The 115,343-nt window shown below is 47.5% G+C and carries 92 protein-coding genes, 2 tRNA genes and 1 other RNA gene (2 of these 95 running past the window's edge); 63 read left to right on the forward strand and 32 right to left on the reverse strand.

The features are described from left to right. Positions 1–356 carry the end of an EAL domain-containing protein gene (locus ACXAGR_RS18555; protein ID WP_474851847.1) on the forward strand. It extends 3,808 nt beyond the left edge of the window, so 356 of the gene's 4,164 nt are visible here — the last part of the coding sequence; its start codon lies beyond the left edge, outside the window; its stop codon occupies positions 354–356. Between the two features lie 67 nt (positions 357–423). Here ACXAGR_RS18555 and ACXAGR_RS18560 read toward each other — a convergent pair whose 3' ends face one another. Together ACXAGR_RS18560 and ACXAGR_RS18565 are read right to left on the reverse strand one after the other, a co-directional pair. Further along, the gene (locus ACXAGR_RS18560; protein WP_474851849.1) at positions 424–2,682 is read right to left on the reverse strand and encodes a xanthine dehydrogenase family protein molybdopterin-binding subunit; all 2,259 of its coding nucleotides are present in this window, start codon (positions 2,680–2,682) and stop codon (positions 424–426) included. After that, positions 2,679–3,134: a (2Fe-2S)-binding protein gene (locus ACXAGR_RS18565; protein ID WP_474852143.1), complete on the reverse strand. Its 456-nt coding sequence runs from the start codon at positions 3,132–3,134 to the stop codon at positions 2,679–2,681. The genes ACXAGR_RS18560 and ACXAGR_RS18565 overlap by 4 nt, the downstream gene beginning before the upstream one ends. A 191-nt stretch (positions 3,135–3,325) precedes the next feature. Between ACXAGR_RS18565 and ACXAGR_RS18570 the strand changes: the two genes are divergently transcribed. Next, positions 3,326–5,002 (forward strand): AMP-binding protein, encoded by a 1,677-nt coding sequence (locus tag ACXAGR_RS18570; protein ID WP_474851850.1) that lies wholly within the window; start codon positions 3,326–3,328, stop codon positions 5,000–5,002. 91 nt (positions 5,003–5,093) lie between these two features. After that, positions 5,094–5,489, forward strand: a complete 396-nt coding sequence (locus ACXAGR_RS18575) for a hypothetical protein (RefSeq protein WP_474845609.1) — start codon at positions 5,094–5,096, stop codon at positions 5,487–5,489. A gap of 65 nt (positions 5,490–5,554) precedes the next feature. On the opposite strand, the gene ACXAGR_RS18580 is transcribed toward ACXAGR_RS18575, so the two are convergent. Next, complete coding sequence (locus ACXAGR_RS18580; RefSeq protein WP_474852145.1) at positions 5,555–6,208, reverse strand: dUTP diphosphatase; 654 nt, start codon at positions 6,206–6,208, stop codon at positions 5,555–5,557. Between the two features lie 465 nt (positions 6,209–6,673). Between ACXAGR_RS18580 and recC the strand changes: the two genes are divergently transcribed. Genes recC through recD form a run of 3 tightly spaced genes read left to right on the forward strand, consistent with a single transcriptional unit; the run spans position 6,674 to position 15,452 of the window. Beyond that, positions 6,674–10,009 (forward strand): exodeoxyribonuclease V subunit gamma, encoded by a 3,336-nt coding sequence (gene recC / locus ACXAGR_RS18585; RefSeq protein ID WP_474845611.1) that lies wholly within the window; start codon positions 6,674–6,676, stop codon positions 10,007–10,009. Continuing rightward, positions 10,006–13,602 (forward strand): exodeoxyribonuclease V subunit beta, encoded by a 3,597-nt coding sequence (gene recB / locus ACXAGR_RS18590; protein WP_474851852.1) that lies wholly within the window; start codon positions 10,006–10,008, stop codon positions 13,600–13,602. The genes recC and recB overlap by 4 nt, the downstream gene beginning before the upstream one ends. Beyond that, positions 13,599–15,452, forward strand: a complete 1,854-nt coding sequence (gene recD, locus ACXAGR_RS18595) for an exodeoxyribonuclease V subunit alpha (RefSeq protein WP_474851854.1) — start codon at positions 13,599–13,601, stop codon at positions 15,450–15,452. Before recB ends, recD begins: the two co-directional genes overlap by 4 nt. A 3-nt stretch (positions 15,453–15,455) precedes the next feature. On the opposite strand, the gene ACXAGR_RS18600 is transcribed toward recD, so the two are convergent. After that, positions 15,456–16,496 (reverse strand): M14 family metallopeptidase, encoded by a 1,041-nt coding sequence (locus tag ACXAGR_RS18600; protein WP_474851856.1) that lies wholly within the window; start codon positions 16,494–16,496, stop codon positions 15,456–15,458. A 357-nt stretch (positions 16,497–16,853) separates the two neighbouring features. Between ACXAGR_RS18600 and ACXAGR_RS18605 the strand changes: the two genes are divergently transcribed. Next, positions 16,854–19,217, forward strand: a complete 2,364-nt coding sequence (locus ACXAGR_RS18605; protein ID WP_474852147.1) for a zinc-dependent metalloprotease — start codon at positions 16,854–16,856, stop codon at positions 19,215–19,217. Between the two features lie 98 nt (positions 19,218–19,315). Here the strand turns inward: ACXAGR_RS18605 and ACXAGR_RS18610 are convergent, their stop codons facing one another. Together ACXAGR_RS18610 and ACXAGR_RS18615 are read right to left on the reverse strand one after the other, a co-directional pair. After that, the gene (locus ACXAGR_RS18610; protein WP_474845619.1) at positions 19,316–20,440 is read right to left on the reverse strand and encodes a M14 family metallopeptidase; all 1,125 of its coding nucleotides are present in this window, start codon (positions 20,438–20,440) and stop codon (positions 19,316–19,318) included. 10 nt (positions 20,441–20,450) lie between these two features. Beyond that, on the reverse strand, positions 20,451–21,206 hold the full coding sequence (locus ACXAGR_RS18615) for a HesA/MoeB/ThiF family protein (protein ID WP_474851858.1): 756 nt from the start codon (positions 21,204–21,206) through the stop codon (positions 20,451–20,453). 81 nt (positions 21,207–21,287) lie between these two features. Here ACXAGR_RS18615 and moaB point away from each other — a divergent pair, with 81 nt between their 5' ends. The 7 genes from moaB to ACXAGR_RS18650 are packed head-to-tail and all read left to right on the forward strand — an operon-like array spanning position 21,288 to position 25,463. Next, positions 21,288–21,794, forward strand: coding sequence for a molybdenum cofactor biosynthesis protein B (gene moaB, locus ACXAGR_RS18620; RefSeq protein ID WP_119501003.1), 507 nt, complete (start codon positions 21,288–21,290; stop codon positions 21,792–21,794). Further along, the gene (gene moaC / locus ACXAGR_RS18625) at positions 21,794–22,279 is read left to right on the forward strand and encodes a cyclic pyranopterin monophosphate synthase MoaC (RefSeq protein WP_474845624.1); all 486 of its coding nucleotides are present in this window, start codon (positions 21,794–21,796) and stop codon (positions 22,277–22,279) included. The genes moaB and moaC overlap by 1 nt, the downstream gene beginning before the upstream one ends. Continuing rightward, a complete protein-coding gene (moaD, locus tag ACXAGR_RS18630) occupies positions 22,276–22,524 on the forward strand; it encodes a molybdopterin converting factor subunit 1 (RefSeq protein WP_474851860.1) in 249 nt (82 codons plus the stop codon). The genes moaC and moaD overlap by 4 nt, the downstream gene beginning before the upstream one ends. After that, complete coding sequence (locus ACXAGR_RS18635; RefSeq protein ID WP_474851862.1) at positions 22,525–23,001, forward strand: molybdenum cofactor biosynthesis protein MoaE; 477 nt, start codon at positions 22,525–22,527, stop codon at positions 22,999–23,001. Next, the gene (modA, locus tag ACXAGR_RS18640; RefSeq protein WP_474851864.1) at positions 22,998–23,795 is read left to right on the forward strand and encodes a molybdate ABC transporter substrate-binding protein; all 798 of its coding nucleotides are present in this window, start codon (positions 22,998–23,000) and stop codon (positions 23,793–23,795) included. The genes ACXAGR_RS18635 and modA overlap by 4 nt, the downstream gene beginning before the upstream one ends. Before the next feature lies 1 nt (position 23,796). After that, the gene (gene modB / locus ACXAGR_RS18645; protein ID WP_119503374.1) at positions 23,797–24,462 is read left to right on the forward strand and encodes a molybdate ABC transporter permease subunit; all 666 of its coding nucleotides are present in this window, start codon (positions 23,797–23,799) and stop codon (positions 24,460–24,462) included. After that, positions 24,450–25,463, forward strand: coding sequence for an ATP-binding cassette domain-containing protein (locus tag ACXAGR_RS18650; protein ID WP_474851866.1), 1,014 nt, complete (start codon positions 24,450–24,452; stop codon positions 25,461–25,463). The genes modB and ACXAGR_RS18650 overlap by 13 nt, the downstream gene beginning before the upstream one ends. Here ACXAGR_RS18650 and hemN read toward each other — a convergent pair. From hemN to ACXAGR_RS18675, 5 genes are all read right to left on the reverse strand, one after another. Beyond that, positions 25,456–26,829, reverse strand: coding sequence for an oxygen-independent coproporphyrinogen III oxidase (gene hemN / locus ACXAGR_RS18655; protein ID WP_474851867.1), 1,374 nt, complete (start codon positions 26,827–26,829; stop codon positions 25,456–25,458). The genes ACXAGR_RS18650 and hemN overlap by 8 nt on opposite strands. A 133-nt stretch (positions 26,830–26,962) precedes the next feature. Next, positions 26,963–29,518 carry a TonB-dependent receptor gene (locus ACXAGR_RS18660; RefSeq protein ID WP_474851869.1) on the reverse strand — a complete coding sequence of 852 codons (2,556 nt, stop codon included), beginning with the start codon at positions 29,516–29,518 and terminating at the stop codon, positions 26,963–26,965. A 263-nt stretch (positions 29,519–29,781) separates the two neighbouring features. Continuing rightward, positions 29,782–30,066, reverse strand: coding sequence for a hypothetical protein (locus tag ACXAGR_RS18665; protein ID WP_474851871.1), 285 nt, complete (start codon positions 30,064–30,066; stop codon positions 29,782–29,784). A gap of 391 nt (positions 30,067–30,457) precedes the next feature. Next, on the reverse strand, positions 30,458–30,853 hold the full coding sequence (locus ACXAGR_RS18670; protein ID WP_474845640.1) for a DUF3718 domain-containing protein: 396 nt from the start codon (positions 30,851–30,853) through the stop codon (positions 30,458–30,460). Positions 30,854–31,185: 332 nt separating this feature from the next. Further along, positions 31,186–31,581 carry a DUF3718 domain-containing protein gene (locus ACXAGR_RS18675; protein WP_119501013.1) on the reverse strand — a complete coding sequence of 132 codons (396 nt, stop codon included), beginning with the start codon at positions 31,579–31,581 and terminating at the stop codon, positions 31,186–31,188. Positions 31,582–31,851: 270 nt separating this feature from the next. On the opposite strand from ACXAGR_RS18675, the gene ACXAGR_RS18680 reads away from it, so the two are divergent. The 11 genes from ACXAGR_RS18680 (at position 31,852) to rpsO (ending at position 43,777) form a co-directional block, all read left to right on the forward strand. Continuing rightward, on the forward strand, positions 31,852–32,157 hold the full coding sequence (locus ACXAGR_RS18680; protein WP_474851873.1) for a 4a-hydroxytetrahydrobiopterin dehydratase: 306 nt from the start codon (positions 31,852–31,854) through the stop codon (positions 32,155–32,157). A gap of 161 nt (positions 32,158–32,318) precedes the next feature. Then, positions 32,319–32,395, forward strand: a tRNA-Met gene (locus ACXAGR_RS18685). A 37-nt stretch (positions 32,396–32,432) separates the two neighbouring features. After that, positions 32,433–32,509, forward strand: a tRNA-Met gene (locus ACXAGR_RS18690). 187 nt (positions 32,510–32,696) lie between these two features. Continuing rightward, the gene (locus ACXAGR_RS18695) at positions 32,697–36,017 is read left to right on the forward strand and encodes an MHYT domain-containing protein (protein ID WP_474851874.1); all 3,321 of its coding nucleotides are present in this window, start codon (positions 32,697–32,699) and stop codon (positions 36,015–36,017) included. A gap of 2 nt (positions 36,018–36,019) precedes the next feature. Continuing rightward, positions 36,020–37,033: a response regulator gene (locus ACXAGR_RS18700; RefSeq protein WP_474845646.1), complete on the forward strand. Its 1,014-nt coding sequence runs from the start codon at positions 36,020–36,022 to the stop codon at positions 37,031–37,033. Positions 37,034–37,318: 285 nt separating this feature from the next. Further along, positions 37,319–37,777, forward strand: a complete 459-nt coding sequence (gene rimP, locus ACXAGR_RS18705; RefSeq protein WP_119501016.1) for a ribosome maturation factor RimP — start codon at positions 37,319–37,321, stop codon at positions 37,775–37,777. Between the two features lie 45 nt (positions 37,778–37,822). Next, a complete protein-coding gene (nusA, locus tag ACXAGR_RS18710) occupies positions 37,823–39,325 on the forward strand; it encodes a transcription termination factor NusA (protein WP_303574330.1) in 1,503 nt (500 codons plus the stop codon). A 16-nt stretch (positions 39,326–39,341) separates the two neighbouring features. Further along, complete coding sequence (gene infB / locus ACXAGR_RS18715; protein WP_474851875.1) at positions 39,342–41,951, forward strand: translation initiation factor IF-2; 2,610 nt, start codon at positions 39,342–39,344, stop codon at positions 41,949–41,951. Between the two features lie 83 nt (positions 41,952–42,034). Then, positions 42,035–42,433, forward strand: coding sequence for a 30S ribosome-binding factor RbfA (gene rbfA, locus ACXAGR_RS18720; protein WP_474851877.1), 399 nt, complete (start codon positions 42,035–42,037; stop codon positions 42,431–42,433). After that, on the forward strand, positions 42,433–43,410 hold the full coding sequence (gene truB / locus ACXAGR_RS18725; RefSeq protein WP_474851879.1) for a tRNA pseudouridine(55) synthase TruB: 978 nt from the start codon (positions 42,433–42,435) through the stop codon (positions 43,408–43,410). Before rbfA ends, truB begins: the two co-directional genes overlap by 1 nt. A 97-nt stretch (positions 43,411–43,507) precedes the next feature. Then, positions 43,508–43,777, forward strand: a complete 270-nt coding sequence (gene rpsO, locus ACXAGR_RS18730) for a 30S ribosomal protein S15 (RefSeq protein ID WP_070125244.1) — start codon at positions 43,508–43,510, stop codon at positions 43,775–43,777. Positions 43,778–43,935: 158 nt separating this feature from the next. Here rpsO and ACXAGR_RS18735 read toward each other — a convergent pair whose 3' ends face one another. Together ACXAGR_RS18735 and ACXAGR_RS18740 are read right to left on the reverse strand one after the other, a co-directional pair. Continuing rightward, on the reverse strand, positions 43,936–44,727 hold the full coding sequence (locus ACXAGR_RS18735) for a hypothetical protein (RefSeq protein WP_474845653.1): 792 nt from the start codon (positions 44,725–44,727) through the stop codon (positions 43,936–43,938). 196 nt (positions 44,728–44,923) lie between these two features. Then, a complete protein-coding gene (locus tag ACXAGR_RS18740; RefSeq protein ID WP_303574325.1) occupies positions 44,924–46,477 on the reverse strand; it encodes a bifunctional GNAT family N-acetyltransferase/carbon-nitrogen hydrolase family protein in 1,554 nt (517 codons plus the stop codon). Between the two features lie 162 nt (positions 46,478–46,639). On the opposite strand from ACXAGR_RS18740, the gene ACXAGR_RS18745 reads away from it, so the two are divergent. After that, complete coding sequence (locus ACXAGR_RS18745; RefSeq protein WP_474851880.1) at positions 46,640–47,299, forward strand: 2OG-Fe(II) oxygenase; 660 nt, start codon at positions 46,640–46,642, stop codon at positions 47,297–47,299. On the opposite strand, the gene ACXAGR_RS18750 is transcribed toward ACXAGR_RS18745, so the two are convergent. After that, positions 47,280–51,026, reverse strand: coding sequence for a PAS domain S-box protein (locus ACXAGR_RS18750; protein ID WP_474851882.1), 3,747 nt, complete (start codon positions 51,024–51,026; stop codon positions 47,280–47,282). The two genes, ACXAGR_RS18745 and ACXAGR_RS18750, sit on opposite strands and share 20 nt — an antisense overlap. A gap of 92 nt (positions 51,027–51,118) precedes the next feature. On the opposite strand from ACXAGR_RS18750, the gene ACXAGR_RS18755 reads away from it, so the two are divergent. From ACXAGR_RS18755 to ahpF, 4 genes are all read left to right on the forward strand, one after another. Then, the gene (locus ACXAGR_RS18755; protein ID WP_474845659.1) at positions 51,119–52,066 is read left to right on the forward strand and encodes a diguanylate cyclase domain-containing protein; all 948 of its coding nucleotides are present in this window, start codon (positions 51,119–51,121) and stop codon (positions 52,064–52,066) included. A gap of 198 nt (positions 52,067–52,264) precedes the next feature. Continuing rightward, entirely contained in the window at positions 52,265–53,941 is a 1,677-nt protein-coding gene (locus ACXAGR_RS18760) for a response regulator (protein ID WP_474851884.1), read from the forward strand. Between the two features lie 403 nt (positions 53,942–54,344). After that, complete coding sequence (gene ahpC, locus ACXAGR_RS18765; RefSeq protein WP_119501027.1) at positions 54,345–54,908, forward strand: alkyl hydroperoxide reductase subunit C; 564 nt, start codon at positions 54,345–54,347, stop codon at positions 54,906–54,908. Between the two features lie 82 nt (positions 54,909–54,990). After that, positions 54,991–56,574 carry an alkyl hydroperoxide reductase subunit F gene (ahpF, locus tag ACXAGR_RS18770; protein WP_474851886.1) on the forward strand — a complete coding sequence of 528 codons (1,584 nt, stop codon included), beginning with the start codon at positions 54,991–54,993 and terminating at the stop codon, positions 56,572–56,574. A gap of 69 nt (positions 56,575–56,643) precedes the next feature. Here ahpF and ACXAGR_RS18775 read toward each other — a convergent pair whose 3' ends face one another. After that, positions 56,644–57,153 (reverse strand): hypothetical protein, encoded by a 510-nt coding sequence (locus ACXAGR_RS18775; protein WP_119501029.1) that lies wholly within the window; start codon positions 57,151–57,153, stop codon positions 56,644–56,646. Positions 57,154–57,286: 133 nt separating this feature from the next. Between ACXAGR_RS18775 and ACXAGR_RS18780 the strand changes: the two genes are divergently transcribed. From ACXAGR_RS18780 to ACXAGR_RS18800, 5 genes are all read left to right on the forward strand, one after another. Then, positions 57,287–57,856, forward strand: coding sequence for a TetR/AcrR family transcriptional regulator (locus ACXAGR_RS18780; protein ID WP_474845667.1), 570 nt, complete (start codon positions 57,287–57,289; stop codon positions 57,854–57,856). Then, on the forward strand, positions 57,840–58,940 hold the full coding sequence (locus tag ACXAGR_RS18785) for an efflux RND transporter periplasmic adaptor subunit (protein ID WP_474845669.1): 1,101 nt from the start codon (positions 57,840–57,842) through the stop codon (positions 58,938–58,940). The genes ACXAGR_RS18780 and ACXAGR_RS18785 overlap by 17 nt, the downstream gene beginning before the upstream one ends. Then, positions 58,937–61,981, forward strand: coding sequence for an efflux RND transporter permease subunit (locus ACXAGR_RS18790; protein WP_474851888.1), 3,045 nt, complete (start codon positions 58,937–58,939; stop codon positions 61,979–61,981). Before ACXAGR_RS18785 ends, ACXAGR_RS18790 begins: the two co-directional genes overlap by 4 nt. Before the next feature lie 227 nt (positions 61,982–62,208). Then, complete coding sequence (locus tag ACXAGR_RS18795) at positions 62,209–62,766, forward strand: hypothetical protein (protein WP_119501033.1); 558 nt, start codon at positions 62,209–62,211, stop codon at positions 62,764–62,766. Next, on the forward strand, positions 62,763–64,172 hold the full coding sequence (locus ACXAGR_RS18800; protein WP_474851891.1) for a PepSY-associated TM helix domain-containing protein: 1,410 nt from the start codon (positions 62,763–62,765) through the stop codon (positions 64,170–64,172). The genes ACXAGR_RS18795 and ACXAGR_RS18800 overlap by 4 nt, the downstream gene beginning before the upstream one ends. 35 nt (positions 64,173–64,207) lie before the next feature. Here the strand turns inward: ACXAGR_RS18800 and ACXAGR_RS18805 are convergent, their stop codons facing one another. Next, complete coding sequence (locus ACXAGR_RS18805) at positions 64,208–66,409, reverse strand: YgiQ family radical SAM protein (protein ID WP_474851892.1); 2,202 nt, start codon at positions 66,407–66,409, stop codon at positions 64,208–64,210. A 160-nt stretch (positions 66,410–66,569) separates the two neighbouring features. Further along, positions 66,570–67,031 (reverse strand): hypothetical protein, encoded by a 462-nt coding sequence (locus ACXAGR_RS18810; RefSeq protein ID WP_474845679.1) that lies wholly within the window; start codon positions 67,029–67,031, stop codon positions 66,570–66,572. A 164-nt stretch (positions 67,032–67,195) separates the two neighbouring features. Between ACXAGR_RS18810 and ACXAGR_RS18815 the strand changes: the two genes are divergently transcribed. Beyond that, on the forward strand, positions 67,196–67,669 hold the full coding sequence (locus tag ACXAGR_RS18815; protein ID WP_474845681.1) for an EVE domain-containing protein: 474 nt from the start codon (positions 67,196–67,198) through the stop codon (positions 67,667–67,669). A gap of 69 nt (positions 67,670–67,738) precedes the next feature. Here ACXAGR_RS18815 and ACXAGR_RS18820 read toward each other — a convergent pair whose 3' ends face one another. Further along, positions 67,739–69,487 carry an amidohydrolase family protein gene (locus ACXAGR_RS18820; protein ID WP_474851894.1) on the reverse strand — a complete coding sequence of 583 codons (1,749 nt, stop codon included), beginning with the start codon at positions 69,485–69,487 and terminating at the stop codon, positions 67,739–67,741. 218 nt (positions 69,488–69,705) lie between these two features. Between ACXAGR_RS18820 and ACXAGR_RS18825 the strand changes: the two genes are divergently transcribed. The 6 genes from ACXAGR_RS18825 (at position 69,706) to ACXAGR_RS18850 (ending at position 75,168) form a co-directional block, all read left to right on the forward strand. Then, on the forward strand, positions 69,706–70,851 hold the full coding sequence (locus ACXAGR_RS18825; protein WP_474851896.1) for a sensor domain-containing diguanylate cyclase: 1,146 nt from the start codon (positions 69,706–69,708) through the stop codon (positions 70,849–70,851). A gap of 98 nt (positions 70,852–70,949) precedes the next feature. After that, positions 70,950–71,168, forward strand: a complete 219-nt coding sequence (locus ACXAGR_RS18830; protein ID WP_474851898.1) for a hypothetical protein — start codon at positions 70,950–70,952, stop codon at positions 71,166–71,168. A 146-nt stretch (positions 71,169–71,314) separates the two neighbouring features. Continuing rightward, positions 71,315–72,070, forward strand: coding sequence for a 23S rRNA pseudouridine(2604) synthase RluF (rluF, locus tag ACXAGR_RS18835; RefSeq protein ID WP_474851900.1), 756 nt, complete (start codon positions 71,315–71,317; stop codon positions 72,068–72,070). Between the two features lie 418 nt (positions 72,071–72,488). After that, a complete protein-coding gene (locus ACXAGR_RS18840) occupies positions 72,489–72,890 on the forward strand; it encodes a hypothetical protein (RefSeq protein ID WP_474851902.1) in 402 nt (133 codons plus the stop codon). 220 nt (positions 72,891–73,110) lie between these two features. After that, positions 73,111–73,887: a hypothetical protein gene (locus tag ACXAGR_RS18845; protein WP_474851903.1), complete on the forward strand. Its 777-nt coding sequence runs from the start codon at positions 73,111–73,113 to the stop codon at positions 73,885–73,887. A gap of 45 nt (positions 73,888–73,932) precedes the next feature. Beyond that, positions 73,933–75,168, forward strand: a complete 1,236-nt coding sequence (locus tag ACXAGR_RS18850; protein ID WP_474851904.1) for a hypothetical protein — start codon at positions 73,933–73,935, stop codon at positions 75,166–75,168. A 1,149-nt stretch (positions 75,169–76,317) separates the two neighbouring features. Here the strand turns inward: ACXAGR_RS18850 and ACXAGR_RS18855 are convergent. Beyond that, positions 76,318–77,292 (reverse strand): hypothetical protein, encoded by a 975-nt coding sequence (locus ACXAGR_RS18855; RefSeq protein ID WP_474851906.1) that lies wholly within the window; start codon positions 77,290–77,292, stop codon positions 76,318–76,320. Positions 77,293–78,044: 752 nt separating this feature from the next. On the opposite strand from ACXAGR_RS18855, the gene ACXAGR_RS18860 reads away from it, so the two are divergent. The 11 genes from ACXAGR_RS18860 to ACXAGR_RS18910 all read left to right on the forward strand — a co-directional run bounded on the left by ACXAGR_RS18860 (position 78,045) and on the right by ACXAGR_RS18910 (position 91,761). Then, positions 78,045–78,659, forward strand: coding sequence for a hypothetical protein (locus ACXAGR_RS18860; protein WP_474851908.1), 615 nt, complete (start codon positions 78,045–78,047; stop codon positions 78,657–78,659). Positions 78,660–78,687: 28 nt separating this feature from the next. Then, on the forward strand, positions 78,688–79,341 hold the full coding sequence (locus ACXAGR_RS18865) for a hypothetical protein (protein WP_474851910.1): 654 nt from the start codon (positions 78,688–78,690) through the stop codon (positions 79,339–79,341). Positions 79,342–79,463: 122 nt separating this feature from the next. After that, on the forward strand, positions 79,464–81,242 hold the full coding sequence (locus ACXAGR_RS18870; RefSeq protein ID WP_474851912.1) for a class I SAM-dependent DNA methyltransferase: 1,779 nt from the start codon (positions 79,464–79,466) through the stop codon (positions 81,240–81,242). Continuing rightward, entirely contained in the window at positions 81,232–82,590 is a 1,359-nt protein-coding gene (locus ACXAGR_RS18875; protein ID WP_474851914.1) for a restriction endonuclease subunit S, read from the forward strand. The genes ACXAGR_RS18870 and ACXAGR_RS18875 overlap by 11 nt, the downstream gene beginning before the upstream one ends. Further along, the gene (locus ACXAGR_RS18880) at positions 82,583–83,578 is read left to right on the forward strand and encodes a DUF4917 family protein (protein ID WP_474851916.1); all 996 of its coding nucleotides are present in this window, start codon (positions 82,583–82,585) and stop codon (positions 83,576–83,578) included. Before ACXAGR_RS18875 ends, ACXAGR_RS18880 begins: the two co-directional genes overlap by 8 nt. A gap of 16 nt (positions 83,579–83,594) precedes the next feature. Further along, the gene (locus ACXAGR_RS18885) at positions 83,595–84,782 is read left to right on the forward strand and encodes an ankyrin repeat domain-containing protein (RefSeq protein WP_474851918.1); all 1,188 of its coding nucleotides are present in this window, start codon (positions 83,595–83,597) and stop codon (positions 84,780–84,782) included. Further along, entirely contained in the window at positions 84,783–85,289 is a 507-nt protein-coding gene (locus ACXAGR_RS18890; protein ID WP_474851920.1) for a hypothetical protein, read from the forward strand. A gap of 16 nt (positions 85,290–85,305) precedes the next feature. After that, positions 85,306–86,457, forward strand: coding sequence for a DUF4268 domain-containing protein (locus tag ACXAGR_RS18895; RefSeq protein ID WP_474851922.1), 1,152 nt, complete (start codon positions 85,306–85,308; stop codon positions 86,455–86,457). 14 nt (positions 86,458–86,471) lie between these two features. Then, the gene (locus tag ACXAGR_RS18900; protein ID WP_474851924.1) at positions 86,472–89,660 is read left to right on the forward strand and encodes a type I restriction endonuclease subunit R; all 3,189 of its coding nucleotides are present in this window, start codon (positions 86,472–86,474) and stop codon (positions 89,658–89,660) included. Positions 89,661–89,664: 4 nt separating this feature from the next. After that, on the forward strand, positions 89,665–90,846 hold the full coding sequence (locus ACXAGR_RS18905; protein ID WP_474851926.1) for a phospholipase D-like domain-containing protein: 1,182 nt from the start codon (positions 89,665–89,667) through the stop codon (positions 90,844–90,846). 15 nt (positions 90,847–90,861) lie between these two features. Next, positions 90,862–91,761, forward strand: coding sequence for a hypothetical protein (locus ACXAGR_RS18910; RefSeq protein WP_474851928.1), 900 nt, complete (start codon positions 90,862–90,864; stop codon positions 91,759–91,761). Positions 91,762–91,871: 110 nt separating this feature from the next. Here ACXAGR_RS18910 and ACXAGR_RS18915 read toward each other — a convergent pair whose 3' ends face one another. Then, positions 91,872–92,099, reverse strand: coding sequence for a hypothetical protein (locus ACXAGR_RS18915; RefSeq protein WP_474851930.1), 228 nt, complete (start codon positions 92,097–92,099; stop codon positions 91,872–91,874). A gap of 313 nt (positions 92,100–92,412) precedes the next feature. On the opposite strand from ACXAGR_RS18915, the gene ACXAGR_RS18920 reads away from it, so the two are divergent. From ACXAGR_RS18920 to ACXAGR_RS18930, 3 genes are all read left to right on the forward strand, one after another. Beyond that, positions 92,413–92,631, forward strand: coding sequence for a hypothetical protein (locus ACXAGR_RS18920; protein ID WP_474851931.1), 219 nt, complete (start codon positions 92,413–92,415; stop codon positions 92,629–92,631). A 546-nt stretch (positions 92,632–93,177) separates the two neighbouring features. Next, positions 93,178–93,369: a hypothetical protein gene (locus ACXAGR_RS18925; RefSeq protein WP_474851933.1), complete on the forward strand. Its 192-nt coding sequence runs from the start codon at positions 93,178–93,180 to the stop codon at positions 93,367–93,369. Between the two features lie 13 nt (positions 93,370–93,382). After that, positions 93,383–94,564 (forward strand): tyrosine-type recombinase/integrase, encoded by a 1,182-nt coding sequence (locus tag ACXAGR_RS18930; protein WP_474851935.1) that lies wholly within the window; start codon positions 93,383–93,385, stop codon positions 94,562–94,564. Between the two features lie 358 nt (positions 94,565–94,922). Here ACXAGR_RS18930 and ssrA read toward each other — a convergent pair. The 5 genes from ssrA to ACXAGR_RS18955 all read right to left on the reverse strand — a co-directional run bounded on the left by ssrA (position 94,923) and on the right by ACXAGR_RS18955 (position 99,540). Continuing rightward, positions 94,923–95,280: a transfer-messenger RNA gene (ssrA, locus tag ACXAGR_RS18935) on the reverse strand. Positions 95,281–95,475: 195 nt separating this feature from the next. Further along, positions 95,476–97,536, reverse strand: coding sequence for a hypothetical protein (locus ACXAGR_RS18940; protein WP_474851937.1), 2,061 nt, complete (start codon positions 97,534–97,536; stop codon positions 95,476–95,478). Positions 97,537–97,752: 216 nt separating this feature from the next. Continuing rightward, complete coding sequence (locus tag ACXAGR_RS18945; protein ID WP_474851939.1) at positions 97,753–98,454, reverse strand: anti-sigma factor; 702 nt, start codon at positions 98,452–98,454, stop codon at positions 97,753–97,755. Next, the gene (locus tag ACXAGR_RS18950) at positions 98,451–98,984 is read right to left on the reverse strand and encodes an RNA polymerase sigma factor (protein ID WP_119501056.1); all 534 of its coding nucleotides are present in this window, start codon (positions 98,982–98,984) and stop codon (positions 98,451–98,453) included. The genes ACXAGR_RS18945 and ACXAGR_RS18950 overlap by 4 nt, the downstream gene beginning before the upstream one ends. Positions 98,985–99,318: 334 nt before the next feature. Continuing rightward, the gene (locus tag ACXAGR_RS18955; RefSeq protein ID WP_474851941.1) at positions 99,319–99,540 is read right to left on the reverse strand and encodes a VF530 family protein; all 222 of its coding nucleotides are present in this window, start codon (positions 99,538–99,540) and stop codon (positions 99,319–99,321) included. Positions 99,541–99,721: 181 nt separating this feature from the next. Between ACXAGR_RS18955 and ACXAGR_RS18960 the strand changes: the two genes are divergently transcribed. After that, positions 99,722–101,053 carry an NADH:flavin oxidoreductase/NADH oxidase family protein gene (locus tag ACXAGR_RS18960; RefSeq protein WP_474851943.1) on the forward strand — a complete coding sequence of 444 codons (1,332 nt, stop codon included), beginning with the start codon at positions 99,722–99,724 and terminating at the stop codon, positions 101,051–101,053. Here the strand turns inward: ACXAGR_RS18960 and smpB are convergent. Further along, entirely contained in the window at positions 100,998–101,477 is a 480-nt protein-coding gene (gene smpB / locus ACXAGR_RS18965) for an SsrA-binding protein SmpB (protein ID WP_303574297.1), read from the reverse strand. The genes ACXAGR_RS18960 and smpB overlap by 56 nt on opposite strands. 140 nt (positions 101,478–101,617) lie before the next feature. Here smpB and ACXAGR_RS18970 point away from each other — a divergent pair, with 140 nt between their 5' ends. Both ACXAGR_RS18970 and ACXAGR_RS18975 read left to right on the forward strand, forming a co-directional pair. Beyond that, complete coding sequence (locus ACXAGR_RS18970; RefSeq protein WP_119501059.1) at positions 101,618–102,046, forward strand: type II toxin-antitoxin system RatA family toxin; 429 nt, start codon at positions 101,618–101,620, stop codon at positions 102,044–102,046. Continuing rightward, the gene (locus ACXAGR_RS18975) at positions 102,046–102,390 is read left to right on the forward strand and encodes an RnfH family protein (RefSeq protein ID WP_474851945.1); all 345 of its coding nucleotides are present in this window, start codon (positions 102,046–102,048) and stop codon (positions 102,388–102,390) included. Before ACXAGR_RS18970 ends, ACXAGR_RS18975 begins: the two co-directional genes overlap by 1 nt. 86 nt (positions 102,391–102,476) lie before the next feature. Here the strand turns inward: ACXAGR_RS18975 and ACXAGR_RS18980 are convergent, their stop codons facing one another. Then, positions 102,477–102,950 (reverse strand): MarR family winged helix-turn-helix transcriptional regulator, encoded by a 474-nt coding sequence (locus ACXAGR_RS18980; RefSeq protein WP_474851947.1) that lies wholly within the window; start codon positions 102,948–102,950, stop codon positions 102,477–102,479. A 29-nt stretch (positions 102,951–102,979) separates the two neighbouring features. Next, on the reverse strand, positions 102,980–104,914 hold the full coding sequence (locus ACXAGR_RS18985) for a BCCT family transporter (RefSeq protein WP_474852150.1): 1,935 nt from the start codon (positions 104,912–104,914) through the stop codon (positions 102,980–102,982). Between the two features lie 351 nt (positions 104,915–105,265). Here ACXAGR_RS18985 and ACXAGR_RS18990 point away from each other — a divergent pair, with 351 nt between their 5' ends. Together ACXAGR_RS18990 and ACXAGR_RS18995 are read left to right on the forward strand one after the other, a co-directional pair. Further along, positions 105,266–107,953 (forward strand): TonB-dependent receptor, encoded by a 2,688-nt coding sequence (locus ACXAGR_RS18990; RefSeq protein WP_474851949.1) that lies wholly within the window; start codon positions 105,266–105,268, stop codon positions 107,951–107,953. 89 nt (positions 107,954–108,042) lie between these two features. Continuing rightward, positions 108,043–110,010: a tetratricopeptide repeat-containing sulfotransferase family protein gene (locus tag ACXAGR_RS18995; protein ID WP_474851951.1), complete on the forward strand. Its 1,968-nt coding sequence runs from the start codon at positions 108,043–108,045 to the stop codon at positions 110,008–110,010. On the opposite strand, the gene ppsR is transcribed toward ACXAGR_RS18995, so the two are convergent. After that, positions 110,007–110,819, reverse strand: a complete 813-nt coding sequence (gene ppsR / locus ACXAGR_RS19000; protein WP_119501065.1) for a posphoenolpyruvate synthetase regulatory kinase/phosphorylase PpsR — start codon at positions 110,817–110,819, stop codon at positions 110,007–110,009. The genes ACXAGR_RS18995 and ppsR overlap by 4 nt on opposite strands. A gap of 221 nt (positions 110,820–111,040) precedes the next feature. On the opposite strand from ppsR, the gene ppsA reads away from it, so the two are divergent. After that, on the forward strand, positions 111,041–113,413 hold the full coding sequence (ppsA, locus tag ACXAGR_RS19005; RefSeq protein WP_474851953.1) for a phosphoenolpyruvate synthase: 2,373 nt from the start codon (positions 111,041–111,043) through the stop codon (positions 113,411–113,413). A 97-nt stretch (positions 113,414–113,510) separates the two neighbouring features. On the opposite strand, the gene ACXAGR_RS19010 is transcribed toward ppsA, so the two are convergent. Beyond that, entirely contained in the window at positions 113,511–113,744 is a 234-nt protein-coding gene (locus ACXAGR_RS19010) for a PGPGW domain-containing protein (protein ID WP_442858445.1), read from the reverse strand. 198 nt (positions 113,745–113,942) lie between these two features. Here ACXAGR_RS19010 and ACXAGR_RS19015 point away from each other — a divergent pair, with 198 nt between their 5' ends. Beyond that, positions 113,943–114,362, forward strand: coding sequence for a DUF4826 family protein (locus ACXAGR_RS19015; RefSeq protein WP_474845707.1), 420 nt, complete (start codon positions 113,943–113,945; stop codon positions 114,360–114,362). A 50-nt stretch (positions 114,363–114,412) separates the two neighbouring features. On the opposite strand, the gene ACXAGR_RS19020 is transcribed toward ACXAGR_RS19015, so the two are convergent. Beyond that, positions 114,413–114,871 carry a GNAT family N-acetyltransferase gene (locus ACXAGR_RS19020; RefSeq protein ID WP_119501068.1) on the reverse strand — a complete coding sequence of 153 codons (459 nt, stop codon included), beginning with the start codon at positions 114,869–114,871 and terminating at the stop codon, positions 114,413–114,415. 68 nt (positions 114,872–114,939) lie between these two features. After that, positions 114,940–115,343, reverse strand: partial view of a JmjC domain-containing protein gene (locus ACXAGR_RS19025; RefSeq protein ID WP_474851955.1) — the 3' end only. Its footprint extends 748 nt past the window's final position; 404 of the gene's 1,152 nt are visible here — the last part of the coding sequence; its start codon lies beyond the right edge, outside the window; the stop codon is at positions 114,940–114,942.

The following is a 115,343-nucleotide window of genomic DNA, read 5'->3' on the forward strand; positions in this document are numbered from 1 at the left end:
AAGGTGCTCTCCGTCAAGTTAACCGGTTTATCGAAGCAGGATTTATACTGGCACTGGATGACTTTGGTACCGGCTATTCATCATTGAGTTATCTGAAAAAATTCCCCCTTCAGGTACTAAAAATCGATAAAAGTTTTGTCGATGACATTGAGCCTGATGGCAGTAACGATGCGCTGGTGCTCGCGACCATAGAAATGGCAACTAATCTGAATATGCGTTGTGTCGCTGAAGGGGTAGAAGAAGCCGGACAGGTAGAATATTTACTTGAGAAGGGATGTATTTACCACCAGGGCTATTATTATTCCCGCCCTGTTGAGGCGAAATATGTGCCTGAGCTACTGAACCGGCAATGGTAGCTGCTATTCGTCTGTCATAACCGGCAAAATGCCTGTACTCAGTACAGGCATTTTGCTTTTTCAACACTTAGCTTTTCAGATTGAGTTTTAACGGTAACGGCAAGGTTTTAAAACGCTGGCCGGTAGCGGCAAATAACGCATTGCAAAGCGCCGGCGTAAATGGCGGCGTCGGTGGCTCACCGACACCGGCTGCCGGTGCATCACTGTCAACGATATCAATCTCAAAGTGTGCCGGTGCATGTTGCATGCGTGCCACGGTGTAGTTGTGGAAGTTACTCTGATCTATCGCCCCGTCTGTGGCTGAAATCTGCCCCAGCGCACAGCTCAAACCATATACCGACCCCCCTTCACACTGCGCCCGTACATGTTCCGGGTTTACGATGGTGCCGGCATCAATACTGACCCAGGTAGCCGGAATATGCCACGTACCGTCCTCTTTTACTTCTATTTCCACCACGGTTGCAGTGTAACTTAGAAATGAGCGATGAGCTGCCAGGCCCAGGTAGCGACCCTGTGACTTCCGTTTATCCCAGTCTGCCATGGCCGTCACCCTTTCAATCACATTGATCAGGCGGCCAGTATCTACAGGGTATTTTTCAATGGGATCGCCATAATTTTCATACGCCGCACCTTCCGCTTTTAAGTCAATCAGGCGGGCAGGTCCAATGAGGGACAGTAAATGGGCTTTGGGATCCTGACCGGCGTGATGGGCCAGTTCGTCAGCGAAACTCTGCACTGCCCAGGCATGGAAAATATTGCATACACTGCGTAACCAGCCGATCCTCACATGATTAACCGCTTCACCTTTTTGCAGCAACATATTATCGATGCTGAACGGGTTATCCATGAATCCCAGACTCAGCTCGCCGTTTGATGGTGTGGTAACCCCGCCGGCGAAGGTGGTGGAAATTGAGGGAAATGCTGTGCAGTGTTGCCAGGCCAGCGTTTTTCCATTTTCATCCTGCGCAGCCTTAAGGTGCTGGGCACTCACACTGTGATAATAGCCATGCTGAATGTCGTCTTCCCGCCGCCAGATCAGCTTTACCGGAGCGCCGGTTTGCTTTGAAAGCAGCGCGGCTTCAGCAGCATAATCCGGCTTTGATTTACGTCCGAAACCGCCACCGAGCAAGGTCACATTGACCGTTACATTGTCAGCCGGGATCCCAAGGGCGCCGGCCACGTTGTTACGGGTAGCCTGAGGTGTTTGCGTACATGCCCATATTTCAGCTTTATCACCCTGTACGTGTGCTGTTGCCGCAGGAGGTTCCATAGGCGCCTGTGCGAGAAGGGGGGCGAAGTAAGTCGATTCAATGACCTTGTCTGACGATGCCAGTACAGCCGGAGCATCTCCTTTCGACCTGACGGTTTCGCCGCCTTTTTGGGCTGAGGCAATAAGCGCCTGTTTTTCATCTTCAAACTGATAATGGCTATGTTCGTTTTGTGTCCACTGAATGTTCAGCGCTTTTGCGCCCTGCATGGCAGACCAGGTGGACGCGGCTACGACAGCAACGCCACCTAACGGATTAAACATGGCCGGCGCAGCAGCAGCCGGCATGGTGATAACATGTTTTACGCCTTTGACCTGTTTCGCTTTGCTGTCGTCCAGCGATTTTACCGTCGTGAACATGACAGGAGGGCGCACAATGACAGCGGTAAGCATACCTTCACGTTGCACATCCTGACCATATACGGTTTTGCCGGCTACTACATCCGGTAAGTCGACGCTGGCCATGCCTTTGCCGCTGTATTTTAAGGCGGACTTTTCCTTAACAGTGACATCTGCTTCGGCAGGGACAGACAAGGTTGCTGCAACAGGAACCAGACTGGCAAAGCCGGCTTTGCGGCCTGTCGGCTTGTGTACTACGTAATGGTTTTCACAAATGCACTCACTGCTGTCGGTTCCCCAGCCTTTTGCTGCGGCCTGCCTCAGCATCAATGCAGCGGTAGCGCCTGCTGTTCTCAGCCGGTCGTAATTCCGGCGAATACTTCTGGAGCCGTCTGTATTCTGGTCACCGTAAACCGGATCGCCTGTTGCCTGAGTCACCTTGACCTTGGACCAGTCGGCATCCAGTTCGTCAGCAATGATTTGCGCAATGGCTGTGCGGATTTGCTGACCCATCTCCGAGCGGTGGCAGGTGACAGTAATCACACCTTCCTCACTGACAGACACAAACAGGTTCGGCGCAAGACGCTCTGCTGATGTGGCCATTTCTGCACCAAGAGCGTGAGTGGCCGGCAGCAATGTCACGGACAGGGAAAAGCCACCGGCAGCGGCAGACTTTTTCAGAAACGAGCGGCGTGACAGTTTCAAGTCAGACGTAGTCATTTTCCTGCCTCCGCTGCTTTTTTAATGGCTTTTTTAATTCTGGTATACGTACCGCACCGGCAAATATTGCCCGACATGGCCCGTTCAATGTCTGCGTCATCAGGCGAAGGATTAGAGGCAAGCAGGGAAGCTGCCTGCATAATCTGACCACTCTGGCAGTAGCCACATTGGGGAACATGTTCTTTCGCCCAGCTAATTTGTAACGGGTGAGCATTATTTTCATCCAGCCCTTCTATTGTGGTGATTGTTTTACCGTCTGCTGCAGACATGGGTAACTGACAGGAACGCGTAGCCTGACCATCCAGATGTACAGTACATGCGCCGCACAGTGCCATGCCACAGCCGTATTTCGTGCCGGTCATCTTCAGATCATCACGGATGTACCACAGCAGGGGCATGGCCGGTTCGCCGTCATACTCCTGAGTTTTGCCATTAATTGTAATTTTCATGATTTCGCCTTGTTTGTTCATTCCTTGTTCCCTGGTCAGTGCCGGGAGCGAAAAATGTATGCCTGTTAACTGGTTTAAGTGGTGTAAGTGTCAGTATCTACTATGATTAACCATGAATAACGCTTAGATTTATATAACCGCTTTGTGAATTTAATGTTAATCTCTGCGATACAATAGCAATAAAAACGGATGTAATGTCAATGACTCTAGCCGTCGTAAATGAAAATCAGCAAGTTCAGTATAGCCCTCTGGCCATGCTGTACCATTGGGAAAATACCCGGCCCGCCGATACCTTTCTTGTTCAGCCTTCAGATGGTCATTATCAACCTTATTCCTACGCGCAGGTTGCCGGTCTTGCAAGACGGGTTGCCCGCCGGTTAACTGAGTTGTCACTGCCTGCCGGCAGCCGTATAGGTATTTTCGCTAAAAATTGCGCGGAATGGTTTGTCGTTGATCTCGGGATCATGATGGCTGGTCATATTTCGGTACCCATTTTTGCCTCTGCCGGCGGGGATACACTGAATTATGTTATTCGCCATGCAGATATTAAGCTCTTGTTCATCGGCAAACTGGATAAGCCCGATACACAATTACCTGCTGTGCCGGCTGACTTGCATACTGTAGCGATGCCTTATCCCGGGATCCCTGCCAGCGAGCAATGGGATGCCTTTATTGCCTGCGAACCGCTAGCTGGCTCGCCTGATCGAGATCTTGATGATGTAATGACCATTATCTACACCTCCGGCAGCACCGGCGAGCCTAAAGGTGTGGTGCACAGCTTTCGCAGTATCTGCTGGGCTGCGGCTAATTCACTGGATGCGCTGACGTTTTGTGCCACTGACCGGATGATGAGTTATTTGCCGCTGGCGCACATAACCGAACGGGTACTGGTAGAACTGGCCAGTTTCTATTCCGGCGGAAAAATCCACTTTGTCGAATCCCTTGATACCTTCCAGCGGGACGTAAAACATTGTCAGCCCACCTTGTTTATTTCTGTACCGCGTCTGTGGACCAAGTTCAGAGATGGTGTGCTTGGCAAAATGCCGCAGAAAAAATTGTCTTTGCTGTTAGCTATACCTTTCATCAATTCCATGGTGAAAAAGAAGATACAGCAGGGGCTGGGCTTATCAGAAGCACGCTTGTTTGCCAGTGGTTCAGCACCACTGGCTCCCGCAATTATCAGTTGGTTCAGTAAGATTGGTATTCCCATCAGTGAAGGTTGGGGAATGACGGAAAACAGTGCATACGGGTCTGCCTGCGTACCGTTCCGGCAGGATAAAATAGGTAAAATTGGGAAGGCCTATAAAGGTGTGGATATCCGCATCAGCAGTGAAGGCGAAATTCAGGTTAAATCTCCCTGCAATATGGTGGAGTATTACCTGGATCCGGTAAAAACGACAGAAGTCCTGACCCCTGACGGCTATTTAAAAACCGGTGATAAGGGAGAAATTGACAACGAAGGGTACGTGAAAATTACCGGACGCCTGAAGGATATATTTAAAACAGAAAAAGGAAAATATGTGACGCCGGCGCCTATTGAAGCCCGCATCATGGAGAATGATTTAATTGAGCAGGTGTGTGTCGTCGGTACCGGATTGCCTCAACCGGTGGCCTTACTGGTGTTATCGGAGGAAGCAGCTAAGCAACCCAAACTGACACTGGAAACCCGTTTGCAAAGCACACTGAACGCAGTAAACAGCAATCTGGAAAGCCATCAGAAGCTTGATCATATGCTGGTGATCAATGAGGAGTGGACCATCGACAATGGGTTACTCACCCCCACGCTGAAAGTGAAGCGACATGTGCTGGAGGAGCGGTATAAGTCAGTGATTCTGGCCGGATACCGGGAACCGGTTGTGTGGATTAACTAAATTTTTTGGTTAAATTTAATACAGTTTTCAGTTTCTCTGTTACTATTGAAACTCTCCGGGTCGCCGGGGCCCGGCATGCAAAGGAACGCTTATGAAAATGAATGTATTACCCGCCACATTAGTATTCGCTTCACTGGCCTTATCTGCTTCAGCACACGCTGACGTTGCTGACTACATGAAAGCAGCCGGTGCGTTCTGCGACAAGCTGAAAGTGTGTATATCGCTGGAAATGGAAAAAGAAATGGGCGGCGAAGTTCCCCCTCAAATGCGCGGGATGGTAGAAGGTATGGCCGACCAGATGTGTCAGCAATATGTACCTGAAATGTTCGAAGAGAAATTTGCTGCGCACGAAGACATAGTGGAGAAAAGTACAGAGTGTCTTAATGAGATGCTTGATGTTGACTGCAGTGAGTTTGAAGACTTAAATGAACCCGCTTCATGCAAAGAAGCTGAATCTATGGCAAAGGCCAGGGGTCTGATTGAATAGCCTCTTAGCCCGGATGAAAAAGTAAAAAGCTCACTAAGAAGTGAGCTTTTTACTATGATTTATTCTCAGGCAGGATAGCGTTCTGCCAGTCCTGCGTAAACCTGATCAGCGTAGCCTTCGTGGTTGATATCAAGCGCCGCTAATACTTCCACAAGGTGTTCATTATCTTCCCGGCCTTGCCACTCTTTAATATAGGTTCCGGCTTTATAACCATTGTCCTGACGGAAAAAGTTCAGCACATTCTTACCCACATACTGGCGAAACAACTCATCACTACTCATTTCGCTTTGACCGGCGATATGCATAAACAATGGCACACTGAAACGTTTTGCCGCACAAAGACCGGCCATCAGTTCCAGGTTATCCAGCAGTGATTGCTGCTCCGGGTGATAATCTGTGCCGTCAAACTGCACTTGCACTGAAGTCTGTGCAAGTTGTGCCGCCAGTGCATCAGCGGATGCCTGCACATCACCCTGATAATCAATAATGCTTGCAGACAGGGCAAAGTGCCAGATATCTACCAGCTCCATCTGTAACTGAGGTAAATCTTTCTGTTGTGCTTTCCACCACTTCCAGCCGTGGTGCTCAATAGCCTCTACCGATTCCACCATCGCGGCACGCAGGTAACCATATCCGGCGGTTAACCACTGAGGGTTCACTTTGGTATTCATTTTATTTTGCAGCGAGAGCATGGTGGCGAGTTGTTGTTGGCTTAACATGTTTTTCTTCATAACGATTGTCAGGATGACAGAATTGTATAGGAACAGCATACGGGAGAAAAGCACTGGCAAGTTGCCTTGTCTTGGTGCGTTTGCACCAAAACAAAAAAACTGCTTTCGCAGTTTTTTGATGGGGTTGAGTCTAAGCTTTTGAATTTTATAGGCTATTTTTTTCTGGCACGCATAGTGCCTTATCTAAAGTGTTATCTGTGCTTTCTCCTGGCGTTAACCTTTTCCGGTGCCAGGCAACGCCGCGAACCGGTTGTCACGAGTGAGCCCGTAACCTTGCCCATACAGATTTTTCGTGTCCTGAGGTCTGTATGGGTTTTTTTATCCGCATAATTTTACCTCAAGGCCATTTTTTAGCCAACCGTTTATTTGTTGAACTTTAGTCTGTTTTTTGCTGCTGGCTCATTCTCACGTTATCCCGTAACATGGAAAAAAACGCGTGAATTCAGGTGATCATTGCTAGCCCTTTATCCCTCAAACAAGCTCGAACATCTCAGTTTTTTATTGTCAGCGTTGCTTAGCCAACAGAGCCAGTCGGAAGACACGGCCACTCTGTTCACACCGCAAACGATTCTGGTTGAAAGCCCCGGTATGCAACACTGGCTGAACATGTCACTGGCTCAGGACCGTTCCGTGGCGATGAACCTGTCATTCCCTTTGCCGGTCAGGTTCATGTGGGATACCGCACGTAAAATACTCGGGGAAGAACGGGTGCCGAAGCAGTCGCCGTTTCGGCGGGAAGTGCTGGTATGGCGGATAGACGCCATCATTCGCAGCGCTGCATTCTGTGAATTGCCGGAGGCTGAAGCGGTAAACCGTTACTGGCAGCAGTGCAGTAATGAAGAGGAAGCCAGTGTACAGCGCCTTCAATTTGCCACGGCGCTGGCAGACGTATACGAACAATACCTGTTATTCCGGCCTCAGTGGCTGTTCGCCTGGGAAGAAGGGAAGGGCGCAGACACCGGTAACAGCGATGAAGTCTGGCAGGCTGTTATATGGCGCGCGCTGGTAAAAGAGAACCGCGATCATCCGGCCCGGCTTCATGCCGATGCGATGCAAGCACTGGCAGAACGGGGCAGCGAACTGTCCTTACCGGAAAATATCATTGTTTTTGCCATTAACACCATGGCTCCGCAACTGGTGCAATTTCTCGATGCACTGGCTGTGCACACACATATCCATGTGTTTCACCTTAATCCCAGTGTGAATTACTGGGGCGAGGTAAAAAGTAACAAAGAGCAGGCGAAACTGTTACGGGAGTCCGGCCTGGCCCAATGGCAGGAAGCCCGGCAGGACAACCCCCTGTTAGGTAATCTGGGTCAGCAGGGGCGTGATTTGTTTAACCTGCTTACCCCCCTTGAAAGCTATGAAGTCAGCGCATTCGACACCGATCCCGTAGTAGCAGAAGAGCTGGCCGGCCGGCGCCTGCATGCCATGCAGGAGGATATCTTACATGCCTGTGCACCTGAAGCCCGTTCCGGTTTTAACAGCGAAGACAACAGCATTACAGTTGTCAGTGCTCATACGGCGCTGCGGGAAGTTCAGGCATTGCACGATTACCTGCTGACGTTAATGAATACCGCTACAGCTGACAGGGAAACAGTATTAAAACCGTCTGATATTGTAGTGATGTGTCCTGCAATTGAAGAATATGCTCCGTTTGTGGAGGCGGTTTTTCACCGTGTGGGCACGCCGGAAGCGGGCGATACTGACCCCCCCCGTATTCCGTGCTCCATCGCAGACCGTGCGCCCCTTGATGCCGAACCTATGATCGCCGCTTTTGTACGGTTACTCAGTTTGCCTGACAGTCGCTTTGAGGTTAGTCAGATCATTGATTATCTGCGTCTTGAACCGGTTCAGCGAAAGTTCCGGCTTACCTCTGAAGACATCGATATGATGAGCGAATGGTTGCACCAGGCACATGTGCACTGGGGTCGAAATGCAGCGCACAAATCTGCCTTACTTGATAAGGAAGCGGCTGAGACCTTTACCTGGGCCTGGGGATTGCGACGTTTGCTCACCGGCATGACTATGAAGGACTCACCGTCAATAGCCGGCGATATTCTGACTATTCCTGATGTGGAAGGGCAGAGTACAGTATTGCTGGGTAAGCTGCTCCATTTACTTGAAGCGCTTTCATTATTCGCCTCAGAATTGAAAGCGCCGCGAAATGCTGAAGACTGGCATGATTATCTCAATGAAATGAAAGCAGAATGTTTTGAAGCTACACCGGAAGATATGCCCGGCTGGGAAGCAATATCCAAAGCCACTGCTGATCTGGTAACCCATTGTGAGCAGGCCGGTTTCAGTGATGAACTTACACTGAGTCAAATCCGTGCGGTGCTGGTGAAAAAATTCACTACGCCGGATGCGGCTAACCACTTCCTCACTGGTCAGGTAACCTTTTGTTCCATGTTGCCTATGCGCAGCATCCCTTTCAAAGTGGTGTGTATTCTTGGCCTTAATGACGGTGAATTTCCCCGTCAATCAGCGCCGCTCAGCATCGACTTAATGGCAAAGACGCCCCGTAAAACCGGTGACCGTTCAAGACGTCTGGAAGATCGCTACCTGTTTCTGGAAGCATTAATCTCTGCCCGTGAATATTTGTATCTGAGTTATCAGGGACGGCGGGGAAAAGACAATACAGAACGTCAGCCGAGCCTGGTGTTATCAGAATTACTTGCGGTGCTCAGCAGCGGGTATGAATTTAAGCCATCCTGTGTCCGGCAGTTACCTTTACATCCGTTCAGTCCGGCCAACTTTGCCGGTGATATGCCATCGTTTGAAAGCGGCTGGTTCCGTCTGGCCGGCGCGGTAACGACTGTACCTGACGGAAGTCAGGGTGAGTTTGCTGCTACTTCTGCCCCGTTGCCACAGGCTGTTATCAGCACAGACGATATGGCAGGTGTTTTCGACAACCCGCTGCGGGCATTTGCCGGTCAGAGGCTGGGTGTCCGGCTGGAACAGGCTGAACCTTTGCTCGCCGATGAGGAGCCCTTCAGTGAAAACAATCTGCTGCGGTTTAATGCGTTAAGGGCCTTTACGGAGGCGGGTATTCACCAGCAGGATAAGACACTGGTGAGAGAAACGTTACAAAAAAGCGGTGACTTTCCTGATACCCCGCTGACACCTGCACTGATGGAAAGCTGGGAACAGGCAGGCGCACAATTATCTTCAAGCCTGGGTTTGCATATGGCAGAGCAGAACCATGTCAGCGCTGATCTTGGGGAATTACAGTTAGAAGCCGGTGCCTGGCTTGGCAGCGACGGCCTTAAAATGCTGCATTACGGTTCGCAGAACGCTAAAAGGATGATGGCTCAGTACCTGACGTTGTTGTGTTTTAACGCAAACGGGAATGATATGCCCCTGCAGGTTTTTTATCTGAAATGGGCAAAGGGACAGGCAGAGCTCAGGCAGGCGACATGGCACCCTGTCATGATGGAAGAAGCTCAGCAACGTCTTGAAGAAATTGGTGTATTGTACAGGCAGATATTAAGCGAACCGGTGCCTTGTTTTGCCGGGCTGGCAGTAGAACTGACGAAAAAATATACCGGTGGCCGGAAAAAAGAAAAGCCACAAATCCCGCTATCACAATGGTTGTCGTCGCCTGAGGGCTTAAAAACCTGGGAGAACGCACTGGACAGCGGTTTTATGCAGGCGAGCATCAACGACGACCCGTATGTGCGCTGGTTCTTCCCGCAAGGCTTGTTACCGGATCAATTTCCCTGTGAAGCCGCAGAGCGGTTTTTCGTGCCGCTGTTGTTAAATCAGAAAGATGGAAAAGTCTCGTGAGTGAATCTTCCGTGCAATCTTCCCCCCTTGATGTTATTGCCATGCCCCTTCGCGGCCGGCACTTAATTGAAGCCAGTGCCGGAACCGGTAAAACCTTCAATATCACCCGTATTTATCTCCGGCTGTTGCTGGAAAAAAACTTTACCGTGCAACAGATCCTGGTCATGACGTTTACCAAAGCGGCCACAGAAGAAATTAAAGGACGGATAGCTGAAACTCTTCGTGAAGCTGTTGATTTGTGGCGGCATGCGGCTTCTCAATCATCGTTACCGGACAGCGCCGATCCGGTATTTCACGCGCTGTATGCTGTTGCGCCGGGTGAGCCGGGGCTGGCAAAGCTGGAAGCGGCATTGCTGGATCTGGATGAAGCTGCGGTATTTACCATTCATGGCTTTTGTAATCACGTGTTGTCCCAACTGGCGTTTGCCAGCGGCTCGCCCATGTCTCTGACGCTTGAAACGGATACACAGGCGCTCTGGGAAGAAGCGGCAGCAGACTGGATACGGATTATGGCATTGCAACCGCAGCAATATGCGCTGCTCGCAGAAGCGGGCTGGCATGTGCCCGGGCAGTTTATCGCTGAGTTTAATCAGGCTATTAAGAGTGAGCTGGAACCGGAATACTGCGATGATGAAGCTGTTCTGCGCCAGTACGAAAAAGGACTGTCCAACCTGAAAGTACGCTTTCAGCACACGTTTCATGATTTATACAGCGAATTGAAAATCCATGAAGCACTCATCAGCGAGAAACTGATTTTAAGTAGAAAAGACAGTGAGCGGGATGAGCGGTCAGCAGAGTGGGAAGTGTTGCTGAACTGGCTGGAAGCAAAGCGGATTAGTGCTCCGGATAAAGCGGCGAAAGAATTTGTCAAAGGCACCAGGTATGCCAGACAGAAAGAGGTGAAGGCGGTCCTGGAGCCGGTTAAAGATTTCATCAATACCCTGGAAAAAGAGCTGGCGCAGCTGGACGCGGCAAAACAAAAAAATGAACAGCAACAACCGCTGTATAAACTGGTCTGTGAAGGCTTTGTATGGATACGGCAGCATGTAGCTACTGCAAAACGCAGGTTGGGCATTGTCGATTTTGACGACCTGATCCGTCTGCTGGCGCAGAAGGTGAGGGGTGGCGATGACACGCTGAAAAAAGCGCTGCGGGCGTTATATCCGGTGGCACTGATTGATGAATTTCAGGATACCGACGACAGCCAGTACAGTATTTTATCTGCGGTTTATCCTTCCGGCAGTGATAATTTGACCCTGATGATGATTGGCGATCCTAAGCAGGCGATTTACGGGTTCAGAGGCGGGGATATTTTCACTTATCTGGAAGCTGGCCGTCAGGCGGATTACCGGTGGGTGATGGATACAAACTGGCGCTCTGTTGCGCCCATGGTTGATGCGTATAACCGTCTCTTTTACGGTGCGCCTGTCGAAGCGCAAGCCCGTGATGTCTTTGGTTACGGTATCCGGTACGAGCCGGTAAAATCGACTGAGCATGCCAAAGCCGCGAAACATCCCCTGAGCGATCCTGCTGAGCGTGCCGCACTGAATTATGTGGTACTGGAAGCTGAAGAAGACACGCCGGCCAATGCCAATACGTTGTCCCTGCAATTGGCTAACTGGATGAGTCACGAGATTCAACGCTTGCTGTCTGAGGCAATGTTGGGAGATACAGCTTTACAGCCTGCTGATATCGCCATTCTCGTCCGCTCCGGGCCGGAAGCCGATCTGGTCAAAAAGGCATTGCGGCAGGTCGGGCTGGGTTCGGTTTATCTCAGTACCAGTACCTCTTTGTTCGCATCGGCAGAAGCTGCAGATTTATACCGTGTACTCGACGGCATATGGCACAGTGAGCAAATACGGCGTCTTTCTGCTGCCCTTGCCAGTCCGCTGATGGGGTATCCCCACGAAGAGCTCGTTGCCATGCTTCATGATGAAGACGATGACCTGTGGGAAGACTGCATGGCGGAAGTGGGCACACTTCGCCAGATATGGCTGAAACAGGGTTGTATGGCCGTGGTACTGAATTTGCTGCGGCGCAAATTCCGGGTCACCGGCCGGGATACTGAACGGCAACTGACCAACTATATGCATCTCGCGGAAGTGCTGGAACAACAGGTGGCGGCCACATTGCAGCCGGAGCAGCTACTGCAATGGTTGCACCGTCAGGTTCATGATCCTCAGTATGGTGAGGAACAAATCCAGCGTCTCGAAAGTGATGCGCGGCTGATTCAAATTATTACCCAGCACGGTTCTAAAGGGCTGGAATATCCGGTGGTTTTTGTGCCTTTTGCCAGCCGCTACCGTGACCCGGTAAAGCAGGGCACCCGGGATCTGACAATTTATAAATACTACAACAGCGAAACCGGAAAACAGACCCTGCAACTCGGGGCTACTGAGGAAGTGGCAGCACAGGTCCGTGATGAAGGTGAAGCGGAAGCCATGCGCTTATTGTATGTAGCCATTACCCGTGCGGCACACCGGTGTTACTTAGGCGTAGCCCCTTATAAAAATAATGAGCGCTCAGCGCTGGGTAAAGCCGCTGATGTGAAAGACGGGGAAAGCTGGTATTTGCCGGTAAACAAAGTGGAGCAGGAGAATGGCGGGCATACCCACTATTTGCAGGCCGCTGATTTACCTGCAGAGCCTCATTCCGGCCACACTGTTTCCGCACAAGCCAGTGAAGCACCACTGGCACTCAGCCAGTTCAGAGGCTCCGTTGAAGATGCATGGCGTTTATATTCTTTTACCGCGCTGACCAGACAGCAGATTGCGGTTAAACAGACTGCCCGTGACGAAGAAACCGACCTTGCAGTGCCGGGAAACGAGCCTGTAGCAGGCGAATTACCCATCCGTTTTACCCTTGATAAAGGGGCAACGGCCGGTAACTTGCTGCACGATTTGCTGGAAGTAACCGATTTCACTGCGCCAGACTGGCAGTCTCATCGCAGTCTGGCCAATCGCTTAAGCCTGAGTGATGATGATTTCAGCGCGCTCAGCTGCTGGATGGACGAAGTACTCGCCACGCCGCTGTGCGCCCCGGGACTGCGCGTTCCCCTCAACAGCCTGTCGCTGCCTGTTACATTGCGGGAGGCAGAATTTTATTTTCCGGTAGAGAAAGCTAACTGGTGGTCGGTCAGCCGTATTCTTACTGCCCACCGCAGCGCAGTAAACGGTGATAACGCGCTGGCAGTACCCAAGCTATCCCGTCCCATGCTGGAAGGTATGATGCACGGCTTCATTGATTTGATTTTTGAGCACGACGGGCGTTTTTATGTGGCGGATTATAAATCCACCCATCTGGGCGATACGTTCACCGGTTATTCTTTCAATGCGCTGGCCCACAATAACCAGCACCATTTGTACGATCTGCAATATTTATTGTATGCACTGGCATTGCACCGGTTTCTGACGGTCAGTAAACCGGATTATGACATTCACCGTCACCTTGGCGGGGTGTTTTATCTTTATGTACGCGGCATGCATCCTGACAACAGGGGTAGTGAAGGCGTGTTCTATACGCCCCTTGCGGCTGAACTCATTCTCGCACTGGATGCGGCCTTCAAAGGTGAAAACCGGGAGGTCGCGTTATGACAATACCTGCAATGAAAACCTACGCTGGTATCGAATTCATTGATTATTATTTTGCCCGCCATTATGCGCAGGCAGTGGATGCCTCAATCCGCACTGAGGCGTTTCATTTGCTGGTGGCATTGTCATGGCACTTGCGTCAGGGACATACCTGTCTGCCTCTGGCGGAAATTGCCGGAAAGCAATTGTTTGATGATGAGGAAGAGGAATGTGACGGGGTAACGTTTGCGGAACTGACACCCCTTATCAGGCTGGCAAGAACTTTGGCTGAAACCTTTGAAGATCCGCAACAGATGGTTTATCACAGAGGCAAGCTCTATACCGCCCGCTACCACGACTTTGAACAGGTTGTCTCAAAAGGTGTCGTGCAGCGACTCCACGCCAGACAATTTACTGATGAAGACTATACGCGGTTGCAAAAGCTCTGGCGGCATCTGTTTCCGGTTACGCCGGTTCTGGAACAGGACTGGCAGCAGATCGCGGTTGCCTGTGCACTGACACGGGAATTTGCAGTAATTAACGGTGGCCCCGGGACAGGAAAAACTTATACCGTAGCCCGTTTACTGCTGGCATTGCAGGCATCGTCGGAAAAAGCTCTGAACATTAAACTGGCGGCGCCTACCGGAAAAGCGGCTCAACGTTTAACAGAGTCAGTGAGTGACAGCCTGAATGGCATTACCGGCGCAGATATTGAGTCACTTAAAGCGCGTATAGTCACACAGGCCAGCACCTTGCACCGGTTACTGGGGATCCGGCCAAACCGGGTCAGACCGCGGCATCATTCCGATAATCCGGTGCAGTGTGACGTACTCATTATCGATGAGGCTTCAATGGTGGATCTTGCCCTGATGGCGCGGGTTTTCCGTGCCTTACCGGATGACGCCAGGGTCTATCTGGTGGGCGATGCCAATCAGTTACCTTCCGTTGAGTCAGGCAATGTGCTTGAAGCGCTGGCTGGCAATGATGACGACCGTCATCTTACTGTGCCTGCTGAGCTTGCCGCACACGTACATAAATTGTGTCCGCATTTACCCGGTCTTGCCACCGACGATGAACAGCTTACTACCGTGTTTTCTCTGAAAGTCAGTCAGCGTTACAGCGGTAAACTGGCAGAAATTGCAGTGGCGGTCAGAACCGGTAACAGCGATGACATGCTGGCACGGCTGACCCGGGTCAGTGAGCCGGTAACCGGTTTGTTGAGCCTGGAAGATGTTGTGCTCATGCCGCCACCTGAAAACACGGATTTCACCAAACTGGTAAAAGACAGCTTCGCACCATTGCAGCAGGCAACATCACCGGCTTCTGCACTGGCTGCTATGGGGCAATGCCGGTGGCTGACGCCGGTGCGCAACGGCAAAGAAAGTGTCAGCGAACTGAATGCGTCTATAGAGCGCGTTTTGCAGCCCGGCAAGCTGAATGGCCGGGATATCCACTACACAGGAAGGCCGGTGATGGTCATGGAAAATGACTATACACAGCGATTGTTTAATGGTGATACGGGCGTGATCTGGCCGGATGACAATAAACAACTGAAAGCATGGTTTACTGACGACCAGGGTGCGTTAAAGGCGGTGAGTTTATCCCGGTTACCTGCAGTAGAAACGGTGTACGCCATGACCATACACAAATCACAGGGCTCGGAGTTTCAGCGCGTGGTAATGTGGTTGCCGGAAGCAAGCGGTAAAGCAGCCAGCTTGTTTACCCGCGAATTGTTATATACCGGACTGACCCGGGCGAAAAAAGGGTGTGTGATGATAGGTCACACTCAGCGGATCAAAGAGATTATCGCTCAGCGGGCTACCCGTTTCTCCGGCTTACAGGCATGCATTGAAGAAAACTGGCATCACAGCTGAACATCAAACCTGAAAATAAAACAGGCAATCTGATTTGGCCGTTTCTGCCAGCCGGTTTACTACAATCAGCATAATGGGCATGGTCACTGTGAGACAATGGTCGTCAGCGCAGAACCAGGTGCTGACTGCTTCTCTGGGGCTTCTTCCGGCGATGCGGAAATGGCTGAGTTTATGATGGTCCACCCATCCGAGTACATCGCCGGGATTGACCTGTGTAAAACTCAGACCGGATATGTCCTGCCGCAACGTGCAATTGACGCCGAACACCGGTTTATCTGAATACGTCAGCGCCGCACTTCTTCTCAGTTCAAGTCTTCGAGGCTGTTTAAGTACGTTAACCAGCTGACGGGGATGGATTGATTCGGTATGCCAGAAATGCATCAGGCCTTTGTATAACTGACTACGCTGAAGACCGGTATATTCAGCCGGTGCATAGACAGAAATGAGGGGATAATCTGCAGATAAATCCGTAATCGCACCGGTCTTGAGGGGAGACCAGAGCAGATTGCCGGAGAAAAAAGACGTCAGAGCACAGGTATCTCTGTTTTCTGTCGCCGAAATGGCAAAGGTTTCTGTGAGCACGCAGGAGTCGTGGATATCGACCAGCGCACCGGGTTGCCATTTTTCAATCTGGTTGAGCAGTGTATTAGCGGGATGTCCGGGCTGGCAGATGAAAGGGTCGCGAAAGCAGCGGTTGAGATCCCGCTGACCCGGTAAATACGGATGACTGAATTGAGGAATCAGTTTCGCTGCTTCTACCGAGATAATCACAATTTTCATGTCCGTGGCAGGTTCGCCGCCATGGATCATGGTAGCCAGTAATGTTCGTAAACTGTTGCTGTTGTCTCCGTGCAGCAGGCTGGTAATTACTCTGCAGGGTGTTTCTTTCCCCTTTTTTTCCTTCCCTTTGATGTGCAGTACTGACGGGCCGGGCAATTGAGTTATGAAATCTGTTGCAGAGGCGGGGAGCAGTGCGGTATCCACATCATAAAAGTGATAGAAGCCGTCCTGATCAGTATCGGTTTTCCGGAATGCCGCCGTCATAATTATTCCTGTATCGCCATGAGATCCGTTATTCACAGAAAGCATAGTTGCCCGTGGTTTTTATGCGTTGACGCAGATCAAGAGGAAGGATTTCTGCAGAAATGGCCACCGTCCGGAAGAAATTCCACCCGACATTCATGGTAAAGGTGGGAGAGTTTAATCGCAAAACCAGCGTTATTCAGCGTGTGATCTTGCACCTTGTGAAACAATCAGGGTAGGGTAGGAAACGGAACTTCCCGTTCACTAAAACATAATAAATATAAATCCGCGCAGGCTTTTCTGCCTGTCGCAGACGTTCAGACACGACACTTGTTGAACTTATAATTTGGAGAACTCACTTTGCGCAAATCCCTCTCGATGTTGCTGCTGCTTGTCAGCAGTAATCTGTGGGCTGCACTGCCGTTGGTATCTGACTTTACGAAGGATATGACCCGCAGTGATGGCTACCTGCCATTCTATTACGATGCCGGCTCAGACAAAATTTATCTGCTGGTTAATAAACCTGATACCCAAATGCTGTTGCAGACCAGTCTGCCCCAGGGGGTAGGTTCTAATGATATTGGTCTGGATCGTGGTCAGCTTGGCCTGGCTCACCTGATTGTGTTTGAACGTCACGGTAACAAAGTGCTTATGAAAGAGCTGAACACCCGTTACCGTTCAGTCTCAGATAATGCTGCCGAACTGGCCAGTATTGATGAAGCCTTTGCAGACTCCGTGCTGGCGGGTTTTACCGCAGTCGCTGAGAACGGTGACAACGTCCTGATTGATTATACGTCGTATCTGCTCAGTGACGTGCACGGTATATCAAACCGTCTTACCCGTGCGAAGCAGGGCAGTTATAAACCTGACCCGTCACGCAGTGCTGTTTTTCTTCCACGCAGCAAAGGTTTTCCAAAAAATACGGAGCTGGAGTCTATTGTTACTTTTGCAGGTACTAATCCCGGTGAGTATGTAAAACAGGTTACCCCCAGTGCGGAAAGTATCACTGTGCATTTGCATCACTCGTTTGTAGAGTTACCTGGACCGGGTTATACGCCGCGGGCATATCATCCTTTTGCAGGGTACGGTAAGCAATATTATTTCGACTACGCCACGGATATTACTGAACCTACTGAAGTAAAATACATAGCCCGTCACCGTCTGCAAAAGAAAGACATTGATGCAAAGATGAGTGAGCCGGTAGAACCTATTATTTATTACCTTGATCCCGGCATTCCGGAACCGGTAATGAGTGCGCTTAAAGAAGGTGCTAGCTGGTGGAATCAGGCTTATGAAGCTATCGGCTATAAAGATGCTTTCCAGGTAAAAGTATTGCCTGAAGGTGCCGATCCTATGGACATCCGTTACAACATGATTAACTGGGTTCATCGTGCAACCCGTGGCTGGTCATACGGTTATTCAGTGAAAGACCCCCGTACCGGTGAAATCATTAAAGGCAATGTGACGCTTGGTTCGTTGCGGGTCCGTCAGGATTTTCTGATTGCTCTGGGTATGACCAGCCCGTTTGACGGTGAGCAGACAACAGATGCCCAGAAAGAGATGGCGCTGGCCCGTATCCGTCAGTTGTCAGCTCACGAAGTGGGACACACACTGGGCCTGTCGCATAATTTTGCTGCCAGTGAAGACGGCCGGGAGTCTGTGATGGATTATCCTCATCCCCTTATCAGCGTTAAGAACGACAAAATCGTGCTGGATGACGCGTATGATACCGGTATGGGCAAGTGGGACTTCCACACGATTGCTTACGGCTACCAGGACTATGCTTCTGAGGAAGCTGAAGCTGCCGGACTGGCTGCATTAATTGAATCGGACCGTGAAAAGGGTCTCGAATTTAAAACCGACTGGGACACCCGTTCTGCTTATCACCCTTCAAGTAATGGTCATATGTGGGACAACGGCAATGATCCGCTGGATGCCTTTGATGAAATAGCCGGTATTCGTAGTCTGGCGCTGAAAAACTTTGGAATGAATTCTATTCCTGATAATGCCAGTTTGTCGTCTCTTGAAGACGTACTTGTGCCGGTTTATCTGTCTCACCGTTATCAGCTGGAAGCTGTTTCCAAGCAGATTGGCGGCCTGAATTATGAATATGAGCGCAAAGGTGATTACAGCAAACCAAAAGGTGTGAGTTTTGTTGCTGCAGAGCGTCAGAAGCGGGCACTGAAACAATTGCTTGAAGCGACGTCACCGGCTTTCCTGCGCTTACCGGATGAAGTGCTTGCCCTTATCCCGCCAACGGCATTCGGCGATGATATTACCCGTGAGCAATTCAAAAGCCGTATGGGACTGGCATTCGACCCTGTCAGTGCCGCAGAAGCCGCAGCTAACTTCAGTTACAGCCTGTTACTGCATCCTGAACGCCTGAACCGTGTCTCCTGGCAGGCCAGCCAGTCGAAAGGGATCCCTGACGTGGCAGAAATTGCCGGCCGTATTTTTGCTATGCACTGGTATGACAAAAAGCAGGCTGATTATGGTCTGAATGCCAGATTACGCATGGTGGCGCTGAACGCTGTCATTAAAGCGGCAACGGCAGATGAGCTGGCGCCGGAAGCGAAACTGGCGCTGAATGATGCGCTTATGGAGCTTGACGAGTGGCTGGATGATAAAAGTAAATTGCCGGGCTCTGAGCTGTTACATAAACAACTCGGCGTATACTTTGAAACAGGCAGCTGGCCGGGGGCATTCGAACCTAAACCTCTGCCACCCGGTTCACCCATTTAAGCAGTGTCAGCAGGCAGTTTGTCTGCTAAATAACCGGTGTAATACGGAATAAAAAAACGGCGCATCATGCGCCGTTTTTATTTGTGTTCTTTTTCTGCTCAGGCCGTAGTCAGGTAGGTATAGTTTGTAAATACCTTAAATAACTGGGTGCCGCTGAGCACCGATGCGGACGGAAAATGAAGCATAGGAATTAAATCGCAGGGGGCTTCCAGGGTAAAACAGCCGGCCTCTGTATCGAGTTCATCAATGTTGAGGACCCTCGCCATCGTGTCGCCCCGTGTGACTTTCTGACCGGGTTTAACGCAGTACTCCACCATACCGCCCCACTGGGTGAATAATGTTTTGTAGTCTTTGAGCGCCACGCCGATCCGGTCCATCCCGGCAGGCTCCAGCGTGGATGCCGGTAACACGTCTTTTTGTGTCAGGTAAGTCAGAATACTCAGCGCATCCACTTTTCCTTCAGAGAACTGAATCACTTCCTGACTACCCATTTCAAGAGTGAACCCTTCCACACCGAATGCGAAAGGCCGGCCGAACCTTGTTGTCAGTGCATCCTGCAGTGTCCACCAGGGACAGAACGTGGCTTCATCCAGTGCACCGGCAAATTTGTTAGGAATAAAAATACAGTGAGGAAAGTTAAACTGGTTGGCCGCGTCTCTGGCATATTCAGGAATATAAATGTGTCTTGTGGATACCGGTCCGTTGTGTAAGTCCAGCACATAATCAGCATTCACAGCCAGTTGCTGTAACTTCAGATTAAGTTGTTGAGCCAGCCCGAGTCCCCAGGGCGAAGCCAGCTTTTCGGCAATACATTCTGCCCAGTAATGACGGAAGTCGTTGCGGATAGTGGCTATATCGTCATTGTCCTGCACCGTTTCTGCAAACGCCAGGACCTTTTCTTCATCATAAAAATAGCCGCGGTTCCAGTTTGTGCCGTTGACCGGGTCAAAGCGCCCCAGGGTGTATTCACCGGCTTTGATGTTGGTGCCAATGGGATTACAGTTCGGGACGAGGATGACTTCACCGGCAATCTGTTGATCTTTCAGCGCCTGAATTAACTGGTATATCACCACGTTGCCCTGAACTTCAGCGCCATGGATAGAGCTCTGGATATAGACTACAGGACCGGGTTTTTCTCCCGTGAAACGGTAAACAGGCACATTCATGCTGCGGCCTGAAGCATTCTGGGCAACCACCATGTGGTTTTTCGTCATTATTGTCATAACATCTCTTTTATTTTGGCTGACAAATGTCGCAGTCTGGCAGCGGTGGTACAGTAAATTTTTGCCATTGAAAAGTGAGGCCGTCAAAAAGGTGAAGTTCACCGGCGGGTAATGTACCAAAACCGGTCAGTACCTGCATGGCAAGTTGCGCCTGGCAGGCACCGGTGATACTGACTACCGGACAAAGGATACCTGCTTCGTTACAACTCAGTTCTGTCATACTGAAGCGTTTTTCCACACATTGATAGCAGGCTTTATCGCTGCCGGGTATGCTGACAAAAAGCTGACCTTCAAAACGGATGGCAGCACCGCTGACAAGGGGTTTACCAAGGCGGTAACTGATTGCATTGATTTGCTTTCTGCTGGCAAGGTTGTCTGTGCAGTCAATAACTATGTCATGGCTTTCTACCAGACAGCTCAGCACGTTGTCATCCGGCCTTTCGGATACACAATGAATGACACACTCCGGCACGAGTGCAAGTAAACGTTGCCGGGCCGCTTCTGTTTTTAATTTACCGCAATCTTCTGGCGTAAACAGAATTTGTCGGGGAAGATTGTGTGCTTCCACTCTGTCATCGTCGGCCAGTGTGATTGTTCCCGCGCCGCCAGTGCACATGAGTTGGGCAACCGTATTACCCAGGCCTCCGGCGCCAAGGATTAATACTTTGCTGTTGAGCAGTTTTTCCTGACCTTCCAGGTCAAACTGTGGCAGCACGATGTGCCGGTTGTATCGCATAGCTTGAGTATGCGTTAAAGTATCTGGCATAGTAGTAAAAATCTCTTTTCAGCGACGGTGCGGTACTAAGCGTACACGTGTATTTACCGTTGTATTTTATCAGGAAAACCCATGTCTTCAGCAGTATCTCTTAATATCGCCGTTCTTACTATCTCTGACACCCGGACAACAGACACAGACACGTCCGGTGCTTACCTCATTGAAGCAGTAGAAACAGCAGGCCATAAGCTGGCTGCGCGGGATCTTGTAAAAGATGATATTTATGCCCAGCGTGCGATTGTTTCTGCATGGATTGCCGACCCTGCTATCCATGCGATTCTGGTGACAGGTGGTACCGGCTTTACCCACAGAGATTCAACGCCTGAAGCGTTGTCGGTTTTATTTGATAAAACCGTTGACGGTTTTGGCGAGCTGTTCCGTCATCTGAGTTATCAGGAAATCGGCACCTCTACCATTCAGTCCCGTGCTATTGCCGGGTTTGCCAACCGGACTGCTATTTTCTGTTTGCCGGGCAGCACCGGTGCCTGCCGCACCGCCTGGGAAGGTATTGTACGCAGTCAGCTGGATTCTGAATACCGTCCGTGTAACTTTGTAAAACACCTTACCGGTGAACTGTAATGAGCGGGTTCAGTCATTTAAATGCCAGTGGCGAAGCCAATATGGTCGACGTGTCCGGCAAGCAGGAAACTCAGCGTGAAGCGCTGGCAGAAGGCTACCTGTATGTGTCTGATGCCGTTATGACAGCCATTTCAGAGCAAACAGTGATGAAAGGCGATGTGTATGCCGTAGCCAGAGTAGCGGGTATACAGGGCGCGAAACGTTGCGCTGATTTAATTCCGTTATGCCACCCGTTACCGCTGACCAAAGTGGACATCGGCTTTACCGCTGAGCCTGAACAAAACCGCATTCACACGACCTGCTTTTGCAAAGTCAGCGGCAAAACCGGCGTGGAAATGGAAGCTCTTACCGGTGTGAATATCGCCTTACTGACATTGTTCGACATGTGCAAAGCGCTGGATCCGGCCATGCGCATAGAAGGCGTCAGAGTGTTACAAAAGCGGGGCGGTAAAACCGGTGACTGGGAGGCAGAGCAAAAGACATGATTACCATAAAAACCTTTGCGCAGATCCGTGAAATCAGTGGCGACAGTGACCTATCTCTTCCCCTGCCGGAAAACTGCACTACCGTTGCCGGTCTGAAAGCGCATCTTGCAACCCGGTCATCCGCCTGGGAGCAGGCCTTGTCTGCCGGGGTGCTCTGCGCGGTTAATCAGTCGCTGGGTGATGAAACCAGTGCGGTTAACGATGGTGACGAGGTGGCGTTTTTCCCGCCGGTGACAGGAGGCTGAATGTTTGCTGAAGTAACCACAGCCTTACTGGATGAAACGGCTTATGTTGAAAAGCTCCGTCAATCATCGCACAATGCTGGTGCAATAGTAACGTTCACCGGTCTGGTCCGTGACTATAACGCTGACGGTGCAATTGAAGGTATCAGTCTGGAGCAGTACCCGGGGATGACCGCGAGTGCCATTCAACAGTTGTTGCAACAGGCCTCAGCCAGGTTTGCATTGCTCAGTGCCGGTATTGTTCACCGCGTCGGTTACATCGGAAATTACGAGCCGGTGGTGTGGGTAGGCTGCAGCGCCAGCCACCGTAAGGCTGCCTTCGACGGCGCAGAATTCGTTATGGATATGCTGAAAAAGTCGGTGCCGCTTTGGAAGAAAGAACATGCTGACGGAAAAACAGCATGGGTTGCCGCAAAGGCATCAGATGAAGAAGCCGCCATGAAGTGGCTCAGGAATGAAGGTTTATCAGACAATTTATGAAGAACAGGATGTGTCGGGCGTATAAAGTCTGTCTGTGTGTCATGCTACTTCTGGCAGGTAAAGGATTTGCCGCAGAGCAGGTAGTAACTATTGCCGTTGCCGCCAATTTTGCCGGGCCGGTTAAACATTTCGCCAGTGCCTTTGAAGAAAAAACCGGTATCCGTCCGGTTATCACCGTCGGTTCAAGCGGCACTTTATTTGCGCAAATCGGCCACGGTGCCCCCTTTGACGTATTTCTTTCTGCTGATGCAGCCAGACCAGAAGCGCTGGTTGCTGAAGGCAAAGCAGATAAACAAAATCTGCGCAGTTACGCCAGAGGGCGTCTGGCACTGGTAACCAGACAGTCAGCGCCGTCCGGGCTGGAAGAATTTCTGACAAGACAGTTCAACAAACCTGTTGCCATTGCCAATCCCAAACTCGCGCCTTATGGTCTGGCGGCTGAACAGGTGTTTTCCACGCTGCCTGAAAATACCGCACTTCCTTTTAAACTGGTACGTGGGAAAAGTATTTTACAAGCGTGGCAGTACTTTACTGCAGGTAATGTGGACGATGCGTTTGTAGCGTGGTCACTGGTGAAAAATTCGAAAGCAAATTACTGGTTAATCCCTGCCTCCATGCACGATCCCATCGTACAAAAAATGGTGATTGTTAAACATAACCAGCACCCTTATGCCGCACGGCGGTTTATGCAATACATGATGTCACCGGCGGTGCAGAACGCGCTGGCAGACTGGGGATATCAGCCGGTAAAAGCGCGGCAAAAGAAAAACAAGGATAAAGCCGGTGAACGGTGACATGGATGCTATCTGGCTCACTCTGGAACTGGCACTGATCACCAGTCTGGTGCTGATGCTGATTGCCACGCCGCTGGCATGGAAGTTATCCCGCTGGCAGCATAAAGCAAAGAATCTGGTACTTGCTGTGGTGGCGCTGCCGTTGGTGTTGCCGCCCACCGTGCTGGGTTTTTATCTGCTGGTGGTGTTTTCCCCGGATGCACTTGCAGGGCAATTATGGCAGGCCGTAACCGGTCAGCAGCTGGCCTTTTCTTTTTCCGGACTGGTGCTGGGGTCGGTGATTTATTCACTGCCCTTTGCCGTACAGCCTCTTTATGCCAGTTTTATTCAGCTGGACAGTCGTTATATCGATGTAGCCCGCACCATGGGAATGTCCAAATGGTCACGTTTCCGTCGCATCATTATGCCTATCTGTAAACCCGCCTTTATCGTTGCACTTGGATTAAGTTTCGCCCACACCATCGGTGAATTTGGTGTGGTGCTGATGATAGGCGGCAATATTCCGGGTGAAACTCAGGTACTGTCTATTGCGTTGTTTGAGCATGTGGAGGCACTTGAATACGGTCAGGCTCATGCGCTTGCTCTTGGCTTGCTGGTCTTTTCCTTCCTGCTGATGGCGCTGCTTTACCGCTATAACCGAAACGGAGTGTCGTCATGGAAGTCGTAGTGCAGGCAGCATGGGAAAATCTGCAACTCAATGCCAGTATTCAGTTACCGGCAACGGCACAATTTATTGGCCTGAGCGGACCATCCGGCGCCGGTAAATCAACATTACTGCGTTGCCTGGCCGGACTTACCGGTTCTGCAAAAGTCACCGGGCAGTGGGAAAATAGTCGCATTGCCAGGGTCCGCACAGGGCTCGTGTTTCAGGACAGTCTGTTGTTCCCCCATTTATCAGTGGGGCAGAATTTACTGCTGGCGGCAGATTTTGCAAAACAGCAAACCTATCACTTTGATGAAGTGGTTCTGGGATGTAAATGTAATCACCTGATGACACGTATGCCCGATACACTCTCGGGTGGCGAAGCGCAACGGGTAGCCATTGCCAGAGCCATATTAAATTCACCGCAAATTCTGTTACTGGACGAACCGGTGAGCGCGCTGGATGATACGTTAAAACACGATGTGCTTAAGTATTTAACAAAGCTGGCCCGCAGCGGTCTGAAAATGCTGATGGTGTCCCACGACCTCCGTGAACTGGCTTTGTACAGTGAATACATGGCGTGGATGGAGCAGGGCAGTATTGTCCATCAGGGCGCATCAAATGATGTGCTGGCACAGTTAACTCCGTCTATGCCAAATTTCGAACAGCAGTTCAGTGTGCTTAAAGGCGCACTAAAAGCACATCTGCCTGAGCAAGCTTGTTATGCCATAGAATGCGAAGGTCATACGCTCTATGCGCGCCATCCTGTGGTCAGTAAGGAACAGGCCATGCTGACCATCGACGCCAGGGATGTCAGTATCGACCGGCAGGAAGCCAACGCCTCTTCCATTGTTAATGCCTTGCCCTGTGTCATTGAGTGCGTGTCTGAAAGCAGGGGCGGGCAGGTGATGATAAATCTGATGTGTGGTCGCAGCAGATTGTTTGCGCTAATCAGTCAGTTGTCACAGGAACGGTTACAGTTCCGTGAGGGAGAAGCTGTAACCGCCAGGTTTAAACTCAGATAACTCTGGAATACCGGTGCTGAATTGCGGCACTGCCTTTAAGGTAAGCGTCGAAAGTCATACAGATGATGCGGATAAACAGTCTTGCTGACGGAAATACCTCGATACCCGTTCCGGTTACCTGTAATAAACCATCTTCTTCAAATTCTCTCAGTGCCGCCAGTTCCGGCTCAAAATGCTGGCGGAACTGAATGCCGAAAAGCGCCTCAGTTGCAGAAAAATCCACGGCAAGATTGCACATTAATCGTTGGATAACGTAGCGTCTGAGCAGATCTGAGGGCGACAGAAACACCCCTTTTTCTGCAATTTCTTCATTGTTATCAAGTTTGCCGTAATAGTCATTCAGGGTTTTCGGGTTTTGTAGATAAACATTGCCTGCGGCACTGATAGAGGAAACACCCAGCCCCAGTAAATCCAGATCCCCCCGAGTGGTGTAGCCCTGAAAATTCCGGTGCAATTTTTTATTACGTTGCGCTTCAGCCAGTTCGTCAGACGGCAGGGCGAAATGGTCCATGCCAATCATTTCATAACCTGCCTGTGTAAGGCTGGTGATGGCTTGTTTCATGAGTCCTGTTTTTACCTGTGCAGAAGGCAGCCACTCATTTTTTATTTTGCGCTGGGCAGCAAACCGCTCAGGCAGATGTGCGTAGCTGAACAGGGAAATCCGCTCCGGCGTCATCGCCTTTACCGCTGCAAGTGTAGTAGCAAAGGTATCTGCTGTCTGATGAGGCAGGCCGTAAATCAGATCCAGATTCACAGATTTAAATCCGGCGGAACGGGCGCAATCTACCAGCGTGGCGATATGGGATGTGCTCTGAACCCGGTTTATCGCTTCCTGCACACGGTAATCGGTATCCTGTACGCCAATACTCAGGCGGTTATAGCCTAAAGAGGACAGGTGTCGCAAATAAGCAGGCGTGGTACGGCGGGGATCGATTTCAATACTCATTTCTGCATCGCTGACCACATCAAAAGCCGATGTAAGCATGCCTGCCAGGCGTGTTTGTTGCTGCTCTGTGAGGAACCCCGGCGTGCCGCCTCCTAAGTGTATTTGCTCCGCTTTACGGTGCCGGAAAGCAGGCGCGCGCCGTTGAATTTCTTTTTCCAGATAATCCAGATAACGATCTGCTTTTTCCTGATGTCTGGTCACAATTTTATTGCAGCCGCAGTAATAACAGAGGCTGTGGCAGAAAGGAATATGTACATACAGTGAAACGCCGCTGGCCTGAGTGATACTCAGTGCTTTTTCCAGAGGCGCTGGTTCAGATAACCCGGAAAACGTTAACGCGGTTGGGTAAGAGGTATAGCGCGGCCCGTTAATATTGTATTTCTTCAGGCGTGCGGGATCGAATAATTCGTTTGCTGACATGGTTATTCCGGCTTGAGTAGAATGCACGGAAAGTATAATCAGCAGACAAAGAGGTGTTGTTGATCTACTTCAAGTTTTCGCCAGCCAGTTTTGCTTAACGCAACCGGCCGGCGTTTACTCTTCGAAATGACAATCAGAACTCGCGGGTAACAGTCACACCCCAGGAGAGCGGCTGGCCGGGATAAGCCATAAGCTTGCCGGCCTGAACAGGTACATCGAAACCGTTTCTGGCGATGTACTCTTTATTTGTCAGGTTCCTGCCCCATAACGTGATGCGTGTATCCCACTGCGGGACTGACAGTTCAACCCGTGCGTTCACCAGGGCATAACTGCTGCTGTGTTTATACGGATCGTTAGTATCATCAAGGAACAAGTCTCCCGTATATTGATAATCTGCAGCCATGACAACCGGATACCCGCCTGCCATTAATGTGTGTTGCAACGTCAGGCTGGCAGAGGTTTCCGGTTCAAACCCCAAGCGATCACCGGTTCTGGAGCAGTAGGGTGTATCTGCAAAAGGCCGGCCGGGATCATCCGTCCCGGTATGCCAGGGATAAGCAACCTGGCAGGTGCCTTTTTCAAAATCATCAAAACCGGTAAGGGTACGGGCCAGGGTCAGGCCGGCACGGGTATCGGAAACAGGAAACCAGACAATTTCAAGTTCATATCCTTTAGTATGTAAGTCGCCGGCATTTTGTAAATTAAAACCAAGACCGGTAAAAGTCGAGGCTTGAAAATCTTTGATTTGGGTATAATGCAGTGCACCGTTAATACGCAGGTTTTGCTCCGGAAATTGCTTTTTCACACCCAGTTCGTAAGCGGTGGCTTTTTCAGCGTTAAATTGGGGGCTTAACCCTTCGGCAATGCGATCTGTATTCATGCCTCCCGATTTAAACCCTGTGCTGGTACTGGCATACCAGAGGCTATTGTTATCTGGTTGCCAGCTTAGTTTCAGCGTCCCTGTAAGTTGTCCGTCGTTACGTTTTTCATCCAGATCACTACGGGGAAGTACCGATGCTGTACCGAGAAAATAATAGCCCCAGCCCGCCTGAGTAAAAGGAAGCAGCGCACTGAGCTGAGTGTAATCAGGGGGATTGCCGGTTACCAGGCTCTGAGCAAAAGAGCCAAGGGCGACAGCGGCACTCAGCGGATCAGGAATGTTTTCAGTACCTGTTGGTAATCCGTCAATGCCGGGACCCTGTTCATCAAAACGGGCGGTCAATGTTTTATCCTCGCGGGTGTATCGTAATCCGGCTGTGAGGGTAAATTTTTCAGCAAATTGCCAGTCAGTCTGGCTGAATAGGGCCAGGCTGTCCTGCTGCTGATAAGCATTGTGGGCAAACTGAGTCTGGCCGGGCGTGGCTGATGCAACAGCGGGGACAAGGCCGGATGTTGCTGCACTCAGGGCATTTATGCCGTCAGTCAGGGGTTGTAGTTCAGCCGCAGACGCTGCGAAAAATGCCGGAAATGCGTCACCGGTGGTGATAGCAAAATCCAGGTCAAGGTTCTGGCTGAAATACCACAATCCGGCGATGGTAGTGACATGCTCACCGGACCAGGTTGCCCGCAACTCCTGGGAAAATGCCTGTTGTCGCGCGTTGTTGGTAGTGGAAAGCAAGTCTGCATCAGTAAAATCTGTATCTGTCTGGTCGAAGCTGTCAAAGCCACGCCAGGCTGTGATGGAGGTGAGCAATAATGCGGGGGATGTTTGCCAGTTTATTTCTGCAGAAAGCCCCTTGTCCTGCATGCGGGATTCGGGCAGGGAGCTGAGTGCCGTGGTATAGCGGTAAAACTCATCACCGGTAAATAAGGTGGCATTGAACGGTGCCATCATCAGCAAGGTGTCTGTTCCGAATTTCCCTTCGACACCGTTGGCTTGCCGGTTATCCTGCAACGTTAATGCACCGCAACAATGTTCATTGAGCTCTGCGTAATCGGCAATCACCCGCACAGATACGTCGTCTGACGGCGTATACAGGGTTTGCAGACGCACACCGGAACGGCTCCTGTCATTAATTGAGTTTTCACCATATCCTTTGTCGTCTATCCACCCATCTCTGCGAGTACTGAAGCCTGATACTCTGGCAGCCAGTTTATTATCAATTACATTAACTGACGTTGCTCCATTTAGCCGAAAGAAATCATCATTGCCGGCGGTTGCTGTTATAAAGCCATTGCCGGTTTCAAAATCAGGTTGTCGCGTTCTGAAAACCACTGCACCAGCCGGTGTATTCTTACCGAAAAGTGAGCCCTGAGGGCCGCGAAGAATTTCTACAGTATCAATATCGACTAAATCATTGATCACCGCATTCTGTCTTGACCGGTAGACGCCGTCCATGTAAAGACCGGTAGATGACTCAAAACCGTAATTCTGTGACGAGGTACCAATTCCCCGTATGGAAAAACTGGAGTTAACCGCACTTTGACTTTGAAAGGCAGAAAAAGCGGGTACATAACCCTGAATGTCGAAAACGTCCATTGATGCTGTTTCATTAATCATCTTTCCGGTGATGGCAGACATGGCAACAGGCACATCCTGCATATCCCGCGGGCGTTTCTGAGCGGTAACTTCAATACGTTCAAGTTTGGTCGGAGAAGGATCTTGCCGGGCAATACTTTGAAAAGAGGTGACTAAGGCGCTACTTATCAGAGAAAAATAAAACAACCTGCCTGTTGAGCTGTGCGACATGAACAATTCCTGTTTCTTATTTTGTCCGGTCCTTCGCTGCGATGAAAAGGTTTTTCAGACTCCTTTTGAAAAACGGCCATTATTCTGCACGAATAATCAGCAAGTTTCATGACAATTTTATAAAAACAGAAACAGGTATGAGCAGGGCGGGAGGGACTATATACGGATAGCACAAAAAATTGCGGCCCGTAAAACGGGCCGCGGAGATGCAGATGTTACTCTGCTTACCATGTTGAAAGGTTCAACACCTTCCCTGGTGCATGTTACGGGTTAGCCGCAACAAGATGGTCTGGTAAATTTTTTAAAAGAAGTGTCTTTTTGTTTTCCTGCAGGGAGCTGAAGATGTCTGCAGTTTGTTGTTCTTCTACGGCTGCCGCCGTCAGAATAGTTTTGTCTAAGGATTTACCTGCGCGAACTTTCTTTTTCACTGAAATCTCTGCAACACCGGAAGCCGCTGCTACGGAGGCTGTTTCGCTAGTGCCGGCCAGAACAACATTGCTGGAAGCCAGCAGAGATAAACCGATTAGTGTTGCTTTGATAGTTTTCATTCTGTTTATCCTGTTTAAAAAACAGGGCGCCGGAAGCGCCCGCAATGATGTTGTTTGTTCGCTATCTATTAAAGGCGATAATGACGCCGTTAGATACGCCCGGGCTGATACTTAGGTATGTGATAAAATACGATAAATTTGGTATCTATATATTTTACAACTAGTTACGTCATTTTGGCGGGTGTATTTTCTCCCGAAAATTGTTGTTTTTTACCCTGTGACCAGCTTTAATCAGCTATTTCGTATTTTCAACTATAACTTTTATGATGGGGTGAATTTTTCTTATTTATCAATTCTATAAAAGAAAAAAGCGACGTTCCCGTCGCTTTTTAGAGTGCAGGCGTTAACCTGCTACCATGTTGAAATGGTATCTTCTGTTTCGTCTTAATCCTTAGAGGCGCTTAGACAAAACATCCGCGATAGGGCTGCCCTGGTTACCAGTTTCGTTTACCCAGGCCTGAAGGGTTTTGCCATCAGCTTCCGGTGCACTCAGGTCGCTCTTGGGCATTTTCTTCACCAGCAAGGTGCCGGTTTCTACTGCGTTGCTGCTGATGGCAGTACGGATAAGGCTGTTGCCACCACAGCTGATGCCAGAGTAGTAATCACGCAGCTTCAGGCGGTAATCAGATTCTACCAGACGAATTTTCTTACGCAGCTCACCTTTATCGTCAGCTTGTACAATAGTGCAAATGTTAGCCAGATCATCATTGATGTCCGCTTGCGCTACGCCAGTAAAACCTAAACCCATTGTTGCTACGATGAGAGAAGTCTTAACAATTTTCAACATGGTTAATTCCTCAGAAATAAAATTAAAAAGTGGTGTTGTTTGTTCGGGTTTAATTAAACTAAATTAATGCAGAATGAAAAATAGCAGGGTGAATACTAAGGTATGCTGTGAAATACGATAATCTGATGATTATTAGATAAGTGATTGTATTTGTTTGCTTAATTGTCTTTTTTTTGGGTCTGGCATTTTAATGTTTTTATCTCAGCACATCAGCGAAAAATATCAGGCCGGATTTAAGACGAAAAAAAGCGGCGTTTCCGCCGCTTCTTAAGTGCAGGCTTTCGCCTGCTACCATGTTGAAATGGTACTTTAAATTTTTAGTCGTAATAAAATTACAGACGCTTAGCCAGTTCGTCAGCGATAGGGCTGCCCTGGTTACCGGTTTCGTTTACCCATGCCTGCAACGTTTTGCCATCAGCTTCCGGCGCACCCAGGTCACTCTTAGGCATTTTCTTAACCAGTAGCGTACCAGTTTCTACTGCGTTACTGCTGATGGCAGTACGGATAAGGCTGTTGCCACCACAGCTGATGCCAGTGTAATAGTCGCGCAGTTTCAAACGGTAGTCAGATTCTACCAGACGAATTTTCTTACGTAGTTCACCTTTGTCGTCAGCCTGAACGATTGTGCAGATGTTAGCTAAGTCGTCGTTGATATCAGCCTGAGCTGCGCCAGCGAAAGTTAAACCCAGAGTTGCAGCGATGATAGAAGTCTTAACAATTTTCAACATGGTTAAATCCTCGAAGTAGTTAAAAGTTTATGTTGTGTTGTTTGTTCGGGACCTATTAAACAAAAGTTGAAGAGGAAGAAAAATACCAGGGGATAAACATTGGTATTTGAACTGATACCTAACTGAAGGGGGCTTGTAAAGTTTGCAGCCCGGACTGGTCTTCACTTTCTGCCGACGAAAACTTGAAGAGTGAATCCGCTAAGGACAAAGTAAGCGTACTAACTATATAGACAGATTTATACTTCTAATAATGAAAGCAGGAGCAATGACATGACAGAAAAGCTAGATGATCAGGCGATTGCCACAGCGCTCACGGAATTGAACGAAGGTTTAGCAGAAGATAAGCAGTGGGTTTTAAAAGAAGGGAAGTTGACGAAGCAATTTGTTTTCAGAAACTTTATCCGCGCCTTTGGCTGGATGTCTCAGGCTGCAATATGGGCTGAAAAACTACGCCATCACCCGGAATGGTTTAATGTTTATAATAAAGTAGATGTTGCATTAACGACCCATGATGCAGGGGGAATTACTGAGCTGGACTTCAAATTAGCTACCAAAATGGAGAGTCTTTTACAGTAATTTGTATGCGAATTGAGCGGTCTGCCGGAATATTGTCCGAACAGTCAAAAAATTGCAATATTCTTACTTCTATCCCTTGCCAAGGATTAATGCCTATGTATAATACGCACCACTCAACGGCAGGGGGCTTTCAAACAGCCAACAGCCGGTAAGTAAACGGACGCGGGATGGAGCAGTCTGGTAGCTCGTCGGGCTCATAACCCGAAGGTCGTTGGTTCAAATCCAGCTCCCGCAACCACTTTACTTCTTTGAGAGCACAATCTATTTAATTCGGACGCGGGATGGAGCAGTCTGGTAGCTCGTCGGGCTCATAACCCGAAGGTCGTTGGTTCAAATCCAGCTCCCGCAACCAATCCGAATGTTTAAGTTCTAAATTAATTCCCATATATTTTTCCCACAAATAAGTCATCACTCTTTATTAAGTTGCGCTTCACCGTACTTTTTCGGCAACTTCACGACTTTCGCCCTGCAACCAATTTGTACTTTACTCAATAGCTGTTACGCTAACTATTGATAATAAACTATACATGGACTTACTGATGCTCGAATGGCTGATGTCTTTTTTTGTCATTCCTGACACCTCTCTGTTACTTACCGGCGAATATTCACCTGTTCTGGTAACTATTTCCATTTTTATATCGGTTGCTTCTTCTTATATGGCGTTCCGCGTAGCCGGTCAGGCCGCAGAATCTGAAGATAATAACCGGAGACTAATTTTGATTGGTCTGGGAAGTCTGGCGCTGGGAGGCGGAATTTGGGCCATGCACTTTATTGGTATGCTGGCTTTTGAGTTGTGTACTCCCGTTAGCTGGGCTCCGTGGACAACATTTATGTCCTTTATTCCCGGCGTGCTGGCAGCATTTGTTGCATTGCAAAGTTTGACTCACCGGAAAGTGAAATTTTCTCAGATATTTATTGGCGGCGTCCTTGTCGGCTCGGGTATCGGGGCGATGCATTATACCGGGATGGCGGCTATGGAAATGGCGCCTCTGTTACGGTACAACCTGCCTGTTTTTGCCTTATCCATCGTTGTGGCGGTATTGCTGGCCATGTTGTCTTTATGGATAAAGTTTGGTCTGAAGCGATTTGCAATTTCCCGCGGATTTAAAGGTATCCGGGTTATCGCCAGCGTTGTGATGGGTTGTGCGATCACGGCAATGCACTATACCGGTATGGCTGCCGCCCGCTTTGTTGCCCCTCCCGGACTGGAAACCTCTGCTCAGGATCAATCTCTGTCGTACATCCTTGCTGGCTATGTGAGTTTCTTCACGTTATTGATTATTGGCATTGTGATGGGCGTTACATTGTTGTTCCGTTACATGGATATTTCTCAAAAGGCTGAGAACAGCCGCCGTACCCAGCTTGCGCTGATGGATACTGCTATTGATGGCATCCTTACTGTCAATGGCCAGGGAACTGTGCTGAATATGAATCAGGCGGTGACAACCATACTGGGCTGGACAGAGGAAGATCTTACCGGTCACTCTATTCATCGTATGATTCCTGAAGAAATGCGCAGCCGCTACAATGAGCAATTTTTCCGGCAGGAAGTGGTTCCTGTTGATGAACAAATTATCGGAGTTAGCCGTGATGTGGAAGCACTTAATAAAACGGGCCAGCGGGTTCCGGTTCGGGTGGGGGTGGGCCACACCCGATTAGGTGAACAAAATCTGTTTGTGGTCATCGTGGGCGACAACCGCGAACGCATCGAAATGGAAAAGACTATCAGGGACAACGAAGCTAAGTTCCGGTCTTTTTTCCATAATATTCCCGGCATGGCTTATCGCAGTATGAATACACCCGGCTGGCCTTTCGAATTTGTCAGTGCGGCTGTTGAGGAATTCAGCGGATATCCGGTTTCAGCATTTATCCGTTCAGACTCACCGGTTACCCTTGAGCAACTGGTGCATGAGGACGACCGGGAGTCGTTTCTTACTGCCCGCCGTTCCGGCGCTGACTTTTATGTGGAATACCGTCTTGTTCATAAAGACGGAACAATAAAGTGGTTGCGCGAGTACGGCAACGTTGTACACAGCACCGACAAGTCAGTGAGCTGGGTCGACGGCTTTATTATGGACATCACTTCCCGTAAGGAAATGGAGGAAGAGCTGCGTCATGCGAAAAATGATGCCGAGCAGGCCGCTGCGGCCAGAGCCAGCTTCCTTGCTAATATGAGTCATGAAATCCGTACACCCATGAATGCCATTATCGGTTTCAGTGATATTTTACTGGATGAAAAACTCACAGACGGCCAGCATAAACACCTGACAACCATTAACCGGTCTGCGCGCTCGCTACTTCATTTACTGAACGATATTCTCGACAGTGCCAAACTTGATAAAGGCAAGCTTGATCTTGAATACCGTGATTTTTCAATTACCGAAGAAATTGACACGGTGATTTCTACCTACTGGCTTGAAGCGAAGAGAAAGGGGCTGATGCTGGGGGTCAGTGTTTCGCCATCTTTGTCTGATTACTATTACGGTGCTCCTGAGCGTATCCGGCAGGTGCTGAATAACCTTATCAGTAATGCCGTGAAATTCACTGCCCACGGCGAAGTTGATGTAGAAGTCTACCCGGACGCCGACGGTATGATCGCATTTTCCGTCAGCGACAGCGGTATCGGCATGACCAGCGACCAGGTGAGCCGGGTTTTTGATGCCTTTGCACAGGCAGATGCTTCCATGAGCCGCAAATATGGCGGTACAGGTCTTGGTACGACAATCAGTAAACAACTGGTTGAGTTAATGGGCGGCACGATCTCGGTGTCCAGCGAACCGGGAAGAGGCACTAATTTCACTTTCACGCTGCCTCTCACTGCGGTGGAAAAACAGGTCGGCGAAATCCGTGCAGCAACCGTTGAATTACCGCCACTGCACATTCTGGTGGTGGATGATATCAGCCAGAATATTGATCTTATCAGTTTGCTGCTAAACCGCGCCGGTCACACTGTTGACTTTGCAGAGAACGGTGCCAGAGCACTGGAAAAAATGAATAAAGGCAGTTTCGACATTGTGCTGATGGATTTACAGATGCCGGTAATGGACGGTTTGACAGCGGCGGCACGACGCCGTGAATATGAGCAGGTACATCATCTGAAACAACTGCCTATTGTGGCCTTAACCGCCAGTGTACTGGTACAGGATAAACAGGATGCGATAAATGCCGGTATGGAAGGCTTTGCGAACAAGCCCATCGATTTTCCTGTACTGGTGAATGAAATTGCCAGAGTGCTGGGTTTTGAAACAAAGGAAAGTGTGCGTGAAACAGAAACAGCCAGAGAGGCCTGTGCAATAGATTATCGCCGCGGTGTGCAGCTTTGGGGCGATAAGGATACCCTCAATAAGGAAATCTCACAGTTCCTGCGCAACAGTCATGAAACTCTGACTAAACTGGTGAATTTCTTCGCTGATGATGATTACGAGCAGGTTGTGAAATATCTGCACGGCATGAAAGGTGTCAGCGGTAATCTGGGCTTAACAAAGCTGATGAATTTGTGCGGTGAGTTCGAGCGCAGCGCAAGAAATGATCATTTAAGCGCCGAAGATATTCCTACCCTTAAGACGGCATTGCGGGAAGTCGAAAATGAACTCAACCGGCAGACGGAAGAGCCTGCTGCAGAAGAGTCCCGTGAGGAAGTCGACATTACTGCCTTGCGTAACACACTGAATGCACTGCTGGTTTCAGCGGCGCAGAATCAGTTTGACGAATCTACCTATCAATATTGTGAAGGCCAGTATTTTGGAAGCTACAATGTACAGGTGCAGGGCATTTTACAGGATATGGATGATTTTGAATTTGAGCGTGCTGTTGAACGAATTAAGCAACTACTTGCATCTACAGAACAAACAGGGGAATAAGTGTGTTTGGTGAACCCGGAAAGCCCAAATTACTGCTGGTAGATGACGAACCGGTTAACTTGCGGGTACTGAAACAATTATTAGGTAAAGACTACATCCTTTATTTTGCAAAAAGCGGTGATGAAGCGTTAAAGCTGGCAGAGAAACAACGTCCTGATCTTATTTTAATGGATGTGATGATGCCGGAAATGACAGGTTTTCAGGCCTGTACACACCTTAAAAAAACATCCGGTCTTAAGCATATACCGGTTATATTCGTTACAGCTCTTAACGATGCGACTGATGAAGCGGAAGGGTTTGCTGTCGGAGGCGTGGATTATATAACCAAGCCAATTTCGCCACCGGTGGTGCTGGCGAGGGTTAAGACCCACCTTTCCCTGGTACAGTCTGACGAATTACGCCGCACCCGTATGCAAGTCATACAACGACTCGGTCGGGCGGCAGAATACAAAGATAACGAAACAGGCATGCACGTGCTGCGCATGAGTCACTTCTCAAAAATCATCGCGCTGGCGTATGGTTTTTCAGAAGCGAGGGCAGATATGCTGCTTCACGCTGCCCCCATGCACGATATCGGTAAAATCGGAATTCCGGACAGTATTATGCTCAAACCCGGCAGACTCACTGATTCAGAATTTGAGGTCATGAAGACCCATCCCAAAATTGGTGCAGAAATACTCGGTGATGCAGACTCTGACCTCATGAATCTGGCGCGAATCGTTGCACTCACACACCATGAAAAATGGGATGGCACCGGGTATCCTGAAGGTCTCGCCGGGGAAGACATCCCCATTGAAGGACGTATTGTGGCAGTGGCGGATGTTTTTGATGCGCTCACAAGCCGGAGACCATATAAAGAAGCCTGGCCGGTGGATAAAACCCTCGACTTTATGCATTCTCAGAGTGGTATTCATTTCGACCCGGCACTCATCGCATTACTCGACCAGTGTCTGGATGATATTTTAGAAGTGAAAGAACGCTGGAAAGATGAAGATCCAAACCCGTTACTGAGTTGATATCTGGTCTGAGTACCAGTATAATGCGCTCCAACTAGTTAGTTAGCGGGCTTACTGGAGCATTTTACACGGTATACGCCTAACTATTTTGCAAACTTTTCTGCGTATTTTGCGTAGTTAAACCTGTATTGTTTGCAACTGCCTCTGGCAGACAGGGTTCAGATTCTTGCAAAAAGCCCCGCTAGTACGGGGCTTTTTGTTGTATTTAAACTGATTTATTCCCTTTTCAGGCAGTAAATTAAGTAGTTGGGCTATATGCCCTTTTTTCGTTTTTGGAGGTAAGGATTGGCAAAGCTTGAAGATAAACTGACCGAGATGCTTGAGCCGGGTGTTGAAGCCCTGGGTTACGAACTGGTAGGCGTGGAATTTGTACGTGCAGGTAAGCATTCGATTTTGCGTGTTTTTATCGACCATGAAAATGGTGTAACCGTTGATGATTGCGCGGAAGTCAGTTACCAGGCAAGTGCGATTCTTGATGTTGAAGATCCAATTACTACGGAATACAACCTGGAGGTGTCTTCTCCGGGTATGGATCGACCTTTGTTCAAGGCCAGGCACTATGAGCAGGCCGTGGGTGAAGTTATTCAGGCGCGTTTGACTGTGCCTATGGATAACCGGCGGAATTTCAAAGGAAAGTTATTGTCATGTGAAAATGGCATGATCAATATTGAAGTGGATGGCCAGCAGTTCCAGTTAGCTGTGGCGAATATCGAAAAAGCAAACATTGTTCCCACATTTGACTAATGGAACAGCACGCTTTCAGCGTAAGAAAGCATCAGTGAGGCGAAAATGAATAAAGAAATTTTGTTAGTGGCAGAAGCCGTTTCAAATGAAAAACAAGTGCCTAGAGAAAAGATCTTTGAAGCACTGGAGTACGCGATTGCCAGCGCAACGAAAAAGAAAAACGAAGGCGAAATTGAAGTACGCGTAAGCATTAACCGCACCACCGGTGATTTTGATACGTTCCGCCGCTGGGAGGTTGTTCCTGACGATCACGAACAGGAAAATCCGTATGCAGAAATGTCGCTGTCTGCCGCACAAGTTGACGATCCTGACGCACAACTGGGCGATTATGTTGAAGAGCAGATTGAATCTATTGCATTCGACCGTATTACTACGCAAACCGCCAAGCAGGTTATCGTACAAAAAGTACGTGAAGCTGAACGCGCGCAAATGGTTGCAGAATACGAAGACAAGGTTGGCGAACTGGTAACCGGCACGGTGAAGAAAGTTAACCGTGACAACATTATTATCGACCTGGGTAATAACGCTGAAGGTGTTATTTACCGTGACGATATGCTGCCCCGCGAAACCTTCCGTCCGGGCGACCGTGTACGTGGTCTGCTTTACGTTATCCGTCCTGAAGCCCGCGGTGCACAGCTGTTTATCAGCCGTACTCATCCTGACATGCTGGTTGAACTGTTCCGTCTGGAAGTGCCGGAAATTGCCGAAGAGACGCTGGAAATTAAGTCCGCTGCCCGCGATCCGGGTTCACGTGCAAAAATCGCTGTGAAGACAAACGATAAGCGTCTTGACCCTGTCGGTGCCTGCGTAGGTATGCGTGGTTCACGTGTGCAGGCTGTATCCGGCGAACTTGGCGGTGAGCGTGTTGATATTGTGCTTTGGGACGAAAACCCGGCACAATTCGTTATTAACGCAATGGCACCTGCTGAAGTGGCTTCTATCGTAGTAGACGAAGACGCCCATGCAATGGATGTTGCAGTGGAGCAGGACAACCTGGCACAGGCCATCGGCCGGAGTGGTCAGAACGTTCGCCTTGCAAGCCAGCTGACCGGCTGGGAACTGAATGTCATGACAGTTGCCGACCTGAACAAGAAGCACGAAGAAGAAACTGCCAAAGTACTTCAGGTGTTTGTTGAAGGTCTGGATATTGACGAAGATTTTGCAGAATTATTGGCTAGCGAAGGCTTTAGCACACTTGAAGAAGTAGCTTATGTCCCTGTTAGCGAACTGCTGGCCATTGACGGCCTTGATGAAGACACTGTTGAGGAACTGCGTAATCGTGCACGTGCTGCACTGACTACCCGTGCTCTGGCGAATGAGGAAACGCTGGAAGGCGCTGAACCGACTGAAGCGCTGCTGAACCTTGACGGTATGAATAAACACATTGCCTATGTCCTTGCTAGCCGTGGAATTACTGACCTTGAAGAGCTGGCTGAGCAGGGAACAGACGATATTAGTGATATCGAAGGATTGACCGAAGAAGACGCCGGAAAACTCATCATGGCGGCACGGAATATTGTCTGGTTTGGTGAAGAAGAAGGTCAATAAGGGGAAAAAGACTAAGATGGCAGAAGTATCCATAGAAAAGCTCGCCAGCGACATTGGAACAACCGTTGACCGACTGGTAACTCAGTTTAAAGATGCCGGTATTACGAAAGCAGTTGATGATTCCGTTACAGAAGATGAGAAACGTCAACTTCTTGAGCACCTGAGCAAGCAACACGGTAGCGCCGGTTCTGGCGAACCGACACGAATGACGCTGCAGCGTAAAACTACCAGCACGTTAAGTGTAGGCAAGTCTAAGTCTGTAAAAGTTGAAGTACGTAAGAAACGCACGTACGTGAAGCGCAGCGAAGTTGATGAACAGAAAGCGGCTGAAGAAGAGGCCCGTCTGGAAGAAGAACGCGCACGTCTTGAAGCTGAACAGAAAGCAGCAGAAGAAGCCGCCGCTGAAGCCGCCCGCAAAGTGGCTGAAGAAAAAGCGCGTGTAGAGGCGGAAGCGAAGAAGAAGGCGGAAGAAGAGCGTGCCCGTAAAGCTGCTGAAGAGAAAGCTCGCAAAGAATCTGAAGCGCCCGAGCTGAGTGCTGAAGAACTGGCTGAGCAGGAAGCTGCACGTCAGGAAGAAGAGCGCCTGCGTAAGCAACAGGAAGAAGAAGCGAAGAAAAAGCTTGAAGAAGAAGCAAAGCGTGCGGCTGATGAAGCCCGTAAGCTGGCTGAAGAAAACGAGCGTCGCTGGAAAGAAGAAGAAGAGCGTCGTAAACGTGATGAGGCTGCTGAAGTTCATATGCACTCAAACCGTTACGCGCAGGAAGCGGAAGACGAGGAAGACATGCAAGTTGAGCGTTCTTCACGTCGCCGTAAGAAATCGAAGAGAAATGCCGGTGAGCATCTGAAGCAAGGCTTTAATAAGCCGGCTCAGCCAGTTGAACGTGTTGTTAAACTGGGTGCGACTATTACCGTTGGTGAACTGGCTAACCGTCTGGCTGTTAAGTCTAACGAAGTTATCAAGACCATGATGAAAATGGGCGAGATGGCTACCATCAACCAGGTATTGGATCAGGATACTGCCACACTTGTTATTGACGAAATGGGTCACAAGTATGAGCTGGTTAATGACAATGCGCTGGAAGATGAACTGATGTCAGAATCCGGTCAGGGTGAGAAAATTACCCGTGCACCGGTTGTTACCATCATGGGTCACGTTGACCACGGTAAAACGTCATTACTCGACTACATTCGCCGCGCTAAAGTAGCCGCAGGCGAAGCCGGTGGTATTACTCAGCACATCGGTGCATATAAAGTTGAAACGGATAACGGCGAAATTGCTTTCCTGGATACACCGGGACACGCCGCGTTTACTGCAATGCGTGCACGTGGTGCAACCGCAACTGATATCGTAATCCTGGTTGTTGCAGCAGATGACGGTGTAATGCCGCAAACTAAAGAAGCGGTACAGCACGCGAAAGCGGCTGGCGTACCTCTGATTGTTGCTGTTAACAAAATGGATAAAGAAACAGCGGATCCTGATCGTGTTAAAACTGAACTGTCTCAACTGGAAGTTATTTCAGAAGAGTGGGGCGGTGAACACCAGTTTGTAAACGTATCTGCAAAAACAGGTATGGGTGTTGATGAGCTGCTTGAAGCCATCACGCTGCAAGCTGAACTGCTTGATCTGAAAGCCGTACCGAATGGTCCGGGTCGTGGTCTGGTGATTGAGTCGCGTCTTGATAAAGGCCGTGGTCCCATTGCATCGGTTCTCGTTCAGGAAGGTGAAGTGCGTGCCGGCGATATCTTATTGTGTGGTGAAGAGTACGGCCGTGTTCGTGCTATGCGCGACGAAAACGGTATCGAGCTGAAAGTAGCTGGTCCTTCTACACCTGTTGAAGTACTGGGTTTATCCGGTGTACCGGTAGCCGGTGAAGACGCAGTCGTTGTACAGGACGAGCGTAAAGCCCGTGAAGTAGCTGCCAAGCGTCATCAGAAGAAACGTGAACTGAAACTTGCCCGCCAGCAGAAAGCGAAACTGGAAAACATGTTTGCAAACATGGAAGCCGGTGATATCAGCGAACTGAACATCGTACTGAAAGCTGACGTACAAGGTTCTGTGGAAGCGATTTCTGAATCACTGCTGAAACTGTCTACTAACGAAGTTAAAGTGAACATTGTTGGTAGTGGTGTAGGTGGTATTACTGAAACTGATGCAACACTTGCAGCGGCCTCCGGCGCTATCATTCTTGGCTTCAACGTACGTGCCGATGCAACTGCCCGCCGCGTCATTGAAGGTGAAGAAATCGATCTGCGTTACTACAGCGTTATCTATAACCTGATTGACGAAGTGAAAGCGGCAATGAGCGGTATGCTTGCCCCTGAATTCCGTCAGGAAATCATCGGTCTTGCTGAAGTACGTGATGTGTTTAAATCACCGAAACTGGGTGCCATCGCTGGTTGTATGGTTACTGAAGGTATCGTGAAGCGCAGCAATCCAATCCGTGTTCTTCGCGACAACGTAGTTATCTACGAAGGTGAGTTGGAATCACTGCGTCGCTTTAAAGACGACGTGCAGGAAGTACGTAACGGTATGGAATGTGGTATCGGCGTTAAGAATTACAATGACGTTAAAGTTGGCGACCAAATCGAGGTCTTCGAAGTCATCGAAGTTGCACGTCAAATTTAGTCCTGAAATGGCTGAATGACAAAGCGGGGGCGTTAGCCCCCGTTTTTGTCCTTATAGCCTGATGCAGGTATGAGGAGTTAACTATGGCACGGGAATTTTCTCGTACAGACAGAGTGGCACAGCAAGTTCATAAAGAAGTTGCCAGCATTCTGCAAAATGAATACAAGCACCGGGTGGGTAATATCCCTATGATCACGGTGGCAGACGTGGAAGTCTCCAGAGATTTGGCACACGCGAAAATCTTCATTTCAATTTATGGTGCCGAAGAAAAAGAGGCCAAAGCGCATACAAAACAACTGGAAGAGTCAAAGGGCTTCGTTCGTTCGTTGCTGGCTAAACGCTTGCGCATGCGCAGTGTGCCGCATTTGCATTTCTTCCGCGATGAATCGCTCACCGAAGGTATTCGCATCTCAAATCTGGTTTCTGAAACCATTGCAAAAGATGAAGCGAAAAGTAAACAGCGGGACGAAGAGCAGGATTAATGGGCAGACGTCGTAAGGGCCGTAGTATCAACGGTGTATTGCTGTTGAATAAGCCAACAGGCGGTTCATCTAACCAGATTTTACAAAAAGTACGCTGGTGCTATAAAGCGGCGAAAGCCGGTCACACCGGCGCGCTGGATCCGCTGGCCAGCGGCATGTTACCCATATGCCTGGGCGAAGCGACAAAGTTTTCTCAGTTTCTGTTAGATGCTGATAAAACTTACGAAGTCACCATGCACCTGGGCGTCAGAACGACCACGTCCGATGCTGACGGCGAAGTCGTGGAAGAAAAGCCGGTAAATGTTTCTGAGGACGAAGTCCGCAGTGCCTGCCAGGCGTTTCTTGGTCAGAGCAAGCAAATCCCTTCCATGTTTTCAGCATTGAAGTACCAGGGAAAGCCGCTTTACTACTATGCGCGTCAGGGCATTACAGTAGAAAGAGAAGCCCGGGATATCACCATTTTCGAACTGGAAATTACCCGCATGGCGTTACCTGATGTTGACATGCGCGTGCGTTGCAGCAAAGGTACTTACATCCGTTCACTGGTGGATGACATTGGTCAGCAATTGGGTTGCGGTGGTTACGTTACCCGTCTGCATCGTACGGAAGTTGCTGATTATCCTGCAGATAAGATGGTATCTCTGGATGACGTAATTGCTATGCAGGAAGCTCTGGATGAGGGGGAGTTTGATACCCTTGACCAACTGCTGTTACCCATGGACACGGCTGTTTTATCATTACCGGAAATTATGCTGGACTCGCAGCAATGTGCCCGTTTTGAACATGGTCAGAGTGTTTTGCCTGACAGCCCGGCATCACTTGTTGCCGGTGAACAATACCGGGTGTATACCAGACAAGATGATGAAGTGCTGTTTCTGGGGGTAGGAGAAGGCGTGGTATCGCCGAAAGACCAGCCCCGGGCAGATGCCGGTGAGGTATTTGTTTCGCCGAAACGCAGAGTCGTCTACACAGATTGATTTTACTTGCGTATGGTAACGTCATCGTTATAATACGCGCTCTCATAATTTCGCTGAATTAGTGATCGGCGGAATTTAATCCAATCAGGAGAAAATTATGTCACTAACTAAAGAAGAAACAGCACAAATCGTAGCTGATTATGGCGTTAAAGAAGGTGATACTGGTTCACCTGAAGTACAAGTTGCACTGTTGACTCACAACATCAACAAACTGCAAGGTCACTTCTCTGGCCACAAGAAAGATCACCACTCACGTCGTGGTCTGCTGCGCATGGTTAGCCAGCGTCGTAAACTGCTTGACTACCTGAAAGGTAAAAACGCAGAACGTTATCTTGATCTGATCAAGCGTTTAGGTCTGCGTCGCTAAGACACAGTTCTGAACGAAAAAAGCGCCGAAAGGCGCTTTTTTTGTGTCTGCAGATTTTTCTAGCCGGGGTTAGTATCTGCTGAGCAGACCGGTAGATGGCAGAAAACAGTCTCTAAAATACTCTGGCTTGCGGCAGAATGTCGCCTGCCGGCAACAGATTACTGAGGTTGAGGCTGACTGACGACGACTTTTGTCGCTATTTCACGGATTTCGTTTTCCATGCCGCTGATACGGCCTGCCAGGCTGTTGTTACGGTTTTCCAGAACTGAAATCTTGTCAGACAGGCTCTTAACCGTTTGCGCCTGTGAGGCTTTATCACCGGCCGCCTGTTCAAGTTGAACGTTCAGCGCCAGAATTTCATCAGCCAGACCACTTAACTGGTTGTTTAACGAAACCACCTTACTTTGCTGGGCTTTTAAATCTTCAGCGACCGCAGTAACTGACTTCTTCAGTCCGTTTTCTGTGGCGTTAAGCTTATCACCCAAATCCGTGATTTCTTTCTGATTACGGCGCCAGGCTGAGGCCCAGAGCTTATCCATCTGATCCCACAATTCATTGCTTTTATCAGTCAGCTCACTCACTTTCACCTGCAGCGCGACAGTGGATTCACCCATTTCTTCGCCTGTTGCAGAGAGTTTTCTTTCCAGCTGGGCAATGCGTGAATCAGCATCTTCAGCAGCGATTTGTTGTTTCTGCAGTTGATCATACAAGTAATAGCATCCGCCACAGCCGGCCAGAGCGACCACGGCGACAAGGGCAATCCACAATCCGTTACCGCCACCGCTACTTTTTTCAGAAACAGGTGACGCCGGTTTTTTGGTACCTGACTGTGAACTCGTGTCCGCTTTAATGGTGTGTGCAGCGGTGTGCTTTTTTTGCTGGTAGTCGCGGCGATCTTCATCATCCAGTCTGATGGTAGGAAAATCATCGTTTCTTGAATCGTTAGACATACTTACTCTTTTGAAAACTCAACTTCAGGTGATTAATCTTGCTAATAAGGAAGATGGTATCCTTAATCCCATACCAATACCATTCTCCGCGGGAAATAACAATGCACGCAGGGTGCATTGTTATTAAATTCCCACAAGTTACAGCAAAGGGCAGGCCAGTTTGCTGTTTATGGCTGCTAACTGGCCGGTTAACAACTTATTTATCACCAATCCACTGAACACGGTAGAGATCGCGACGTCTGTCCAAATAGTTGCGGACGGACCCTTCGTTTTGCAATTTGGTGAGCTTGTCGAGATCAAGATCAACAATCAGCGTCATCTCGGTGTTTGGTGTTGTCTCAGACACAATGGCATCGTGAGGGAACGAGAAATCAGAAGGTGAGAACACGGCAGTTTGTCCGTACTGAATATCTACGTTATCTACTTTCGGCAGGTTGCCCACACTGCCGGCGATGGCCACATAACATTCGTTTTCAATGGCACGGGCCTGTGCACAACGACGTACCCGCAGATAACCATTCTTGGTATCTGTCCAGAAAGGAACAAACAGGATCTGCATTTCCTGTTCTGACTGGATGCGGGCGAGTTCAGGGAACTCCACGTCATAACAAATCAAAATGCCAATTTTACCAAAGTCTGTGTCAAAGACATTCAGGGCGTTACCGCCTTTCATGATCCAGTCTTTCTTCTCATGTGGGGTAGGGTGAATTTTATACTGGCTGTCTATGGTACCGTCGCGGCGGCACATGTAACTGACATTATATAATTCTTCGTCTTCCACAACCGGCATTGAACCGGCAATGATAGTAATGTTGTAACTCACCGCGAGATGAGAAACGGCGGTAAGAATTTCATCCGTATAGCTTGCCAGATGCCAGATGGCATCAATGGACTCCTGTGACTCACTAAGTCCCATCAACGGTGCATTAAAGAACTCGGGAAACAGCGCAACGTCGCAGCCATAGTCTGATAAAGCATCCACAAAATACTCTACCTGTTGCAGTAACTCTTCAACGTTCTCAAAGTAACGCATTTGCCACTGAATACAGCCGATGCGGGCATTCGATTTCTTGCCGCCGAATAAACGTGGATTACCCGGTTCATAATAGATATTGTGCCACTGAAGCAGTGTGGCATAACCCCGGGAGGCTTCATCTTCCGGCAAATAGGCCTTCAGAATTTGTTTTACCTCGAAACCGTTGGATAACTGAAAGGTTAAGATAGGGTCATAAATGTCTTTCGACTTCACCGCTTCAATGTATTCATACGGCGTCATTTCGTGACTGTGTTTGCCGTAATTCGGAATGCGGCCGCCAGCCATAATAGACTGCAGATTCAGATTCCGGCATAACTCTTTCCGCGCTTCATATAAGCGCCGGCCAAGTCGAAGTCCGCGGTAATCCGGACATACAATGACTTCTACTCCGTAGAGCACATCACCGTTAGGATCGTGGGTGGTGAGGTATGCGTCACCGGTAATCTCATCATAGGTATGTTTGTCGTCAAACTGGTCGTAATCCACAATAACTGAAATGGCAAACGCAACCACTTTGCCTTTATCTTCGATACAAATCTGGCCTTCAGGAAAGGTGGTAACCTGAGCTTTGTAATTTTTGAATGGCCAGGCGCCTCCCACGTTGGCGTAAACCTTGTCCATCAGTTCTTTTACATCATCATAGTCATCCAGCGTTAAGTTACGCAGTTCCAAATGATGCTCTGTTTCTTCGTTATGATGAATATCCTGACTCATTAAATTCGCCTTACTCTTTGATTTTACTACACCGGATGTATACACCATGACAGAAAGAAAAGATCCTTTCCATCACCTTGTCACAGTGGTTAAAAATTGATTGCCAAAACCACTTTTCCGTCGTATAAGTCCGCCAGTTTTTTTACTTACTCACACACAATAATGACTGCACTTCTGGCTGATGACATTCCTGTCGACACGTCGCTTTTTACCCGTATCGCGGATGACATTTATTCGCAGGGATACAGCGTACAAGAATATGCTCTACCCGAAGCATTAGCGAATGCTTTATTTTTGCAAAACAATGCGATGAATGAAGCTGAGTTTCAGGCTGCCGGCATAGGCCGCAGTACTGACTTTCAGGAAAACAGCTTCGTACGGCGGGATGAAATTTGCTGGATAGACGGCTCGTCAGCGGCGGGCGCTGACTGGCTGTCGTGGACTGCACAGCTTAAACAGTTCCTGAACCGTAATCTGATGCTGGGTTTGTATTCCTTTGAAAGCCATTTTGCCGTGTATCAACCCGGGGCATTTTATAAACGTCATCTCGATGCCTTCAAAGGTCAGACGAACCGGGTTTTGTCTCTGGTCACTTACCTTAATCCGGACTGGCAGGAGGCTGAAGGCGGTCATCTGGTCGTTTATACCAGTGAAGAAGACAAAACCGGCATTCGCGTTTTACCTAAGTTCGGTACGGTTGTGGTGTTTCTGAGTGAGGAATTTCCTCATGAAGTATTGCCGGCTACCCGCAGCCGGTCGTCTATCGCTGGCTGGTACAGGGTTAACGGCACCATCGGTGACGTCATTGACCCTCCTCAGTAACCAGCAGATTCATCGCTTCTTTGTAATCAAGGTTTATGATGGCAGTGATAATAGCTTCACTGCCATCCTCACCGTACTTGTCTTCCAGTGTATTCCGGTAAGGTTCAACGTCGCTCTTGCGCAGATAATGATGGTTTTTAACGGCCAGAATTAATTCATCCAGTCCGGCTTTCGTTTCACCGCCCTCCGGTTCAATAAAAGGCTTGCAAGCCTTCAGCGCCTTACCGGTATTGTTGTAAACGATATTAAATTCTTTTCTCAAATCCCGCGTTGACTGCAGTTTACCTGATTTGTGTAAGTGCTCTGCTTCTTTAACCAGGGTTTCCAGCCGGGTGGCCCCGATGGACATGGATAAGCCTTTCATCGTGTGCAGGCGCCGGCCAATCTTTTCATCGTCGCCATGCTCACTGAGTTCTTCATCAAATTTGGCAAAATGAAGATGGAAGTTTTCCAGCAAACCCAGATACGTCAATACATCATTTCCCAGTCTGCCTGTGGCGGCATCAATGTCGAAGCCAATCAGCGTGGTCGCCAGAGCTTTACGGATAGCTGCATCATCCTGATCCTGTTGGTCCCGGGGCAACCTGACGACTGAATCTGCTTTGGCGATTTTTTTGACCAGTACTCTTTCCAGCAGTTTGTATAAGTCTTCTCTGACTACAGGTTTGGCGATATGTCCGTCCATACCGGTCGACACCACTTTTTCTTTATCCGACTCCATCACCGCAGCAGACATAGCATAAATGGGAATGGTTTTACCCACCGGCAAGTCGCGAATTTTGCGGGCAGCGGTAAATCCGTCCATATTCGGCATCTGCAAATCCATCAACACAATATCAAAAGGTTTCTTCTGAAACTTACTGATGGCCTCAACGCCATCTTCAGCCACGACTACTTCCAGCCCTACAGCATTCAACAACTCTGTAGCGACAAACTGGTTTGTTGGATGGTCTTCCACAAGCAGCACAGATGCGCCGCTGAACATCAGTGGCGGTTTTTCTTTTGTCCTGTCTTTTAACGTGTGATTACGATTTAAAATAGCGGTGACGGATTCTTCAAGGTCGGACATCACAAAAGGCGTGACAAGCCAGGCCGATGCCGTGCTTAAAATAATATCACTGGCTTTTTCATGAAAATGGCTTTCAGAACTCAAAAAGATAACGCCTTTCGTTATCATATTATCGTGCTGATTGCTGAGCAGTGCTTCCATAACTGAGCCTTTTTCTGCATTATTCAGTGTTGTCATATCAATCATAACAACGTCGAAATCTGTGTCCCATTTCTGATGCAGGTAGTTGTAATTGTCGACAATGCTGACCTCGCAGCCCACAGAGGTAAAGTACTGTTCTATAACAGGAATATGCCGTGAAGAATTCCCGATAATCAGTGTCCTGGCATTCAGCAATTTCCCTTCCAGTGTGGCGGCATGATGGGCGTCTGCGATAAGCGGCAAGGTGAGAGTAAACGTGCTGCCTTCACCAGGCGCACTTCTTACAGTCAATGAACCGTTTAACAATGTGGCAAGGTGTTTACAAATTGACAGGCCCAGACCGGTGCCGCCAAACCGGCGGCCAATAGAGCTGTCCGCCTGAGAGAAAGACCTGAACAGACTTTCAAGCTTCTCCTTATCAATGCCGATGCCGGTGTCTGATACCGCAAACTTCACCATATACGTGCCGGATACGGGACTGAGTTCGGCAGTTACAGACAGGGTGACTTCCCCTTTTTCGGTAAACTTAATCGCATTACCCAACAGGTTGTTGATGATTTGAGCAATGCGTGTGGCATCACCGATAACAAATCTGGGAACGCTCTTTCCGACGTCTGAATCGATAAACAGGTTCTTTTGTGTCGCCGTGGTAGAGAACAGGTGCAGGCTGTTTGATAACATTTTGTAGAGATCAAAAGGTGTGTTATCGATTTCCAGTTTGCCGGCTTCCAGCTTAGAGTAATCAAGAATATCGTTAAGGATTTGCAGTAAAGAGCGGGACGAAGCCTGCACTTTTTTCAGATACTCCCGCTGCTTATTACCCATTTCCATTTTCAGCACCATGTCTGTTAATGCGATAACAGCATTCATGGGGGTGCGGATTTCATGGCTCATGTTGGCCAGAAATTCACTTTTAGACTGATTGGCATCTTCAGCTCTATCTTTCAGTGATAACAGATTGTCCTGCATCTTTTTCAGTGGTGTGATATCCAGAAAAGATCCCATGATTTTGAGTGGCCGGCCTTTGTCGTTTCTGTCGAAGACCACATCCTGCGCCATTAACCATAACCAGTTTCCATTGGCGTGTTTTACACGGTACTGGAGGGTGAATACATTACCGTCGGTAGGATCGCTGAGCAGATGATGGAAATGATGTTTAACCTTGCCCAGGTCTTCGGAGTGGATTAGCGAACTGATACCTCCGTTCAGATTATTGAGCTGTTCAAGAGAGTATCCGGTAATTGCAGTATAGCGGTCGTTAACAAACTGATTTTTTCTGTTTTTTACATCGAAAATGTAGACGCCTGCAATGGAAGCGTTAATTGCTCTTCGCGTGATGCTTTCACTTTCAATCAACTGCCCCTGAAACTGTTTTGCTTCAGTGACATCTTCAAACATCACGACCAGCTTACCCGGGGAAGTATGAAACAAATACAATTGAAGACTCTGTAAACCGGGAATGGGGAGAGTAATTTCGGTTTTAATCGCTTTTTCATGGCCTTCTGCGACAGATTGCATCTTTGCTGTCAGCGCAGGCTGTGAAATAAATACATCAGGCTCGCATTCTGAAAGCAGTCCGTCAGCAATAGTATTTGATTTCAGTAATACAAACTCTTCCTGATGATATTTATAAAAATGGACACCCAATGGCATATGTTCAATGAGGCTGTCGGTGGTGGAGCGGCTGGCCGCTAATGCCTGCTCGTTGTGTAACCGTTCGCTGATATCCTGCACAGACACATAAACCATGTGCGCATCGTGTTGAGCACGGTTAAGACGGATCTCCAAAGGTACAGGGCTGCCATCTTTTTTATAACCGGTCACTATCCGGTTCATGCTCAGTGCCGCATCAATGGCGCTGCCGTCGATGAATTGTTGCATGAGTTGATCATGTTTTTCCGTGAACTCAGTGGCCACCAACAGATTGATATGGCGATTTTCAAGTTCATCTTTTTCATAACCAAAAATAGAGCAGGTCGCTTTGTTAGCGACAGTAATTATACCATCGGAAGCCAGCACCATGATGCCCACATGGGCACTGTCTGTACTTTCACGCAATATTAAATCCTGCTGGTATTCATTTTCCAGGCGTAAATTTTCCAGCTTCGCATTGCTGGCGTCTTCCATCGCTTTTTTTAACTGATTAACGTTTGGCAATTGCAGAGCGGCAGGAATGGAACTATATACTTTATAGGCGGTAATACACGAAACAGTGGCGGTGACGAGTTTGGCGATACCATGGAGGCCGTAAGCACCATGCCAGATAACGAAGATACTGATGAGATGCGTCACACCACATAAAGCGATGAAAAGAGAGAAAAGGATAAAAATACCTTTAAATTTTAGATCGCTTCGCTGCCTGACAAAGTAAAAAATGGCAATGGGAATTGAGAAGTATGCCGTGGCAATGAGCAGGTCAGAGATGACATTTAGCCACAAAATTTCCGGGTTCCACAGGTAGCAGTGTCCGTGCGGCATGAAGTTAGTACGCAATAAGTTATCTAATACGTTGGACATAAAAAGTCGTTTTGTTCGCCATGTATTTCATAATAGAAAGGTTTTTGTATTACTGCGAGTTGTTATTGGTTTAAGAAACAGGATTTCAAAAAATGCCCATATCACGTTCCCGCGTGCTAATTGTCGATGATGACATTACGACAATCAGGCTGATCGCCGAAGCACTGGCGACAGATTACGAAGTGATTATTGCAACGGATGCAGAGGATGGCTTGGAACAGGCTATTTCAACTGAGCCTGAGCTTATTCTTCTTGATGTATTGATGCCGGAAATTAACGGCTTTTCTTTATGTCGGAAATTAAAGTCTGACGAGCGTACCCGCCGTATTCCCGTAGTGTTTGTTACCGGTTTAACCGAAGTCAGTGACCAGGCTAAAGGTTTCGAAATTGGTGCGGTTGACTACATTACTAAGCCTATCGAAGTGCCGTTGTTGCGGGCGCGGGTAAAAACCCATGTGCGCCTTTACCGGCAAACTATGCAACTGGAGTCGCTGGCCGCCACAGATCCTCTCACCGGGCTTTCTAACCGGCGTAAGTTCGATGAGAGTCTTGCCCATGAAATCGAGCGTTGTCAGCGTAGTCAGAGCGAACTGGCATTGTTGATGATCGATATAGATGATTTCAAAGCCTATAATGATAAATACGGCCACGGTAAAGGTGACGATTGCCTGATAACCGTAGCTAAATTACTTAAAGACAATGCCCGCAGGGGAACAGATTTATGCTGTCGTCTGGGCGGGGAAGAATTCGGTATTATACTGGGTGAGACCGACAGAGCCGGCGCAATGACGCTGGCTGAGTACATCATTTCTGTGTTCAACGAGTTAAAGCTGCCTCATGAAACGGCCTCAGCCTTCCCTTTTTTGACTGTAAGTATTGGGGTGTCAGTTATGGATATGCGCAGTGCCCTGAAAAACCGCGTATATGGCCGTGACCTGGTAGACAAAGCGGATGAAGCGTTATACCGGGCTAAATCTCTGGGCAGGAACCGCGCCGAATTTATGCCTCTTGCATTTCCTATGGTAAAAAAAATAGGATAAAACCCGTAGCCGGTCTGCTTCATATTGCTACTAAAGTCGTAACAGTTTATTGTAAACGGTAAATATTGCGAACTTTACACAGATGGCAGGCCGCATTTCATTCCGGTGAGACGGAATTATCATGGCGAGTGTGTGCTGCCACTGAACAGGGAAGAAACGCAAAGGCATTCGGATTAGCAGTAAGATTGGATACACAAATTGGAAAAGTTTCCTCCACTTGTCCCCGCAGAAGAGTTAAAAGTCCTGATTATCGATAATCAGGGTCTGGTTCATGATGTTATCAGCAACGCCTTAAAAGAAGTCGGCATCCGCCGTGTGGACAGTGCATTTAATGCCTTTCACGCTGTTCGCCTTTGTGAGCAGAACACTTATGACTTTGTCATGATCGCTTTTAATGTGAGTGTGGATAAAGACGGCTTTCATTTGTTTGAAGAGCTCAAGCACCACAGTCATATCACAGATAAGACCACGGTTATCTTTCTCAGTGCCGAAACCAGTCAGGCGCTGGTGAACTGCATTGTTGAGTTGCAACCTGCAGATTTCTGGGTCAAACCGCTGGATCGCAACCGTATTGAGCAACGGTTGCGCTATCTGATTAACATCAGAAGTAAGCTGCATAAGCTACAATGTTGTCTTAATCAACAGGATTATTCTACCGCTGTTTATTACGCAGAGCGTCAACTGATGGATAAGTCCGTCAGCGAATACCATCCCCGCCTGAAGCGTATAATCGGCGAAAGCTATCTTGCATTGCGTGACTACACCACTGCAGAAGTGTATTTCAGGAAACTGCTGCAGCAATACGATCATGCCTGGGTGCATATGGGACTGGCCAGATCGTTACTTCGTCAGAATAAACTGGAAGAAACTGAAACCCTGGTGGAAGATTTGCTGCAACGTGATGATACCCGCTTCCTCACATACGATTTACTTGCACAGTATTACATTGAAAAGGAAGAATTTGATAAGGCGTATGAACAGATGCGTGAGGCCAGTAAGCTGGCGCCGCGGAATATCGAACGTAACAAACGCTTATGGGATCTTGCCAGGTTAAACCATGACAAGCCCGGTCAGTTAATGGCTGTGCAAAATATGGCAAAGTACGCCAAAAATTCAATTCACGATTCGCCGGAACTGACCCTCAATGTTATGCGTGCAACGCTCGATATGGCTACCACCGCTTCTGCCGGTGACGCTGAAAAGCTGGTGAGAAAAGTTGAAGCAGAACTGGCGGAACTGAGTAAACAGCAGGGACTGGATAAAGTACTGACCGAGCAATTTTCTGTACTCAATGCCAGAGTATTGTGTTTGCGTAATCAGAAAAAATCCGCCGAAGCGCTCATGAAGACCAAAAAGCCGGATACGGACGGTCTGTCTATGGAAGACAACCTGGATAAAATGAAAGCGTTCCATGAACTGGGTATGCGGGAGCATTGCCTGGCGTTACTGGAAAAACTGCATAAACAGATTGCCGGGGATACCTTTACCAGTCAGGTTGTTGATGAATACCTGAAACAGGAATCTATCGAGCGCAAAGAGATTAATTTTACCACCCGTGAGCTAAAAGACATGGCTGCGGTAAATTACAAAGAGAATCGCTTTGTGCCGGCGTACAATAACCTGCGACAGGCACTCACGTTATCTCCCGGCAATAAGCAAATTGCGCTGAGCCTGCTTAAGGTACTGGTGCAACTGAATAAGAAAGAACCTTTGAGCGACGAACAGCTGGAGCAGGCTGTAAAAGCTGCTACTACGTTATCCGGCGACGGTCTGGGCACTACCCAGGCAGAAAAGCGCAACGAATACGTGCATTTGCTGAATATCGAAGAGCAACTGAGCGGGGGTGATGAACCAGCCTCTTCTCTACTGACCTGACACATCGCCCGATGCCGGCAGCTACGGGTTAGCTGTCGGCGCCTGCGTTTTAGCTGCCGGCGCCTGCGTTTTAGCTGCCGGCATCCCGCGCCGCTGTGCTGTGTTGCGAAATCTTCATTGTATTGTCACTTGATCCCGGCAACATACTTTGCCAGACTATAAATTGCATTTTTCGCTCAAATTCAAATCCAATAATCAAAAAAACTGATTAAGCCTTTCAATATTACCAATTATCTTTTTGAACCCTGCACGACTATTCTAATCACAAGTCAACGGGGACGGGTTCAACAAACCATAAAGTTCGAACCATGTTTCTGATTAATTCGTAGATACCGTGTCCATTAGTCAACCGGTTGCCCGGTGCGAACGACACACAACAAACTAACTTAATGGAGATTAACCAATGGCAATTATCAACACTGCTATCAAACCTTTTAAAGCAAATGCATTTAAAGACGGTGAATTTGTTGAAGTAAGTAGTGAAGACATCAAGGGTAAATGGGCGGTATTCGTATTCTATCCTGCAGACTTCACTTTTGTTTGCCCGACTGAACTTGGCGACATTGCTGACAAGTACGAAGAGCTGCAAGCCCGTGGCGTAGAAGTATTCTCAGTATCAACTGATACACACTTCACTCACGCTGCATGGCACGCGTCTTCTGAGACCATCGGCAAAATCAAATTTGCAATGATCGGCGACCCTACCGGTGAGATCACACGCAACTTCGATTGTATGCGTGAAAACATGGGTCTGGCTGACCGTGGTACGTTCGTAGTTGACCCTGACGGTATCGTACAGGCAATGGAAATCACTGCTGAAGGTATCGGCCGTGAAGCAGACGACGTAGTACGTAAAGTTAAAGCAGCACAATACGTTGCTTCTCACCCTGGTGAAGTTTGTCCTGCTAAATGGAAAGAAGGCGAAGCGACATTAGCGCCTTCATTAGACCTGGTAGGCAAAATCTAAGGTAACGTTGTTTACCAACTCTTTGTGACGGTGCAGGCAACTGCCTGCACCTCCTTAACACTAAGCAAAAGGCAGAATTACCGTGTTAACTAAAGAAATTTTACAGGCATTGAAAGGCTACACCGCGTCAATGCAGAAAGAAGTAACATTCGTTGTCCAGACTGGCGAGCACAGCAAGCGTGACGAATTGGTTGAATTTCTGTCTGGCGTAGCAAGTGTAAGCGACAACATTAAGTTGGAAGAACGTGATACAAATGGCGTTTTACGCGGCGCGACAAGCTTCTTGCTTGAAGCTGACGGTGAAGATACCGGTATTCGTTTCTCCGGCATCCCGGGCGGACACGAGTTTAACTCGTTAATCCTGGCTATCTTACATGCGTCAGGCACAGCGCTGAAAGTAGACGACAATCTGCAAAACATCGTTAAAGGTGTCAACGAGCCGCTGCACTTTGAAGTGTTCATCAGCTTAAGTTGCCATAACTGTCCTGATGTTGTGCAGGCGCTGAATCAGTTTGCATTATTAAACCCTAACATCACATCTGAAATGATTGATGGCGGTGTTTATCCGAAACTGATTGAAGAAAGAGACATTCAGGGTGTACCGAGTGTTTACTTAAACGGCGAGTTATTCGCTAACGGCAAGGTAGATGCGTCTACACTGCTTGATAAGCTGTTAGAGCGCGACCCGTCGCTGAAAGAAGCGAACAAGGGTAAGAGCATGCCGCTGCAGGACGTAACCGTGATTGGTGGTGGTCCGGCAGGTGTGAGTGCCGCAATCTACAGTGCACGTAAAGGCTTAAACGTGACCATCGTGGCCGACCGTTTTGGTGGTCAGGTAAAAGATACCATGGGTATCGAAAATTTAATCTCAGTGCCGAAAACCACAGGCCCCGAACTGGTGGGCAACCTGATGGAGCACATGAAAGATTATGACATCACGTTGAAAGAGCACGTGAAAGTCGAAAACATTGAACGTGGCGACATTAAAATCGTGGCGTTGTCATCCGGCGAAGAAATTCGTACCCGCTCTATCATTGTGGCCACAGGTGCCCGTTGGAGAGAACTGGGTGTACCGGGTGAGAAAGAAAACGTAGGTAATGGCGTGGCATATTGTCCGCACTGTGATGGTCCTTTCTTTAAAGGAAAAGACGTAGCTGTTATCGGCGGGGGTAACTCAGGCATCGAGGCTGCTCTTGACCTGGCGGGTATCGTGAAGTCTGTCACCGTGTTCGAGTTTATGCCAACGCTGAAAGCCGATGATGTGCTGGTTAAGCAGGCTGAAAAGCGTGACAACATTACCATTCTGCGCAATGTAGCAACGAATCAGATTGTGGCAGAAAATGGCAAAGTAACGGCCATTGAGTACACAAATCGCGAAACGCAGGAAGTGACCACGTTACCGTTGGCAGGTGTGTTCGTCCAGATTGGTCTGGTACCGAACAGTCAGTTCATGCAAGGTGTCGTGGATATGACCAAACACGGTGAAATCATCGTTGATAATAAGTGTATTACTTCCGAGAAAGGCATTTTTGCAGCCGGCGACGTCACCACCGTGCCGTACAAGCAGATTGTCATCTCAATGGGTGAGGGCGCAAAAGCATCATTGTCTGCCTTTGAATACCTGTTGACTCACGAAGTCCCTGCAAACGAACAGGCTGATGCATAACGCATCGCAATAAAGAACTGACCGGCATCCTGTGATGCCGGTTTTTTTATGTCCGCCGTACTGTGATAGTTATTCCCGCCACGCCCAGTCTGTATGCTGCAAACCCAGCAGGGTAATAAACTGGGAGTAATCGTTTTTGCCCATCGCCATGGCAACGGTTTTAAATACCGACTTTGCCCGTGAAGCTTTTGCCTGAAGCAGTTCAAGGCGTTTCTCTGAATGGCTGTCGAAGCGGCTGGCGAGGATGTCGTCTATTTTATTTACGGTATGCCAATACGCCAGAACGTTGCTGATAAGCTTCTGGTAAATGCTTACCAGTCTTTTGTCCTTAAATACGTTTTCAAGTCCGGCACTGCTCACTGCCTGTTGAAAAGAGTGTACCGTTTCATGCTCAAGCATGCCTTCCAGTGCTGACAGTTCTCTGAGTAAATCATTCAGGTATTTTTGATGTTCAGCACCGGCGTAAAAACCGCTTTCCTGCATTTCGATATCACTGAGAAGGATATCTATATTCACCAGGTGCCGCTGTGTCGTGGCGATCATTACAACATCAGAATAAAGAAAATAATCAGTGAGCATACACGAATTTCCCACGTAAAGGGTAGGGAGAGCCTGATGAAACCTCTCTGATCCATAAACGGATCTGCATATTGCTTGACAAAAGCGCTTATTTGATTTAAAAACCGACCAGTTGGTTTGTTTTGGAAGAGTGATGACAGAATCAAAAGCGGATACGTCGCGAAAGCGTATTTTGGATGCTGCCACAGAAATTGCTATTGAACAGGGGCCCAAGGTGCTAACCCTGGACAATGTGGCAAAGCAGTGCGGAATGAGCAAAGGTGGTGTTATGCATCACTTTAAAAACAAAGATGCATTACTGGCCGGTATGGTGGAAAGCATGATTGGCATGATGAAAACTGAACTGTATGAAGTTGAGAAAGCCCATGCTGATGCGTTACCGGTGACAAATTTGTTGCGTACCCGCCAGCGGGCACACGAAAAGCTTGCTGTGCATCAGGCCAAAATTTTGCTGGTCGCGGCGGTGGAAAATTCGTCGTTATTGGCACCCATGCTCGAAATGATGCAAAGCAAACGTGAAGAAATTGAACAGCGCGACGCGGTGGATGAAAGCACCCTGTTGTGGCTGGCGGCTGATGGACTAAGCTTTCAGGAGCTGATGGACATCAGTCCTTTCACAGCAGAAGAGCGCATTGCCCTGCGCGGGAAATTAATTAATAAAGCGATTGCCTTAGAGGAAGCACGAAATGAAAATCAGGATTAAATTACCGTCAATTATGGCAATCGCAGCAGCATCTGCGGCTTTTCTGCTCGCAGGATGCAGCGGTGAAGCGCAGGAACAGAAAGCGCCGCCGCCACCGTTGGTTCAGGTTTATGAGGTCGGCGCAGACGATCAAACAGTCGTCAGACACTTTGTTGCCAGAGTGGATGCTCTGAGTACGGTGGATTTATCTTTTCAGGTAGCCGGACGCATAAACCAGCTGGCAGACCGTCAGGGGGTTGTGGTACCGGAAGGTGAATTGCTGGCCGCCCTGGATCCGCAGGATTACGAGCTGGCCCTGAAACAATCTGAAGCCAGTTTCCGCAAGGCAAAGTCTGATTTTGAACGTGGAAAACAGCTTCAGAACGATAATTACATCAGTCAGAGTGAATTCGATGCGCTGGAAACTGCTTATGAAAATGCGGAACTGGCTGTGGAGAATGCCGGTATCAATATTGAATATACCGAACTGCACGCGCCTTTCGATGCGCTGATCACTAACCGTCTGGTTGAAAAGTTCTCGTATGTGCAACCGAATCAGTCTGTGCTGCGGGTACAGAACATTAATTATCTGCGGGTTCACGTGAATGTTCCTGAGCAGCTAATGCGCTACGCCGTGGAAGAAAACCCGGTGTACCAGGCTTATCTTGAAGATGAAAACGGCAATCTGATTTCGGGTGACGACGGCAAACCGGTAACTTTAAGTTATCTGGAGCATAAAACTGAAATTAATACATCAACGCAAACTTATCAGGTGACATTTAAATTGCCCCGCCTTGAGCATCTGGACTTGCTGCCGGGTATGGTGCTGACAGCGCGTATTGTCGTGGCAAACCCCATCGGGCCGGTCGGTCTGTGGGTGCCGGTGAGTGCTGTTGATACTTCTGGCAGTGAAGACTTTGCGGTATGGCGGCTGGAAGGGGATAAAGTGGTTTATCACCCGGTGACAGTAGGTCTTATCCGTGATGATAAAGCGCAGGTAACAGCAGGACTGGAGGCCGGTATGCGGCTGGTGGCTGCGGGCACAGACAGCCTGCAGGATGGTATGACAGTACGGGAATTTAACAAGGAGAAGCCTGTACTATGAGAATCGCCACTTATTCAATTAAGAATCCGCTGACAGTATGGCTGCTCATGCTGATCTGCCTGATTGGCGGTGTCACCGGTGTCGTTGCCATCGGCAAGCTGGAAGATCCGGCTTTCGCGGTGAAAACCGCTATCGTTACTACCACGTATCCCGGCGCCACTGCCGAGGAAGTGGAGCTGGAAATTACCGAACCGCTTGAATCTACTATTCAGCAGCTGGCGCAACTGGGTGATATTACCTCCCGTTCTCTGCCAGGGCAGTCTCAGATCACGGTGGAGATCCGTGACGACTTCAACAGTGACAATTTGCAACAGGCCTGGGATGAATTGCGCCGCAAGGTGTCTGCGGCAGCCATGAAATTGCCGTCAGGAGCAAACAGTCCGGTGGTGAATGATGACTTCGGCGATGTATATGGCATGTTTTACGCTGTGGTGGCTGAAGGTTTTTCAGACCGTCAGCGCCAGGAGCTGGCAACACGGTTAAGACGTGAAGTGCTCACTGTGCCGGGCGTAACACAGGCACAACTGGCCGGCGTGCCGGAAGAAACTATTTATGTGGAAGTGACGCAGGAAAAGCTGGCCAGTCTGGGGATTTCTATGTCCAGTATTGCCAGCGTATTTCAGACCGAAAGTGATATTGCCAATGCGGGCAGCATGCGTCTGGGCGAGCGCCGGATCCGGCTGGTTTTGCCTGCCGGTGATGATTCCGAAGAAACCATTAAAGGTTTGAAATTCGGTGTGCCCGGCACCACCGAACAACTGCACATCGGCGACATTGCCCGTGTGTACCGTGTGGAATCTGAATCGCCGTCACAGGTTGTCAGACATAACGGTCACGAAGCGTTTACTCTGGCCATTGCCGGTCGCAGTGACCGGAATATTGTAGATATAGGTCACGCGGTCGAAGCGCACCTCGACGAACTGCGTACCCACTTACCTCTTGGCGTGGATATTCTGCCGATTTATGAACAGCATATTGTGGTAGATACAGCTATCAGCGACTTTCTGGTGAACCTGGCGGCTTCTGTTGCCATTGTTGTTGCTGTACTTTTGCTGGTCATGGGCTGGCGCGTCGGCGTTGTGGTTGGCGGTACATTGCTGCTTACTGTACTTGGTACCGTGCTTACCATGTGGATATTTGAAATCCAGATGGAGCGGATTTCCCTGGGCGCACTTATTATCGCCATGGGGATGCTGGTGGATAACGCTATTGTTATTGCCGAGTCTATGCTGTTAGGCATGCATAAAGGTCAGGACTCGGTATCCGCTGCCGAAGATGCGGCACAACAAACCCAGTACCCGCTGCTGGCTGCCACCGTCATCGGCATTCTTGCCTTTGCCGGCATCGGACTTTCACAGGATACCACCGGCGACTTCATGTTCTCGCTGTTCGCGGTGATCTGTATATCACTGCTGCTCAGCTGGATTCTGGCTGTTACGGTAACGCCTCTGCTGGGGCACTACCTGTTTACCCAAAAAGAAGCTGGTGAAGATGCCGGTCACTATGACGGCGGAGGCTACCGTTTTTACAAGGGGTTACTGGGTGCAGCGCTGCGCTTTCCCCGCATTACCGTACTTGTGCTGGTTGCCACGACGGCGGTCAGCGTAATGGGTTTTGCGCTGGTGAAGCAGTCCTTTTTCCCGCCGTCAAATACGCCCATTTTCTATATTAATTACACCTTGCCTCAGGGCAGCGACATCCGCGCTACTGAAGCTGACATTGCTGATATAGAAGCACTGGTGAAAGCCCGTGATGAGGTAGTAAACGTGACCAGTTTCATCGGCATGGGCGCAAGCCGGTTTATGCTGACGTATTCACCGGACCTGCCAAACCCGTCATTTGGTCAGTTAATTGTACGCACGCATAACCGTGAAGAAATACCGGTGGTGATGAACGAATTGCGGGCACAAATACGTGAACGGCATCCTCAGGCTGATGTATTTACTCAGCGTTTGTTCTTCGGTCCGGCTACCGGTGCGAAAATAGAGGCGCGCTTTAAAGGTAATGATTCTGCCGTGCTGCGGGAACTGGGAGCAAAAGCTGAAGCATTAATGCGTCAGGAGCCTACCATTACCGATGTGCGTCAGGACTGGCGTCAGCGCGAATTCACCATCTATCCGGTAGTGGATGAGCAGAAAGCGAAAATTGCCGGTTTGTCGCGTACTGATATTGCTGACGCAACGGAATTTGCCACGGTAGGTAAAACCGTAGGTATTTATCGTGAAGACGAACGTCAAATCCCGGTGGTGATCCGCCCGCCTGTATCAGAGCGTCAGAACATGGACTGGCTCAGAGATCGTTTGATATGGAGTGAAGTGCAACAGGACTTTATCCCTATCACACAGGTAATTAAAGAGTTTGATGTGCAGGCACACGACGGCATTATCAAACGCCGTAACCGTGTACGCACGCTGACCGTTCAGGCAGAACCCGCCGGCGATTACACCGCGGAGGAAGCCCGCCGGAACGTGGCAGCCGTGATTGAAAACATGCCTCTGCCGGACGGCTACAGTTTTGAGTGGGGCGGTGAGTTTGAAAGCTCCCGCGACGCGCAAAAAGCGCTGGGACAGCAGTTGCCGCTGAGTTTTCTCAGTATGATTCTGATCACCGTATTGCTGTTTAATGCGGTCAGGCAGGCATTGCTCATCTGGTTTATTGTGCCAATGGCGATTTGCGGTGTTACAGCAGGCCTGGTGTTTACCGGTATGCCATTCAGCTTCACGGCATTACTCGGGTTGTTAAGTCTGTCGGGCATGCTGATTAAAAACGCCATCGTACTGGTGGATGAAACCGATCTGCGCCGCAAAGAGGGCGGAGCACTGAGAGACGCGATTGTCGGTGCCAGCCTCAGTCGTGTAAGACCGGTAGTGCTTGCCGTGTTAACCACTGTTCTCGGTATGATCCCGCTGCTGTGGGATGCATTCTTTGCAAGTATGGCTGTGACTATCATGTCCGGCCTGACCTTTGCCACGTTACTCACGCTGGTGGCGGTACCGGTATTGTATTCGCTGTTTTTCAGTGAGAAGGACATGGGTCACTGATTACGACTTATTTGTGTGTGAGTGTCATATCCCTTCGTACCGGCGCATATTTTGCGCCGGTGCTTTTTCTGCTCCGTTAATCACGGCGTATACTGCGCTGCAGTTTTCGTGATATTAATGATAATGAATATCTTTTACATTTCTTAAGGGTGTTTGTACTATTAGCGTTTAAATGACTAGCGCACAGGACAAGTGCACAAACCTGCCTTCAGGTCAATCCGGACGTTATGACAAATATCATTCTTTCCTGCGGGATCAGTGCCTTATCACTGGTTCTGCTTTATGTAAGCTGGCAGAAGCAACATCGTGTCTGGCTGTGGTTTTCTTTGCTCGCTTTCGCGGGATCTTTTTTCATGTGGAGCAGGGCAACCGGCTGGGAGACAGGCAGTGTGTTCGCCCTTTGTCTGCCTGCTATCGGAGTGTGGCCGTTGATTTTAGCAAACCGGCAAACGCTGCCGTCACCTAAAAATCAGCCGGCACCCAAACCGTTGAGTTTTGTCAGACGGGAGGTGTTGCAACATGCCGGTCATTATCTGGTGATCCTGATCGTGTTGTTAGTCGTCAGTTTACTGTCCAGTCTCGCTGTCAGTCTGGCGCTGCCCATGAAAGAAACAGGACAACTGGCTACCTGTATTGTGTTGTTGCCGGTTATCTGGGGCCTGCTGGGATATCACTACTTTGCCGTTGCATCAAAACCAAAAGCCCTGGCGCTTTACACAGTACTGGGTGCACTCAGCGCAGCGTATCTTCTTTTCATTCCGGCATTTCAGGCAGTATCAGTATGAATAAAACTACAAAACAAGCTGCATTAAATGCCCACAGCTGGGTGGGTGTGTTTTTAAGTGTATTGCTGTTTCTTGTGTGCTGGTCCGGTACGCTGGCTGTGTTTCATCAGGAATTTGAACGCTGGGAGCAACCGGGTGTTACGGAACTGGAAACGGTATCAGGAGACGTAATTGATACCGCCATGGCTAATTTCCTTGCTGAACATAAAGAAGAAACTCATCATCTCTTCGTCGTTTTGCCAACCTCGAATATTCCCAGGCTTGTGGTTGAAAACGATCACACCGCCTGGTTTGCCGGTGCATCCGGTGAACTGCTGGAAGAGGAATCTGTGTCCTTCACTAAAATGCTGGTGGATTTGCACCTGTATCTCAATTTGCCGGCAAGCTGGGGCATGATTCTGGTGAGCGCGCTGGGTGCCATTATCGTCACGTTAGTGATAAGCGGTATTGTGGCGCATAAACGCATCAAAAAAGATGCCTTCCGTTTACGGCAGGGCGGAAACGGTCAGCAGTATCAAATTGATTTACATAACCGTTTCGGTTTGTGGGCATCACCGTTTCATCTGATCATTGGTATCACCGGTGCGTACTTTGGTCTTGCAGGCCTTGTGCTGGTGCTGGTCGCTCAATTGTATTTTGGTGGTGACCGTGATGCGGTGATAGAAAAGATTTTCACACCGGACCCTGAATTGTCGCAGCCTGTTTCGACTCCGCAAATCGGTAGAGCCGTAGAACAGATGGCCACCATTGCCCCTGATAATCAGCTGATTTTCCTCACCGTGCATGAGGTGAATACACCGGAGCAATTCATCGAAATTTATGCCAGAGTGCCGGGTAAAATGATTTACTCAGAGAATTACCGGTTTGACAGTGCGGGGAATTATCTCGGTACAGCCGGCTATGCAGACGGGCACTGGGGCAAGCAGGTGGTTTACGCCATGTACCGTTTACACTTCGGTGATTTTGCCGGTATTCCCTCTAAGCTGTTGTATTTCGTTCTTGGCCTTATGCTTACCGTGTTGTGTATTTCCGGTATGGAAATCTGGTTGGCGAAGAAGGCCAATCCGCCGCTGGCTACACGCTTATGGCATTGTGTAGTATGGGGAAGCGTATCAGCCCTTGCGCTTACTGCGCTGGTTGATATGTTTGCTGCCATTCCGCTCATCCCTGTTTTCTGGATAGTGATGGCCCTCAACCTCACTCTTACGGTGGCGGTTAAGTCGCTGGATAAATCCGCCTGGCTTGGATTATCGGCGCTGTCGGTGTTAGTGATGCTGTTCGCTTATGTCATCTGTCACGGCGGGGATGCCATGTCATTGCCGGCATTGCAACTGAACATACCTATGCTCGCTTATGTTGGCTGGGCATTACTCAGGTGTAAACAGTTAAGGACGGGAACGAACTGAAACAGGAGGCTGATGCCTCCTGTTTTTTTATGCTTTTAGCGGGCTCTTTGCTGGCGCTGACCGGGTTTCCCTTTTGCGCCGTTTCTGCCTTTACCAGAGGCATTTTTTTCGCGGAAGCCTTTTGGCGGTAAACCGGTGTGCTTCGTTAAAGCCCGTTCACCCCGTTTGCCTTTTTGCACCTTCTGGCGTTTTTCGTCTGCGGTTTCCGGCGGAACCAGATGCTGAGGGCCACGACCAATCAGATCTTCACGTCCCATTTTCTTCAGTGCTTCGCGGATTTGCGCAAAGTTCTTCGGATCATGGTAACGCAGCATGGCCTTGTGCAGACGGCGGTGAATTTCACCTTTTGCTGAGGGTACCTGTTCACTGTCTTTATTGACCTTACGCAGCGAATTCACCCCAGTGTGATACATCGTGGTGGCTGTCGCCATAGGTGACGGATAGAAATTCTGTACCTGATCCAGCTTAAAGCGGTTTTCTTTCAGCCAGATTGCCAGGTTCAGCATATCTTCATCCGTTGTGCCCGGGTGAGAGGCGATAAAATAAGGAATGAGATACTGTTTTTTACCGGCTTCGGCAGAATACTTATCAAATAATTCCTTAAACCGGTAGTAACTGCCCATACCGGGTTTCATCATCTTGCTAAGCGGCCCTTCCTCGGTATGCTCCGGCGCAATTTTCAGATAGCCACCGGTATGATGAAGTGCCAGTTCTTTCACGTACTCAGGGTCTTCAACCGCCAGGTCGTAACGCACGCCAGACGCAATCAATACCTTTTTGATGCCTGGCAATTCCCGTGCACGGCGATACAAATCGATAGTCGGTTTATGGTCGGTATCCATATGTGCACAGATAGACGGGTACACACAGGACGGACGGCGACAGGTCGCTTCCGCTTTAGCACTCTTACACCGCAGGCGGTACATGTTTGCCGTCGGGCCACCGAGATCGGAAATAACACCGGTAAAGCCCGGCACCTTATCGCGGATATCTTCTATTTCACGAATGATTGAATCTTCAGACCGGCTCTGAATAATGCGGCCTTCGTGTTCTGTAATCGAACAGAAGGTACAACCGCCGTAACAGCCACGCATGATATTAATGGAAAAACGAATCATGTCGTAAGCCGGTATTTTTGCATCTCCGTAAACCGGGTGGGGGATACGCTGGTAAGATAAATCAAATACCGCGTCCATTTCATCGGTTTCCAGCGGCATGGCCGGCGGATTAATCCAGATGTGACGGTCGCCATGGCGTTGCATTAATGCACGGGCACAACCAGGATTGACTTCCTGATGCAGAATCCGGGAAGTATGGGCATAAAGTGCTTTGTTGTCTTTCACCACTTCATAAGCAGGCAGTTTGACATACACGTGTTCCCAGGGCTTGCGGCGTTCAACCGGCTGGATAACAACCCCTTTCGCTTCCGGTGCTTCAGAGGACGTTGTGTCTTCTTTATCACATTCCGGCAATTCCTGATAAGGCGAGGGGATCGGGTCTATTTTACCCGGGCGATCCAAAGACGTGGAGTCGACACCCTGCCATTCCGGCAGTGCCTCTTTTACGATAATCGCTGTACCGCGCACATCACGGATATCTGCAATGTCTTCACCGGAGGCCAGTCTGTGGGTCACTTCAACCAGCGGGCGCTCGGCATTACCGAAAAATAACATGTCAGCTTTACTGTCAAACAGCACGGAACGTCTGACTTTTTCTGACCAGTAATCGTAGTGTGCAATCCGGCGAAGGCTGGCTTCAATGCCGCCAACAATAACCGGCACGCCTTTGAAGGCTTCACGGCAGCGCTGGGAATACACGGTTACCGCACGATCAGGCCGTTTGCCGCCCACATTGCCCGGGGTATAGGCATCGTCATGGCGAATTTTCTTATCCGCTGTGTAACGGTTGATCATGGAATCCATATTTCCGGCAGTCACACCGAAATACAGATTGGGTTTCCCCAGTTTCATGAAGTCGTCTTTACTGGTCCAGTCAGGCTGGGCAATAATACCCACGCGGAAACCGTGGGCTTCCAGTACCCGTCCGATCACCGCCATACCAAAACTGGGGTGGTCCACATACGCATCACCGGTGACCAGAATCACATCACAGCTGTCCCAGCCGAGCTCGTCCATCTCTTCCTTTGACATGGGTAAAAATGGCGCAGTACCGTAGCAATGAGCCCAGTACTTCGGATAGGAAAACAGGCCGCGGTCAGCCTTGATGGTAGCTTGCATGACAATAAACCGGAAAGAACGACGTAAAGGCGTAATTATATCAGCTACCCGCGGGGTGACGATAGTTAAATACAAAAAAGCGTGCCCGGTCCGGCACGCTTTTGCCGTGTTTCAACCCCCGGTTGCCACACGGCAGACCACATCGTTGCCTGCAGGCGGCTCAGGCGGTGGTATTAATGCCAATGCTGGAAGTGAGTCTGTCCATCAGAGATGCGGACGCAGAACCCAGTTGTTCATTGCTGGCATAGGTTTGTGTCTGGCTGTTACCCGGCGGCGGTGGTGGCATATCAGTAGCTGCTGACTGTCTGGCAGACTGCTGATCGTGCTTCTGTTGAAAGAAGCTCTCCAGATTGATCCCGTTCTCTTCTGCAAAAGCCTGCATGGTGGCCGGCGCGTTGGCGGCAAGGCTTTGCGCATCAAATTCGCCTGATGTTTCCATGTCCATTATGCTCTGCATAAAGGCTTTTACATCTTCATCACTGCCGGATTCCGCCATGTATTCTGATAATGCATCCTGCTGAGGTGGCGGTGGTGGCGGGCTCTGGTTTTTAATACTGTTAACGTTACTGGTGCCGGTCAGTGCGCCGGTTTGCATGGCACTGTTTAATTGAGAGATTTCCATTAGGTTGCTCCTGTGGTCGATGCCCGAATTGGCATGATGTTAAAATAGCAACCTGTATTCCGGTGTGTGTCAGTATTGTGTAAAGGTGGGTAAAGCGGACGTTGTCCACGAAATCGGATGCTGTGATAGACTGCATTTTTAAAAAAAGGTTTTCAGGAGACATTGTGGCTTACTGGCTGTTTAAATCAGAACCGGATGCATTTGGTATCGACGATCTTGCTGCCCGTCCGGATAAAACTGAGCCCTGGGACGGGGTCAGAAACTATCAGGCAAGAAATTTCATGCGCGATGAGGTGAAAGCCGGGGATTTACTGTTTTTCTATCACTCAAGCTGCAAGGACGTTGGCATTGCCGGTGTTGCAGAAATTTCCCGTGATGCCTATCCCGATGCGAGTCAGTTCGATCCCGAAAGCAAATATTACGATCCTAAATCAGACCGCGATAATCCCCGCTGGTTTTGCGTAGATGTGACGTTTAAAGAGAAGTTTGCTTCGGTGCTTCCGCTGGCGACAATCAAAGCCATGCCGGAAATAGAGCAACTGGGTGTGGTTAAAAAAGGGCACCGTTTGTCGGTGATGCCCGTTACACCAGATGAATGGGATGCACTGTATGCAAAGGCAAAAGCCTCCCGTAAATAAACCCCTGCGCTGCTAAACCAGGCGCAATACAAGCTCAGGCCCGGCATCAAAAAACGGGCCTGCCTTACGTTAATAGAAACTGATGTCGTCCATTGACATCCATACTGAATCACCGGCTTTACCGTGCTTTCCGGTCTCCAGCATCAGCAACTGTGCACTGTCCAGTTTTCCGCCACAGAATGCACTGAAGGGTAACTGCACCGTTTGCCAGGCCGGGGTGGCTGAGAATGAGGTTTCACATTCGCCGCTGCCCGTGGTCAGGCTGACAAAATATTCTCCCTCGCCACGCACTAAAAGCGTGATGCCTGTATAAGCGGAGGCGTCTACCGGTACCACAGCGCCCGGAGTAAAGTGCATCCGTACTGAAGCTTCCGGTTCTTCCTTATTAGACAAAGCAGCCTGCATGAAATAGGCATAGCCACTGCCATCTTCTTTCGGTACCCGCTGAGACAATGACCGGCTATGTCCTACGCCGGTATCCCGGTGATTGATATACACCGTATTTAATGCCGTTCTGCCCGATGAAGACTCAAAATCATCAATCAATGCAGTGGCTTTTACCGCTGGCGGTAAGCCTTCGGGCTGCGGCGTGACAAGAGTGTTGTTACGCGCCTTCAGTTCGCCGTCAATCCAGACCTGCTCAACCTTGCGGGTATCTGAGATGGATTCCCAGGGCATACCGTCAATGATCACAAGATCAGCCCGTTTTCCGGCTTCCAGAGTCCCTCTGTCTTCCAGCAAGTTCAGGGCGGCAGCACTGTTTCTGGTTGCGGCAACCAGTGCCTGCTCCGGCGTCAGCCCTCCGGCAACTAAAAGCTCCATCTCACGGTGAGTGGAACTGCCGTGTGGTGTTTTAGGCATACCGGCGTCAGTCCCTGTTGCTACGGGAATGCCAGCTTCACTGAACAACTTCAAGTTGTACATGGAGTGTTTCTGACGGTTGTCTGCCATGGCCAGTGCTTCTTCGTCGTAATAAGCCTTTTTCGCTTCTGTGACTTCATACACCGCCAGGCTGGGCGAATACGTCATGTTAGCTGTCAGCATGGCCTGAACCAGTTCTTCATCTGCGTCGCCGTCCTGAACAGCATGTACCAGCACATCCACACCGGCACCGGCGGCTTTCTTCGCGCGGTCTACCGTGACCACGTGAGCCACAACAGGCAGACCCAGAGGGTGAGCAGCATCAGCCATGCCCTTCATGGTGAGTTCATCCATGCTGGTATTTTCTTCCTTACGGCCATAACGCCAGCCATCAGCAAATAATTTGATGAGATCGGGCTTATAGGGTGCCAGCGTTTTCATGGCAACAGCGGCATCTTCCGGTGTGGAAATTTTATACGTGGTGTGGTTATCTGCCCACATTGCACCATGGCCACCCGGTGTGCTCATTCTTGCAGCGAAAGCCACATGCGGGGCACTGAGGTTCGCCAGCCAGGCGCGCTTGGGTGCATAAGACTCCGGCGCAGAATGAAAATCGGTGACAGTGGTAACACCATGAATGACATATTGCTCAGCAATGGCCGGAATGGAAGGTGGTTCACCACCCGGTGTCCAGTGCACGTGGATATCAAAAAAACCGGGTAACATGGCTTTGCCGCTGGCATCTATAACCTCAGCATTTCCCGCGTCGCTGATGGAAGCGGCTATCTGACTGATGCGGCCGTCTTTTACCAGCACATCTGCAACGAAAGGTTTTTTACCTGTGCCGTCGAACAGCGTAGCCTGTTTAAAAAGGGTATCTGCACAGGCAGCGTTGAATAGCGAAAAACAAAGAGAACCGGCCAGAACAAGAGATGAACCAGTTGGGCGTAAACGCATAATAACAATCCGTATTGTTTGCTCAAGCGTTGGCAGCGCGTGAAGCGGGTAGGGCGTCCTGACAAATCTGATATTTGCAGATGGCTGCCGGATAACCTACAGGCTAAAGATAAATCGCTAATAAAATGCGTTCTGTGACATATAGGCTATACTTTTGTTGTAGAGATTGTGGTTGCAAAAAGTAGCCGCTGTTTTTTCTCAGGTAGCAGGGAAACACCTTGAATAATCACAGTACACCTATGTCAGCTCAGCCATTACTGAACAATCAGCTGGCCTTCACCGAATTGCTTTCAACACTGACCTCAAGATTAATCAATGTAAAACATGCTGAGCTGGATCCTCTGATAGAGCAGAGCCTTGGCGCATACGGAAAATTCCGTGGTGTTCAGCGGTGCTACCTGTTCCGTTTTTCTGCAGACAAAACCACTATGGACAATACCCATGAATGGGTAGCAAATGGTGTGAAGCCCTATAAGCAGCAATTGCAGGGCGTGGTAACAACAGAACTCCCTTACTTTACCCGCGCCATTTTCTCTGAGCAGCTGTTCAGAATTAATGATGTTAATGATCTGCCGGAGGAAGCCGCCGGAGAAAAGGCGGAGTTTCAGCGTGAAAATATCAGTTCTATTTTGTGTGTTGCCATTCGGATAAACGATGAGCTTACCGGATTTGTCGGATGTGATGTGGTGGGGTCACCCTATGAGTGGCAGGACAACGACGTACGTTATCTTAAGCTCATCGGCGAAATTCTGAGTAATACACTGGAAAGTCAGGCAAACCGCATCGCCCTCGAGCGGGTAAGTAACGAACTGCTGGCCGCGAATCAAAAGCTGGATGTACTGGCAAATTCAGACGGACTGACCGGTATTGCCAACCGGCGCTTTTTCGACAACAGTTTGCAAAAGGCCATCCGCCGATGTGCCAGAAGCTGTAACACGTTAAACCTGGTCATGCTGGATGTGGATTTTTTCAAACAGTACAACGACACATACGGCCATGTGGCCGGTGACGAAGTACTGAAAAATATCAGTGAAGTATTGAGCAGGGTTGCCCGCAGACCGGATGATGTGGCAGCACGGTATGGTGGAGAAGAGTTTGCTGTACTGTTGCCCTGTATTCCCGCTGAAGAAGCGCACAGTATTACGCAAACGTTGCTGGATGAAATTTCTGCGCTGGCAGTACCTTTTCCGGAATCTGCAGTGAGTAAGTTTATCACTGTCAGCGCCGGCATTGCGTCTTTGCGTTGCGACAAAAACACCAAGCCGGTAGAGCTTGTACTGCTGGCAGACAAGGCCCTTTACCGTGCAAAGCAAAACGGCAGAAAAGGAATTGTCCACGGAGACGTGAATAACACGCCCGGTTGATTCAGATCGGGTTTTAAGAAAAAAGCAGCCCTTACACCTTGATTCCCGACGTTGAAAAGGAATAATACGTCTCTCAGTTTATCTTCCGGAGTTTTCTGGTGAAATACCTACCGCTTTTACCGTTATTATTCTTTGCTGCCCCCTCTTATGCAGCAACCGGCACCACCTTCATCGGCATGATTATCGTTGTGGTTTTTGTCACTATTATGCTGGTCCTTTATTTTCTCGTGGTAACCGAAGCCGGCAGCAAAAACAAAGACAACAATGACAGTGAGCAGGCTGCCCCGGCGGAAGAGCGCAGTAAAAAAGAGCGTTAATCCGCTGATTCAGCGTATTAGCACTATTTTGGCTATTTTCTGGTCCGCAAAGTATTCTCTGGTGAAGTTTACTAAGTGAAAAAGCCGTGAATCATGTATTCTTGGCAACTTCATTAAAAGTTGTCAGTTAAAGGTTATTCCCCGTTATGAGTTCAGATCAGGCAAAACGTCTTAATAAATACATCAGTGACACCGGCCACTGTTCCCGGCGTGAAGCAGATAAACTCATCGAACAAAAACGGGTAACCATTAATGATAAGCTCCCGGAGCTGGGCACCAAAGTGGAGCCGGGGGATAAAGTCAAAGTCGACGGTAAACTTATAGGTGCGGTGGCTGCTGATAAATCAGACCGGATTTACATTATGTATAACAAACCGGTTGGTATTACCTGTACAACGGAACGTCACGTCAAAGGCAATATCATCGACGCGATAGGCCATAAAGAGCGCATATTCCCCATCGGTCGTCTCGACAAACCTTCCGAAGGCTTGATCCTGCTCACCAGTGACGGCGACATTGTGAATAAAATCCTGCGGGCAGAAAACGCCCATGATAAAGAATATGATGTGACCGTCAATCAGCCCATCAGCGGACGTTTTTTACAGAAAATGTCCCGTGGCGTACCCATCCTCGGCACAGTCACCAAACCCTGTCAGCTTGAATCCCGTGGCCGGGATCGCTTCACCATTATTCTGACTCAGGGATTAAACCGCCAAATCCGCAGAATGTGCGAATTCCTCGGCTATGAAGTCACCAAACTGAAACGCACCCGCATCATGCACCTGACTTTAGGCAATCTGCGTCCCGGCCAGTGGCGTAACCTCACTGAAAAGGAACTGGATTTGCTGAATAAAGCTGTACAAGGTTCTAAGAAGACAGCGCCGGAAAAAACAGAGAAGTAAAGCTGCTTGCAATGGATATGAAAAAGGGACGTAACTCATAGATATTGAGCTACATCCCTTCGATGTTGGTGGAGCTGGCGGGATTTGAACCCGCGTCGATCCCCTTGTTTTATTGCTCTGGAGAAGATTCCGTGCAGAAACGGTGTATATAGTATATATCTAATATAAAAATCAAGCTTTAAAGGTAGTGGACTCTTCATCTTTCAGCGGTGCGTTCCACCACTGTTTCAAAGTGAGATTCTTGCTCCAGCATTCATAGCCTATACGAAGAACCTCATAAAGTAGGTACAGCCCATAAACTAGACCCAAGACTTTTAGTTCCATTATGTCTTCCTTCTCAATCGATGTTATCCCACTTTAACAAAATTACCTCTCCACGAGCTTAGTTATTTCTGAGGTTTACTACAAGGACATAACTATGACAAAGAAGACGCAACACCGTGATCTGCAAATCACGTTCATTCATCAATTCAAACGTTCGACGAGAACAGAGTGGCCTGACAAATTTAGGGTGTGTTGGTATTTCAACGCGGATACTCTGGATTATATCTATGAGCACAAGAATGAGAAGTTTGTCACTAACGGCTTTGTGCTCTCAGATGGATTAGTTCAGCAGCTTCCTGAAGAGTTTCGAAAGAAATACTTTTCACCGACGGAAAGATGTTTGCTGTTCTTACTCTTTGAATTCCAGATTTTTCAATTCATCAGTTCTGATGAAGTTGACGACCAGGAGTTTGAGAACGTCTTTGGGGTATCAATCAGAAGATACTTCTCGGACGACGCTATTGAGGAATGGACTGAACAGATCGAACTACTTTGAGGGCTGCTTTGCAGCCCCTTTCTTAGTCAAAAGTCAAAACATTATCCTTTTATCATTTGCGTCGCTAGGCTTATGTATCATTTGATTGTCATGATATATCTCATATAGTCACAAGCTGTGTTAAATAGTACAAAAAACACCCTTTAATTGTTGATTTTTTGTTCTGTTTTGTGTCACTGTTATCCTTCATTACTAATTCGGTTTATCAAGGAAGAAAACAGTGAAAATTACATATGGAATTTTTCTAGCAATAGTATGGTTCCCTTTTCCCTCAAATGCTAATTACAATTTTACTGAAATGTTGAGTGATGAATCTCAGTTCTGTGTAGATGAAGGAACTGAAAAAATATGTGTTAATGCAGAAACACAAGCTCTTTTCGACATAAGTTTTACTCCGTCTTATAAAGCGGTTTATCCATTTAAAGTTAATAATACAAGTGATGATTGTTCTATTACACCTTCAGTAGATGTTCCAAAAGGTACTAAATTTAGACAAACTCATGATAAGGGTTCTCAAACTGATTCTGAATATATCATTCACATTTATGAAGTTAAGATGGTTACCGATGATAAAAATACTTATAAAACGTATTTTGATAATCCCTTTCGTCTATGCAGTGAGAATGTAAATAAGTCATATTATAAAAGGACGGGCGGGTTAAATACTGGACTTTTAGTCGTTCCATTCAAATTAAGAAGCGGAGATATTTACAGCGACTCAACCCTAGGCCCCTATCTGTCTTATAAATTTGAAAGCGTGGAGCTTATTTCTCTTTTAGGTATTTCTCAGGTTTCAGTTAGCGAAATAGATACCAGTGAGGTAGAAACAAAACAGGCTATTACTTGGGCAGCAGGTGTAAGCTTTGAAGTTGCTAAAGATTGGGATGTCGCGTTTTTATTTGGTGCAGATCATTTATCTGGAGAAGCTGGTGAAAACTGGGAGTACCAAGATAAAGTTTGGTTGTCGTTTGCAATAGGCTTCAATTTTACTCGTTAAAGTAAATTTTTGCATTTTATAGGGAAGTCGAATTAGGGAATAGCAATGAAGGATTTTAAATTTATTTTATTGTCAGTGGCGTTAATCTCACATCTTTCCTTCGGTTACGAGATTGGTAAAAAATCGATAAAAGACTTGAGCAACCCTGATTTTGGTATAGACAGAGTTATTTCACTTTCTTGGGAAAGAAACCATGAAAAATTAACAGCTTTAGCATTGCAATGCTTAGCAGACCTAAATAAGGGTGAAGAAAAACTGTCGAAAAAGCCTGAATATTGCTCTAGACGAGATGTAACACCGGAAGATATGTCATTATTTAATGGTGGAGATGGTTATCCCAGCTCACTCAATAAATATAGGTTATTGTTAAAAACAGTAAGATGGCCAGATGATCCTACAAGACAAGTGTATGACAGTTCAGATACTTCTGTGAAATTCGCGGGAACGATGAAATCTACTTGTAAAAGAAGAATTAATAAGTCTCCCAATCATGAAATAGAACTAGCAGCAGATGGTCTTCTGTGTGCTGGGCATTACGGTAGGTTTCAATTCCTACATTCTATGGCAACGTTAGACGGTATTGAGGCTGATACTACTTACAACAAAATCCTGGATTGGAGTAAGTTTGCGTACTTGTTTTCTCTGAATGAACTCAATCACGGAGATGAATATTGTACATATTGGGACGAAAACTCCGATTATCCATTCATAAAAGATGCATTTCAAATAGATGGGGTAAGAACGAGAGGTTGGTGTAAAGAAAGAGAAATAAAGTTTCGTGATAGACTTTCTAACTTTAAGCTTTGGTTTAGTAGCCAAAAAACATATCCCGCTTGGACGATAAGCACTATCTTCAGTTTTCATTGCGACCGTTTCGCTGGCTCAGGTGATTGCACAATTGTCGACGATTTAGAAGAAATAAATTTCTCTGCTCTTGGCTCAATCTTGCATTTAATACAAGACTCCTATTCACTTAGCCATACTAATCGGGGAGGAGGAGTAACTTCAGCAGAAGTAAAATGCTCAGGACTCGAAAACTTTTACAGTTACTACAACCAAGATACAAATAAACATTCAGAAGCAGATAAATGGCCAGAATTTGACAAATCTTGCGATGCGAATTCTTTAGGTACGTTAGATCCTATAACAGCGTCTGCTCAAATAATTTGGCTACATGCAAATGATGAAAAAAATGCTGAAGAGGTAGCAGAGATCATTGGCTTGGTTTACGGGAATATTGAAAAAAGTGCTCTTTCAATGCCTGGCGAGCAATATAAATAAAGAAATATATGCCTGATTTATCTTTAGTCAAAGTTTTGAAGTTACTGATATCGTCTATCGATTCTTGTAATATGCTTTTATGGCGGTAAAGGTAAAATAGCCAACAGGTTGAGTCAGTTTTTGTAGAGTTCTTTGTATGTTTTTCAGTCAAAAAAGCAGCTCCCCAGTCGGGGAGCTAATATCATTCACTCCTCAATTTCTTCGCTGCAATAACAGCGACAACGCCAAATATCAGAGATAAGCCCAGCAGACCAAAAGATATCAAGTAGAGTCGATATAGACAGTCGTGCTCGCTGATATATTCAGAATGCCCTGTTAACAGGAAACCTAAGTTCCACAGGGTGTTAATGAATGCAATTGCAACAACCGTGTTGCTAGTTGCGACCCATCTGTTACTCATTTTGATGCTGTAGTTGAAAAGCCTTTCGTAATTGATGTTCATTTTTAAATTTCCCTTAGTTAGTCCTGCTAGTACCTAAGATCAGGTAAGGGAAAATAAGGGGAATAAAGTCTGGTAGTCTCTGCGTCTCGACTACTTGTTGACAAAAAACAGGCGCAATTGTGCCTCGATGTTATTCGATGCACATACCTTTGAATGCCGGATGTTTGTTTAAGAAAAAAGACGGTACGCCATTTCTAAATGAAGCTTTCGCATCATCGTCGTGCCGAAGTTTTAAGACTTTCAGCAGAGTCTAGCTCACTAATTTATGGGAAGAGCCAGAACCATATCGGCTAATTATCTACTTCTTTTAAACTTGCTCCTATTATCATAAAAAGTTGGGCGTACCGTCTTGATGCTGAGCTGTCGTGTCGCGATCACTCCATCACTCAACGATTAGAAGTTTACCCTAGCTAAGATTTCCAAAAGCACTTAATTGTGCTGAAAATCACCTTATTTGGTTCCTAGTTAATAGTGAGCAGAACCACAGTTTACTTTTCAAAGCTGTCTAACCACTTTTGTGGTGGACGGGAATCATATTGAAAGTGCGGTAAACCTCAGCTGTGCTTTTGCAGGTTCGCTGTTTGCTGAGGTGCAGACAGTAAGTTGTAGAGATGAATCATCGCGATTTGTCTGTGCTACTGAAGCTTAAAAGCCAAAAAGACAAAGGGAGCCAAGAGGCTCCCGAGGTCATTTACGCAAGCAGAACATTAATCCAGTAGCCCCAAAATTCGACCAGCCTCTACATAACCATCACGTCGAATAGCGACCACGCGGTCATCTGTAGAAGCAAGAATTTTTTCTATCTCTTCAAGCCGCATCAGATAGTTTTCTTTTCCTGCAAAATCATTCTTGCTGTCACCGAGTTGACGCTTGCTGTTAAACATCAACTCATAGATCAGGTTGCTTTCTGCTGGCTTAAATTTAATCCGGCTGCCGATGAGTTGCTGCTGCGAGTGAGAGAAGTATGCGCGGTTTGTTGCAAACAACCTCGAATGCGCTTTTTCAATCTGTGTGAGAAACCGTTGACGATGACTGTACATGTAAACGAATTCGTACAATCCATCTTCTGATTCTAGCTCTTGAAGATACTTAGCTAGTATTTTTCGCCTGATCTCTCCATTGGATTTGTTTTTTGCGTTAGAGGTTTCCATTTCAATTGCGACCGAGCATTCTGTATCAGCGTCGATTACAAGTGCATCTATGAGTCGTGGGTCATTCCCGCGCTGTTCAAGTTGAATAGCGATATCACGTTCAGATGCGAAACCTGAGATTTTTTTGGATTTAGCAAGGTCTAGAACTATCAGTTGAACAGAAAGATCATGTAAGAGATTCCTTTCATTAACTCTGCTGATATCAGAGCGTAGGTGTAGTTCTCGATTAAGTAACAGCTCTGCGTCACGAATACCTTGGGCTGTTAAAATGATAAAATTTCTGTCGAGATTAGCGAATGTAGAGTGGACAGCTATAAGCTGTTTCTTCTTCAATCTGTTGATAAGCTTATTAACAGCTTCGCGCGATAATCCCAAGTGACGTTGGATAATTGTTTTCGATGTTACGCCGAACGTTCCGACGATCGCAATTACTGCATTTTCTCTCAGAAGGCCCAGCGTTGCAGGATCGTTGGTATGTGATATTGCAATGTGCTTCATTGAATTTTCAATTGCTCTTTCTATGTAGTTCAAGTTTTTCTCCGTTTATAAATACAAAACTACATAGAAACGATTTCAGAGAAAAAGCAGGAAAGGGCAGTGGGCTTTGCATTCTGCCAGGGCTTCGCCTTGCAAAGCATTCTGCTTAAAAAAGACATTCTCCTGCCGGAAAATGCTAACAACTTCGTTGTAGTAAAACTCGTGCAAAGCAGAGCGGACGCGACTCGTCGCTGCTCTGCTACTTGTCGCTGCGCGACAGCGACACGAGTTTCACTTGGAGTCAGCTACCGCTGATTAAGCCATATTTTCCCGTTTAGTTGCTACGGGAAATGCGTTGCTTCGGATATACCGAGCAACTCTCGTATCGATGATACTCGGGCTGACATCAGTTAATTCTCAACTGATGTCAGGTTTGCTAAGGCAAACGAAAATTTGGCTTAATCTGCGATGCTGACTCCAGCTCCGTCGATTACTCTGTTTCACAAAGCAATCAACTACGCAGCAGTTGTTGAGCTTCGCTCAAGCTTGTTTACAAAGTCCAACGGACTTTGTTATTTACAAACTTTGTTTGAGACGTGTATCGAAAGATGAGAAAGCGCTGGCAGTTAGTTATTCTTATTAATAACTGGTTTCGTCTTTTATAATTCTGAAAATATGACTACAAGTGGTATGTTGGTGCAAATCAAAAGGATAAATGCCATGCCTGAAGAACTTATTTTTATATTACCGTTAATACTGCTTGTAGGTGGTGTCTTCTACGTTAAAAAGATAAGCAGCAAGTAGCCGTGGATATCTATTGCGCTGATGTTGGCTCGATTAAAAACAATAATTTTGGTTGGGCGAAAATATCAACTGGCTGTGATGAAACTAAATCTGGCACTAATATTACCGATTTTGCCATCAATATCGCGAATTCGATAAAGAGCAATATTCCAGTTTCTCTGGGTTTTGAATGCCCATTATTTTTACCTGTACGGGACGATCCTGTACGTGTAAACGGTGCTCGGATTGGTGAAGGGAACAGACCATGGAGTTCCGGTGCCGGAGTTGGCGCAATGGGCACAGGTCTTGTTGAGGCGCTTTGGGTAATGCGGGAGATTAACAAACAACTTTCATCACCGCCGCTTGCAACAATGTGTTGGGATCAGTTCGTTGAGGGCAATGCTGATGTTTACATCTGGGAGGCATTTGTTACAGCGAGTGCGAAGGGGATAACACACAGTGATGATGCATTAATCGCTGTAAGAGAATTTGTGAAAGCTCTGCCCACACCCGAAAAAGCAAATGCTATTGATGAAACAGATGCTTTATCACTGATTGGCGCAGCTGGCCTAAAAACTAAATGGTTCAGGAATATATCCGTTTTGTCTGAACCCTGTTTAGTAGTCAAAGCAAATTAAAAGGGACGTTTTATCAAGAGGAACAGCAATGGAACGCTTTAAAGAACTCAAAGAATATCAACGGGCAAATAGAGATAATTTCAGTGACAATCTGGCGCTGCGAAGCCACAGAGGTCTAAGCTGGCTTCAGCGTGCAGAAATGAGCGATGACGATCCTGATGCGAAATTTATCTTTCTATGGATAGCGTTTAATGCGGTATATGCACAGGATCTTGAAGCGTTAAAAATGCGCGAAGCAGAAAGCTTCAGCCGCTTCATTGGCAAGCTATTGGCGTTGGATACAGATAACACACTATCGAATATCGTCTGGAAAGAGTTTTCAGGCAGCATTCGGGTATTACTCAACAATCAGTATGTCTTTCAGCCGTTTTGGGATTATCAGAACGGTGCTATTTCTGAAGACGAGTTTAAAAACCGTTTTGCATTTTCAAAATCCAGAGCGTCCAAAGCTCTGGGAAACACGCAAACAGATGTTGTGCTCCAATTGGTACTCCAACGCTTGTACACGCTCAGAAATCAGTTAATCCACGGCGGTGCAACATGGAATAGTCGTGTTAACCGTGACCAGCTCAGGGATGCCAACAGCTTTCTTCATAAACTCGTTCCTGCTCTGTTAGACATAATGATGCGCAATCCTGACGAACTGTGGGGCGATGCGAATTACCCAGTGGTCACATCGTAAGCAGTTAAACCGTCTATAAGCATAAACTACTCAAATTAGTTAAACGGGCACGGTAACATCAAATAGTTAAATGGTACTGGCGATAAAGGGCCAGTAGCAGAAAAGAAGAACAGGACAAAGTAGTGGATAACAACGAACAAGAATTTCTCAATAGTCTTGAAAAGAAGCTGTGGAATGCCGCAGATAAACTACGTTCAACACTGGATGCCGCCCAGTATAAACACGCGGTATTGGGTTTAGTGTTTCTCAAATACGTTTCCGATGCTTTTGCCATTCGCCAACAAGAATTAAAAGCCGCGTTCAGCAATCCCGATGATGAATACTTTATCGATCCGGCAGACTTTGATGAAGGTGAAAATGACCCTGAGTACCTGGAAGAAGTAAACTCCGAACTGGAAGTACGCGACTTCTACACCGAGAAGAACGTTTTTTGGGTGCCTAAAGAAGCGCGCTGGTCATTCCTGCAAGACAACAATAAAGTGGTCAATGGTGGTGAAATCGAAATTGGTGGCGACAAAGCCACAGGCAAAGCAGGTAAAAAAATCCGCTCAGTGGGCCAGCTAATTGATAACGCACTGGAAGCCATCGAACGCGACAATGCCAAACTCAAAGGCGTACTCAACAAACAGTACACCACCTTAAAAATTGACCAGAGCAAACTAGGCGAACTCATCGACCTGATTGCTACTATTCCGTTTAACCATGCCACCATGAACAGTAAAGACATTCTGGGGCATGTGTATGAATACTTCCTGGGGCAGTTTGCCTTAGCAGAGGGTAAAAAAGGCGGCCAATATTACACGCCAAAATCCATCGTATCGCTGATTGTTGAAATGCTGGAGCCTTTCAAAGGCCGCGTTTACGATCCAGCAATGGGCAGCGGCGGCTTTTTCGTGCAGTCTGAAAAATTCATTACAGAACACGGTGGTCGTATTGGTGATGTGAGCATTTACGGGCAGGAATACAACTACACCACATGGCAGTTAGCCGCCATGAACATGGCGATACGAGGCATCGACTTTAACTTCGGTAAAGAGCCTGCCAGTACCTACACCAATAACCAGCACCCAGACTTACGTGCCGATTACATCATGGCAAACCCCCCGTTTAATATGAAAGAGTGGGATGCAGGCGTTGCCGATGACGATCCGCGCTGGCGATACGGAACACCACCTTCAGGTAACGCTAACTTTGCGTGGTTACAGCATATGCTTTACCACCTGGCTCCAAATGGCTCACTCGGCTTATTGCTAGCCAATGGCTCCATGAGTTCAAACACCAACAATGAAGGCGCAATCCGTAAAGCGCTTATTGAAAACGACTTGGTTGAATGCATGGTAGCGTTGCCAGGCCAACTGTTTACCAATACGCAAATTCCCGCCTGTATCTGGTTTTTAACCAAAAACAAAGGCACACGGGTAAATGACTATGGCCGAAACCTGCGAGACAGAAAAGGCGAAGTGCTGTTCATTGACGCTCGTAACCTTGGCTATATGAAAGATCGCGTGCTCAGAGATTTCACCCCAGAAGATATTGCGAGAGTAGCCGAGACCTTTCACAAGTGGCAATCAAAAGATTTCTACAGCGAAGAAGCTGTGATGGCCTGGAAAAAACAGGCCGAAGCAGACAGCGACATTGATGGATTGATAGTCGATCCAGAAGAACCTTATTTAGATATCGCTGGATTCTGTAAATCAGCCAAGCTGGAAGAAATCGAAAAGCACGACTTTGTGCTAACGCCAGGGCGCTATGTAGGTGCAACGGAACAAGAAGACGATGGCGAACCTTTTGCAGAAAAAATGGCGCGACTAACGTCTCAGTTAAAAGAACAGTTTGAAGAAAGTAGCCAACTGGAGCAGCAGATTAAGGAAAATCTGAAGGGGTTGGGTTATGAGTTCTGAGTGGTCAGTTTACGAGATTAAGGAAGTAGCAAAGGTAATTACAGGAAAAACACCGCCTGGTACTCTAGAAAAGTATTTTGGTGGAAGCACCTTATTTGTTACGCCAACTGATATGGAAGATGAAAAGGAAATTGTGAAAACCTCCAGAACTCTTTCTGTTGATGGGGAAAAAGTTCTATCTCGCATCATTTTTGATAAGGGTATTGCAGTATCATGTATTGGATGGCAAATGGGAAAATCCGCAATTGTAAGAAGCCGAGCCGCCTCAAACCAACAAATTAATACTGTTATCGTTGATGAGAGCAAGATTGATTTTGATTTTTTGTATTATGTGCTCAAAAGCAAAAGGTCTGAGATATTTAACTTAGGGGCTACGGCAACAAGAACTCCAATATTAAAAAAATCATTGTTTGAAAAGATAAAATTTAAAGCACCAGAATTAAAGGCACAGAGATATATATCCAATATTCTTTCAGAATTTGATGGAAAAATTACCTTAAATAAAAAAATAGCAGAAACTCTGGAGGAAATCGCACAAGCCATCTTCAAAAGCTGGTTTGTAGATTTTGAACCAACCAAAGCTAAAATCGCCGACCGCGAAGCGTTACTGGCAGAAAACCCAGCAGCCACACCAGAGCAAATCGCCACCACCGAACAACAAGCCGCTATTCAGGCAATAGCAGGCGCAGGCGACATCATCCCAACAGAACAACTGCAAACGATCGCCGATCTGTTTCCAAACCAGCTGGTAGATAGTGAGTTGGGAGAAATTCCAGAGGGATGGCAATCAAGTTCACTAGGATGTTATTTTGAAGTGGTGATGGGACAAAGCCCCAAGGGGGATACCTATAATGAGGATGGAGATGGGATCGTATTCTATCAAGGAAGAAGGGATTTTGGATTTAGGTTTCCTCTTCCACGGGTATATACAACTGACCCCAAAAGAATCGCGGAGAAAGGCGATACACTAATTAGTGTTAGAGCACCAGTGGGAGATAAAAATATGGCAGATGAGCGTTGCTGTTTAGGAAGAGGATTGGCTGCGATTCGCCATAAGTCCGACTTTAAAAGTTTTACTTATTCGTTCATAAGTCATTTTGAAAGCGAATTGGCAAACTCAGGGTCTGAAGGGACGGTTTTCAATTCCATAAATCAAACTCAGTTGAAAAACTTCCCATTCGTAAATCCAACGAGTGACTTAATTAGAAGTTTTGAAGAAATTATTTCTCTGCTGGATAGTCGCATTAGCATAAATTCAAAGCAGGTAAGAACACTGACAGAACTGCGGGACTCTTTACTACCTAAATTACTTACAGGTGATATTGAACTGGGAAATACAAGTGCCTGATATTGTTGAATGGAATGAAATTTCAGACAGATATCATCGAGGAACATTGTTGTTAGGCAATGGTTCTAGTATTGCTGTAAACGATTGCTTTCGGTACGAGTCATTATTCGATGAAGCTTGTAGGCTTGGATACATAAATGATCGGGTACAACAAGTATTCGAAGAGTTTCATGTCTCAGACTTTGAGCTTGTCTTACGAAGATTATGGCAGGCTAAAAAAGTAAATGAAGCACTGGGCATTGAGCCTGGAAGAGTTGAAGAAGCATACTCATTGGTGCGCACTGCATTGATAAATACCGTGCGCGATGTGCATGTTTCTTACGGTGACGCTCGTCCACATTTAGCTCCCATCTTTAGATTTATGCAACGTTTCGACACTGTAATAAGCTTAAACTACGACTTGCTTGTGTATTGGGCCACTCAGCTAGCAAATCGAGAATTAGGTAATTGGTTTAAGGATTGTTTTAATCGCTCAAGATTTAGAAATGACTGGGCTGATCTTCGTGAAGCATATCGTGCTGATGGGGCAACTCTATTCTTTTATCCGCATGGCAACCTAGTACTCTGTAGAGAAGGATTTGCAGAGTCCAGAAAGATTACAAGTGGTGATTCTGGTGGTTTGCTCGACGCGATATTAAATGTTTGGGAACAAGGTGAATTTGCCCCTTTGTTTGTTTGCGAAGGAACAACTGATAGAAAACAGCTTTCAATAGCCAGTTCAGACTACCTTGAGAAAGTATTCTATGAGGTTCTTCCTTCTCTCGGTGAAACGTTAGTGATTTATGGTTGGAATGTTGGAGACCAAGATGCACACCTCTTAAACCAAATCCAGAAATCCACTGTTCGACGTGTAGCCGTGTCAATTTATGACAATGACCAAGTTATAGCAGGCAACATTGAGCGAGTTCTTTCGGAATTAGATATTGATGAAATTGTCTTTTTCAATTCTGGTAGCGAAGGTTGCTGGAATAACATAAGTTTGGAATAGTGAGAAAAAATAGATAATGAAAGAATCTGTGTTCCTGCTAAGCGAAATTGAAAATGGTAATCAACTGGCAGTTCAAAAGCATTTAGAAATTGACCCTAGCCTTTGTAACGAAAAGGACGAAAATGGAAAAAGCGTTTATGTAATTTCTTTGCAAAAAGGTTTTAAGTCAATTGCTCAAACTCTCCTCAATTGTGAGGCGTTCGATGTAAACCAGTATCATGCCCAGCCTATTATTCATTCTATTGAAATGGGCTACATTGAACTAGCGGCTGAATTGCTTCGAAAAGGCGCTAATCCCAACATATCTGACGGAAAGAGATATCCTCTATTATCTGCACTCGAAGCTGAACATTTCGAACTTGCGAAGCAGATGTTGGAACACGGTGCTGAGATAAATATCCGTAATGGTATGGGGTGGACGCCGCTTATCTGGGCATCGATTAAGGGCAGAACTAACATTGTTCGTTTTTTATTAGACAATAAAGCGGATATTCATATCTGCTCAAATGATGGATGGAATGCATTGACTGGTGCGTACTTTAAAAATCGCACTGATATTGTTCAGATATTGCGTGAAGCAGGCGCAACTTTTCCGTCACAATATGCTGAAGCTGCTCTGCTTTCATCGTTTGAAGCTGGCTATTTGGATATAGCTAAAGCACTCATCGACATGGGCACTAACGCTGACGTGGCAGATAAAAATGGTGATTCACTTCTGTTAAAAGCGATTAAGCGTGGTGATGTAGATTTTATCAAACTCCTTATTGAAAAATGTTCTGATGTGAACTTTCAAAATAAGTCTGGTGTAACGCCGCTCATGAGACTTATCAGATTTGGTAATATTGAATTAGTTACACAGATTATTGATAAAGGTGCGAATGTTAATCTGGCTGATATCAATGCTCACACTGCTGTTTGGGTTGCTGTGGAGACTAACCAACCTGAAATGTTGAAACTTTTAGTAGATAAAGGCGCAAATGTAAATTGTGTTGCGACTAGCGAATGGACGCCGCTTATGCATACCGCAGTCAAAGGTTATCTGGAGGCTACAAAGCTTCTTTTAAGTGCTGGTGCAATTACAACGTATAAAAATGATAAGGATAGGACGGCTTTATTTCTCGCAGACTATATTCAAAGTTTAACGAGAGATTCGAATTTGAAATATAACCTTGAAATTATCTGTCAGCTGTTAGAGGTTAAGTGAGTGATTGCTGCTTCAGATGTGTTCGAAGCCGTGAGGCGAGGCTATGTTGAATTAGGTAGTGCAACTCCGGCAGAAATCATTGAGCATTTCGAAAACATCGATATCTCATCTGTTACCGGACACTTGAGTAATATTAAGGGTATCCTATTTGAACAGGAATATCTTGATGTGCTCAACGAACAGGGAATATCAGCAAGCCTTTTTGAAACCACTAATCATCCACTTACTGATATCAGCATCCTTAATGATGATGGTAGTTTCAATGAACTTCAGCTTAAGGCTACTGACAGCGCAAGTTACATTCAATCAACGCTTTCAGAAAATCCTGACATCGATATTGTCACCACATCAGAAGTATTCGGGCATCTTGATGTTGATGGTGTGATAGATTCTGGGATTTCAAATTCTGAGCTTGAAGAAGTCGTAGTTGACACTTTGTTTGATGAGGTTGTAAATCCATTTAGTCCACTTTCAGTAATAGGCTGGCTGTTCGGGTTGCCATTATGAAGAAGGGAAGCTTTAAATGTTCAAAATAGACAAATCCACAAACCGTATCACCCGCCTTCAAAACAAGCGCTTCACTGACCTGGGCTTTTCTGAACGAAATCATCTTCAGGAATGGCTGGCGTATCAGCCTGATGCATTTGGTGAAGAATTATTGATCATTCAAAAAGAATTTGATGGCTTTGATGACACCCGTGAAAGACTGGATCTGCTGGCTCTTGATAAGGATGGTAACCTGGTCATCATCGAAAATAAGCTTGATGATACGGGCCGTGATGTTATCTGGCAGGCATTGAAATATGCATCGTACTGTTCGGGCCTCAGCAAAAAGCAAATCGTTGATATCTACCAAAGCTACCTCAATCGGTACTGCGGGGGCGGTGACGCTAATGCTTTGGTCTGTGAGTTTCTTGAAGTTCCTGATATGGGTGAAGTAGTGCTCAATTCCGGTAATGCACAGCGGCTCATTTTTGTGGCAGCGAATTACCGCAAAGAAGTGACCAGCACCGCGTTGTGGCTTTTAGGGCACGGTATACAGTTACAGTGCTTTAAAGTTACCCCCTTTGCCATGCAACTGGATGTTGCAGGTAACCCGCATGAAGAGCTGTTCCTGAATGTAGAGCAAATTATTCCAACCCCTGAAGCAAAAGAGCTGATGATAGGGATAAGTGCCAAAGAAGCGGATGAAAAGGTGACTGAGCAGGAGCTTAAAAACAGACACAAGATCCGCCTGGCATTTTGGGAACAAGCCCTCGAAGCGTTGAGAGGCAGCCAGTGCAATCTATTCGATAATGTTAATCCCACAAAAGACCACTGGCTGAATGCAGGTTCAGGTGTAGGTTCATGTCCTTTCACGCTTATTTTCGGAACGAAGGAGGCAAGAGTGGAAGTGGGGATGAATCGCTCAACTGCCGAAGAGAACAAAGCAATATACGATTATCTCGCAACGCATCGTGAAAATATTGAATCAGCCTTCGGGGACGAACTTGAATGGCTTAGGTTGGATGAGAAAAAAGCGAGCCGGATTCAGTTTTCAAAAGAATTTAGGGGTTATGAGCGTGATTCCTGGCCTGAAATTATAAGCTGGATGATTCAGCACATGATTCGGCTTGAAAAAGCGATAAAGCAGCACTTGTTGCAGGCAAACGGCCAGATTAAGAATAATAACTAGAAAGAGGATTTGTCATGATCACGGAAGACCAACTGGAACAGCTCTGTATCGACTGGTTCAAAGAAACTGGTTACGAATATGCAAACGGCTATGACATCGCTCCCGACGGTTCATCACCAGAGCGGAATGACTACCAGCAAATTATCCTGACAGATAGATTACTTTCACGACTAAGGCTTATCAATCCGCATTTGCCGGAAGATGCACTCCTGTTTGCGATCAGTGCTATTAGCCAGCCTGAAACTCCCATACTTAGTAAGAACAACAAGCTGTTTCATCAGTATCTGTTGGAAGGGGTTAAGGTCGAATATAAAGAGAACGGTGAGGATAAAGTTGATTATGTCAGACTCATCGACTTTGATACGTTACCCAAGAATCAGTTTCTTATCGTCAATCAGTTCACAATTACAGGTACGAAGGGAAATCGCAGACCCGATATACTGGTTTTCATTAACGGCATTCCCCTGGCTGTAATTGAGTTAAAAAATCCGGCCACTGAAGCCGCTACTATCGATAGCGCATTCAATCAGTTATTGACATATAAAGAACAGATCCCAGACCTTTTTACTTTTAATGAAGCGCTGGTTATCAGCGATGGCTTTGCCGCCAAGGTTGGCTCATTAACGGCCAATAAAGAACGTTTCTTGCCGTGGCGAACTGTGAAAGATGAAGATGATAAGCCAGTGATGGAATATCAACTTGAAACCGTCGTCAGAGGTTTTTTTGAACCTGAACTGTTCCTGGATTACATCCGCTACTTCGTATTGTTTGAAGAGAGTAACGGTGAGCTAATCAAGAAAATTGCGGCTTATCATCAGTTTCATGCAGTGAGGGCGGCAGTAGAAGCGACGGTTGTAGCCAGCAAAATGGTTGATGAAACCAATGAATTTAAAGAACCGCGAGCTAATTGGATAAATAAGGTTAAACCAGGATCAGGTAAAGCAGGGGTGGTGTGGCACACCCAGGGTTCGGGTAAATCTATCTCGATGCTGTGCTATGCAGGTAAGCTGATGGCTCAGCCACAAATGAATAATCCGACCATTGTGGTAGTAACCGACAGAAACGATCTGGACGGTCAGCTGTTCAATACCTTTTCGATGGCATCGGAAACACTTAAACAAACACCTGTGCAAGCCGAAGACAGAGATTCATTAAGGGATATTCTTACCTCTAAACAATCCGGCGGCATTGTATTCACCACAATTCAGAAGTTTGCGTTGTTAGTGGGGGAAACAGAGCATCCTGTACTAAGTGGCCGCAATAATATTGTTGTTGTGAGTGACGAAGCACACCGTAGCCAATATGGCGATAAAGCCCGTTATGTTGAAATTAAAGATAAAGACGGCAAGGTGGTTGATAGCAAATACGTATATGGCTACTCCAAATATATGCGCGATGCGCTGCCAAATGCATCGTTTATCGGCTTCACAGGAACTCCCATTTCAGCCGAAGACAAAGATACCCGTGCAGTGTTTGGTGACTACGTATCTATCTATGATATTCAGGATGCGGTGGAAGACGGTGCCACCGTACCGATTTACTATGAATCACGCCTGGCAAAGCTCGATATCCGACAGGATGACATTGAAAAGCTTAACGCTGATGTTGATGAAGTCTTTGAAGATGAGGAAGACACTGCGCAGAAAGAAAAGGCCAAGTCTAAATGGGCGGCACTTGAAAAGCTGGTAGGGGCTGAGCCAAGAATGGCCGAAGTTGCCGAAGACTTGGTTAATCACTTTGAAACACGAATAGCCACCTTCCCAGGCAAAGCAATGATTGTATGTATGAGCAGAGAGATATGCGTTCATATGTACAATGCGTTAGTTGCGCTTCGCCCCGACTGGCATGACGACGACCCCGCAAAGGGTGTTGTAAAAGTGATTATGACAGGCTCTGCATCCGATAAGCCGTTATTGCAGCCTCACATCCATAACAAAGAAACCAAGAAGTCTTTCGAGAAGCGCTATAAAGATATCAATGACCCGCTGCAAATTGTGATTGTGCGAGATATGTGGCTAACAGGATTTGATGCACCCATTTGCCATACCATGTATGTCGATAAGCCTATGAAAGGGCATAATCTCATGCAGGCTATCGCAAGGGTTAACCGTGTATTCAAAGATAAGCCTGGTGGATTGGTGGTTGATTACATCGGCATAGCAAATGAACTGAAAAATGCCCTCAAAACCTATGCTGATTCGCAGGGGAGGGGGAAGCCGACACATGATAACCATGAAGCATTTGCGATCATGCTTGAGAAGCTTGAGATCATCAGAGCGCTAATGGTTGGTTTTGACTATTCAGATTACGAAGCCAATGCCCTCAAGCTTCTTCTTGGCGCTATGAACCACATTTTGGGCTTACCCAACCCAGGGAACGGTAAGTTGGACGGTAAAAAGCGATTCCTCGATGCGATGCTACCGCTTTCAAAGGCGTTTTCACTATGTAGTACGTTAGATGAGACTGCTGAGTACAAGAAGGAAATCGCTTTTTTCAGCGCAGTGAAATCTGCATTTGCAAAACATAGTGGTGGTAAGAAAAAATCGGAAGACGATAAAAACTCCGCGCTAAAACAAATCATTGATAACGCTATTGTCGCGGGTGGCGTTGTGGACGTCTTTGAGTCAGTTGGTTTAGACAAACCCAATGTCGGGCTGTTGTCAGAAGAGTTTCTCGATGATGTCAGAAACATGAAGCAGCGACATTTAGCCGTAGAACTTCTGGAGAAGCTGCTCAAAGACGACATCAAAGCCAAGATGAAGAATGATGTTGTATCTGAGAAGGCATATTCAGAGCGCATTCTGGAAACGTTGCGCAAGTATCACAATCGCGCCATCGAAACTGCCCAGGTTATCGAAGAACTCATCAAGATGGCGAAAGACATGGAGAATGACCTCAAACAGGCCGAACAACTCGGCATGAATGCTGATGAGATTGCTTTCTATCGCGCATTGATACAGAACGAAAGTGCAGTGAGAGAACTTGGCGACAACAATCTCCGTAACCTAGCCAAACACATAACTGAAAAACTACGTCAGTCTACAACTGTTGACTGGCAGAAACGGGACAGCGTTCGTGCAAGACTGCGCAACCTCGTACGCCGTGCACTCCGCAAATGGAAATACCCACCAGACCGCTCAGATGAAGCTATCGACCTTTGCCTTAAGCAGGCCGAGGTATTGAGTGAAAGTTGGACTACCTAGTTGTATGAAGCAAGAAGTCTCAGTCAAAGCTCAGAATATTTATGCTGATTGGAAAAAAAGCGTAAGGAAAAGCCAAAAGTCGATAAGAGTCATTACGCCTTACTTTGATCGGAGCTTAATCGATCTGGTTAAAACCTCAATATCTGCAAACAAAACCGTGCAGGTTTTAACAGATGTTGATACTCCTAATTGGATAGAAGCACTGGCTCAATTAAAGGCTGCGATTAAATTAATCAAAATGGGGGTAGAAGTTCGTTCTCTTAAAGGACTTCATGCAAAAGTTCTGCTGATTGATGGAGCAATAAAAACAGTTGGTTCGCAGAATTTTACTCGACGAGGCAAAGTTAACTCAGAGGTCTCAATGTTGCTTTCAGATGGAGAGCTGAGGGCGGAAAAAAAGCTAGAAGAATGGTGGGATTCTAGCCGTGAAGTGTTTGCTGAGGATCTTTACGAAATTCTCGCAGAACTTGAACCAAAGTTAGAAGAGCTAGAACGTTTGGCAGAATTACTACAAAGTAGTCTGAATAAAAAAAAGGCCAGCTTAGATAAAATTAGGTACCTAAATCGTCTAGAAAAAATAAGATTGAAGGCTGAAAATTCCTCCATCATCGTGAACGATGAAGTTAATGATATTGCATATCTCGAAGCGAAAGATAATGGCCTATACGTATACGACTCTCAGTTGATATTTTGGAAAGATGGTCAAAAAATCAAACGACTTTTCTTCTATCCAGTGTTCTTTTTTAACAGAAATAGATTGGCCTTTTGCAGAGTAGCAAAGACCCGAATAAGGTACTTGAGTGATTCTGTGAGATGGAGTGGCACTAATATCCCAATAGGTCAGTCCTTTATCTATGAATATGAAGTTACTTGTTCTTGTGGGGAAAAAGGTGCTCAAATTGAATTCAAATCTAATCTTGGTGATTTAAAAATACTATTCAATGATGGAGAACTTGATTTTAAGATTTCAGATTTGAAATCTGAAATATCGATCGCCTTTTCAGAAGAACAAAAAGCTAAAAGTATCATTGCAGGCTTAGTTTTTGGTGATTTTAAATTTGAGAGGATGAATCATATGTCCATAGATAAAGAGACTTCGGCGGAATATTTTGAAGTTGAAGAATTTTATGAAGTTAGGGTGATAGAAGTCTACGGACATCCGATTCTGGTTTTGAATAAATATTAGAGGGTTAGCAATTTTATGAGTAATGTTGTCAGCTTGATACCCACTGAAAAATTAGTTTCATTATTTGAGGGTGAAGTCAGGAAACTTTTAAGAGAGCATCAATTATATGCAATAGAGTCGATGGGGTATCTGGATAGTGAAGAAAAAAAACCTGATTACCTGGGAATTTGCCACTGGATAGAAAACCCTAGAATTAACCTTCAACGAGCTTACTTTGACCTTGAAACTGAAGAGAATGTATCAGAGTTCAATCATAGGGCTACAGACGAAGAATTGGAGTTATCTACAATATCAGCAGATATTGCAGGGCTTTTTGAACTGTCTTATTTATCTTTAGGACAACTTATCGTTATTTTTTCAGGTTGTACGGGAGAGTCAAGGTATCAAAAATTTCTTGGTGAACCTGTAAAGCTTCAAGTAAATGATAAGTCAATATACTGGTTAAATTATAATACGACGGTAATATATCTATCAACTCTATCAGACCGTTTATGTAAGTATCTTATTCAAATATTTAAAGAAAAAGCTATTGAAATTGAAGTGAATGATAAAACTGATTTTGATAAAGATTTTTTCTACAAGGTAAGGAGATATGTTGCGGAGTTTTCGGTTCCAGTGGATATTGACTATAATAAGTTCAAATCAATAGCTAACAGTATTAAAAAAAGACGAAGAATTAGGAATGACTTGGTTCATAAAGTGTCTACTGAATCCGCGCGTATAGAGAAAGTTATAGTTAGTTCGAGTAAGCTTTCTGATGAACAAGGGTTGGTAAAACAAGGAATAGGGCAGTCAAACTGTACTGATACTTCCGAAGATATAAATAATCAGCTTGATTTTTGTAAAAGTTGGTACTTAGAATTAATTGAACTTGCGAACATGATTTTTATTATTGAAAGGCAGTCTAGAATTTAATTTTGTGTGAATAAATTTTCACGTCTAATTTGATGCTGTGACGAGTAATTAAAGATGATAATTTGACTGAAAATTAAAAAAAGGCACCCGTCGGTGCCTTGAAGGTACAGTTATATACGATAGCAATTAACTTTGATAAAGTGAGCTATGTAACCAGATGCATATATCATCACAATATATAACCAGCCACTTAATCCAATAAATGGATAAGATGGATGCGGTTCAAATTGTGTAATAAGTTGAGCTAGCCATATCAGCATTAAAATATCGCCCAAGGCGACAAACTCTTTTGATAGCCATCCCAGTGACTCACAACGTCGAAACGAAATGAATGTCATATTTCCTCCTTTCTAAGTTAATGACCTCATAACTAAATAGGAAGATTGAAGGGAAAATATTGAATTCAACTTAGCATAGCTGCTTTTTTAGCTTCTTCTTTGCAAGTTTATTGCTGCTGACTATGCAGTCAATAAAATTGAAATTGCCATAAATTTCGTTAAATTTCAAGTGAACATTTAACGAAATTTGGAGAAGGCAATGACACTTTTATCGCATCGATTATTTTATCATTTTGGCGTGAAGTATGAGCAAATTTGTAAGCAAGACAATTTAGCTCATACTTCACTCTTAGAGCCAGCCAGAAGCGTACCTGTGGTCAATAATAATCACATGAACATTGGCGGAAACCCTTTCAGTGCGTTCGCTGTACCCTCGGATTTTTCTAATGCAGCGACTTCATCTTCTTCACTTGATACATCCACTGCATTAACAGTGGATGATTGCAGTCAATACACCATTAACGATGCCTTTAATGGTTCATGTGATGAGTGGGAGTCAGGAATGAGTGTCTGTGAGCCATTCGATTTTTAATTTTGTGCTAACAGTGTTCCGGTGACTCTACTCATCCGCTAATCATATGTGACAGGTCATTTAAACCTCAGCATCTTGGTTTGGAGGTTTGAGTCACCGGCATCCTTAGTCTCATCGTGTCAGTGGTAACTACGTTTGTTCACTTCAGACTGACTCCAATTGACCAGCACAAATCTACTAATGCTGTTTGTAACCGGAATAGTCGAAAATGATTTTTGTAAAGCGGTGATTAAGGGTAAAAATTACCAAAATTTATTTTATCTAGAAAATTTCTAAATTATTCATGGTGATAGCCTCCTCAACGACTCAGATCATACACAAAAGCACTTAAAGTCATCGGAAATCGGAAAGTTTCTCTTAGCATTTACTCAGTTTCACAGCCAAAGCGAACGCGTTATGTAATTTTTAAAGCTTTGTCAGTTGAAATCACTAAGAGTTTTCAAGGCGGATCACTCTTCATGCTTAGGGATGTATAGAACCACTGTCGGTCTACTGAATTGTATTACAGGCTGGCAAGCTGAATTTGATGATAGATGAGAGAGAAACATGCTAAAGACCGTACCTTTGAGTAAGTATTGTGCGATGACTGGTGAGTCACTGAAAGCAGTTGAGAGACGCATAGAACGTGGTTATTGGGTCAAGGGGAAACACTTTTTATGTATCCCTAATGTTCGCGAGCGCTGGGTTGATCTAGAAGCGATTACTGAGTGGGCACGGTCAGGCAGACTGGCTAAATAATTAGGAGCTAAACATGATGATATATAAAAAAGATGCAGAAAAACTGAAGAAAGCTAGAGGTGTAACTGTACGCTTCGACAGAAACGGGCGTGCAACAGGAATACAAATCTCGTTCACATACAAAGGGATTCAGTGTAGGGAAGCGGTTGGCTTCGAGGTAAGTCAGGCTGGACTGAATGCAGCAGCTAACAAGCTGGGGCGGATTAAAGAGGAAATCGCGCAGAGAACGTTTTTCTATGCTGATTTTTTTCCTAAGTCTAAAAAGCTAAAAATCTTTGGCGGAGCTACAACTGGGATCGTAGTTAAGGAGTATCTTGATAAATATATGGATAATGCAGAAAGAAGAGATTTGTCACCTGCAACCATCATTGGTTATGAGAAAGATGTCAGGGCGCTAGCAAGTTTATGGGATATTCCTGTCGCTGAGTTAGATCGTCTGACAGTGGTTAATTTTGTTGAACAATCAAAGAATTCAGCAAAGACACTTTCAAACAGACTTTCGCTGCTGAGATCAGCATTGGACGCCGCTATTACTGACAAAGTCATAAGGTTCAATCCGTTAGCGGGTTTTAAAGTGAAAGACCATGTAAAGGTTAAAAAGAAAGTCGATACGAGGCATCAGCATGTGGATGTCTCTCCATTTACCCCGAATGAGATTGAGAAGATACTTAGTGCGTCTGAAGGCACAGATAAAGCCATAATCGCACTTTGGAATGAAACGGGTATGAGACCAAGTGAATGGATAGCGTTAAAGAAGCAGGACGTTTGCTTATTCACTAACCAGATCCGTATTTTTGAAGCCATTGTACACAGCCAGTTGAAGGGGCCAAAGACACCAGCTGGATGCCGTACAATTCCGATTTCTCAGCAAGTTGCTGAATTAGTCGAAGTTGAGATGAACAGACATGATAGTGATTATGTCTTCCTGAACAGTGAATCTAATCGTTGGAATGCAGATTCATTTCGTAAGCATCAGTGGACTCCAATCTTAAAAAAAGCGGGAGTCAGATATCGCTACCCTTATCAATTACGACATACTTTTGCTACAAGGCTCATTTCCCAAGGAACTAATTTGTGGAAAGTTTCCAAACTAATGGGGCACTCATCTCCTCAGCAATTATTTGAACATTATGGTAATTACATCGAAGGGTACGAGAAAAGAATGCAACAATCGGAGGGTATCGTATCTCGATGAAGTTATGTTGATAACCATCAATCAGAAAGCCCAAAGCCATTGCTTACTCAAGCAGTGGCTTTGGGCTTTCTGATATTTGAAGAATGAACCCCCTGCAAACTCGCCAAAATTCACACTTAAATCACACAAAATGAAAAAGACCGTTTCCTGCGTTCAGTGTTTTTTTGCACATTCTTGCGTGTGAAAATGGTGTAGATGGCCTTCCCGATAACACTTGTGTCTAACCGCAGAAAATGCTCGCAGCCCTTTAAAAACACGGTGTGCAGAAATTGTGTGGTTTGTAGTTGATAATGAGTGGGTGAGTAGTGGGGGATACCACTACAGCCCGCGTTGTAGTTGGGCTGTAGTGGGTTTTGTGTGGTGGAGCTGGCGGGATTTGAACCCGCGTCCAGAAAATGTCTACCTTTGGTACTACATGCTTAGTTTGTCTTTTATTTAACTACTTTGGACCCCGACAAACAGGGTTCCTGGTAGCTGTCCTGATACTATTTCGCGGTTCAACCTCAGGAGAGTTTCCCTCGCTAGTTTGCTTTAATGACCTTCCAAAATCCTGGCTAGCAGACAAAGCTTAGGGGGAAGGGCCTATGCCGGTTATTAAGCGGCTAGTGCGTAGTTTTCGTCGTTTGCGACTATTTAAATGCGGCTTTTTAAGAGGCAAACCGCTCCTCTGCATGCACCTCCAGCTTCCTAGATCCTGTCGAATCCTAATCAGCCCCGGCGATCGCCTGTTTCCAGGTCATTCAATAACCTTAAAACAACATGTTACTGAATATTGGGTGGAGTCTAACTTATTCAAGTGTACGCCACAAATTAATTCAACATTAGTACGTCTGTTTGCTCAAAAAGTTTACGATATAGCAGAAAATGGCCGGCATGCTGCCGGCCATATCCTGAGTATTACCTGTCAGTACTTACCACAAATATTCTGGCAGTACGGCTACTGATTCAGGGGCTGTGAATGCAACGCTGTAATCCGGTGCCATGTCACCGCTTGCGGCATTCATAATGTCATCGAATCGCAGGATCATACCGTTGGATTTTTCTGCCACGTATACATTGCCGTTGCTGAGCATAATATCTACCGGATTACCCAGCATGCTTGAGGGACCGGCAATGTTAACAGTCATATCTGTGAGGCCATCTGCCATGCCGGCGTCAGGGATAACGTAAAGTTTTCCGTCTGTCGCACTGGCAGCACTGCCCACATCAGAAATGACCAGCGCATCACTTTGAGCATCATAGTCAATGCCGTGAATATTCGTGGGTGCAGCAATCGCCTCACCATTCATAGCCGGTATGAGCAGGCGGTCTTCACCCGTAATTTCACTGGTGCCGCTCATCATCTTGCGGGTAACTTCATCAAACACTGCAACAGTGCCGTTTGTCAGGGCGAGGAAAGCGCGGTCAGTTTCAGCGTCGTAATCCACATCCCAAGGGCGCGCACCGTCAGAAGCTGTCAGTGTCATCACAGGCATTACATTGCCTGCGGCGCAGCCCGAAAACACGCGGACGGCGGGTGTAGCTTCATTGACATCTGCTACGAACACCAGAGCGTGCTCACTGTTTACGTCCAGTCCTTTTGGCGCAACCAGACCTGTCATGTCCCCCATGATTTCGCGGTCCTGAGACAGGCTGAACATGCCGTCATCGCGCATGGATGCCATCCGGTTCACTACCAGTAATCCGCCCATGGCTGTTTCCGGGTCATCATACGTAACGAAGCCGTCACCATTGACTGAGTAAGCAACGCTTTCGATACTCATGCCAGTATCGAACATAGCAGTCTGACTACCGAGAGAGGCATCAAACTGCACTACCATGCCTGTTGTATCGCCGGCAGTAGCAGGGTTACTGCTGGCACTGACACCGCCTATGGTCACATCTGCAAGGGCCTGGTCAGAAAAATCTGCCATTTCAGGCATATCCGTCAACTCTGCGAGAGATTCAGGTTTTACTGAAGACGTGGAAAGGGTCGGGGCAATATCGCCACTGTCACCACTAAATATATTTGTATAAACAAGAATCGCGTCGTTGGATTTTTCTGCGACACGCAGTGTGGTGCCCGACAGAATAATATCAACAGGGTTGCCCAGCATCGTTGACGGGCCTGCGATGGTGCGCGCCGGTTCCACTGCACCGTCAGCGGTGGAAGCATTGTTGATTACAAAGATCTGCCCGTCATCGGCAACACTGGCATCACCCACATCGGAAACCACCAGACGGTCCGAGTCTGCGTCGTAGACAATGCCGTGACTGTTTACGGAAATCTGTGTGCCACTGGCATCTGACGGTACAATAATACGCATCACTGACGGCGCGAAATCCGAACCCATAACATTGTCATACACCGCGATGGTGCCGTCGGTAAGTGCCACGTACATCCGGTCAGCGTTTTCATCTACGGCCACATCCCAGGGCTGTGCCGGCAACATGATCTCAGCAACCGGCGCTACATCACCTGCTGCAGCACTGCCGAAAACAGCAATTCTCATTGCGTTAAAGTCAGCCACATAAATCAGGCCGCTGTCATCAGCCAGTGCTATACCTTTAGGATTGGTGAGACCGGTGTTTGCTCCCATAATCTGAGAATCGACAGACGACATCATCATTCCGTCTTCCCGGCCTGCAATACGGCAAAATGCGCCAAGCATGGGTTCACCGCTGTCTCCTGCCTGATAAAGTGTGCCTGAAGAGGACAACGCAATGCCTTCATTGGCACCGGTTTCGAAACTGCTCAGCATGTCGCCGTCCTGATCAATCCAGTCCACCGTGCCCCGGTTTTCATCACCGTTGTTCGCCCGCAGGAACGTTCCGGTGGTCAGGGCCGGCGTACCATCCTGGCCGTCGGCACCATCCATACCGTCCATGCCGTCGTCGCCATCACTGCCGCTGCAGCCTGCCAGCGAAACGGCCAGTAACGTTGCGAGAAGAGAATATTTGAATGGTGCGTTTTTCGTCTGTGTATTCAGCATTGTTGTCTCCGTATGTGACATGCATTTTCAAAGACGCGCCTGCTTTTCTGCGTCCGTATAACGAGCCAAACGACTGAAAGATGCAACCGGATGCAAAAAATATAAATTTTTTTAAATTTTTTGATTTTTGAAATTTAACGGAATAAATGAAAAGGGATGAAACAGGCGCGGCGCAGTACGTGGTGGTGCTGCGCCGGTAGCCGTGTTATGAGGGTTTTAAACAGAAAATATGTTGGTGTGATATAGCACGTCAGTGGGTGAACCGTTTGGCGAGCCCCCGGGGGGCTCCATGCTGACGGCCAGTACCGTAACGTTTTTGTCCAGCAACATCGAGGGTGGAATACGGGTGATATCTCCACTTTTGGGAAGCAGTCCCAGGGAGACTGGTGCACCGCCACCGGCCGGCGCCATCCACAATTGATAGTCCTTGTCAGGTCTGGCAGCAAGTGCTCCGGTAACTCTTACATTCAGGGAGTCACCGGAAATTTCGATGATCCATAAAGGCTGATTATTGGTGTCATTAAATATTGCCACCCGCTCAACAGGGGCGGTGACAGGTTCCGTCATGGAAACGAGTAACACGGCCATCATCAGCGCGGCAGCGGCGGCCACGCCGGAAAACAGACGCCACTGCTTTCGTCGTTTACGTTCGAAAGCGACAATGTTACCGGACGTATCTGTCCGTTCTTCAGGATTAATGCGTTTCTGGATGGCCTGCCATACGCGCGGAGGCGGAGTGACCGGCGGCAACCTGTGGTTCAGTCCGTCGAGATATTGTTCCCATAAGGCGGTCGTTTCAGCAATAACCTGATATTGCATCATCAGCTTCTGATAACGCACTCTGGCTTTTCCCCGCAACGTACCCAGTACATATTCAGCAGCGAGGGCGTTTCTCCGTGCTTCAGTAAGATAATTCATAGTGACAGACACCTCTGCAAACTTTGTAATCCGCGACGGATCCAACTTTTGATAGTGCCCAGCGGAGACGCCATGTGGCTTTCCACTTCGTGATGAGATAAACCGTTAATGTAAGCGAGATGGATAGCCTGCCGCTGGGCAGGTTCAAGTTCATCCATACAGGCTTCAAGCTTTTTCTGCTCTGCATCAGACAAATTGGATTCGTCCGGGGAAACAGGTAAATGTGTATCTTCAGACAAGTCCACTTCATTGCGCACTTTATGATAGCGCATCAAATCCAGTGCACGGTAGCGGGCTATACTGAGCATCCAGGTAAACACAGTACCTTTACCACGCTGATATTGTCCGGCATTGTGCCATATTTTGACATAAGCATCCTGAATGGCTTCATCCGCCAGTTCAGGCCTTTTCAACATCTTCAGTGCGACTGCATACATCTGACCGCTGGTCAGTTTATACAATTCTGAAAACGCTTCTTTGTTGCCGTTTGCCGTTTCACACAAGAGTGGAAACAATGTTTCGTGTTCCATGAAATCTCAGTTTCCGCTGTCTGCTGTCACTATTTACACATTATTAACGTTTATTCCGTTTACTATCAAGTTGAACCTACCTGAACCAAACGACTGAACGCTCAGATCGGATGCAAAGAAATGCATATTAGTGAAAAGGTAATAGTGGCTTGTCAATGTTGACGAAGCCACATCACGCCCCGGAGTCATGTTTTTAGTCATATCAATGATTTAAAGCCGGTAAAGACACGCTTGATAGTGCAGCATGTGATTGTTGATAGTAAAACGTGTTCAGCCGGTTTACGGGCAGTGACAGTGCGCCGGAAAGAAAACGGAAAAGGTACGGGTTAATGGATTAACGACAAAAAGTCTCAACATACAGCGCTTCCACTTTGGCTCTGGCCCAGGGAGTACGGCGCAGGAATTTCAGGGACGACTTCACCGACGGTTCGTTATAAAAACAGTTCAGATGAATGCGTTCATCCAGTCCGTCCCAGCCATAATGTTCATGCAACTGCACGATTATCTTTTCTAACGTCAGACCATGTAAGGGGTTATTTGGCTGTTGCTGGCTCATGGCAGGGCTTCCGGTAATACAAACCGCCGTAGTGTAACAGATAACCAGTCCGGTGGGTCAGTTCCTGTCTGTTGATCTGTATCATTTACGTAACGGCAAAATAAAAAATAACGCACATGAAGCATGAAAGCGCCGGGCATTTCCTATAAAGTAGTCGCGCTTAAGCTTCAGACACGGAATCATGCAGCAAAATCAAATATCAATGGCGACACCGGTAACGTTGCCATGCGGGCAGGTTGTAAAAAACAGGATTGTAAAAGCCGCGATGGAAGAAAACATGGCGGATAAGCAACTTCAGCCGGATCATGCGCTCTATGCACTTTACCGGTACTGGGCACATGGCGGTGCCGGAATGATCATTACCGGTAATGTGATGATTGATGCAACTGCTATGACCGGCCCGGGCGGTGTGGTTATGCCGCTGGAAGGCGACTTAAAAGCCTTTGAAAAGTGGGCGGCAGTGATTAAATCCGGTGGCGCAAAAGCCATCATGCAACTTAACCATCCGGGCAGACAGATGCCCCGTGAGATTGGTGAAGTGGCATGGGCACCCTCAGATGTTCCCCTTTCTCTGGGACGATACACCAAACGTTTTGCTAAACCACAGGCGATGTCCTGTGAGCAAATCCATCAAATCACCCATCAGTTTGCCCAGGCGGCTAGACGTGCAAGAGAAGCCGGTTTCGACGGTGTGCAAATTCATGCTGCCCATGGCTACCTGTTAAGTCAGTTTTTGTCTCCGCTGGCAAACCGCCGGGAAGACGAGTGGGGCGGCTCTCTGAAGAACCGTGCCCGTCTGTTGCTGAACATTGTTTGTCAGGTAAGGGCATATTGCGGCAATCATTTCATTGTGATGGTGAAACTGAATACGGCAGATTTTCAGCGTGGTGGTTTTACTGCGCAGGAGGCAACTGAAGTAGCACAGTGGCTGGCAGGATTGAATGTGGATGTGGTGGAACTGTCCGGCGGAAATTATGAATCTCCGGCTATGCAGGGAACCGCGCAGGAAGGTTTTGCCGTATCCCGTAAAGACGCTTACTTCGCAGATGTGGCAAAGCAGATTTCTGAACAGGCTGACGTACCGCTGATGACCACAGGCGGTATTGCCCGGCAGGAAACTGTGCAGCAAGTTTTAGACAACGGATGTACGTTCGCGGGTATGGCAAGCGCTCTGGCATTTACGCCGGATCTGATGAAAAAATGGCAGCAAAAGCCGGATTATGCGGGGATAAAACCGGAGTGTGACTGGCAGGATAAAACACTGGCATCGCTGGTGAAAATGGCAAAAGTACGCCGGCAGCTGAGACGTTTAGGCAACGATCTGACGACGATGCATAACCCGACGGGTTTCTGGAGCTTGTTTCTGGATATTCTGCACCGCAGAAAGATGACGATGGTATACAAAGCGTATATCAGCGCAAAGATCAAAGAGACCATTGCGCCGATGCAACCTGAGGTTACACGCTGTGCTTCATCACCCGTTGTTTCTGACGTTCCCAGTCGCGATCTTTAACGGCATCACGTTTATCATGTTCCTGTTTACCTTTCGCCAGATAAATCTCGAGCTTCACCCAGCACTTTTTCCAGTACATGGCAGTGGCAACAATGGAGTAGCCCTGACGCTCGCGGCCGCCGATAAGCCGGTCGATTTCTTTTTTATTCAGCAATAACTTGCGGGCCCGCTCGGGTTCGCAAATCACGTGGGTAGAGGCCTGATTTAGCGGCGTAATGCGCGCACCTACCAGCCAGGCTTCGCCGTTTTGTAAAATAACGTACGTGTCAGTAATGTTCACTTTACCTTCACGGATACTCTTTAATTCCCAGCCTTGCAGCGACACACCTGCTTCGAATTTGTCCTGCAGATGATAGTCGTGACGCGCCTTCTTGTTCAGCGCGATGGTGCCGGTTGAGTTTTGATTGGATTTGTTCTTTTTCATGCCCGCCATTATACCGATTGCAAACAGAATGTCTTTTCATTTCCATGGTATATGGGGGCGATAGCGCGCGCTTAAAGGGTAGGTGACAATAAACAGTCGTGGTAGACTTAACAGATTATCAGAAATAAAAAAGTGAGTTTATGCCAAGTATCCAACGCAGTGCGTTAGTGGCATACAGTGCCGGGGCCATGTTTGATTTGGTCAATGATGTAGCTGCCTATCCACAATTTTTACCGGGCTGTGCCGACAGTCAGGTTCTTGACCACAGTGAAAGCCACATGAAGGCGTCGTTACTGGTATCGAAAGCCGGTATTAAGCAATGGTTCACAACACTCAATACTCTGGAGCCGGCAAGGCGTATAGACATGCGTCTGGTTGATGGTCCGTTTAAGCAATTATCAGGCGGGTGGACGTTTTCTCCGTTATCTGATGACGCCTGTAAAATTGCGCTTAATCTGGATTTTGAATTCAGTAACCGTTTAACTGAAATGGCCTTCGGTAAGGTATTCAGCGGGCTGGCCACCAGCATGGTGAATGCATTCACTGAGCGGGCACGGAGCGTGTACTGATGAGTGACGAAATAACGGTAGAAGTTGCCTACGCATTGCCACAAAAGCAATCGCTGGTGGAAATTTCGGTGCCGGCAGACAGCACTATCGAAAGCATTATTGTTGCTTCCGGTTTATGTGAACTTCATCCTGAAATCGATTTGAAGAAAACGAAAGTGGGCGTTTGGAGCCGTGTGGCCAAAATGCGCGACACGGTTAAAGATGGTGACCGGATTGAAATATACCGTCCGTTGATTGCCGATCCGAAAGAGATCCGTAAACGCCGTGCTGAAAAAGCCGTTGAAGAAGGTCGGGCAGATAAAGTGACCGGTGGCCGGCCGAATCCGCTGAAAGCAAAAGAATGATAAGTGAAGGTTAAGTGACATCCGGCGGGTTAATACCGGAAACAGACCCCCTTAAAGAGAAGCCACGGCAAACACCGTGGCTTTTTTTATTTGTCCCGCAGTGAACCCACTTCCAGAAACGGTGAGGCATCAATATCTTCAGCGTCCATCATGGAAGCTATACGTTGCATCGTTGCAACCATCTGGCTTTGTTCCCAGTCCTTCATATTATTGAACCGGTCAATGAAATGTTCCTGTAAAGGGCGGGGCGCGTTTTCCAGCGACGCTTCGCCTTTTTCCGTCAGGTACACGCCAACCTTTCGTTTATCGGTGGTGCTGCGGATGCGGGTAACCAGTTCACGGGCTTCAATGCGATCAAGAATATTGGTAATGGTAGCAGGACTCAGATTAATGCTTTCCGCAATTTCCCGCACCATGATGCCGGGGCGTTCCTGAATATTTTGCATTACCAGCAACTGCGGGCCGGTCAGACCCACATCTTTACTCAGTTGCTTACTGCGTAAATCAACCGCGCGGATGACCTTACGCAGGGCAACCAATAATTCTTCTTCTTTTCTCATAAATAAGCCCGTCCTGTGAACTGCTGATTTCACACTAACCGGTGTAAAAAGTGCTGGTGTTTGTGGTACTGATCGATGACATCGTTGATAACAGCAAGTGTCGACCAGCCCATGATGTCGTATCCCTGTCCACCCTCACTCAGGTGAACTTCGGCGCGATAGTACGTGTCATCACTATCTATGTCCAGCGTACCGTTTAAATCCGGTTGTACTGTGGATGTAGGATAAACCGCATAGATAAAATCAGGCTGCTCGTTGAGTTTCACCGTCAGCATCATGAACTTATCTGTCTGCTCAATTTCCACATCAAAATTCAGTTTACCAAATTCCTCTTTTACATCATTAAATGCTGGCAGTACCGTTTTATCCAGAAAGCGATTTACGGCTTTTTTGTTCGGGAAAGACACGATGTTTTCCAGCCTCGAACGCCAGTTTTTGTCACTGTCACCGGTACTGGTCTGAAAACCACTTATTTGCATACTTTCCCGCTTGTAATCTTCCACCCGCAGGGCCTTCATCAGGCCGAAGAGTGCAACAAGCAATATCACCGAAAAAGGCAGTGCTGCGACTATGGTCATGGTTTGCAACGCGCCCAGCCCGCCGGCGTAGAGCAGGATGGCAGCCACCACACCCACGCTGACAGCCCAGTAAATGCGTTGCCATAACGGCGTATCGTTACGACCGTTAGAGCACAGCATGTCGACAACCATGGCGCCTGAGTCACAGGAGGTCACAAAGAAAATCACTACCATCAGTACTGCCAGTAATGTCAGTACACTGCTGAACGGGAAGTTTTCCAGAAAGACAAACAGAGCGACTGAGGTATCTTCGTTTACCATTGAAGCCAGCGCGTCTTTGCCCTGTACCAGTACCATATCGATAGCGGTATTGCCGAACACGGTCATCCACAACAAGGTAAATGCAGTCGGGATAAGCAGTACACCCATGACGAATTCACGGATGGTGCGGCCATAAGAGATACGGGCGATGAACAAACCAACAAAAGGGGCCCAGGCTAACCACCATCCCCAGTAGAAAATTGTCCAGCCGCCAATCCAGTCTGTTTTGGCGTAGGCAAACAGGTTGAGGGTATTCCGCACGATGTCGGAAGCATACGCTCCCATGTTTTGCAGGTAAGCCTGCAGCAGGAATACCGTGGGGCCAAGCACCAGTACGAAAACCAGTAATGCTACGGCAAGTAACATATTTGCTTCGGATAACCGGCGGATACCTTTATCAAGACCGGTAGTTACAGAAATGATGGCAATACCCACAACACCGGCCATCAGGCCAATTTGTACACCTGTTGTGCTCGGAATGCCGAACACATAAGACAAACCGGCATTAATTTGTGCTGCACCGAAACCCAGTGACGTGGACACACCGAAGATAGTGGACGTAACAGCAAATATATCCACCAGGTGGCCGGGCCAGCCGTAAATGCGCTCACCAATTAAAGGGTAGAGTGCCGAACGTAATGTCAGCGGCAACTGATGACGGTAGGCAAAGTAACCCAGCACCAGCGCAACCGCGGCATAAATTGCCCACGGATGCACGCCCCAGTGGAAAAAGGTGGTTTTCATGGCTTCTTTCACTGCGGCAATACTGTTCGGGTCGGCAGTGGGTGGCGCCAGAAAGTGCATGACCGGCTCGGCAACACCGAAGAACATCAATCCTATCCCCATACCGGCGGCAAATAACATAGATAACCATGTCAGCTTGCTGAACTCAGGCGTGGCGTGATCAGGCCCGAGACGGATATCGCCATACCGGGAAAATCCGAGGATCACCACGGTAAGTAGAATAATGGCTACCGTGAGGATGTAAAACCACCCGCCATTTTGCGCCACTGTGTCCTGCAGTGACTGGAAGAATGTATTGGCCTGGTCAGGGTTGCTGGCTGCATAAATCAGCAAAACAAGAATGGCCAGAGAAGAGGTAAAAAATACCGGTTTATTTAACATTGCACCCGGTGTACTGGTTTCTGTCACTACGGCTTCCTTTGTCTTAATAGATATTGATTATGAATGAATACGACAATTTTGGCGTTTCGTTTAAGGCTCATTCATATTTGCCATAAGTATAATAATTAGTGTTCAACTTGATTTTATTGTCTCCGAAAGGGATCATAGACAAGTTTTTTGACTTATCTGCTATAATCAAAGGGTTTTGTAACGCTATCACCGCGATTACGTATGAACCAAATTGTTAGCGAGCAAGTATATCTGCTTGCGATTGCTAAATAAATGATAAGCAAATAGCACGACATAAAATATTTACTCATCTAAGTAAAACAAAGAACCAGAGGAACACACATGCATAAAACACGTCTAAGCTGTGCCATCGTTGCAGCGCTGGCAGCATCTCCGGTGCACGCCCAGGAAGCACAAAGCAAAGCGAAGATCGAAACCATTGAGGTAACGGCAACCAAACGTAGTGAATCTATACAGGATGTACCGGTCGCGGTCAGCGCGCTTGATGGAAAAGCATTGGAAAACCTTGGCATTGACAGCTTCCAGGATTACGTTGAATTCTTACCTAACGTGGTATTCCAGGGTACAGGCCCGGGTCAGAATGAAATTTATATCCGTGGTGCTGCAACCACACAATCAAATATCATGTTGTCATCTGTTCAGGCACTGCAACCTTCAGTTGCTTTTTACCTGGACGAACAGCCGGTATCTATGGCCGGCCGTAACCTCGACATTTACGCAACTGACATCCAACGCGTAGAAGTACTGCCCGGTCCTCAGGGCACACTGTTCGGCGCAAGCTCGCAGGCAGGTACGGTGAGAATGATCACCGCGAAACCTGATCACTCAGGTTTTTCTGCCGGTGTTGATACGAATATCGGTTTCACCAAGGGCGGTGAGATGAGCAATGCGGTTGAAGCTTACTTCAACATGCCTCTGACTGATGACCTGGCTGTTCGTGTTGCTGCATATAACGACAGACAGGGCGGTTGGATTGACAACGTGCTGAATGAGCCGGGTAACGGTGGCTACATCGGCAGTGCACAGGTGATCAGCCGTATTTCCGGTGGTGTATTAACTAACCCCGCAGGCATGGATGCAAACCGTATTACTAATCCTGAGATCACGTCTCCGGTGGATGCTGACGTAGTGTCACCGCGAAACGACTCGCTGGTTGAAGACGATTTCAACGATGCAGTTTATGCCGGTGCCCGTTTTGGTCTGTCTTACCACATCAATGATGACTGGGATCTGCTGGTACAGCACACACAGCAAACGTTAGAAACAGAAGGTGTGTTTGCATACGATCCGAATCTGGAAGGTGAAAGTTCCACTAACCGTTTCCAGCCTGAAGAGAACCAGGATGAATTCGGCCTGACGACGTGGACACTGGAAGGCCGTCTGCAAAAGCTGGATGTGGTGTATACCGGTGGTTACCTCGACCGTGAAATCGATACCCTTGCAGACTACACCGGTTACACCAACGGCGGTTTATTCTCAGCGTACTATGTATGCAGTTATGATAGCTCTGATGCAAACAGCGAAGACCGTTGTCTTGACCCTACCAAGTTCTACCGTGAAGACACCACTTCAACCCGTATGACCCATGAGCTGCGTTTCAATACCACCATGGATGAGCCATGGCGTGTTACTGCCGGTCTGTTCTATGACGATCAGGAAGTGGCGACTGTTGGTCAGTTTAACATTGCCAGTACTGAGTTATTCCCGGATATGGCAAGGAATCTGGTAGGTAGCGAAGGCATTAACAGTGATGGCGGCCCGTTCCCGGCTGATATCAGCTTCGTTAACGACATCACTCATACCATTGAGCAGGTAGCAGTGTTCGGTCAGTTTGAATACGATATTACCGATACCCTGACCGCCAGTGTCGGTGCCCGCTGGTACCAGATTGACGACGAGTATAAAGGCTCTACAACCACCGTAGATGTTTCAAGACGTATCCGTGCATTCGGCACAATGGACGATGCTGAATTAGCCGCAGTGGGACTGGATCCTGCTTTGGTTAATGAAGCTATTCAAAGCGGTCAGCTGGAAGTGGATCTGCTGGATTCTGACGGCGTACTTACCGTTGATGACACTATCTGGAAATTCTCACTGGACTGGAAGGTGACAGACGGCATCTTACTGTTTGCTAACTATTCAGAAGGTTTCCGCCCGCCGGTAACTAACCGTGTTGGTGGTGGTCTGGCATCTAACCAGTCCGGTAAGTTCGAGAACTTCCGTATTCCTGTTTACTCTACAACGGATACGCTGGACAACTATGAACTTGGTCTGAAAGGGGATTTCTTTGACGGACTGGTACGTGTGAATGCAACTGCGTACTATTCTGAAATCACCGATCTGCAAACTTCACGTTTTGATCCGACCAATATCTCGTTCCTGGTATTCACCGACAACGTGGGTGATGCTGAGATCCGTGGTCTTGATGCCGATATTACCTGGCTTGCCGGTGATGATCTGATCATCAGCAGTGCATTCAGCTTACTGGATACTGAGCTGACCCGCGTAAACTCTGAACTTGTAGGTATTTCTGCCGGTGTCGGTTCTGAACTGCCTTACTCTGCGAAGTTCTCAGGAAACGTGAACGCCCGTTATTTCTTTGAATTACAGGGTGACAAGCGCGGTTACGTGAATGCTTCTGTGAGCTACACCGGTGACAGACTTGCCGGTATGGTGATGGATGCCTACGTAATGGAAGATGCCACGCAACTTATCTACGGCACGGGCTCAGGTCTTAAAATCGAAGATGAAGCCGCAGTGTATGAAGGCGTAACCTATGCAGACAGCAACGGCGGGACGTTCCGTGGCGGCCGTTATGTACAGGAAGCCTATGTACTGACAAATCTTGCGGTGGGTGTGACCAATGATGAGTGGAAAGCTGAATTGTATATAGACAATGTATTTGATGAGAATGCTATTTTGAACATCGATACGCAGCAATTCACGCCGAAAGTGGTAACTAACCGTCCGCGTACCATTGGCGTGCGTTTGTCATACGATTACTATTAAGTTATCCGTTGCGTAATTAATTACGTTAATATTGAAACGGCAAGCCTTTGCGGGCTTGCCGTTTTTTCGTTGTTTAATGCAGGATTAACATGACCCGTTCCGTTCAGTCTCGTCTAAATGAAGCCAAAAAAGCCCTGATGCAGTCTCAGTTCGCGCAGGCAGTGTCGTTATGCAAAGAATGTTTGTCGGGAAATGACAATACCCTGACAGACCGTGAATGCCTGTATCTGATGGCTGTGGCTTTACGAATGGCAAAAGAGCCGGCGCAGGCCCTTCCCGTACTGGACAGATTACTGACAGCTTTTCCGGATTATGGCCGGGGATATCAGGAGCAGGGGTATTGTTTTAAAGCGCTGCAGAAAGGCCGGGAGATGGCCGCTGCGTTTTACCGTGCTACACGATTTAATCCGGCTCTGCTGACTGCCTGGCGGGAGCTGGAACAGGTATACCGCCAGACCGGTAACACCGGCGCACTGGCACTGGCAGGACAACATATTCAATCTTTATCGTCACTGCCAAAACCACTGTTGGGGGCCATGGATTTACTCCATGAAGGGCAGTTACAAAAAGCAGAACAAATTTGCAGGGACTTTCTCAAACAACATAAACATCATCCCGATGCCATGATGTTACTTGCGGAAGCCGGCATGCAACTGAAGGTCTATCATGATGCAGAATTCCTGCTGGAAAGTTGTGCAGAACTGTATCCGGATAATGAAGCTGCAGCAACTGCGTATCAAAGTGTACTGGGTAAGCTGGGTAAGTTTCCCCGTGCCGTTGAATTTGCCCGCGGGCGTCTGGCACGTCAGCCGGATAATTTTCAGGCAGCCGTCGCCCTTGCCCATGCTCTCACCGGCACCGGGGAGGTAGATGAGGCACTGACTTTATACCGCACACTGCTTGATAAAAACAGCAGGCGACCGGCGTTATGGGTACAGTATGGCCATGCGCTGAAGGCCTCAGGCGACGCCGCTGCCGCTGTGGCCGCCTACGAAAAAGCAGCAGAGATAGCGCCTGATTTTGGTGATGCTTACTGGAGCCTGGCGAATACTAAAACGTATAGCTTTTCAGCTTCGCTGACAGACAGGATGAAAGCGGCAGCAGAGAATGAAAATACTGCGCTGGAAGATAAAATTCATCTGTATTTTGCGCTGGGTAAAGCCAGTGAAGACGATAAAGCGTTTGATGATGCTTTCCGTTATTACGATAACGGTAATCAGTTGAAGCGCCAGACACTCCGTTTCGATATTTCCCGTACTGAACAGGCGATGGCGTCACAGCAGTCCGCCTGCAATGCGCCTTTGTTTGAGCACGCAAAAGGCTGTGATGCTCCTGATCCGATTTTCATCGTGGGTTTACCCCGCGCCGGTTCTACACTACTGGAACAAATTCTGGCCTCTCACTCTATGGTCGACGGTACGATGGAACTGCATGATATTCTGGGGATCGCATCAGGGCTCAGCCATCAGGCGGTGCCTTATCCGCAAAACTTGTCATCCCTCACAGATGAGCAATGCAAAAAGCTGGGAGAGCAGTATATTGCTCAAACCCGTGCATACCGCCGTGGTGCCCCATTTTTTATTGATAAGATGCCCAACAATTTTATTCATACCGGACTTATCAAACGCATTCTGCCCAATGCCAAAATCATTGATGCCAGACGGGATGCTGTGGCTTGCTGTTTCAGCGGGTTTAAGCAGCTTTTCGGCGAAGGACAGGAGTTCAGTTATTCACTGAATGACATCGGACGTTATTACAATGCTTACCGGAAGCTGATGGACCACTGGCATGAAGTGTTGCCTGGACAAATTCTTACGGTGCAGCACGAAGATGTGATTGACGATCTTGAAGGGCAGGTCAGACGCATGCTGGACTTTTGCGGATTACCTTTTGAAGAGGCCTGCCTGAACTTCCATCAGACGAAGCGGGTGATTAAAACCCCCAGCTCAGAGCAGGTAAGACAACCGATTTACCGTTCCGGCATGACGCAATGGAAAGGCTTTGAACCTTACCTTGCGCCACTGTTTTCGGTACTGGACGGGGAGTCTGAAGCTTAGTATTTCTTCCGTTGCAGGCCGGTTTCAGCAAGAATTTTCGCGGAAATTTCTTCTACGGAATAGCGGGTTGAATTCAAAAACGGAATGCGCTCGCGACGATAAAGGTTTTCTACTTCCCGAAGCTCCATACGACACTGCTGCAGTGACGCGTAGCGGCTGTTGGCCCTGCGCTCAGAACGGATCTGACTGAGCCTTTCCGGATGGATAGTAAGGCCGAACAGCTTCTGTTTATAACGGCGCAGTGCGGGGGGCATTTTCAGCATGTCCCCCATGTCTTCCTCAGTGAAGGGATAATTGGCCGCTTTAATGCCGTATTGAAGCGCCAGATACAGGCTGGTGGGTGTTTTACCGGAGCGGGAAACACCCACTAATATAATGTCTGCTTCTTCGTAGTTTTTGATGTTGGAACCATCATCATTGGCCAGTGCATAGTTCACCGCTTCAATGCGAATATCATAGGTTTTTTCGTGAATACTGTGGGTACGGTGTTTTTCCGGTTTTGACGGTACACCGAGCACTTTTTCGACAGGCGCAACGAATTGATCGAGAAAATTATAATTAATACCCACTGAACGGGAGATAATTTTGCGCACATCGACATTCACAATTGTATAAAAAACGAGCGGCCTTTCTCCCGTATCTTGAAAACTTTCAGAAATTTTCTCCAGGACCTTGTAGGCCTGTTCCTCGGTTTCAACGAAGGGAATCGTGGTGTGATTAAACTGAATAGGGAACAGAGACAGTAAGGCGTGGCCGAAGACCTCAGCAGTGATGGCTGTACCATCTGAAATGTAGTATGCGGTACGCAAAACAAATCCTTAACATTGTTGTAATTTTATTACGGAATACAGAAAGATTTTACTTTCGATTTTTCACCATTCTAAGATGAAACCGTCGAAAAGCCAGCATGCTATGAACAGGTTGGCACTAACCTCGGCGAATATCGCAAAGTTTCGTGATAAACATTTCGTAACACAGGTTGCGTAAATTAGCGGAACTGACAAGTTTAATAAAGCTGGAGGCTTTGGCCGTGCAAGAATACGTACTTTGGTACCAGGAATTGGGGATGCATGATGTAGGTCGCGTTGGCGGCAAGAATGCATCTTTAGGTGAAATGATTTCTAATTTGGCAAATGCAGGTGTGCAGGTGCCGGGCGGTTTTGCTACAACTGCAGATGCATTTAACGAGTTTCTTGAGCAAAGTGGTCTTGAAGCACGGATCCATGATGTACTGGATACCCTGGATGTTGACGATGTAACAGCACTGGCTGAAGCAGGTAAAAACATCCGTCAGTGGATCATCGACACGCCGTTCCAGCCCGCGCTGGAAACTGCAATTCAGGAAGCATTTGCAACGTTACAGGGCGATGCCGGTGATGAGGCGTCGTTTGCAGTCCGCTCTTCCGCAACAGCAGAAGATATGCCAGATGCGTCTTTCGCAGGGCAGCAGGAAACTTTCCTTAACGTGAAAGGTTACGATGCGGTGCTGGTGGCCATCAAGCACGTATTTGCCTCACTGTTTAACGACCGTGCCATTTCCTATCGTGTTCACCAGGGCTACGACCATAAAGGGGTTGCACTGTCTGCCGGTGTACAACGCATGGTACGAAGCGACATCGCGTCTTCCGGTGTTATGTTCACCATTGATACAGAATCAGGCTTCGATGATGTGGTATTTGTGACCAGTTCATTTGGTCTTGGTGAAATGGTGGTGCAGGGTGCCGTTAACCCTGACGAATTCTATGTACACAAGCCTACGCTGGCCAATGGCAACCCGGCTATCCTGCGCCGTAATCTGGGCAGCAAGCTGACAAAAATGATTTATTCTGCAGATGAGTCTCATGGCAAGCAGGTATCTATTGTTGATATCGACAAAGCCGACAGTCTGCGCTTCTCGCTGACTGACGATGAAGTACAGGAACTGGCTAAGCAGGCTGTAATCATCGAAAAGCACTATCAGCGTCCTATGGACATCGAATGGGCTAAAGACGGTACAGACGGTAAGTTGTACATTGTTCAGGCCCGTCCTGAAACTGTACGCAGCCGCGAAGACAGTCAGACAATTGAACGTTTCCACCTCAAAGATAAGAGCAGCATCGTTTGTGAAGGCCGTGCTATCGGTCACAAGATTGGTGCCGGCGAAGCGAAAGTGCTTGGCTCAATTGAAGAGATGGACAAGATTCAGCCCGGTGATGTGCTGGTCACTGACATGACGGATCCTGACTGGGAACCCATCATGAAAAAAGCCTCTGCCATTGTAACTAACCGTGGTGGCCGTACTTGTCACGCCGCAATCATTGCCCGTGAATTAGGTATTCCGGCAGTGGTAGGGTGTGGAAATGCCACAGATTCTATCGCCACCGGCGACAAAATCACGGTTTCCTGTGCGGAAGGTGATACAGGTTACATCTACAGTTCTGAGCTGGAATTTGATGTGGTGACTTCCCGCATTGATGCCATGCCGGATTTGTCACTGAAAGTGATGATGAACGTAGGTAACCCTGACCGTGCATTTGATTTCGCCCGCCTGCCAAGTGCCGGTGTGGGTCTGGCCCGCCTTGAATTCATTATTAACCGCATGATTGGGGTTCACCCTAAAGCCTTGCTGAATTTCGACAGCCAGCCTGAAGAGTTGAAAGAAGAAATCAGTGAAATGATTGCCGGTTACGAGTCACCCCGTGAATTCTACATCCAGAAACTGGTAGAAGGCATTGCCAGCATCGGTGCTGCATTCTCGCCGAAGAAAGTGATTGTTCGTATGTCTGACTTCAAGTCGAACGAATACTTCAACCTGGTCGGTGGTTACCAGTACGAGCCGGATGAAGAAAACCCGATGCTGGGCTTCCGTGGTGCCAGCCGTTACATCTCAGACGATTTCCGCGATTGCTTTGCGCTGGAGTGTGAAGCCATCAAGCGCGTTCGTAATGTGATGGGGCTGACCAACGTTGAAATCATGATCCCCTTCGTCCGCACACTGGAAGAAGGCCGTCAGGTAATCGAAATCCTGGCTGAAAATGGTCTTAAGCAGGGCGACAACGGTCTGCGGGTTATCATGATGTGTGAACTGCCGTCCAACGCATTGCTGGCTGACCAGTTCCTGGATATCTTCGATGGTTTCTCCATCGGTTCAAACGATATGACACAGCTTGCGCTGGGTCTTGACCGCGACTCAGGCTTGATTGCTCATCTGTTCGACGAGCGTGACCCTGCCGTGAAGGCGTTGCTCTCAATGGCAATCCGTGCGGCAAAAGCCCGTGGCAAATACGTAGGTATTTGTGGTCAGGGACCATCGGATCATGATGATTTCGCTGCATGGCTGGTGGAAGAAGGTATCGATTCTGTGTCACTGAACCCGGATACTGTGGTAGAAACCTGGTTATACCTGGCAGAAAATCACGGATAAGCTATAGTTAGCTTGTAATTTAAGGAAAGCGGGCCCATCCCAACCAGCCCGCTCAGACACAAAAGCCGCTTAAAGCGGCTTTTTTATTGGCTGTTCTTCAGCGTGATTTACGGGCCAGCTTGCGGGAAAGCAGGAAGGTATCGAGCTTGCGGGCACCCCGCTGCATGCTGCCCTGTACCACCTTAAGCCACACACGGGCCTTTGGTATGTCGTAACTGAGTACAACCAGACCGGCCAGGATCAGCAGTGTTGAACCGGGAATAATGGTCAGTACAACGCCGGCAACGGCGAGCAGGGCACCAAGGGTAATTCGGATTGCTTTTATCATCATAAGTCCGGTTTTTCTCCAATGCTGACAGACTACTTTATTTATAGCAAAAACCAACAGAATTGATGTAAGTAAGTGTAAACGGCCCTGCTGATAGCGATAGTGATAACTATCAAGCCGGGAATAATGACGAAAAATGGCGTTTGTGGTAGTTTACGAAACAGGAAAGCATTAAAAACACCATTAAAAAAGAAGTGAAGTATGACAGAGCAAACAACGCCGCAAATCTCAGAACAACAACGTCAGCAGTGGCTGAATGAGCAATTTAAAAAAGCAACGAAATATCTGGCAGAAAACGGAGTTGTGGTATCCACCGTTGATGATGCAGCCAGCCGGTATCTTTATCCGTTATGGGCAGTTCTGAAAGTGAAAGCGATGGACGGTGCAGCGTTCTGGGTACTGAGTGGTGACTTACCGGTAGATTTTATCTCCGCAGGTAATGCAGCGAACGGTCGTGATGCATTACGCCACTTTGTTATGAGCTGGCAGTTAAAAGCTGAAAACATTCAGCGCTCGGGGATCACCGATCAGACTCAGCTGCAGTTTGCAGCCATTATGCAAAACCGTGCAGAGCAACTGTATAAGTTTGTTGAGAAAGATGAAATTTGGGGTTCTGTCTGAGCTGTCAGGCATTGAGTAAGACGGAGACTTTTAAGTCTTAAAGTCTCCGCTCAATGGCATTCCTGCACGTCCGGTAGCCTGAAACGGTTGATCGGGCAAAACATACGCTGACGGGGAATGCCCGCTTCCATGAATACCGGGCCTTCCGGTGTGTAACCCCGGGCTTTATGCTCATCCACACTAGCCAGATTACAAACCACTTTCACCTGATCCACTCTGGCTGTTTTGCCCAGTTTGATTAAAGAACGGAACAGAATTTTATACACATCCAGCGTGCGGTAAGCATGCAACACGGCGATCCGGCCAATTTCACCGTCTCTGGTAATTCTGCCGGTGGCAACCGGCTGATGATTTTCGTCTGAAACAAGGATGTGCAGGGCATCGGGGTCCCTGTCGTCGAATTCTGCCTGTCGCGGAATACGCCACTCCACAACAAATACCTGTTCGCGAAGTTCTGTAAGTCGATTTTTACCGCTCATCCAATCAACATTTTCGATTTGAAAACGCATGATTCAAGCTCTGAGTTGCCTGTACGCTGCGGGACTTTCTTCATGAAATACGCAGCGAGCCAAAAGGACTAGTTCCTTAGTTCCCAGTAACCTTTATTGATCAGTATAGACAAAAGTTGAATCATCGCAATGTCATCTGCGTCAGCAACAGGGTGTTCCGGCGGATACGGCTGGCCTGCGAGAACGGGCAGTAATAACGGTTTTAATGAGGATGCAGCACTGAATCTTTCACCATTAACATAAAACGCAAACTCTTCATCTGCCTGATTTTCACTGTATACCGGCTTGCAGCCGGGCGCACGGAAAACAGCACATCCTGTTTCAACCGCTTCAGTGATTTCAGCAAGGGTATAGGGCTCTCCCGGCACGTTTTCCGGCAGGTGCTGAGCGCTCAAAATACTGAGCAATCCATCCTGACCCTGGTCAGATTGCAGGTAATCAATCATTAGCTGTTGTAAACCTGATAACGCAT

The sequence above is a fragment of the Alteromonas sp. ABH4_457 genome (assembly GCF_056160625.1).

What these genes read in the sequence shown, in the direction of transcription:
- ACXAGR_RS18560 (WP_474851849.1), bottom strand. Translation starts at nt 2,682, where the DNA reads ATGACTACGTCTGACTTGAAACTGTCACGCCGCTCGTTTCTGAAAAAG.
- ACXAGR_RS18570 (WP_474851850.1), top strand. Translation starts at nt 3,326, where the DNA reads ATGTCAATGACTCTAGCCGTCGTAAATGAAAATCAGCAAGTTCAGTAT.
- ACXAGR_RS18575 (WP_474845609.1), top strand. Translation starts at nt 5,094, where the DNA reads ATGAAAATGAATGTATTACCCGCCACATTAGTATTCGCTTCACTGGCC.
- ACXAGR_RS18580 (WP_474852145.1), bottom strand. Translation starts at nt 6,208, where the DNA reads ATGTTAAGCCAACAACAACTCGCCACCATGCTCTCGCTGCAAAATAAA.
- recD (WP_474851854.1), top strand. Translation starts at nt 13,599, where the DNA reads ATGACAATACCTGCAATGAAAACCTACGCTGGTATCGAATTCATTGAT.
- ACXAGR_RS18600 (WP_474851856.1), bottom strand. Translation starts at nt 16,496, where the DNA reads ATGACGGCGGCATTCCGGAAAACCGATACTGATCAGGACGGCTTCTAT.
- ACXAGR_RS18605 (WP_474852147.1), top strand. Translation starts at nt 16,854, where the DNA reads ATGTTGCTGCTGCTTGTCAGCAGTAATCTGTGGGCTGCACTGCCGTTG.
- ACXAGR_RS18610 (WP_474845619.1), bottom strand. Translation starts at nt 20,440, where the DNA reads ATGACAATAATGACGAAAAACCACATGGTGGTTGCCCAGAATGCTTCA.
- ACXAGR_RS18615 (WP_474851858.1), bottom strand. Translation starts at nt 21,206, where the DNA reads ATGCCAGATACTTTAACGCATACTCAAGCTATGCGATACAACCGGCAC.
- moaB (WP_119501003.1), top strand. Translation starts at nt 21,288, where the DNA reads ATGTCTTCAGCAGTATCTCTTAATATCGCCGTTCTTACTATCTCTGAC.
- moaC (WP_474845624.1), top strand. Translation starts at nt 21,794, where the DNA reads ATGAGCGGGTTCAGTCATTTAAATGCCAGTGGCGAAGCCAATATGGTC.
- moaD (WP_474851860.1), top strand. Translation starts at nt 22,276, where the DNA reads ATGATTACCATAAAAACCTTTGCGCAGATCCGTGAAATCAGTGGCGAC.
- ACXAGR_RS18635 (WP_474851862.1), top strand. Translation starts at nt 22,525, where the DNA reads ATGTTTGCTGAAGTAACCACAGCCTTACTGGATGAAACGGCTTATGTT.
- modA (WP_474851864.1), top strand. Translation starts at nt 22,998, where the DNA reads ATGAAGAACAGGATGTGTCGGGCGTATAAAGTCTGTCTGTGTGTCATG.
- modB (WP_119503374.1), top strand. Translation starts at nt 23,797, where the DNA reads ATGGATGCTATCTGGCTCACTCTGGAACTGGCACTGATCACCAGTCTG.
- ACXAGR_RS18650 (WP_474851866.1), top strand. Translation starts at nt 24,450, where the DNA reads ATGGAAGTCGTAGTGCAGGCAGCATGGGAAAATCTGCAACTCAATGCC.
- hemN (WP_474851867.1), bottom strand. Translation starts at nt 26,829, where the DNA reads ATGTCAGCAAACGAATTATTCGATCCCGCACGCCTGAAGAAATACAAT.
- ACXAGR_RS18660 (WP_474851869.1), bottom strand. Translation starts at nt 29,518, where the DNA reads ATGTCGCACAGCTCAACAGGCAGGTTGTTTTATTTTTCTCTGATAAGT.
- ACXAGR_RS18665 (WP_474851871.1), bottom strand. Translation starts at nt 30,066, where the DNA reads ATGAAAACTATCAAAGCAACACTAATCGGTTTATCTCTGCTGGCTTCC.
- ACXAGR_RS18670 (WP_474845640.1), bottom strand. Translation starts at nt 30,853, where the DNA reads ATGTTGAAAATTGTTAAGACTTCTCTCATCGTAGCAACAATGGGTTTA.
- ACXAGR_RS18675 (WP_119501013.1), bottom strand. Translation starts at nt 31,581, where the DNA reads ATGTTGAAAATTGTTAAGACTTCTATCATCGCTGCAACTCTGGGTTTA.
- ACXAGR_RS18680 (WP_474851873.1), top strand. Translation starts at nt 31,852, where the DNA reads ATGACAGAAAAGCTAGATGATCAGGCGATTGCCACAGCGCTCACGGAA.
- ACXAGR_RS18695 (WP_474851874.1), top strand. Translation starts at nt 32,697, where the DNA reads ATGCTCGAATGGCTGATGTCTTTTTTTGTCATTCCTGACACCTCTCTG.
- nusA (WP_303574330.1), top strand. Translation starts at nt 37,823, where the DNA reads ATGAATAAAGAAATTTTGTTAGTGGCAGAAGCCGTTTCAAATGAAAAA.
- infB (WP_474851875.1), top strand. Translation starts at nt 39,342, where the DNA reads ATGGCAGAAGTATCCATAGAAAAGCTCGCCAGCGACATTGGAACAACC.
- rbfA (WP_474851877.1), top strand. Translation starts at nt 42,035, where the DNA reads ATGGCACGGGAATTTTCTCGTACAGACAGAGTGGCACAGCAAGTTCAT.
- truB (WP_474851879.1), top strand. Translation starts at nt 42,433, where the DNA reads ATGGGCAGACGTCGTAAGGGCCGTAGTATCAACGGTGTATTGCTGTTG.
- rpsO (WP_070125244.1), top strand. Translation starts at nt 43,508, where the DNA reads ATGTCACTAACTAAAGAAGAAACAGCACAAATCGTAGCTGATTATGGC.
- ACXAGR_RS18735 (WP_474845653.1), bottom strand. Translation starts at nt 44,727, where the DNA reads ATGTCTAACGATTCAAGAAACGATGATTTTCCTACCATCAGACTGGAT.
- ACXAGR_RS18740 (WP_303574325.1), bottom strand. Translation starts at nt 46,477, where the DNA reads ATGAGTCAGGATATTCATCATAACGAAGAAACAGAGCATCATTTGGAA.
- ACXAGR_RS18745 (WP_474851880.1), top strand. Translation starts at nt 46,640, where the DNA reads ATGACTGCACTTCTGGCTGATGACATTCCTGTCGACACGTCGCTTTTT.
- ACXAGR_RS18750 (WP_474851882.1), bottom strand. Translation starts at nt 51,026, where the DNA reads ATGTCCAACGTATTAGATAACTTATTGCGTACTAACTTCATGCCGCAC.
- ACXAGR_RS18755 (WP_474845659.1), top strand. Translation starts at nt 51,119, where the DNA reads ATGCCCATATCACGTTCCCGCGTGCTAATTGTCGATGATGACATTACG.
- ahpC (WP_119501027.1), top strand. Translation starts at nt 54,345, where the DNA reads ATGGCAATTATCAACACTGCTATCAAACCTTTTAAAGCAAATGCATTT.
- ACXAGR_RS18775 (WP_119501029.1), bottom strand. Translation starts at nt 57,153, where the DNA reads ATGCTCACTGATTATTTTCTTTATTCTGATGTTGTAATGATCGCCACG.
- ACXAGR_RS18780 (WP_474845667.1), top strand. Translation starts at nt 57,287, where the DNA reads ATGACAGAATCAAAAGCGGATACGTCGCGAAAGCGTATTTTGGATGCT.
- ACXAGR_RS18785 (WP_474845669.1), top strand. Translation starts at nt 57,840, where the DNA reads ATGAAAATCAGGATTAAATTACCGTCAATTATGGCAATCGCAGCAGCA.
- ACXAGR_RS18790 (WP_474851888.1), top strand. Translation starts at nt 58,937, where the DNA reads ATGAGAATCGCCACTTATTCAATTAAGAATCCGCTGACAGTATGGCTG.
- ACXAGR_RS18795 (WP_119501033.1), top strand. Translation starts at nt 62,209, where the DNA reads ATGACAAATATCATTCTTTCCTGCGGGATCAGTGCCTTATCACTGGTT.
- ACXAGR_RS18800 (WP_474851891.1), top strand. Translation starts at nt 62,763, where the DNA reads ATGAATAAAACTACAAAACAAGCTGCATTAAATGCCCACAGCTGGGTG.
- ACXAGR_RS18805 (WP_474851892.1), bottom strand. Translation starts at nt 66,409, where the DNA reads ATGCAAGCTACCATCAAGGCTGACCGCGGCCTGTTTTCCTATCCGAAG.
- ACXAGR_RS18810 (WP_474845679.1), bottom strand. Translation starts at nt 67,031, where the DNA reads ATGGAAATCTCTCAATTAAACAGTGCCATGCAAACCGGCGCACTGACC.
- ACXAGR_RS18820 (WP_474851894.1), bottom strand. Translation starts at nt 69,487, where the DNA reads ATGCGTTTACGCCCAACTGGTTCATCTCTTGTTCTGGCCGGTTCTCTT.
- rluF (WP_474851900.1), top strand. Translation starts at nt 71,315, where the DNA reads ATGAGTTCAGATCAGGCAAAACGTCTTAATAAATACATCAGTGACACC.
- ACXAGR_RS18840 (WP_474851902.1), top strand. Translation starts at nt 72,489, where the DNA reads ATGACAAAGAAGACGCAACACCGTGATCTGCAAATCACGTTCATTCAT.
- ACXAGR_RS18850 (WP_474851904.1), top strand. Translation starts at nt 73,933, where the DNA reads ATGAAGGATTTTAAATTTATTTTATTGTCAGTGGCGTTAATCTCACAT.
- ACXAGR_RS18865 (WP_474851910.1), top strand. Translation starts at nt 78,688, where the DNA reads ATGGAACGCTTTAAAGAACTCAAAGAATATCAACGGGCAAATAGAGAT.
- ACXAGR_RS18875 (WP_474851914.1), top strand. Translation starts at nt 81,232, where the DNA reads ATGAGTTCTGAGTGGTCAGTTTACGAGATTAAGGAAGTAGCAAAGGTA.
- ACXAGR_RS18885 (WP_474851918.1), top strand. Translation starts at nt 83,595, where the DNA reads ATGAAAGAATCTGTGTTCCTGCTAAGCGAAATTGAAAATGGTAATCAA.
- ACXAGR_RS18895 (WP_474851922.1), top strand. Translation starts at nt 85,306, where the DNA reads ATGTTCAAAATAGACAAATCCACAAACCGTATCACCCGCCTTCAAAAC.
- ACXAGR_RS18900 (WP_474851924.1), top strand. Translation starts at nt 86,472, where the DNA reads ATGATCACGGAAGACCAACTGGAACAGCTCTGTATCGACTGGTTCAAA.
- ACXAGR_RS18905 (WP_474851926.1), top strand. Translation starts at nt 89,665, where the DNA reads ATGAAGCAAGAAGTCTCAGTCAAAGCTCAGAATATTTATGCTGATTGG.
- ACXAGR_RS18910 (WP_474851928.1), top strand. Translation starts at nt 90,862, where the DNA reads ATGAGTAATGTTGTCAGCTTGATACCCACTGAAAAATTAGTTTCATTA.
- ACXAGR_RS18915 (WP_474851930.1), bottom strand. Translation starts at nt 92,099, where the DNA reads ATGACATTCATTTCGTTTCGACGTTGTGAGTCACTGGGATGGCTATCA.
- ACXAGR_RS18925 (WP_474851933.1), top strand. Translation starts at nt 93,178, where the DNA reads ATGCTAAAGACCGTACCTTTGAGTAAGTATTGTGCGATGACTGGTGAG.
- ACXAGR_RS18930 (WP_474851935.1), top strand. Translation starts at nt 93,383, where the DNA reads ATGATGATATATAAAAAAGATGCAGAAAAACTGAAGAAAGCTAGAGGT.
- ACXAGR_RS18940 (WP_474851937.1), bottom strand. Translation starts at nt 97,536, where the DNA reads ATGCTGAATACACAGACGAAAAACGCACCATTCAAATATTCTCTTCTC.
- ACXAGR_RS18945 (WP_474851939.1), bottom strand. Translation starts at nt 98,454, where the DNA reads ATGAATTATCTTACTGAAGCACGGAGAAACGCCCTCGCTGCTGAATAT.
- ACXAGR_RS18950 (WP_119501056.1), bottom strand. Translation starts at nt 98,984, where the DNA reads ATGGAACACGAAACATTGTTTCCACTCTTGTGTGAAACGGCAAACGGC.
- ACXAGR_RS18955 (WP_474851941.1), bottom strand. Translation starts at nt 99,540, where the DNA reads ATGAGCCAGCAACAGCCAAATAACCCCTTACATGGTCTGACGTTAGAA.
- ACXAGR_RS18960 (WP_474851943.1), top strand. Translation starts at nt 99,722, where the DNA reads ATGCAGCAAAATCAAATATCAATGGCGACACCGGTAACGTTGCCATGC.
- smpB (WP_303574297.1), bottom strand. Translation starts at nt 101,477, where the DNA reads ATGAAAAAGAACAAATCCAATCAAAACTCAACCGGCACCATCGCGCTG.
- ACXAGR_RS18970 (WP_119501059.1), top strand. Translation starts at nt 101,618, where the DNA reads ATGCCAAGTATCCAACGCAGTGCGTTAGTGGCATACAGTGCCGGGGCC.
- ACXAGR_RS18975 (WP_474851945.1), top strand. Translation starts at nt 102,046, where the DNA reads ATGAGTGACGAAATAACGGTAGAAGTTGCCTACGCATTGCCACAAAAG.
- ACXAGR_RS18980 (WP_474851947.1), bottom strand. Translation starts at nt 102,950, where the DNA reads ATGAGAAAAGAAGAAGAATTATTGGTTGCCCTGCGTAAGGTCATCCGC.
- ACXAGR_RS18985 (WP_474852150.1), bottom strand. Translation starts at nt 104,914, where the DNA reads ATGTTAAATAAACCGGTATTTTTTACCTCTTCTCTGGCCATTCTTGTT.
- ACXAGR_RS18990 (WP_474851949.1), top strand. Translation starts at nt 105,266, where the DNA reads ATGCATAAAACACGTCTAAGCTGTGCCATCGTTGCAGCGCTGGCAGCA.
- ACXAGR_RS18995 (WP_474851951.1), top strand. Translation starts at nt 108,043, where the DNA reads ATGACCCGTTCCGTTCAGTCTCGTCTAAATGAAGCCAAAAAAGCCCTG.
- ACXAGR_RS19010 (WP_442858445.1), bottom strand. Translation starts at nt 113,744, where the DNA reads ATGATGATAAAAGCAATCCGAATTACCCTTGGTGCCCTGCTCGCCGTT.
- ACXAGR_RS19015 (WP_474845707.1), top strand. Translation starts at nt 113,943, where the DNA reads ATGACAGAGCAAACAACGCCGCAAATCTCAGAACAACAACGTCAGCAG.
- ACXAGR_RS19020 (WP_119501068.1), bottom strand. Translation starts at nt 114,871, where the DNA reads ATGCGTTTTCAAATCGAAAATGTTGATTGGATGAGCGGTAAAAATCGA.